The following is a 115,343-nucleotide window of genomic DNA, read 5'->3' as shown; positions in this document are numbered from 1 at the left end:
TTACTAATTGACGACTGAGCGACAAAAAGTTTATGACTTTTTTGTCAGATCAAGCCGTCCAAATATTGCGCTAACGAGCGTTGGCGCATAAAATAACGTATCTGGCGCGTCGTAGGTCAATAATGATCACGGCGAATCATAACTAGGAAGGAACACGATTGTGTCTAAAGAAAAATTTGAACGTGTAAAACCGCACGTAAACGTTGGTACTATCGGCCACGTTGACCACGGTAAAACAACTCTAACTGCTGCTATCTGTACTACTCTTGCAAAAGTGTACGGCGGTGCTGCTCGTGACTTCGCATCTATCGATAACGCTCCAGAAGAGCGTGAGCGTGGTATCACAATCGCAACGTCTCACGTAGAGTACGACACTCCAAGCCGTCACTACGCACACGTAGACTGCCCAGGACACGCTGACTATGTTAAAAACATGATCACTGGTGCTGCACAGATGGACGGTGGTATCCTAGTTGTTGCTGCAACAGATGGCCCAATGCCACAAACTCGTGAGCACATCCTACTAGGCCGTCAGGTTGGTATCCCATACATCATCGTATTCATGAACAAATGTGACATGGTTGACGATGAAGAGCTACTAGAACTAGTAGAAATGGAAGTTCGTGAACTTCTTTCTGAGTACGACTTCCCAGGTGATGACCTACCAGTTATCCAAGGTTCTGCACTAGGCGCACTAAACGGCGAAGAGCAGTGGGAAGCGAAAATCGTTGAACTAGCTGAAGCGCTAGATTCATACATCCCAGAGCCAGAGCGTGCAATCGATCTACCGTTCCTAATGCCTATCGAAGACGTATTCTCGATCCAAGGCCGTGGTACAGTAGTAACTGGTCGTATCGAACGTGGTATCCTAAACGTAGGTGACGAAGTTGCTATCGTAGGTATCAAAGACACTACTACTACTACATGTACTGGTGTTGAAATGTTCCGTAAGCTTCTAGACGAAGGTCGTGCGGGTGAGAACGTTGGTGCACTTCTACGTGGTACTAAGCGTGACGAAGTAGAACGTGGTCAAGTACTAGCTAAGCCAGGTTCAATCACTCCACACACTAAGTTTGAATCAGAAGTATACGTACTGTCTAAAGATGAAGGTGGTCGTCACACTCCATTCTTCAAAGGCTACCGTCCACAGTTCTACTTCCGTACAACTGACGTAACTGGTGACATCACTCTACCAGACGGCGTAGAAATGGTAATGCCTGGTGACAACGTACAGATGACTGTTGAGCTAATCGCACCAATCGCAATGGACGAAGGTCTACGTTTCGCGATCCGTGAAGGTGGCCGTACAGTAGGTGCTGGTGTTGTTGCTAAGATCTTCGACTAATTCATAACGAATTAAGCGAAATCTTGCACTTTTCTTCACTTTGAAGAAAACGCAAGCAAGAAAAAGGGAGGCTTTGGCTTCCCTTTTTTCATTTCTAAATTCTTATTTGGTTATAAGCCGATAAGTAATCCTCGTATTTTTTATTTGTTAAAACAGACTCTTATTTGCTAAAAAATTTCCCAGTTAACCCTCCTTCCCTAAGTGCTTGATCCTTACCTGCCATATAAAAATCTATATAACTAAATGTTCTGAGTTGAATGCACAATACGACTGGTAACAAGAACTATTCTTGTTTATATTATTCTCCTCGGGTTATTTCTATTGGGTTTCAGAGTATGTTTGTGTGTCTTTGTCATAGTGTTTCTGACAAGAAAATTAGAAAGTTAGCGATGGATGAAGGCATAACGGATATAAGAGGGATAAAGCGATGTACGGCACTGGGCAGCCAGTGTGGTAAATGCATCAGACAAGCCAAAGAAATTTTAGCTGAGCATTACACTGAACTAAAACAAGCCTGCTAACCACCGTAATGATACGGTGAAGGTAGTTGCGCCTTTTGACACCTTCTCATTTGCTTCTACATTTAAATGAAGCCTAAAAAGAGGAGGGGCTTTTCCATGAAAGGCGATCCAATCATAATACAACATCTCAACAAAGTACTCGGTAACGAGCTCGTCGCTATTAATCAATATTTTCTTCATGCTCGTATGTACAAGGACTGGGGCTTAAAGCACCTCGCCGATAAGGAGTATCACGAGTCTATTGATGAAATGAACCACGCTGATCATTTAATCGAACGTATTCTGTTTTTAGAAGGTTTACCTAACCTGCAAGATCTAGGCAAACTGATGATCGGCGAAGATACCAAAGAAATGCTCGAATGCGATCTCAAATTGGAAATGGCTGCTATCCCAGATCTCAAAGACGCAATCGCTTATTCGGAAGATATTCGCGATTATGTTTCCCGTGATTTGTTTCAAGATATTCTTCAAGATGAAGAAGAGCATGTCGACTGGCTGGAAACTCAGCTGGGTCTGATCGAAATGTCCGGCATCGCCAACTATCTGCAATCACAGTATGTTGATGAAGATGACGACGAATAATCTCTAGCTCCCAATCAGTTAGAAGTCCTCACCAATCCCTAGAGTAGTGCACCTGACTTAAAAGTTAGGTGCTTTTCCTGTTTATCTGGTCTAATCTCTTTTATTGTCATTCATTTTAAGGATATTGCTCGCATTCTTATCTATGAAGATTGATTTCTATCATTTAGAATTTATTCCCCCTTACCTATAAAATAAAAAAAGAGACCCCCATGTCTGAAGAGAACAGCCAAGCAGTAACTCCGGAAGAAGAAAAGCGTCAACAAGCTCTTGATTACCATGCTTACCCAACCCCGGGTAAAATAGCTGTTGAGTTAACTAAGCCAGCGGAAACCGCAGGTGACCTTGCATTAGCATACAGCCCTGGCGTTGCCGAACCTGTACGTGAAATCGCGCAAAATCCTGATAATGTCTATAAGTACACCGCGAAAGGTAACATGGTTGCCGTGATTTCTAACGGTACTGCTATTCTTGGTCTGGGTAACCTTGGTCCTCTTGCTTCTAAACCAGTTATGGAAGGTAAAGCGTTACTGTTTAAGCGTTTTGCAGGCCTGGATTCAATTGATATTGAAGTAAAGCACCGCACTATTGATGAGTTCGTTAATACCGTAGCGAGCATTGCTGATACATTCGGTGGCATCAACCTTGAAGATATCAAGGCACCGGACTGTTTTGAAATTGAAAAGCGTCTTATTGAGCGCTGTGACGTTCCTGTCTTCCATGATGACCAGCACGGTACAGCTATCGTTACGGCTGCAGGTATGCTCAATGCCATCGAGCTGCAAGGTAAGAAACTCGAAGAGTCGGTTATTGTGTGTCTGGGTGCCGGGGCTGCAGCGGTTGCTTGTATGGAACTGCTGATCAAGTGTGGTGCAATGCGTGAAAAGATTTATATGCTGGATCGTAAAGGCGTAATTCATACGCGTCGTGACGATCTAAACGAGTACAAACAGTTGTTTGCGAACAACACTGATAAGCGTACTTTAGAGGACGTGATTGAAGGTGCGGATCTGTTCCTTGGTGTTTCTGGTCCGAATCTTTTACCAGCCGAAGCTCTGAAGTTAATGGCAGACAAACCAATTGTTTTTGCGTGTTCAAACCCGGACCCTGAAATCAAGCCAGAGCTTGCTCATGAAGTGCGTGATGATCTTATTATGGGTACCGGACGTAGTGATTACCCGAACCAGGTTAACAACGTGCTTTGTTTCCCATTCATTTTCCGTGGTGCGCTTGATGTCCGGGCAAGTGAAATCAATGATGAAATGAAACTGGCGGCGGTTGACGCTATTCGTCAGTTGGCTAAAGAGCCAGTGCCGGAAGCGGTATTGAAAGCGGCAGGTGTAGATAAGCTGGAGTTTGGCTCTGACTACATCATTCCTAAACCAATGGATGCCCGTCTGCTGCCACGTGTTGCAAAAGCGGTCGCTCAAGCTGCTGTTGACTCAGGTGTTGCTCGTATTGAAATGCCGGAAAACTATATGTCTGCGTGATCAATATGGCTGAGTAATTAGCTGTTGTAAAACATGTACAAAAAATGGGACGCGATGGCGTCCCATTTTTTTATGTCATTTTGGTCCCAGAATCTGAATCACCATTCGTTAGATTCGTTTTGACGCTAATTACTCTTCGTCAAATGACTCAAATTCGATACCCATTTCCGTCATCAGCGCTTTCGCTTCTGTCGGGATATCATCTGGGCGATCTTTACGAAGGTCTTCATCCGTTGGAAGCGGCTGGCCTGTATACGCGTGCAGGAATGCTTCGCATAGCAGTTCGCTATTGGTTGCGTGGCGTAAGTTGTTGATCTGACGACGAGTACGCTCATCAGTTAGCACTTTTAAAACTTTCAGCGGGATAGATACAGTGATTTTTTTTACTTGTTCGCTTTTCTTTCCATGCTCAGCATACGGGCTAATGTATTCGCCATTCCAGTCAGCCATTGCGTACCTTCATATTTGTAATGGGTTAAAAATAATTGAGTTGCTGATTTTAGCTGCATTTACTGCCATAAGCAAAGACATATAGACGTCTAGAAGTGTTGACGTCTCAAAAATAGACGAGTAAAGTGACAAGAATAGTGAGGGAAATGTGCAATTCATTGAATCTGATAGTTCAGGTATAGCGCATTCCTATTTAGAAGTCACCACTTGTGAAAGGATACACCCATGAGCACCCGCAAGCCCGCGACCATTGCTGTACGCACTGGCATAGAATCTGATACTCAATATCATGCTGTCGTACCACCTATCTACCTTTCAACAAATTACGGCTTTCCTGCATTTGGGGAAGTTCCAAAGTACGATTACACCCGTTCAGGTAATCCGAACCGAGGGTTGTTGGAAAGTGCTCTGTCTGAGTTAGAGTCAGGTAAAGGGGCTGTGGTCACTAACTGCGGTACGTCAGCACTGAACTTGTGGGTTTCTGCGTTTATTGGTCCTGATGACCTGATTGTAGCGCCACATGATTGCTACGGCGGTACTTACCGTCTGTTCAACACCCGCTCTAACAAAGGCGATTTCAGGGTACTGTTTGTTGATCAATCTGACGAGCAGGCACTTGATGCCGCATTGGCGCAAAAGCCAAAACTGATTTTGTTAGAAACCCCCTCGAACCCTCTGGTTCGTGTGGTGGATATTGCTGCAGTATGTGAAAAAGCAAAACAAATTGGTGCCTTAGTCGCGGTAGACAATACTTTTTTGACACCTGTGTACCAAAAGCCTTTAGACCTTGGGGCCGACTTCGTTATTCACTCCACGACAAAATACATCAATGGTCACTCAGATGTGATTGGTGGGGTGGTGATCACCAAAACACAAGAGCATGCAGAAGAGCTGGCGTGGTGGGGCAACTGCATTGGTGCGACAGGCACACCATTTGATAGCTACATGACGCTAAGAGGTATCCGTACTTTAGGCGCACGTATGCGAGTGCATGAAGAGAGCTCCCAGCAAGTGCTGGCTTACCTGAAGAAACAGTCTTTAGTAGCAAAAATTTATCATCCGAGTCTGCCAGAACACCCGGGACATGAGATTGCTAAGAAGCAGCAATCTGGTTTTGGTTCAATGCTGAGTTTTGAGTTTGGCGGCTCAATTGAGCAGCTCAAAGCGTTTGTTAAAGAGCTGCAGTTATTCTCTCTTGCTGAGTCACTTGGTGGGGTAGAGAGCCTGATATGTCACCCAGCATCAATGACACACCGTGCGATGGGTGAGGAAGCGTTGGCAGAAGCTGGCGTCTCTCAGCAATTGCTGCGCCTTTCTGTCGGACTGGAAGATGCGCAAGATCTGATCGCTGACCTTGAACAAGCCTTTACCAAATCTGCACAGCAATAGGAGAGTACTGATGACTGTACTACGTCAGCTACATAAGTTTGGCGGTAGCAGCCTGGCAAACCCGGAGTGCTACTTACGTGTAGCGGGTATTCTCAAAGAGTACTCTAAAGAAAATGATTTGGTAGTGGTATCGGCAGCAGGTAAAACGACTAACCACTTAATTGAGTTTCTGGAAGGCTTAGACAAAGATGGCCGGATTGCCCATGAAGCTCTGCATAACTTGCGACTGTTTCAAAGCAGTCTGATTGAAGACCTGCTAGAAGGTGAAGTTCAGGAACAACTGCTTGCTTCGTTGAATGACGAGTTCAGTACATTGGCTGAGCTAACTTCCCCTCTGACCGACGCGCAAAAAGCGGCGGTATTAGGCCACGGAGAGGTATGGTCTTCACGTTTACTGGCGGCATTACTGAGCCAGCAGGATATCCCGGCCGTCGCGCAAGACGCTCGTACATTCTTACGTGCGGAAGCCGGCACTCAGCCTGAAGTCGACCGTGCTCGTTCGTACCCGCTTCTTAAAGAAACACTCGCGCAGCATAGCCACAAGCGAGTGATCATCACAGGTTTCATGGCACAGAACGAGCAAGGTGAGACTGTTCTGCTTGGCCGTAATGGTTCAGACTATTCTGCGACGGTAATTGGTGCGCTTGCTGAGGTCAGTACAGTGACTATCTGGAGTGATGTGGCCGGTGTTTACAGTGCCGATCCGCGTTTAGTCTCTGATGCGTGTCTATTACCGCTTTTACGTTTGGATGAAGCCAGTGAACTTGCCCGCCTGGCGGCTCCTGTCTTGCACAGCCGAACGCTTCAGCCAGTGGCTCAAAGTGCAATGGATCTGAGCCTCAAGTGCAGTTACCAGCCAGAGTCAGGTTCGACTCGTATTGAACGTGTACTGGCATCTGGTCGCGGAGCGAAAATCATCACGTCGCTTGATGAGGTCTTGCTGGTAGAGCTTTCGTTTGCACACGGACATGATTTTGAAAAAACTCAGACTGATGTGCTCGAATCTCTTAAACGTGCTCAGTTGGAGCCGCTCGCATTTGAGGTGCAGTCTGAACAACACATACTACGACTGGCGTACACGGCAGAGATCGCCGGTGGTGCACTCAAGTATCTGCAGGCATCTTTGTCAGAGGCGGATATTACTCTGGCAGAGGGGTATTCTTTGTTAGCCGCCGTAGGTGCGGGTGTGACCACTAATGCTAATCACTGCTTTGGTTTCCAGCAAAAACTAAAACATTTGCCGGTAGAGTTTATATCTGAAACCGAGTCGGGCTTGAGTCTGGTGGCGGTATTGCGTCGCACCAATACCGAGGAACTGGTTCAAACCATTCACAGCCAGCTTTTTCAGGCACAAAAACGCGTAGCGGTTGCATTATGTGGTAAAGGCAACATCGGGTCGAGCTGGCTAAATCTGTTTGCTACACAGAAAAGTGAGCTTGAAAAGCGTCATGGCATGAGTTTCGATTTGGTCGCCGTGGTTGATAGTCAGAAGTACTGGTTTGATGAGCAGGGCATTGATGCAAACAGCGTTTCCACGCGATTCAATGATGAAAGTACTGAGAATGACGGTGCCTGGCTGACCCGTCTTGGCGCTCTTCAGGAATACGACGAGGCCGTTGTCCTTGATGTTACCGCAAGTAAAGAGCTGGCAAGCAGTTACGTTGATATTGCTCAGCAGGGCATCCACTTAATCTCTGCGAACAAAGTGGCAGGCTCGGCGGACAGCGAATACTACCATCAGGTTCAGGATGCTTTTGCAAAGATTGGTCGTCACTGGCTTTACAATGCAACAGTAGGCGCGGGATTACCAATTAACCATACCGTCCGCGACCTGCGTGAGAGTGGTGATGAAATCGTCGCACTTTCGGGGGTATTTTCCGGCACGCTTTCGTGGCTGTTCCAGCAGTTTGATGGATCAGTACCATTTAGCGAGTTGGTTGATTTAGCCTGGCAACAAGGCTTAACCGAGCCTGACCCCCGATCTGACCTCGATGGTTCGGATGTGATGCGTAAACTGGTGATTCTGGCTCGTGAGTCTGGTCTCGATATCGAACCGGAAAGTATAAAAGTAGAATCATTGGTGCCTGAAGAGCTGCGTGATCTGAGTTTGGATGAGTTTTTCGATAATGCAGACTTGCTCAGCCAAACCTTGCAAATCGCTTAAACAAAGCTCAGAGAAACGATCAAGTACTTCGCTATGTGGCCCGTTTGGAAAAAGATGGCAAAGCGACCGTCGGTATCGAAGCGTTGTCGCGGGAGGATGCGCTGGCTAACCTGCTACCATGTGACAATATCTTTGCTATTGAAAGCAAGTGGTACAGGGATAATCCGCTAGTGATCCGTGGCCCGGGTGCAGGGCGGGAAGTCACGGCAGGTGCAATTCAATCTGATCTTAACCGCCTAGCGGGGCTGTTTTAAAAGTCTCAGGAACTTCCAAAACCCCGGTATCCATCCGGGGTTTTTTATTCCTCTCTCAGTGCCATACTTAGTTTTGAAGCCTGTATTTCATCAGATGTCTAGCGGGTAAATATGAACCGGATATCAACTTGAGTTATCCTCATTATTAACTTGAAAAAAATTCATAATCACAAGGTTGACATTAAATCGTATTCAATTCATTCTGTAGACATATAGACGTCTAAACGTCGATTCGCGAAATTTGATTTGGTGGCGGTTGCCACAGGGAGAGTAAGATGGGTTACACGCACGCAGGCCACATTGATGCCTTAAACCAGAATATCGCTGAGCTGTCAGATAACATTAATGTTTCGTTTGAGTTTTTTCCGCCAAGCAGCGAAAAAATGGAAGAGACACTGTGGAACTCTGTGCACCGTCTGAAAACACTTCAACCTAAGTTTGTTTCTGTGACATACGGCGCGAACTCGGGTGAGCGTGACAGAACACACTCCATCATCAAAGAAATCAAAGCAGAAACAGGCTTAGTTGCGGCACCGCACTTAACCTGTATTGATGCGACTCGCGACGAGTTAATTGAGATTGCGGATGACTACTGGAACAACGGTATAGAAAATATCGTTGCACTGCGTGGTGACATTCCTCCTGGCGGTGGTGCTCCTGACATGTATGCCTCTGATCTGGTCGAGTTACTTAAATCGCGTCATGATTTTGATATCTCGGTAGCGGCTTTCCCTGAAGTTCACCCTGAAGCGAAAAGCGCACAGGCTGATTTACTTAACCTGAAGCGCAAGGTTGATGCAGGTGCAAGCCGGGCGATCACCCAGTTCTTCTTCGATGTCGAGTCTTACCTGCGTTTCCGTGACCGCTGTGTTGCAGCCGGTATCGATGTGGAAATCGTACCGGGCATTTTACCTGTGTCTAATTTTAAGCAGGCATCCCGCTTTGCCGCGCAGAACAACGTTAAAGTTCCGGGCTGGATGAGCCGACAATTTGAGGGCCTGGATGATGATCCGGTTACTCGTCAGTTAGTAGGCGCGAGTCAGGCGATTGATATGGTTCGTGTACTGAGCCGTGAAGGGGTGAAAGACTTCCACTTCTACACACTAAACCGTGCTGAGATGACTTACGCATTATGCCACACACTAGGCGTGCGACCTCAGATTGCCGTCTAAGTCGAACAGATATTAAAAAGGCTTGCCATCTGGCAAGCCTTTTTTCGATATATTGTATGAATAAACTGAAACTTTTTAGCCGATAACTTCAAGTTCAGTCAGCACTTCTTCTGCCCAGGTAATCCACGTTTCGCGCAATAGTAGGTTGCGGCGTAGCGTCAGGCGTTCCAGACGTGCTTGTTTATCCAGAGTCGACGGCGTAGCGTAGTATGCCGCTTCAATTTCTTTGTAGTGTGAAACCAGTTTGCGTGACTCTTCAACCAGTTCAGACAGTTGCTCACGGAAAGGTGCAGCAGGTTGCACCGCGCAAGCCATTAGTTTTGCGGAGAACTCATCACGAACTGTTGGGTGTGCCGTTGGTTGGTCAAACCATTCACCTAGTGCACTACGCCCGGCATCTGTGATGGAGTATACCTTACGATCCGGTTTACCCTCTTGAGGCTCCAGTACGCAAGTAACCAGTTCTTTCTCAGCCATTTTGTTAAGTTCGCGGTAAACTTGCTGGTGACTTGCTTTCCAGAAGTAACCGATGCTAGCTGAGAATTCTTTTGTGATATCGTAACCGGTTGCATCGCGTGTGCTAAGAACAGTTAAGATTACGTGTGGTAATGACATGTCTTCAATCCAAATGGTCAATAAACTTGTAAACAAGCTACTTATACTTTCAGCTGCGCTCTTTATGGCGTTTGAGTTTTTTATGTATAAGTAGTACCAACAAAGTTGGTCCTGTCACCTTAAAGCCGTTTATCACCTAGAGATGGTTTTACCATCTTAGCCGGAGCAGTTTGATTTGAGTTATGCGCTCTCGGCAGGGCGAGTAGTATATAAATAATAAGCATGAAGTGGAATAGTAGGAATAAATTACACTAAAAAACTAATATAATACTCAGTAGAGGATTTTTGTGGTTAATTATTCTGCATTATTGGTGAATTCGTCGTTTAAACCGGATTAACTGACTAGTCAATTGCTCTTCAATCTGATGAATATAAGAAAGGCTGAGCGGTTGCTCAGCCTTTCAGTTCATAAACGATGAGGATTATCCGGTGTTACGCATACCAGCAGCAATACCTGCAATCGTCACCATCAATGCCTCTTCAAGATCCGCTGATACTTCTTCGCTTTGACGAGTACGGTAAAGTAATTCAGCCTGAAGCATATTCAATGGCTCTACATAGATGTTACGCAGGCGAATTGATTCCATACCCCACGGATCATGTTGCATCAGGTTCTCGTTGTTCTCTACGTTCAGGACTGCTTTGATGTCCTTTTGTAGCTGAGCTCGCAATCTCTCACCCAGAGGACGCAGTGATTCATCTACCAGACGCAAGTCGTAGTAGCGTGAGATGTCGATATTACATTTCGAGTACACCATCTCTAACATACCAAGGCGGGTAGAGAAGAACGGCCATTCACGGCACATCTCTTCTAATAGCGCCTGGTGACCTTTATCTACAGAGAACTGGATCGCTTCACCTGCACCTAACCAAGCCGGCAGTACCAGGCGGTTCTGGCTCCAGGAGAAAATCCATGGAATCGCACGTAAACTTTCTACACCGCCGTTCGGGTTACGTTTTGCAGGGCGGGAACCAAGTGGTAATTTACCCAGCTCAAGTTCCGGAGTTGCCTGGCGGAAGTAAGGCACAAAGTCTGGTTCGCCGCGAACGACACTTCTGTAAGCTTCACAGCTTACTTCAGACAGTACTTCCATCAGATCGCGCCATTCTTGTTTTGGTTCTGGTGGTGGCAGCAGGTTTGCTTCCAGAATCGCACTCGCGTACAGGTTGAAGCTGTTTACCGCAACATCTGGCAGACCGAGTTTAAAGCGAATCATTTCACCTTGCTCGGTTACACGCAGACCGCCTTTAAGGCTTTTAGGTGGCTGAGACAGCAACGCAGCATGTGCCGGTGCACCACCACGACCAACCGTACCACCGCGACCGTGGAACAGGGTCAGTTCAACACCTTCTTTTTCAGCAACTTTGACCAGTGACTCCATTGCATGGTACTGAGCCCAGCCCGCAGACATCACGCCCGCATCTTTCGCTGAGTCAGAGTAGCCAATCATGACCATTTGGTGGTTTTGAATAAAACCACGGTACAAATCGATATCCATCAATTGTTTGATGACCGATTCTGCATTGTTCAGGTCGTCCAGAGTTTCAAATAACGGACAGACATCCATGCGGTAAGGACAACCTGATTCTTGAAGCAGCAGGTGTACCGCCAGAACATCAGAGGCCGTACGGGCCATAGAGATGACATAAGCGCCGAACGCTTCACGAGACTGGGCAGCAATAATCTTACAGGTGTCCAGAACCTCCTGAACCGGCTCTGATGGCTGCCAGTCGCGTGGCAGGAGCGGACGCTTAGAAGCCAGCTCGTTGGTCAGGAAGGCAATTTTATCCTGCTCACTCCACTGCTCGTAGTCACCAATACCTAGGTAACGTGTCAGCTCAGAAAGCGCGTTTGCGTGACGGGTGCTCTCCTGACGGATATCGAGTCGAACCAGGTGCACACCAAACGCTTTAACGCGGCGTAGTGTATCCAGTAGTGAACCGTCAGCAATAACACCCATGCCGCACTCATGCAGAGATTGGTAACAGGCGTAAAGTGGATCCCAGAGCTGCTCTACTTTCTGTAGCGGTGCTTTTACAGCCAGCCTTTGGCCGTAGATTTTCGCATCCAGAATCTCTTTGGTTTCAGTCAGCAGTGTGCGCAGTTGCTTGAGGATTGCGCGGTACGGTTCGTGTTGATCATCGCCAGCGAGTGTACGTACCTGATCGTTGCAGACTGTCATCGACAGTTCGCTGATCAGTTCGTTGATGTCGTTGAGGTAAAGATCCGCCGCTTTCCAGCGGGACAGAAGCAGCACTTCACGTGTAATGCTGTGTGTCACAAACGGGTTACCGTCCCGGTCACCACCCATCCAGGAAGAAAAGTGCACCGGACGGGCATCAATTGGTAAACCTTCGCCCAGGTATGATTGCAGACGATCATCCATTTCACGCAGGAATTCAGGTACCGCTTCCCACAGGGAATTTTCTACAACAGCAAAGCCCCATTTGGCTTCATCAAGTGGCGTCGGACGTTGTTGGCGGATCACATCAGAGTGCCAGCCCTGAACGATCAACTGTTCTAGTCGTCGCTCAGTTTTTTTACGCTCTTTAGATGAAAGATCGCTTAACTCTAGCTTGGACAAACACTCGTTGATCTTCACCAGTTTATTGATCATGGTGCGGCGGGTGATCTCTGTCGGGTGAGCCGTCAAAACCAACTCAATATTCAGATCGCGAACTGCCTGAGCGGTATCAAGCTTGCTGACATTGTTTTGCACCAGTTTAGAAAACAGCGAGTTGATCGCATCTGGTTCGCAGATGTGCTCTTCACAGTGACGTGAAATCGTGTGGTATTGCTCAGCAATATTTGTCAGGTTCAGAAACTGGTTAAACGCGCGGGTAACTGGCGTTAACTGCTCATCAGGAAGGTGTTTGATTTCTTCTATCAAGCTTTCCTTGTCTGCTTGATTTCCTGCTTGGGCAGATTTGGATAATTTACGAATGGTTTCCACTTTTTCGAAAATTTCTTCGCCATGGGCATCGCGAATCGTGTTGCCCAGTAAGTGGCCTAGCATGCGCACATTGCTTTTGAGTGCGGCGTATTTCTCATTCATTGTCGTCCTGCCTCGTAATAAAACTACATCCATTGTCCTTGTTAAGACACCAATCTAGCGAAAAGCACCAGTTCTAGTCAAATAAAGCCGACTATGTTTGTAATTATTCCGCTTCTATCCTGATTTAGAGCAAAGTTACGATGCATATAGAATATTGGGTGAAAATTAATTACAAAATAACCAGTTAAATAATGGTCAAGTGTCAACAAAAGATATTAAGAAAGATTATAAATAAATTAGTCAGTGCAGCTCATCCGAGCTGCACGCTTTTGTTGTGAGCAGAAACTGAAGTATGGTTAACAGCAGTACCTGATCATGGCTTTAGACAGCACGTCTATAGTGGGATCTATAAAATCAAAGGCGAGAAACTCGTCTGGTTGATGCGCCTGATCAATTGAACCGGGACCAAGCACTAACGTCGGACAAAGCTCTTGTAAAAACGGGGCTTCGGTACAGTAGTTTACGGTCTGCGAGCTGGTCTCACATAACTCTTCGACACCACCAATGAATGGGTGATCATGAGGGCACTCATAACCCGGAATAGCTTCGTGGAGCGGAATAACTTCGATTCGGCCCGGCCACTTAGCTTCTACTTCTTTAAGTGCGCCACGCAACATGTTTTCCAAACCGTCCAGGCTGATGCCCGGTAAAGGTCGAACGTCATAATGAAGTTCGCAGCAACCACAGATGCGGTTAGCACTGTCGCCACCATGAATATGACCAAGGTTTAAAGTCGGGCTTGGTATAGCAAATCCGGGGTGGTGGTACTCTTTAATTAACTTGTCGCGTAGTTGCATCATGGCAAACATCACTTCATGCATGATCTCAATTGCATTCACGCCCAGAGCCGGATCTGATGAGTGGCCAGATTTACCGGTGACGCGAATTGCATTGGCGACATGCCCTTTATGGCCGCGAATTGGTACCAGACTGGTTGGTTCTCCGATAATGCAGTAATCCGGTTTAAATGGCGCGTTTGCGGTGAAATGTCTTGCGCCCAGCATCGTGGTTTCTTCATCACAGGTCGCTAACACATAAAGCGGCTTGTTCTGTTTAGTCCAGTCGACTTTCTTAACTGCTTCATAAATGAAGGCAAAGAAGCCTTTCATGTCTGCCGTACCCAAACCATAAAAACGGTTATCTTTTTTGGTCAGCTTATGCGGGTCGAAGTTCCAGCGCCCTTCGTCAAACGGAACCGTGTCACTGTGCCCGGCAAGGAGGAGTCCTCCTTCTCCCTCACCCATACGTGCGATCATATTGTGTTTGCCTGGCTCTACTTCGATCACCTCAACACTGAAACCAAGATCTCTGAACCAGGTCGCGAGTTTTTCGATCACTTTCGCATTGCCCTGATCCCATTTCGGATCCGTTGAGCTGATTGAAGAGGTACTGATGAGTCCTTCATAGACCTCTAGAAAAGTTGGTAATTGCATGGATTCTTCAAATCTCCTGTTGACAGACCGAGCACAAAAATGTAAAACACATATTAAATCATATTTAATGAATAAAAAATCAATATACAGCAAAAGTTAAATATGAATAGTCACTTGAGCCTTTAAGTTTACGGATGTTATAGAATGCTAAAAACCACGATTATCGGAGCCAGCGGTTACACCGGCGCAGAGTTAGCTTTAATGGTTAACAAACACCCGGAACTCACGCTATCAGGTTTATACGTATCCGCCAACAGTGTGGATGCAGGAAAAAGCATCGCACAGCTGCATGGCAAGTTAGACGGCGTAATCGATATGCCGGTTAACCCGTTAACCGATCCGAATAAAGTGGCTGAACAATCTGATGTGGTGTTTCTGGCCACTGCACACGAAGTCAGTCATGACCTTGCCCCGATTTTTCTTGAAGCAGGATGTCAGGTCTTTGATTTATCTGGTGCATTCCGTGTTCAGAATGAAGACTTTTACGACACCTTTTACGGTTTCAAGCATCAATTTAACAACTGGCTGGACAAAGCGGCGTATGGCTTAGCGGAGTGGAATTTCGAAGCAATTAAAAACACTCCTTTAGTTGCGGTAGCGGGCTGCTACCCAACAGCGTCGCAATTGGCAATCAAACCTCTGCTAGAAGGTAAGTTGCTGGATACTAATCAATGGCCGGTAATCAATGCGACTAGCGGTGTATCTGGGGCCGGCAGAAAAGCTTCGATGACCAATAGCTTCTGCGAAGTGAGTCTGCAACCTTACGGAGTCTTCAGTCATCGTCATCAACCTGAGATCGCTCAGCATCTAGGTTGTGATGTGATTTTTACCCCTCATTTGGGCAATTTTAAGCGCGGCATTCTTGCCACAATCACTATGAAGTTAGCATCAGGTGTGACCGCAGAACAGGTTACTAAGGCATTCGAACTAGCCTATCAGGGCAAGCCTGCTGTGCGTCTTAAAGGGGATGGCATTCCACGTATTCAGGATGTTGAAAATACACCTTTCTGTGATATCGGCTGGAAGGTGCAGGGCGAGCATGTGATTGTGATTTCTGCCATCGACAACCTACTCAAAGGTGCATCGAGCCAAGCGATGCAGTGTTTAAATATTCATTACGGTTACCCAGAACTGACAGCGTTGCTGTAGTCGTTGATAGAGGGAAAAGCAATGACGCAAACCAATCAAGCTCCATTAGTCATTAAGCTAGGCGGTGCAGCTTTATCTTGCACAAAAACCTTAAGCCAACTGTTTGGTGCCATCGTGGCTTACCAAGAGTCGGCGCAGCGACAAATCGCCATCGTTCATGGCGGTGGCTACTTGGTGGACGAGTTGATGAGCAAGTTACAACTCCAAACCGTAAAGAAACACGGCTTACGTGTCACTCCTTACGACCAAATCCCTGTCATTGCTGGCGCGCTAGCGGGTACAGCAAACAAACTCCTGCAAGGTCAGGCAATTGCGGATGGTCTTAATGCAGTCGGTCTGAGTTTAGCTGATGGCGGTTTATGTAAAGTTGAAGAACTTGATCCTGAGCTGGGCGCGGTAGGTAAAGCCTCTCCGGGGGATTCAACTCTGCTGCAGGCGATCCTAAACACGGGTGCACTGCCAATCATTAGCTCTATCGGTCTGACCAAAGAAGGCCAGATGATGAATGTTAATGCCGATCAAGCCGCAGTCGCAGTTGCCGGAGCATTGGATGCGGAGTTGGTTCTGCTTTCTGATGTCAGTGGCGTTCTGGATGGTAAAGGTCACTTGATCAAAAGCTTATCTGAAAAAGAAGCAGATGCGTTGATCGAAGGTCACGTGATCACCGACGGCATGATCGTCAAAGTTAAAGCCGCTTTGGAGGCTGCCAATGATCTTGGCCGACCTATCGAAGTTGCAACCTGGCGTTACCCGGAGAAGCTGGAACAGTTATTTGCCGGTCAGAGTATCGGTACACAGTTTCTGCCTCAGTAAAGCCGCACTAAAGAATTTAAAGAATCATACATTAGGAAGTAGTTGGCACTGACCGCCGAGAGCAGCGCCAGTTAAATTTGGAGAAAATCATGAGCAAAGTGAACGTAAATAAAGTAGTAGTCGCATACTCAGGCGGTCTAGATACTTCAGTCATCATCCCGTGGCTAAAAGAGAATTACAACTGTGAAGTTGTCGCTTTTGTAGCCGATGTAGGTCAGGGTGCAGAAGAGCTTGAAGGCATTGAAGCGAAAGCGAAAGCATCAGGTGCATCTGAGTGTTACATCGCTGACCTGAAAGAAGAAATGGTTGCCGAATACATCTACCCAACACTAAAAACCGGTGCATACTACGAAGGTAAATACCTGTTGGGTACTTCAATGGCACGTCCAATCATCGCTAAGGCGCAGGTTGAAGTGGCGCGTAAAGTGGGTGCCGATGCACTGTGTCACGGTTGTACCGGTAAAGGTAACGACCAGGTACGTTTTGAAGGCGCGTTCGCAGCATTAGCACCTGATCTGCATGTTATCGCACCTTGGCGTGAGTGGGATCTTGTCAGCCGCGAGCAATGTTTGGATTATCTGGCTGAGCGTAACATTCCTTGTTCTGCATCGCTTACTAAGATTTACTCACGTGACGCTAACGCATGGCACATCTCTACCGAAGGCGGCGTTTTAGAGGATACTTGGAATGCGCCAAATGAAGATTGCTGGGTATGGACGGTAGATCCGGAGCAAGCGCCAAACGAAGCAGAATATGTAACTCTGAAAGTTGAAAAAGGCGAAGTTGTTGCTGTTGATGGTGAATCAATGACGCCATATAACGCGCTGGTTTACCTGAACGAGAAAGGTGCGAAACACGGTGTTGGCCGTATTGATATCGTTGAGAACCGTCTGGTGGGTATGAAGTCTCGTGGTTGTTACGAAACTCCGGGAGGTACCATCATGATGGAAGCATTGCGTGCAGTAGAGCAATTGGTACTAGACAAAGCATCATTCGAATTCCGTGAAGAGCTGGGTCTTAAAGCTTCTCACCTTGTGTACGATGGTCGTTGGTTTACGCCATTATGTAAATCAATCCTGGCGGCTTCAGATGAGCTGGCTCAGGATGTGAATGGCGAAGTGGTTGTTAAGTTGTATAAAGGTCAGGCAACCGTTACTCAGAAACGTTCTGACAACAGCCTGTATTCAGAAGAGTTTGCAACTTTCGGTGAAGATGAAGTTTACGACCAAAGCCATGCTGGTGGTTTCATCCGTCTTTACTCGCTATCAAGCCGTATCCGTGCTTTGAACAGCCAGAAGAAATAATCCTATATTTCATTTCTGATGAAAAAGACCTGTCACCTAGTGGCAGGTCTTTTTTTTGTTTTAGCGAGTTTTTATGTGTGTCAAACTATTTTATCGTGAATAGATATGTAAAAATATTGAATTTATACTTTATTTTTTATCAAAATTGCCGTAACGTTGGCCTATAAGAAAAAGTGAGCAAATGACCATCAATTGAGTCATCACTAATTAGAGTAAGCAATAGTCATCAGGAGAGACGCAATGGCATTATGGGGCGGAAGATTTACCCAGGCAGCAGATACCAGATTCAAAGAATTCAACGATTCGTTGCGTTTCGACTACCGATTGGCTGAGCAGGATATTGTAGGCTCAATTGCATGGTCTAAAGCGCTGCTTTCTGTTGATGTGTTATCTGCAGAAGAACAGAAAAAGCTGGAACTCGCATTAAACGAGTTGAAACTTGAAGTGATGGAAGACCCGCACCAGATCCTGAGTTCTGACGCAGAAGACATTCACTCCTGGGTTGAGCAGCAACTTATTGGTAAGGTCGGTGATCTGGGTAAGAAGCTTCACACTGGCCGTTCTCGTAACGATCAGGTTGCGACTGATCTTAAGCTTTGGTGTCGTCAGCAAGGACAGCAGCTATTGATTGCTTTAGATCGTCTGCAATCGCAAATGGTGCATGTCGCAAAGCAGCACCAAGGAACAGTATTACCCGGTTATACACACCTTCAGCGTGCCCAGCCTGTGACGTTTGCACACTGGTGCTTGGCATATGTTGAAATGTTTGAACGTGACCACTCTCGTCTGAGCGATGCTCTGCAGCGTTTGGATACCTGCCCACTGGGTTCTGGTGCGCTAGCCGGTACGGCATATCCGATCAACCGTGAGCAACTTGCGCATAACCTTGGTTTCCACCGTGCGACGCGTAACTCTCTGGATTCGGTATCAGATCGTGACCATGTGATGGAACTGATGTCAGTAGCCTCGATCTCAATGCTGCACTTGTCGCGTCTGGCTGAAGATATGATCTTCTACAATTCTGGTGAGTCAAACTTCATAGAGCTGGCTGATACGGTGACGTCTGGTTCGTCTCTGATGCCACAGAAGAAAAACCCGGATGCGCTTGAACTAATCCGTGGTAAAACTGGGCGTGTATACGGCGCTCTGGCTGGCATGATGATGACAGTAAAAGCGTTGCCATTGGCATATAACAAAGATATGCAGGAAGACAAAGAAGGTTTGTTTGACGCGTTAGATACCTGGAACGACTGTATGGAAATGGCAGCATTGTGTTTCGATGGTATCAAAGTTAACGGCGAAAGGACGCTGGAAGCGGCGAAGCAGGGCTATGCCAACGCTACAGAACTGGCTGATTATCTTGTTGCTAAAGGCATTCCGTTCCGTGAAGCGCACCATATCGTGGGTGTTGCTGTAGTCGGGGCTATTGAGAAAGGCTGCGCGCTTGAAGAGCTTTCTCTGCAAGAACTGAAAGTATTCTCCGATGTGATAGAAGATGATGTGTATGAGATTCTTACTATTGAATCTTGTCTTGAAAAACGTTGCGCACTAGGCGGTGTATCACCACAGCAAGTAGCGTATGCGGTTGATCAGGCAGACAAGCGATTAGTTCAGCGTGATAATGCAGCTGTTAAAGTGCGTCCGGCGCGTCTGACGGATATCGAAACTCTTGAGGGGATGGTCGCTTACTGGGCTAACCTGGGTGAAAATCTACCGCGCTCTCGTAACGAGTTGGTGCGTGATATTGGCTCGTTTGCAGTAGCTGAGCACCATGGCGAAGTTACGGGCTGTGCTTCTCTGTACGTTTACGACTCAGGGTTAGCGGAGATCCGTTCTCTGGGTATCGAAGCCGGCTGGCAGGGACAAGGGCAGGGCAGTGCGATTGTGAATTACCTGGTTGAGAAAGCCCGTCAGATGGCGATCAAAAAAGTCTTCGTGCTCACCAGAACACCGGAGTTCTTTATGAAGCAGAGCTTTTTGCCAACCTCGAAATCACTATTGCCGGAGAAAGTACTGAAAGACTGTGATCAATGCCCACGTCAGCATGCGTGTGACGAAGTGGCACTGGAGATCAACCTAGTCGAGCAGTTGATCCAAAAAAGTCATGTGGCATAACTAAGACTGATCTTTTTAGCATTCAATGACATACTTTAGTGATGAGATCGTTACTTAAGTATTTGCTAAAAAAATCGAAAAGATTTGGAACCTTTAAGAGGAAGCAGAGTCTATTAAAGTACCACTGCTTTTTCTTAGAAGAATCTAAGAGAGCCCCGGAATCGAGATTGATTTTGGGGCTTTTTTCTATCTGTCGTTTGAGTGGGGCTTATTTACCCTAAGTAGGCTTTCAGTTCTTCGCTACCACCAATCAGTCTGCCACCAATGAATACCTGAGGCACCGTTGTACGACCAGTTATAGCGCGCAGACTTACCGTCGTTGCGTCTTTACCCAGAATTAGCTCCTCATACTGAAGACCGTTATCAATAAGGTTCTGTTTGGCTTTCACACAGAAAGGGCAACCGGGTTTGGTAAAAATAGTGATTGAATCCTGAGTTTTGTAATCCGGCGCAATGTAGTTGAGCATGGTATCGGCGTCAGAGACTTTAAACGGATCGCCCGGCTCATTTGGTTCGATAAACATTTTCTCAATAACACCATTTTTCACTAGCATGCTGTAGCGCCATGAGCGTTTGCCAAAGCCTAGATCGCTTTTATCAACCAGCATCGCCATGCCATCGGTAAACTCACCATTGCCGTCCGGAATGAAGGAAATATTGTCTGCTTCCTGCTCTTGCTTCCAGGCGTTCATGACAAATGCATCATTCACTGACACACAAAGTATCTCATCGACACCATGCTCTTTAAAGACAGGGAAAAGCTCGTTGTAACGAGGTAAATGGCTTGAAGAACACGTAGGGGTAAATGCGCCGGGTAAGCTGAAGACGATGATGGTTTTGTCTTTAAACATATCGTCGCTAGTCAGATTAATCCATGAACTGCCGACACGAGTTGGAAGAGTGACTTGTGGTACCTTTTGACCTTCTTTAGAGATAAACATCTGTTTCCTTATCATTCTTTTTAAATCAATGAGCACCGTGCTCGTTTTTATTCTGACAGCCGCTCCTATTATTGTAAAAACCTTTTGATAGCTGTAATCGTTTAGTGTTATGGTTTTGATAGGTGTTAACTATCACTATATAAGCGAATCGTGAGTTATGAATATTCGGGACTTTGAGTACTTAGTCGCGCTTGCGGAGCATAAGCACTTCCGTAAAGCGGCAGAAGCATGTTTTGTCAGCCAGCCAACACTCAGCGGGCAAATTCGAAAGTTAGAAGACGAGTTAGGAACTGCACTTCTAGAGCGCAGTAGCCGCCGCGTATTGTTTACCGACTCTGGTTTACAGTTGGTGGAGCAAGCGAAACGGATTCTAAGTGAAGTCAAAATGTTTAAAGACATGGCGAACGGACAAAACGGTGAGATGACCGGGCCGTTACATATTGGTTTTATACCGACAGTTGGCCCTTACCTGTTGCCGAAAATCCTTCCTAAGTTAAAAGTTGAATTTCCGGATTTGGAGTTATTTCTTCATGAAGCTCAGACCCAGCAGCTGGTACATCAGCTGGAAGAGGGAAAACTCGATTGCCTAGTGCTGGCTTCTGTAGCAGAAACCGCACCTTTCAAAGAAATTGCAGTGTATAACGAGCCGTTAAGTGTGGCTGTTCCTTGTGATCATGAGTGGGCATCGCTGGAACATATCGACATGATGGATCTGAAGGGTAAAACAGTATTAGCTCTTGGCGATGGTCACTGCTTACGTGATCAGGCTTTAGGCTTCTGTTTCGCGGCTGGAGCCAAAGACGATGAGCGTTTTAAAGCCACAAGCTTGGAAACTTTACGCAATATGGTTGCTGCGGGCGCCGGAATTACATTGTTACCTCAATTGTCTCTTCCTCAGGAGAAGCAAAAAGATGGCGTGTGTTATGTCCCAGCGGTCAACCCGACACCGTCACGAAATATTGTGCTGGTCTATCGTCCGGGCTCACCACTACGTGCACGCTTTGAAGCTCTGGCAGCGAAAATCAAAGATATTCTGGCCGACTACCCGTCATCCATTGCTGCATGATCGGTATTATTGTTGCTAAAGAAAATAGGGGAGCCAGTGGCTCCCCTATTTTCTTATCGTGCTGTAGATCAGAATAGCTCTTCAGTTGTTCCGCCGTCGGTTGAGTAGATACGGTCTTCCAGAAGATAGCCCGAATACTCAGTTGGCTCGGTACCTTTTTCGAAGTATTCCATCATTGATGAGCCATCCACACTTTCAGTCAGCATACCGCTGGTGCGGTCAATTCGAACCTGAATAATGTTGCCCGGAATACGTTTGCTTTGCTCAGGTGTACCCTCAAGAGCAACGCTCATAAAGTCAACCCAGGCAGGCTCGGCGGTTTTGCCTCCAGATTCTGCACCAGATACCTGGCCCTGACCCAGATTGCTGTTTACCGTTGCACGGCCTAGTGCGCGAGAGTGATTGTCAAAACCTACCCACGAAATAGCGACAACACCGGGTCCGTAGCCAGCATACCAGGCATCTTTGGAGTCATTGGTTGTTCCGGTCTTGCCACCTATGTCTCTGCGTCCCAGCGATTGTGCTCGCCATCCGGTACCATTCCAGCCAGTACCATCACGCCAGCTGCCACCACCCCAGATATTGCTGTACATCATCTCACGCATCAAGAATGCATTCTGCTCCGAAATGACCTGCTGTGCATACTGTGGTTCATTACTGTCTACATTGTCAGTGGTATCTGCATTTTCGAGAGGTAAATCTTGCTCACCAAATTCATTCGCAAATCGGTCCTGATTAATCTCACCTGTCATCTGCGGGCAGTTTTGGTGGCAGACTGTCTTAGGGTTCGATTTAAACAGTACTTCGCCGAATGCATCCTCGATATGATCAATGTAGAACGGCTCGACATAGTAACCACCGTTGGCAAAGACTGAGTAGCCTTGCGCCATTTTCATTGGCGTCAGGCTACCAGCGCCAAGCGCGATAGTTTCTGAGCGAGGGACGTCGTTGATATCAAAACCAAAACGAGCCAGATATTGACGGGTTTCATCCAGACCCACTTCACGTAAGGTACGAACTGCCATCACGTTTTTCGATTGTGCCAGTCCAATACGAAGACGAGTCGGACCGCCGTAAGTCGGAGGTGAGTTCTTTGGTCTCCAAGCTGAGCCTGAACCTGCATCCCATTTGTTGATTGGTGCGTCGTTAATTAGGGTTGCAAGTGTCAGGCCTCTGTCCAGACCGGCGGAATAAATGAAAGGCTTGATACTCGAACCGACCTGACGTACTGACATAGTTGCACGGTTAAATTTGCTGTGAACAAAGTTAAAACCACCCACTAGCGACAACACTGCACCATTTTCCGGATCCATCGCGACAAAGGCAGTATTCGCACTCGGTACCTGGCTCAGGCGCCAGCTATCGGTCGTATTTCCGTCTTCATCGGTTGAGCTCACTTTACGAACCCAAACCTGTTGGCCTGGTGCTAGAACCTCTTGCGCTGATTTTGGTGCAGAACCCTGACGGTCGTCAGTCAAAAACTTACGTGCCCAGTTCATTCCTGACCAAGGAATAGTCTGCTCCTGGTTGTTTTTAACTACAACCTGAGCGGTCTTACCTTCTGCTTTGATAACCACTGCCGGTAAAAGATCGCCATACGTTGGCTGCTTCTGAAGATGATCGGTAATTTGCTCACTGCTCCAGGCGCTTTCGCCGGTTTTCCAAAGCTCTTTTTCTGCTCCTCGGTAGCCATGACGCTCGTCGTATCCCAGCAAGTTATTTACTGCGGCGGTATTCGCGGCATTCTGCATTTTAGAATCTACCGTCATGTAGATGTTCAGACCTGATGTATAGGCTTTTTCTTCACCATATGCTTTCACTGCCCAAGAGCGGGCAAGCTCAGCTACATAAGGTGCTGATAACTCGATTTCTGCACTGTGATAACTGGATACAATAGGTTCGTTGCGTGCTACGTCATACTGTTGCTGGGTAATGTACTTTTCATCAAGCATACGCATTAACACGACATTACGACGGTTGGTCGCACGTTCTAACGAGTAGAGCGGGTTCATAGTTGATGGTGCCTTTGGCATACCAGCAAGTGTGGCGAGTTCACTCAGCGTCAGTTCGTTAAGACTCTTACCAAAGTAGACCTGAGCGGCAGCACCAAAACCATATGAACGATAACCAAGGAAGATCTTGTTGACATAAAGCTCCATGATCTCTTGCTTGCTCAGAAGTTGCTCGATATGGATTGCAATGAAAATCTCTTTGATTTTACGCATTAGCTTCTTCTCGTTAGATAAGAAGAAGTTACGTGCAAGCTGCTGAGTAATGGTACTCGCGCCTTGTTTTGCGGAACCAGACAGAGCAACGACAACTGCAGCACGGGTAATACCGATCGGGTCGATACCTGGGTGCTCGTAAAAGCGGCTGTCTTCTGTTGCGATTAACGCATGAATTAGGTCCTGAGGAATTTCTTCGTAAGTAACAGGAATACGGCGTTTTTCACCGAACTGTGCGATCAGCTTCCCGTCTTTACTAAATACCTGCATAGGTGTCTGTAATTCAACGTCTTTTAGAGTTGCAACATCCGGCAATTCAGGCTTCACGTACTGATAGAAGCCAAAAATTGTGGTGACTCCAAGAATTATGCAAATCAATGTTAATAAAAATAAACGCTTTATGAACTTCACCGGAGAATCCCTGATTGGTTAAGGCTGTGTAACGGCAAACCCTTGTACTCTTATGTCAAAAATTTAGCACATAGAGATATTAACTCTTATTTGGGTGCTAATAACAACCTTTGCGCGAAGAAATTTCGGAGCGAGAGTAAAGATGGATAAGCTAATCGTTACCGGCATAGATATTGGCCACAACAGCCTCAAAGCCGTAGTACTTAAACCCAATGGCGATAAATACGCCTTATTGGGTTACAAAGAAATATTACTTAAGGACGGTATTGTCGCTGAAAATAACACCATAAATCATCAAGAAATTGTAAATACCCTCAAGCAGCTGAAAAAAGAGCTGCCTTTTGGGGCTCGGAAAGTCGCAATTTCTGTTCCTGACAATGCGGTTATCAGCAAAAAGCTCAACATTGAACAAAACGTCGAAGAAAACGAGGTTGAGTTTGCGGTTGTGCAGGCTTTTTCTCACCAATCCCCTTTCCCGGTTGAAGAACTGAGTCTGGACTTTGTCCGTCTTAACACTGAAGAAGGGCAGAGAGGAGTAGCCAGCTATCAGGTGTTTGCTACGCGTAAAGATGTTGTAGAAAGCCGGGTTGAAGCATTAAACAAATCTGGTCTTAAACCTGTTTTGGTTGACGTACATTCACAAAGTCTCGGGCATATCTGGAAACTGGCAGCAGAACGTTTTCCGGATAAGAACAAGTACGGGTTGCTCGATGTTGGCTCACATTCTAGCTCGTTCACGATGTTCACAGAGCAAGGGGAGCTTTTCCATAAAGAGTTTGCCTGCGGAACATCTTCTCTTCCTCGGACTTCTCAAGAGGAGTCTCTGACCGAAGACGCGCACAGCCAGACGGAACAATTTAACCGACAGATGGTTGAACGGGTTAAGCGTCAGATTCAGTTGTATACCTCTATCAATGGTTCACAAAATATCAAAGGTATTTGGTTATCGGGCGGTGGAGCCGCAACCCCAATGCTTGCAGAAGAACTATCGCATCAGCTGGCACTGGAGTGCGAGTTACTAAACCCGCTAGGTCTGTTTGAGATGAATGTGTCTAAACGCAAGCGCAGGGCAGCTGACTGGCAGCACTTTTCTACCGCTGCGGGGCTGGCAGTCAGAGGTATTCAATGGTTAGGAGGTCAACGTGCTGTATCGCATTAACCTATTGCCTTGGCGTGAAAACCAGAGGGAAGAGCATCGTCGCCGGTTTGTAGGACTGATTGTTCTCGGTCTGTTTGTTGCGGTTGGTGTGCAATGGAGCATCGGAAAGTTCTATGAATATCAGCAGGATAAACAGCAAGAAAGGCTCGGTTATCTTACTCATTATATTGCCGAGCTCGATCAACGTATTGAAGCGATGAAAATTGCTGAGCAGGAGCACGGCAAAATACTGGAGCGCTTGAAAGTGGTTGAGGGATTACAACTGGGGCGTAACAAAACCACAGAGTTTATGAACCTCATGCCTGCCGCTATTCCTGAAGGAGTGTATGTCGACAAGATCAGCATGAATGATCTGGAAATTGAAATATCCGGAATTTCTGATAGTACGCCTCGACTGGCAACCATGCTCGATAACATGGAGCGTTCTGCAAAACTGGTGGATGTGGAAATGCATTCCATTGTTCATGGTAAATCACGTTTTGGTAAAGAATTTCAGACCTTTAAGGTGTCCTTTAGGTTCAAACCAGTTGAGAAAGTAGAGGGAGGTCAGCATGGTTAATTGGCAAGATCTGGAAATGGATGAGATTGCTGAATGGCCTTTAATACCTCAGTTGATCACCATTGGGTTGATTGTTCTCCTTTTGCAGGGCGTTGGTTACTGGTTTTATCTCACTCCTAAGGAAGAGCGTCTGAATAGTCTCATCCAGCAGGAAGAGACGCTGAAAGTCACATTGCGAATTAAAGCTAATAAGGTTGCTGCACTGCCGCAACTTCAGTCCCAGTTAGATGAGTTAACAACCCGCTACGAGTTACTGCTGCAGCAATTGCCAGCACAAAAAGAACTCGCGACTATGCTGGCATCAGTGAACGAGTTGGGTATCGACAACAAACTGACCTTTACCCGTATCGACTGGGGTGAAAAGCAGTCTGAAAGCTTTTTGTACCGACTACCACTTAACATCGAGTTAACCGGGGATTTTCATGACATCGGTCGTTTCTCACAGGCGATTGCGACTTTACCACGCATCATCACGTTCAAAGATGTGACCTGGCAGCGCGTCAGTCAGGAGAGTGAAACGCTGCACTTTCGTGTGAGAGCGAACACCTACCAGTTCAAACCAGAGGAAAAGAAAGATGAAAAATAGATCTTTGCTGGTGGTCTGGGTTGCAACTTTGCTGGTGGGGTGTCAGGCGAACGATGAGTCCTTAACTGATTTTATTCGTGGTGTCGAAAATCAGGCCAGGCGTGATGTAGAGAAACTTAAGCCAGCTGATGAGTATGTCGCGGTTGCCTACGATCCCAAAATACTGCGAGCCCCTTTTGAATTGCCCAGAGAGGCGACGATAGCGACACAGCCTATCGCGAGAAAAGACTGCTGGCAGCCACCTTCGCGAGCGCGCTCTGGCAAGCTGGAGAAGTTCCCGTTAAATCAGCTTCGTCTTAAAGGCGTCATGGGAATAGGCAATACCGTTTCTGGTCTGGTACAAGCTCCGAACGGCACGGTATACAAAGTTGCGCCGGGACAGTACTTAGGGCGAAACAACGGCAAAGTCACCCAAGTTACCCATTCCTATCTATTGATTAACGAAACGCTGCCTGATGGGTTGGGTTGTTGGCAAAAACGCAAAGTTAAGCTGGCTTTGAGATAGATATACCTGCATTTATTTTTGATATTGAGTAATGAAAATGAGACAAGGACTAACACGTACACCTAGGATGCTAACCGGGCTCTTATCCTTTTGGTTGTTTTTACTTTTAGCCCCTTTGGTTGCGGCAGAAGATGTGACATCTAATGCTCTCAAGAGTATCGACTTTCGCACCAATAAAGACAAAGACGCAGTGATAGTGGTGGAACTCTCTTCACCCGCAGCGATTGTTGATATTCAGCGTGTACAGGAAGGCTTAAGTATCGACTTACTGAATACATCAGTGAGAGACGATCAATTATACCTTCTTGATGTAAAGGACTTTTCTACCGTGGTGGAGAGTGTTGAAGTTTTTCGTGATACCTCAACGACGCGTTTAGTGGCCCATATCGGTGATGACTATACCCATGATTACCGCCTGACCGGGCGCTATCTGGAAATCAAAGTAAGTAAACTGAAGCCAAACCAGAAGGTACCGGATCAGAGCATACTGGAGAAAGAGGGGAAGCTGATCTCGATTAACTTCCAGGATATCCCTGTGCGTAACGTACTGCAGTTAATCGCTGACTATAACCAGTTTAACCTGGTGGTTTCAGATTCAGTTGAAGGCAACTTAACTCTGCGACTCGATGGCGTTCCCTGGCAGCAAGTGCTGGATATTATCCTGCAGGTAAAAGGCCTCGATAAGCGTGTTGACGGTAATGTTATCCTTGTCGCGCCGACAAATGAGCTGGACTTGCGTGAAAAGCAACAGTTAGAGAAGCAACAGCTTGAAGAAGAGATGGGTGAGCTTTCGTCTGAAATTATCAAAGTTAACTTTGCTAAAGCGTCTGATATTGCTGAAATGATTAATGGTGAAGGTAATATAAGTATGCTCTCCTCACGTGGCAGCATGACGATTGATGAACGTACAAACTCGCTGTTGATCAGAGAACTGCCAGAAAACATTTCGGTGATTCGTGACATTATCGAGTCACTCGATATTCCGGTTAAGCAGGTTCAAATCGAAGCTCGAATTGTCACCATCAGTGAAGGCAATATGGATGAGCTGGGTATTCGCTGGGGATTCTCTTCTATCAACGGTAATAATACGGTTGGTGGTTCAATTGAAAATAACTTAGCAACCATAGGTCTGTATGAAGGGGATGGTGAAGGCGGAAACAGTGTCGGAATTGATGACTTCCTTAACGTGAACCTCGCGTCGACCAGCCCGAGTGCAACCAGTATTGCTTTTCAAGTTGCAAAACTAGGTACAGATACCTTGCTCGACCTTGAGCTGTCTGCACTCCAGCAGGAGTCGAAAGCAGAGATAATTTCTAGTCCTCGTTTGATTACGACGAATAAAAAGCCGGCCTACATTGAGCAGGGTACTGAAATACCATATTTAGAGTCATCATCGAGCGGTGCGACATCGGTCACATTCAAGAAAGCAGTATTAAGTCTGAAGGTGACGCCACAGATTACCCCTGATAACCGTCTGGTGCTGGATTTAAGTGTTACCCAGGACAGACCTGGACAAGTGGTGAAAACGGGTACCGGTGAAGCCGTTGCGATAGATACTCAGAGAATCGGTACCCAGGTATTGGTTAATAATGGTGAGACAGTTGTATTGGGCGGTATTTTCCAGCACAGCATCACTAATTCAGTCGACAAAGTGCCATTACTAGGTGATCTGCCGCTATTAGGTGCACTTTTCCGCAGAAGTTATGAGAATGTGGGTAAAAGTGAACTACTGATTTTCGTCACACCTAAGGTTGTTATTCAATAGCCATAAGTGAGCCAAAAGGCGAATAGATCAAAAATAAAGTTGCATTAGTGGCACCATGCTTGGATAATTTCGGGTCTTATCACGAATTATCTGTGAGGAATTGGTGCCACGAGCCTTGTAGAACAGCGGCTTAGCTGTATTTTCTTGTGGCGATCTTATTGAATCAATGTTGTAAATTACTGCTAAACATGGCTGAGAAACGTAATATTTTCCTTGTTGGCCCGATGGGCGCCGGCAAAAGTACAATTGGTAGACATCTTGCACAGCAGCTGCATATGGAGTTTGTAGACTCTGATACAGTGATCGAAGAACGCACTGGTGCAGACATCTCTTGGGTTTTTGATGTAGAAGGTGAAGAGGGCTTCCGCAAGCGTGAAGAAGCGGTGCTTGAAGACCTGACACAAGAGCAAGGTATCGTGCTTGCAACTGGTGGTGGCTCTGTAAAGAGCAAAGAAAACCGTAACCGCCTTTCTGCTCGCGGTGTTGTTGTCTACTTAGAAACGACAATTGAAAAGCAACTTGCGCGTACAAACCGTGACAAGAAGCGTCCTCTACTTCAGACGGATAGCCCTCGTGAAGTATTGGAACAATTAGCTGAAGAACGTAACCCTCTATACGAAGAAGTGGCGGATTACACTGTTCGCACTGATGATCAGAGCGCAAAAGTGGTAGCCAATCAGATCGTAAAAATGCTAGAAGAGAGATAAGTATTTATCTTTTTTAAACTGGAGCAAACCGATGGAACGGATTACGGTCAATCTAGCTGAGCGTAGCTACCCAATCTCTATAGGCGCCGGGTTATTTGAGGACCCGGCGTACCTTTCTCAAGTTCTCGAAAACAAGAATGCAAACCAAAAAGTTGTTGTGATCAGTAATGTCACGGTAGCTCCTCTGTATGCAAACAAAATTCTTGAGCAACTCGAACAACTTGGATGCAGTGCATCGTTGTTGGAACTGCCTGATGGTGAGCAATACAAAAACCTGGATGTATTTAACCAAGTAATGAACTTTCTGCTTGAAGGCAGTTATGCTCGCGATGTGGTCATTATCGCACTTGGCGGTGGAGTTATCGGTGACCTGGTAGGTTTTGCTTCGGCGTGTTACCAGCGCGGTGTTGATTTTATTCAGATTCCAACGACTTTGTTGTCTCAGGTAGACTCTTCTGTTGGTGGTAAAACAGCAGTGAATCACCCTCTGGGCAAAAACATGATTGGCGCATTTTACCAGCCGAAAGCCGTGATCATCGATACGAACTGTTTGGCGACGTTACCTGAACGTGAATTCGCGGCGGGTATTGCAGAAGTCATTAAGTACGGCATCATTTATGATGCAGAGTTCTTTGTGTGGCTGGAAGAAAACCTGGATCGCCTTTACGCCCTCGAAGAAGAGGCTCTGACTTATGCCATTGCACGTTGCTGTCAGATTAAAGCGGAAGTTGTGGCTCAGGATGAGAAAGAGTCAGGTATTCGGGCGCTGCTAAATTTAGGCCATACCTTTGGTCATGCAATTGAAGCTGAGTTGGGTTATGGTAACTGGCTACATGGTGAAGCGGTGTCATCTGGCACTGTTATGGCGGCGAAAGCTTCTCAGTTGCGTGGATTAATCTCTCAAGAGCAGTTTGATCGTATCGTGGCTCTTTTACGTCGCGCTAAATTGCCAGTGCATACTCCGGATAGCATGAGCTTTGATGATTTTATCAAACATATGATGCGTGATAAAAAAGTTCTTTCCGGACAATTAAGGTTAGTCTTACCGACTGGTATTGGTACGGCTGAGGTAATTGCTGATACAACACAGGAAGTGCTTGAGCAGGCAATCGATTTTGGTCGGAATATTTAACCTTGAAATGGCGCCTTTAGGCGTCATTCTTGTTGTTTGTACTCAAGTAACTTCAAGGCGCTTGTTCAGTGAATAAAGCTCGCCCTTTGGGAGCTGTATATTGAGTTCTCTTGAGTATATTAAGGTTATCAGATGAGTTTTGCACACGTCCTGGAATTAGATTCTCAAATTGAGCTGCTCGAACGGCTTAGGCTGCTCACCAACTTTGGCTCTAACCTTATCGCGATCAATGGCGGTGACGGGTATGGAAAAACTTGGCTCGCGCAGCGATATCTTGAAGTCGGTGCAAGTAACAAAAACCAATGTTTGCTACTTTGTCACAGAAATCAGGATGATCTTCAGCACCGGATTCTCATCCTAAATCAGCTGGTTTCTGATGCGTTGTTTAATCAGCAGGAGCCTTTAGGCGACTCACTTGAACGTATCGTGGGTGATGAACCTTGTGATATTGCAATTGTGGTAGATGATGCCCAGCTTTTGAGTGAAACCTTAGTTTCTGAACTGTGGACGCTTGTGCTACTGGCTCAGGAAAAGCCAAACTGGACAATTAATGTTTTACTGTTCACTCAGTCAGGTCATTTAGAAGGGATTTTATCGCGCATCAGTTACGGACAAGCGATAAAACCTGTCGAACTGGATATCGATGTGCTGTCAGAAGCGGAAGCAAGACGCTTTTTTGAGTCATTAGTTGTTCGTTATGTGGATGACAGTTCGGAAAAGCGTGTTCGGGATGCATTTAAAAAAGTCGATCCGACTCCGGGCGACATCATGGCATTAGGAGATATGAACGTGGAGAAAAGGATCATTATCCGCTCAATTGTAGCAAAGCCACTTAATAGTGCGCTGGTGATCCTGGGGCTGGTTTTACTGGCTGCTGGTGGTTACTGGTGGATGTTCAGTCAGCCTAGTCCAGATGATAAAGCGAACAATATAACGCGCACAGTAGAGCAAACGGCTATCCCGACATTACCGGAGAGAGAGAGTGACACCAGTCTGACTTCAGTGACGGACGACTCAGACATTTCTCACTCCTCAGAAGCAATCGACGATTCAGATTCGCTGCCACCCCCTATTACAGAAGAAGTGGGGACAGTGGGGATTGATGACAAACACCAGCGTGTCGTGATTGAATCCGATGTAGTGGATGCTTTGCTTGAAGATAAAAATGAGAAGGCTGATAGCGTTCTGGTTGCAGAACAAAAAGATACACTGGTTCAAGCTGATAACGACTCTTCGTCGAACAGCGAAACAGAATCAGATATCGCCGTTTCTCCACAGCGCTCAGAATCCCAAGCTGACACGACTCAACCTGTAGTTAAATTCTCATTTTCCCGAGAAGAGTTAAAGGCGTTATCACCACGTGCTTATACGGTTCAACTAGCCGCGATGACCTCGATGGCCGACGTTCAGGCCTTTCTGGATAAGCACCAACTGAATGACAAAGTACGTATCTATCCGACGCTTCGTAGTGACAAGGAATGGTATATCGTAACTTACCGTGATTATCCTACAATTCAGCAAGCCCGTGATGCGGTCGAGACATTGCCGGGGTCGCTTAAGTCACTCGGTCCATGGGCAAAATCTTTGAGTCAAGTACAGCGCGAAATCGAACGTGTGAAATAAACCTGAGCTTCGCCGAAAAATATGTTACATTCCGCACCCTTAATTTTGGGTCGATAGATAGAGCAGTAGATGAAAAAGCAACGAGCCTTTCTAAAGTGGGCAGGAGGAAAATACGGACTGGTTGAAGACATCCAACGTCATTTACCACCGGCCCGAAAGCTAGTTGAACCCTTTGTCGGCGCTGGCTCTGTTTTTCTTAATACCGACTACGACCAGTACTTGTTGGCAGACATCAACCCGGATTTGATCAACCTGTACAACTTGCTTAAAGCTCGTCCGGAAGAGTATATCTCTGAAGCGAAGCGTTGGTTTGTTGCGGAGAACAATCGCAAGGAAGCTTACCTGAGCATTCGCGCTGAGTTTAATAACACAGAAGATGTGATGTATCGTTCTCTTGCTTTTCTCTACATGAACCGCTTTGGTTTTAACGGCCTGTGCCGCTACAACAAAAAAGGCGGCTTCAACGTCCCATTTGGCTCATATAAGAAGCCTTACTTCCCTGAAGCGGAATTAGAGTTCTTTGCCGAAAAAGCCAAGAAAGCGACCTTTGTCTGTGAAGGTTATCCGGAAACGTTTCGTCGTGCGCGTAAAGGCAGTGTTGTTTATTGTGATCCGCCGTACGCACCGTTGTCGAATACGGCAAACTTCACCTCATATGCAGGCAATGGATTTACGCTAGATGATCAGGCTGCTCTCGCTGATATTGCAGAAAGAACGGCAACTGAACGCGCTATTCCTGTACTGATTTCAAACCACGACACTACACTTACCCGCCGTTTGTACCATGGTGCGGATTTGAGTGTGGTAAAAGTGAAGCGCACCATCAGCCGCAACGGTAGTGGTCGTAACAAAGTTGATGAGCTGCTCGCGCTTTTTCATGCGCCAGAAGCGGATAAGTCAGATTCTTAATTGTCACTAAATAGTGGATCTCCCCACTGGCTTCGGTAGAATTGCGCGCAGATTATTTGCTGTTTGCTCATTACTACTGAGGTCAGGTATGAAAGATTTTCTTATTGCTCCATCCATTTTATCTGCAGATTTTGCCCGCCTGGGTGAAGATGTCGAAAAGGTTCTCGCTGCAGGTGCAGACGTGGTGCATTTCGATGTAATGGATAACCACTATGTGCCAAACCTGACTTTTGGTGCCCCAGTATGTAAAGCGCTGCGTGATTACGGTATCACGGCACCGATCGACGTCCACCTGATGGTGAAGCCTGTTGACCGCATCATTCCTGATTTTGCTAAAGCCGGAGCATCCATGATCACCTTCCATGTTGAAGCGTCTGAGCACGTTGATCGTACGTTGCAGCTTATTAAAGAGCATGGCTGTAAAGCGGGCGTGGTATTAAACCCTGCAACCCCATTAACAAGCCTTGAGTTCATTATGGATAAAGTCGACATGATTCTTCTGATGTCGGTAAACCCGGGCTTCGGTGGTCAGTCTTTCATTCCTCATACCATGGATAAACTGCGCGCGGTGCGTAAGATGATTGATGAGTCAGGCCGAGACATTCGTCTGGAAATCGATGGCGGTGTTAAAGTAGATAATATCCGTGAAATTGCCGAAGCAGGTGCAGATATGTTTGTAGCAGGTTCTGCTATTTTTGGTCAGCCGGATTACAAAGCGGTTATTGACCAAATGCGTGAAGAGCTGGCGCAAGTAAAATAAGTCATTTAACTGGTTGATTCATAAGGCTGCCGCTATATTGGCAGCCTTTGTTGTTTCTGGGGTAGGCCGAAAGAAATTATCCCTGCCTTCCAAGCAAATAATCACTTGCCTAATTTGCGGCCTTTCTGTACTATTCGTGCTCCTTAAACTCAGTCAATTATCTTTAGTTCCTTGCTTCCTCTGGACGACTGAGCCAATTGTGGAAGCTGAATAATCCGTAAGGAGCAACCCATGCGTCATTACGAAATCGTATTCATGGTGCACCCTGATCAAAGCGAGCAAGTTGCTGGCATGATCGAGCGTTACACTGGTTCTATCACTGAAGCTGGCGGTAAAATCCACCGTCTAGAAGACTGGGGTCGTCGTCAACTGGCTTACCCAATCAACAAGCTTCACAAAGCTCACTACGTTCTAATGAACGTTGAAGCTGACCAAGCTGTAATTGATGAGCTAGAAACTGCTTTCCGTTTCAACGATGCAGTTCTACGTAACATGATCATGCGTACTAAAGCAGCGATCACTGAGCAATCTATCATGCTTAAGCAAAAAGAAGAGCGTGCTCCACGTCGTGAAGAGCGTTCTGAAGCTAAGCCTGAAGCTAAGTCAGAAGCTGCTGAGTAAGATTTGTTATGACCAACCGAATGGAGCTGAGTGGCACCATTGCCAAGCCGCCCATTCGTAGTCAAAGCCCTGGTGGCATTGAACACTGTCGATTTTGGTTAGAGCATCGCTCGACTGTTATCGAAGCTGATTTACCGAGACAAGTTTATTGTCGTATGCCGGTAGTTGTCAGCGGGCTTGGGTCACAAACACATACTCAGAATTTAGTGCAAGGTAGTAACATTAAGGTAAGTGGTTTTGTCACTTATCAGACCGGCCGGAATGGCGTCGGGAAATTAGTGTTACATGCCGACAATATTACTCAAATTTAAGATCAGGAGATAGCCCATGGCTCGTTTCTTCCGTCGTCGTAAATTCTGCCGTTTCACTGCAGAAGGCGTACAAGAGATTGATTACAAAGACGTAGCAACTCTTAAAAACTACATCACTGAAGCTGGTAAAATCGTACCTAGCCGTATTACTGGTACAAGCGCTAAGTACCAGCGTCAACTAGCACGTGCTATCAAGCGTTCACGCTACCTAGCTCTACTACCGTACACTGACAAGCATCAGTAATCGGTTCCGTTTATTAAGAAAGAGGATTAAGCAATGCAAGTTATTCTACTTGATAAAATCGGTAACCTAGGTGGTCTTGGCGATACAGTTAACGTTAAATCTGGTTACGCTCGTAACTTCCTTATCCCTCAGGGTAAAGCAGTTATGGCTACTAAAGGCAACGTTGAAATGTTCGAAGCACGTCGTGCTGAACTAGAAGCTAAAGTTGCTGAGCAACTAGCTGCTGCAGAAGCTCGCGCTGAGAAAGTTAACGCTCTAGAAGCAGTTGTTATCGCTTCTAAAGCTGGTGACGAAGGCAAACTATTCGGTTCTATCGGTACTCGTGACATCGCTGACGCTATTACAGCTGCAGGCGTTGAAGTTGCTAAGAGCGAAGTTCGCCTTCCTGAAGGTGCTCTACGTACAACTGGTGAATTCGATATCAGCGTTCAACTTCACTCTGAAGTTTTCGCTACTGCGAAAGTACAGGTTGTTGCTGCTGAGTAATTCAGTATCAAGACGAAATACTAAAAAGCACCTCTCCGGAGGTGCTTTTTTTATGTCTTCTTAATAAGGGATGGCGAATACCAATTCTGAAAATGATTAGCAAAGTAATGGTATTGGTATTGGTATTGGTATGATGATCAGAAAACAAAAAGTAGTTTTACAGAAAAAACACTGTCCGCTTTGCTTAAACCATTCGGCACTTTATTGTGATATTGACGTGAATGGGTCAGTCTTAATGCGATGTCTTCAGTGATGGCATTGGTGGCACTAATATCGCTGTCTAAGCTGGTGTTGCTTTTGCCGGATACCAGAGTAAATTCGGCCGAGAGACTTAAATTGTCCAGGGCGTGCCATGTTGTATTGAGATTGCCACGGAAAATACCTTCACGAACGATATCCGGGAACACAATGTCATCGTCATCGATCTCATCTAAGTTAGGCTCTTGGTAACGATAACCAGGCCCCACCTCAACTTCTAAAACGAAGTTTTCTGTATAAGCGAACTGGTAACCCATACCACCCGAAAAGGTAAAATCTTTAAAGTACGCGGTATAGCGTGAATCTACGCCTTTAAAGCTACCATACAAATAGGTCTTAGGGCCGAATTTGTAGTCGCTTTGGAAGGTGTAAGTCGAAGAGCGTTTATCTTCTTCACCGTCCTTATACAGGTTGTAGTATTTCCACTCACCATAAGAGCGATGCCGGCCAGAGGTATACTCAGCACCTAAACGAGCATTCAGGGAACGACGGTCCGTGTTACCTGTATGAGCCTGATAGCCAAATTCAACTTCTGTTTTCAGTGGATCGGGCACATCAATACTTTGCTCTGGCTGTACTGATTCATCAGCATACGATGTTCCCATACACAGTATGCTCATGCTAAGTAACCAGTATCGGGACACGCAAACCTCGGACGTAATAAAAAGAAGGGGCATGATACTGATACAGATGCCTGCTTTGGTCAATAGTTGGTTAAATTTTAGCTGATTTAGTGGGCTCGCCGCTCCGCTATATCGGCTTGTATTGCTCCTTGCGGGGCATGGAAACCGAAAGATAGCGTGTTGTCTCATTCAGTTTATTTACCCTGGGTAAATAACGGCGTGTATTCTGGTTCTTAACAAGTAATTTTCTCTTCAGTGAAGCATCTCAATTGGGTTAAGGTTATAATCCCAAGTCATTCGTAGTTATTGAGCATAGTCATGGCGGAAAACAGAAATCGCAAACCTTCAGACATTCAGGTCGACGCAATCAAAGTACCACCTCACTCACTAGAAGCAGAACAGTCAGTGATTGGTGGTCTCCTACTGGACAATGAACGTTGGGATACCGTTGCTGAGCGCGTAGTCAGCAGTGATTTCTATAGCCGTCCGCACCGTCTGATTTTTGAAGGTGTGAAAACCATTCTGGAAGAGGGTAAGCCACTCGACCTTATCACCTTGTCGGAATACCTCGAACGTCACGAGCAGTTAGAAGATGTCGGTGGTTTTGCTTATCTGGCTGATTTAGCCAAGAACACACCGAGTGCAGCCAACATCAACGCCTATGCCGATATTGTTGCAGAGCGTGCGATCGTTCGTGGCTTGATTGGTGTAGCAAACGAGATCGCTGACGCCGGTTACGATCCACAAGGGAGAAGCTCCGAAGATCTGATCGATATGGCAGAGAGTAAAGTTTTTGCGATTGCGGAATCCCGTACGAGCGAGAACGAAGGCCCGCAAAACGTCGATAACATTCTGGAAAAAACGCTGGAAAGGATCGAGTTGCTATACAAAACACCGCAAGATGGTGTGACAGGGGTTGATACCGGCTTTACTGATCTCAATAAGAAAACTGCAGGTCTGCAAGGCTCTGACCTGGTTATCGTAGCGGCTCGTCCTTCGATGGGTAAAACCACCTTTGCGATGAACTTGTGTGAAAACGCTGCGATGCAACAAGATAAGCCTGTACTGATTTTCTCGTTAGAGATGCCGGCGGAACAGCTAATGATGCGTATGCTGGCGTCTCTGTCCCGTGTTGACCAGACTAAAATTCGTACTGGTCAGTTAGATGATGAAGACTGGGCACGAATTTCTTCTACCATGGGTATCCTGATGCAGAAGAAAAATATGTACATCGATGACAGCTCTGGCTTAACGCCGACAGAGGTGCGTTCCCGTGCTCGTCGTGTTGCCCGTGAACACGGCGGTTTGTCTATGATCATGGTCGACTACCTGCAGCTGATGCGCGTTCCTGCATTAACTGATAACCGTACACTTGAAATTGCGGAGATCTCCCGCTCGCTAAAAGCACTGGCGAAAGAACTGAATGTTCCAGTTGTGGCACTATCGCAGCTAAACCGTTCTTTGGAGCAACGAGCGGATAAACGTCCGGTAAACTCGGATTTGCGTGAATCGGGCTCTATCGAGCAGGATGCTGACTTGATCATGTTTATTTATCGTGATGAGGTTTATCACCCAGACAGCCCTTATAAAGGCACGGCGGAAATTATTCTCGGTAAGCAGCGTAACGGTCCTATCGGTTCGGTGCGTCTGACATTCCAGGGTCAGCACTCGCGCTTTGACAATTATGCAGGTCCAGCATTCGATATCGATGACGAGTAATTCCATGAGCTACATGAAAGCCGCAAAGGCGTGTATTGACTTGTCTGCCTTGCAGCACAATTTACGTCGCGTTAAAGCCCAAGCGCCTAACAGCAAAGTAATGGCGGTGGTGAAAGCCAACGGCTATGGTCACGGTTTACGTCACGTTGCAAAATATGCCGATGAGGCCGATGCTTATGGTGTCGCGCGCATCGAGGAAGCGCTTCAGCTCAGAGCCTGCGGTGTGGTTAAACCTATCTTGCTGTTAGAGGGCTTTTATTCAGCGGGTGACCTGCCAGTCTTGGTGACGAATAACATCCAGACTGTGGTGCATTGTGAAGAGCAGTTAATCGCTCTTGAACAAGCCGATTTAGAGACACCTGTAGTGGTGTGGCTTAAAATTGACAGCGGGATGCATCGTCTGGGTGTACGACCTGAGCAGTTTGATGATTTGGTTTCACGTCTTAAAGATTGTCCGAATGTAGCGAAACCGCTGCGTTATATGAGCCATTTTGCTTGTGCTGATGAGTTAAGCAGTGACATAACGCTAAAGCAGATTGAGTTGTTTAATTCACTGACAGCAGGCTGCCACGGTGAACGTTCTCTTGCTGCATCGGCAGGGCTGTTGGCTTGGCCACAAAGTCAGCTTGACTGGGTGCGCCCGGGTATCATTATGTATGGCGTGTCTCCGTTTAATGATAAAACAGCGCAGGACTTAGGCTACCAGCCAGTTATGACGCTTAAGTCTCACCTTATTGCGGTACGTGAAGTGAAGAAGGGTGAGAGTATCGGTTACGGCGGTATCTGGACGAGTGAGCGAGATACAAAAGTTGGTGTTATAGCGGTAGGCTATGGTGACGGCTACCCAAGAAGTGCGCCAAATGGCACGCCGGTCTGGGTTAACGGACGTAAAGTGCCAATCGCAGGACGGGTCTCGATGGATATGCTGACGGTGGATCTTGGACCTGATGCAACAGACAAAGTCAGTGATGAAGCGATACTCTGGGGGAAAGAGCTACCCGCTGAAGAAGTCGCGAGTCACATCGGCACTATTGCGTATGAGTTAGTAACGAAACTAACGCCACGCGTAGAAATGGAATATTCAAAGTAATCCATGACAAAAAAACTAACCTTAATGCTGGCTCTATCTGCCAGCTTTTTTTTATCTGTACCAGTGCAGAGTAAAGAGAAAGACTCGGCATTTTTGCCGTTTTACTTTAGTACGGAGACTCTGGGTAATACTTTCGGCATTGCCGGGGTCGCAAAAGGCGTAGGGCAACCCCAGGCAGCTTTGTTTGGGATGGGGCTGTATTCAGACAAAGACAGCTATCTTGGTTTCTTGTCCGCTTTCAACTATGCACTCTCTTCCAATCTGGTATTCAGCACGCAGATGTATCAGGCCCGTTTCAACGAGAGCCCTTACTATTTGGGCGTTCAAGGCAGCAATAACTCTTCTGTTGACTCACAGACTATCACCAATGGTGACGAACAAAAGTATAAGTTTGAATTTAAATACCTATTGCCTTGGGGATATGTGAAAGAGCATGGATTGAAGGGCGCGTTTCAGCCTGTTCGCGATGTCAGCTATGCCTCACCGCTTAACAGTGGGGTAAGTTCTGTCATCATTACACCTTTTTATTCATCACGGGCGCTGGATATTTATAACGGAGAAAAAGAGCAGGCGACGGGCTTTAGTTTTGCGTATGACTGGGATAACCGGAACAGTACGCGTAATACCACTCGTGGCTCGCATACCTCTTTGGTTTTAACCTCCGGCGTTGATACTAGTCAGTCACAAGATGCATGGCTGACGTGGGAGTTTCAGAACAGTCACTATTACGCTTTGGGAGCGCTGGGCAACTGGTTCGATCAACAAGTACTGGCTTTTGATTTCTATACCGCTGATACACCAACCTGGAATCGATGCGATGACGATATTTGCAGCCGGCCGCCCGAGCAGGAGCAGGTTCGTCTCGGAGGGTTATATCGCCTGCGTGGTTATACCGCAGGACGTTATCACGGACGTTCTGCGATTCATTACTCGCTAGAGTACCGGGCCCTACCTGATTGGCAACCGCTGGAAGATATTCCAGTTATTAACTATTACGACATGCCGTGGTGGCAGTGGGTTGCGTTTGCTGAGTTGGGACGTGTGGCGGATGAGTACAATATGAAGACGCTGCATAAAGATATGAAGTGGACTATTGGAGGTGCCGTGCGTTTACAGGTTGAAGGGGTAGTCGTTCGTGCTGAACTGGCAAAAGCCGCAGATGAAGGCACATTCCGGGTTATGATTAATCAGCCATTCTGATTTCTGTTAGTGATTTAAACAAAGGCTAACCAGAGTGTCAGCCTTATCTTTTACTCTCCATTAATGGTGGCAATAACACGGCGGCTACCACCATAGTCACGGTGTTCACCCAGGTAAATGCCCTGCCATGTTCCCAGTGCCAAACGACCACCTTGAATCGGAATTGTCACACTGCTGCCAAGTAGTGAGGCTTTAATATGCGCTGGCATATCGTCATCTCCCTCATAGGTATGCTGATAGTACGGCGCGCGTTCGGGGACATACTTATTGAAATGTGCTTCCATATCGATACGAACGGTAGGGTCGGCATTCTCATTTAGGGTAAGGCTGGCTGAGGTATGTTGAATAAAAAGGTGTAACAAACCTACCGAAAGAGAGTTAATTTGTGGTAATTGTTGTTCAATTTCATCAGTAATCAGATGAAAGCCGCGACTTCTGGCTTTTAAATGCAGTGTTTCTTGTACCCACATAGGTGTTCCTTTGGACATTTCCAATTTGACGTCTATCCTAATCCAATTAGAGCCCGTCATTACTTAATGATATTATTCTATACCTATGAATGAATTGTTCAAATTCAGGGCGGCTAACGTGACCTAACTCAATGTGAGTGTAAAAGCTCTCGGTCATAATTGGTGCCTGAAAAAAAATTACAAAGACTTGTTTTGTGGCAAAACGCCCAAACATCTAAATTTTAAAACTTTTTGCTAATCGGGGATTCCACAGTTTTCGCTAGACTGTAAGGAATGGAACCTACTGTAACATCGGGATAAAGACCATGTTGAAAAATATCAATCCAACGCAAACACAAGCTTGGAAAGCGTTAACGGCGCACTTCGAATCTGCACAAGATATGGATCTTAAGGAGTTATTTGCTCAGGACGCGGATCGTTTTGACAAATACTCTGCACGTTTCGGCTCAGACATTCTTGTCGACTACTCAAAGAACCTTGTTAATGAGGAAACTCTTAAGCACCTGTTCACTCTTGCTAAAGAGACTGAGCTGAAATCTGCAATCGAAGCGATGTTCAGTGGTGAAGCGATCAACCAGACAGAAGGTCGCGCTGTTCTTCACACTGCACTGCGTAACCGCGCTAACACGCCAGTAATGGTAGATGGCGAAGACGTAATGCCAGCAGTAAATGCAGTGCTGGAAAAAATGAAGTCATTCACTGATCGCGTTATCGGCGGCGAGTGGAAAGGTTACACAGGTAAGGCTATTACCGACATCGTAAACATCGGTATCGGTGGTTCAGACCTTGGTCCTTACATGGTGACTGAAGCGCTGGCACCATACAAAAACCATCTGAATCTTCACTTTGTTTCTAACGTTGATGGTACCCACATCGTTGAAACACTGAAGAAAGTAGAGCCGGAAACCACACTGTTCCTGATTGCATCGAAAACATTCACGACCCAGGAAACCATGACGAACGCACACTCTGCTCGTGACTGGTTCCTTGAAACTGCTGGCGACCAGGCTCACGTTGCTAAGCACTTTGCGGCGCTTTCTACTAACGCAACCGCAGTTTCTGAATTCGGCATCGACACAGACAACATGTTTGAATTCTGGGATTGGGTTGGCGGCCGTTACTCACTATGGTCTGCAATCGGTCTGTCCATTGCACTAGCTGTTGGTTACGACAATTTCGTTGAGCTGCTTGACGGTGCTCATGAGATGGATAAGCACTTCGTATCAACAGACCTGGAAAGCAACATTCCTGTGATCCTTGCACTGATTGGTATCTGGTACAACAATTTCCACGGTGCCGAGTCTGAAGCTATCCTGCCTTATGACCAGTACATGCACCGTTTTGCTGCGTACTTCCAGCAAGGCAATATGGAATCAAACGGTAAGTACGTTGATCGTGACGGTAACGCTGTTACATACCAGACAGGCCCTATCATCTGGGGTGAACCAGGCACTAATGGTCAGCACGCTTTCTACCAGCTAATCCACCAGGGTACAAAGTTGATCCCTTGTGACTTTATTGCTCCGGCAATCAGCCACAATCCAGCAAGCGATCACCATCAGAAACTGATGTCGAACTTCTTTGCACAAACTGAAGCGCTTGCTTTTGGTAAGAGTGAAGAGACAGTAAAAGAAGAGTTGGTATTAGCGGGTAAGAATGCTGAAGAAGTAGCAGAAATTGCACCGTTCAAAGTGTTTGAAGGTAACCGCCCGACAAACTCTATCCTGGTTAAGCAAATCACGCCTCGCACGCTGGGTAACCTGATCGCAATGTACGAGCATAAGATCTTCGTACAGGGTGTTATCTGGAACATCTTCAGCTTTGACCAGTGGGGTGTTGAACTAGGTAAACAACTAGCGAACCAAATCCTGCCTGAGCTTGCTGATGAGTCTCTAATCAGTACTCACGACAGCTCTACTAATGGTCTGATCAACGCATTCAAAGCTTTCAAAGTGTAATGTTTGCTTAGAACAAACTAAAAAGGCTGGTGATTTTCATCACCAGCCTTTTTATATTTTTAGAACCTAGAACCTAGAACCTAGAACCTAGAACCTAGAACCTAGAACCTAGAACCTAGAACCTAGCTATTCGAAGCAAATCTCAATAAAGGCATTTCCCCATTCAGAGGTGAAAGGCATGATGATGATTGAACCTTCACACTTGTGACGGATGGTATGCCCACGGCCAGAAACCACCACAGGAGTGGCCATTTCAAAATCAAATCCACTTTCAGCCAGAATACGTTTCGCACCACCAGTAACCATGTTGGTGATTTCACCGACCATATCAGTGACTTCTTCATTGAGTCCGTTCGGGCGCTCACCAAGCATATTCTGCATAATTTCCAGCGCCAGCGCTTCATCAAAGGTAATCGACATTGAGCCACGAGTTTGTGGGCCAACCATGCCAATCAGACCTGAAACATCTCCGCGGGCGATTTCATCTTTTTTGATTCGAGGCTTTTGTGGCTTCAGTTCCAGAGAAGCCATGGTTTTTAGTACGTTCATTAAAGAAGCTAAAAACGGGTTTACAAATTCAGCGCGCATATTGTTCTTCTATACTTTTTCTTTTGATTTGGAGGAACAGACCTGGCATTCGCCATGCGTTTCAATGACTTGTTTGGTCAGTTTGAATCCATGCTTTTCGGCGTTCCGGGCCAACAAGGCTTCCAGGTTCTCGTCTTCGAGTTCTACGACATCACCACATTTATCACATATTAGTAATTGAAAAAAGTGTTGCTGGGTATTGAAAGAACAGCATGTTATAAAACTATTGGTTGATTCCACTCTATGGATAAAACCTTGCTCCAGGAGAAAATCTAACGCCCGGTAAACCGTCGGAGGTTTTGCCTGTGGTTCACTCTCTTTTAGTTGCTCCAATAGATCATATGCGCTTGATGCGCTACGACTTGAACAGATAAGCTCAAATACGCGTCGACGTTGAGGAGTCAGTCTTACTCCACGCTCGGCGCAGATACTTTCAACTTGTTCCATGATTGTTGGGTTCAAACCTATCACCATAACTATTGGATGTGCTCTATGACAAAATATTTCTTTTCGCAGTCCGCTTAGAAACGCTTCATTTTACCTGCTATCACTTCGAAAATCATGAATAAAAGCATATTGGTCTTCGAATGTAGACATTACTGCCATCACAGAATAAGAGAACTGTACTCAAATTGTTTTTTATCTGTGACTTTTCTCTGCTAAGCGGACAATACTCGCATCCTCAAGAATGTGGGTATACAATACCCGACTTATTTTTTGAGCGCACCTCTGCGCTCAGCCTTGGTAAAATAAAAACGGGTGTTGAAATCATGACTCATTCTTGCAGGCTCTCTGTAGCACCAATGTTGGATTGGACTGACCGTCATTGTCGCTACTTCCATCGCTTAATGACCAAAGAAACCCTGTTGTACACAGAAATGGTGACGACAGGTGCGATCATTCATGGAAAAGGAGATTTCCTGGCTTACAACGAAGAGGAGCATCCGTTAGCACTTCAGTTAGGTGGCTCAAACCCGGCAGATCTCGCTAAGTGTGCCAAGTTAGCGCAAGAGCGCGGTTATGATGAGATCAATCTGAATGTCGGTTGCCCGTCTGATCGTGTGCAGAATGGCCGCTTTGGGGCTTGTCTGATGGCGGAGCCACTGTTGGTAGCTGAGTGTGTCGCAGCAATGAAAGAGGTGGTTGACGTTCCTGTTACAGTTAAAACACGTATCGGTATTGATCATCAGGACTCTTACGAGTTTTTGACTGACTTTGTTTCTATTGTGTCTGAGAAAGGTGGTTGTGAGCAGTTTACCATTCACGCTCGCAAAGCTTGGTTAAGTGGTTTAAGCCCGAAAGAGAACCGTGAAATTCCACCACTGGATTACCCACGTGCGTATCAATTGAAGCAAGACTTCTCTGACCTGACTATTGCAGTAAATGGCGGCATAAAATCGTTAGAAGAAGCGAAAGAACATCTTCAGCATCTTGATGGTGTAATGATTGGCCGCGAAGCTTACCAGAGTCCATATTTGCTGGCTTCGGTAGACCAAGAGTTATTTGGTGCGGATACGCCAGTGAAAAAGCGCAGTGAAATTGTTGAAGAGATGTATCCATACATTGAAGTACAATTGGCAAAAGGTGCGTATCTGGGTCATATCACACGCCATATGCTGGGTCTGTTCCAGAGTATGCCGGGTGCTCGTCAGTGGCGTCGTCATATCAGCGAGAATGCACACAAGCCAGGATCTGGCTTAGAGGTGCTGCAAGACGCACTTGCGAAAATTCCAAAAGAGCTGAATGTGTAAATTTCACCTGTGGTTGGTTAAAATTACCAATTAAAGAATAAACAAAGCCAGAGTGCAAAACCGCCTCTGGCTTTATTTTTATTTATAGATCATGTAATTGCATCGAGATTAACAAGTTGGTATAGAACCTGCAAAACTGTAGAAATATTTACGGTGAAAACGTTTGGAGAAGTAATTATGTTGGAGCTGATCTTCATTTTAGTCTTTGCGGCGACCCTGTTGGTAACAGGCGTCACAATGATGTCGGTACTTGCGGCAACAGGTATTGCTCTGGTTGTGATGTTTTTACTCGGCTTGGTAGGTACTGTACTTAAACTATTACCCTGGTTAATTGTCATTGCATTAGGGTTCTGGTTTTTTAAAAACTTCGTATCCCAACCTCGGTATAAATAGAAGCTTACGGCGATTTAGTTGATAGAGGGGCATGAGATTATGGTATATTTCCACTCATGTCCTTTTTGTTGAATAGCAGCTATCCCGGAGTACATACTACATGACAAATAAAGCGACTCTCGCTTTAACAGCACTATCGTTGGCAACCTCTTTTTCAGTTTTCGCAGAGTCTTCTGTTTCCGTTAAGGTCGGCGCAGACGTTTGGGCTGCAGATACAAAAGTAAACGAGGTCAAACGAGACAGCAGTACTACCGGCACTTTCTATGCTGCGGTTGAGCACGATGTAAAATACGTGCCGAATGCGCGCTTGCGTTATTCCAGTATTGATGCGGATTACATGGGCTTCGATAAACTGGATATGACGCTTTACTACCAGATTTTAGAACATGATCTACTGCATTTTGATGCGGGTGTGACCGTAAGTAATCTGAGTGACACTAAGTATATTGATGCAGGTACTTCCCCGCGTACCGAAGAGTTTGATGAACTGATTTGGGCTTGGTATGGCTACGCAGAGATTACGGTACCGAATACCAACTTTGATGTGATTGGTGAAATGAACTTCGGTGACAGTAAAGGTATTAAAAATACTGACCTGATGGCGGGTATGCAGTACAGATTGCCGTTGCAAGACGCCCAGTTTACGCTTCGTGGCGGCTACCGAGTCATTGATCTGGAATCGGAACAGTTTCTATCTAGCTTAGGTAAAGAGTTTGTTTTCGCTGACGGATTCTTTGTGAGTGCCGAATACTCGTTTTAAACCATGTACTAAATTGCTTTCATTAAAACGTCGCATTATAAGCGGCGTTTTTTTATATCTGTTCATTATATGTAATCGAATTTTTCTCCCTATTTTCATTAGTTAGACCATGCTTACTTGGAAATAATATGAAAAGTTGGAACAGGGATAGCGATGACAATAAATGAATTAAGACATCTATTTCGTGAAAACCAGCTGGTGGAAGCCATTATCGAACCGTCAATTCAAGAGGGGGGATGGGTCGTTGAATTCAGGCATGCCCGAGGGGGATTCGTGTTTCTGACAGACAATCATGGTGAAGAATGTCTTTATGAAGATTTGGATGCCGCCTCAAAATCAGCCATGGCAGTAGGCTTTCAGCAAGTCAGGATTGAAGACCGATGAGCAAAAAGTAAGCCATGCTTACTTCCAAAAAGTTATAAAACATTCACTTCTATTCTTTCTTGTTATTAAGGAGAGTGGGTACTCTATCGTCACGCAATGAATAGGGATGTCGTGACAATGTCTTTTCAAAAGAACGAGTACTCACACACTAATGTGTCTGAAGATAATAACGGGCAAGGTGGAAACCCGCCAATCGCAAGCCCGCTGAATGACCAGCAATTTAACTCACTCCAACAAACTGTCTCAGGGTTGTCTTCACAGCAACTAGCCTGGGTCAGTGGCTACTTCTGGGGTTTAGCTCAACATCAACCAAGCGCAGCAGCTACGCCAATTGCACAAGCGGCTGCCGCTGTATCCGCTAAGCCAGCTGGTAAGCTGAGCATCATTTATGCTTCTCAAACCGGGAATGCTAAAGGCGTTGCCGAGGCTTTAGAGCAGGAAGCAAAGTCCGAAGGAATCGCTGTTGAATTATTCGATGCCAGCGATTACAAAGGCAAAAACTTAGCCAAAGAAACGCACGTTATCATCGTGGCTTCAACCAACGGTGAAGGCGAAGCGCCAGACAATGCTATTGAACTGCATGAATTTTTACAGTCGAAGAAAGCGCCTAAACTGCCTGACTTACAGTATGGTGTCATCGCGCTTGGTGACTCTAGCTATGAGTTCTTCTGCCAGACTGGTAAAGATTTTGATACCTATCTGTCAAAACTGGGTGCTAAGTCATTTATCGACCGTATCGACTGTGATGTAGACTACGAAGCACCTGCTACCGAGTGGCGTAAGAGTGCTCTGGAGAAAGTGAAAGAGACGCTTTCGTCTGGCAGCGCAGCAGAAGTCGTCCAGCTTCCCGTTGGTCAGGCTGCCGCAACGCATTCTCAGTACAACAAGCAGAATCCTTATACAGCAACACTGCTGACCAGTCAGAAGATCACTGGCCGTGACTCAGGTAAAGACGTACGTCACATCGAAATCGATCTGGATGGCTCGGGTCTGACTTACCAACCTGGTGATGCTCTGGGTGTATGGTATGAAAACAGCTCTGAGTTGGCTAATGCGGTTCTGGGTAAGGTCGGTTTGTCAGGCGTTGAAACTGTTGAGGTTGATGGGGAAAGTCTGTCTATCCATAGTGCTCTGGTCAGTAAATACGAAATCACCACATCTAACCCGCAGTTCGTGACTAAATTCGCTGAGCTTTCTGGAAGCAAGAAACTGCAGAAGCTGGTTGAAGATAAAGACAAGCTTCGTGAATACGCTGCGAATACTCAAATTGTTGATGTACTGGCAGAGAAGAAGACAAAGCTAACTGCTGATGAACTGGTTGGTTTATTGCGCCGCCTGACTCCTCGTCTTTACTCAATCGCTTCGAGCCAGTCTGAAGTCGATGAAGAAGTGCACTTGACTGTAGGTTTGGTTGAGTACGATCACAACGACGAAAAACGTTTCGGTGGCGCTTCTGGTTTCTTGGCACAACGCTTGGAAGAAGGCGGTGAAGTGAAAGTGTTTGTCGAACACAATAATAACTTCAAACTGCCGGAAGACGATAATACACCAGTCATCATGGTTGGTCCGGGTACAGGTATTGCGCCATTCCGCAGCTTTATTCAAGAGCGCGAGAACCGCGATGCTGAAGGCAAAAACTGGTTGTTCTTTGGTGACCGCACCTTCACACAAGATTTCTTGTATCAGGTTGAGTGGCAAAAATACCTTAAATCAGGCGTGCTAAGTCGTCTCGATGTTGCCTTTAGCCGCGACCAGATTGAAAAGGTTTACGTGCAACATCGCATTCTGGAAAACGCAGCTCAAGTATGGCAGTGGATTCAGGACGGTGCCTACATCTACGTATGTGGTGATGCAACTCGCATGGCGAAAGATGTCCACGACGCACTTATTATCGTTGCTGAGCAAGAAGGTAAACTGTCTCGCAGCGATGCAGAACAATTTATTAATGACTTACGTAAAGCGAAACGTTATCAGAGGGATGTGTACTAATGACTTTTTCTACGGAAAATAATAAGCAGGTTGTATTAGGCGAAGAGCTTGGGCCGCTTTCTGATAACGAGCGCCTGAAAAGGGAAAGTAACTTGTTACGTGGCACGATTGAGCAGGATCTGCAGGATCGTATTACTGGCGGGTTTACCGCGGACAACTTCCAGTTGATTCGTTTCCACGGCATGTACCAGCAAGATGATCGTGATATCCGTAATGAGCGTGCTAAGCAAAAACTTGAACCTCTTCATAACGTGATGCTTCGTGCTCGTATGCCTGGCGGTGTTATCACGCCGACACAGTGGCTGGCGATTGACAAGTTTGCAACAGAGCACTCTCTATACGGAAGTATTCGTCTGACTACACGTCAAACGTTCCAGTTCCACGGTGTCCTTAAGCCAAACATAAAGTTAATGCACCAAACGTTGAACAGCATTGGTATCGATTCAATCGCGACTGCGGGTGACGTTAACCGTAACGTACTCTGTACCACGAACCCGGTAGAGTCTGAATTGCATCAGGAAGCGTACGAGTGGGCAAAGAAGATCAGTGAACATCTTCTGCCAAAAACCCGCGCTTATGCTGAAATCTGGTTAGACGGTGAGAAAGTCGAAACAACTGAAGAAGACGAGCCAATCTTGGGTAAAACTTATTTACCTCGTAAGTTCAAAACTACTGTTGTTATTCCCCCGCAAAATGATGTGGATGTGCATGCGAACGATCTGAACTTCGTTGCGATTGCAGACAACGGCAAACTGGTTGGCTTCAACGTGCTTGTTGGTGGCGGTCTGGCGATGACACACAGTGATACATCAACATACCCTCGTCGTGCGGATGACTTTGGTTTTGTACCTCTGGATAAAACCTTAGATGTTGCCGCTGCAGTAGTAACGACTCAGCGTGACTGGGGTAACCGTTCAAATCGTAAGAATGCGAAAACCAAGTACACGCTTGATCGCGTAGGTACTGATGTGTTTAAAGCGGAAGTAGAAAAACGTGCTGGGATTAAGTTTGAAGCAAGCCGTCCATACGAGTTTACTGAACGTGGTGACCGCATTGGCTGGGTAGAAGGCATTGATGGTAAGTTCCATTTAGCTCTATTTATCGAGAATGGTAGATTATTGGATTACCCAGGTAAGCCATTAAAAACGGGTGTTGCTGAAATTGCGAAAATCCATAAAGGTGATTTCCGCATGACGGCTAACCAAAACTTGATTGTTGCCGGCGTACCGAAAAACGAAAAAGCGAAGATTGAAAAGATCGCGCGTGAACACGGCTTAATGGATGACAACGTTAGTGAGCAGCGTAAGAACTCCATGGCGTGTGTAGCTTTCCCGACTTGTCCGCTAGCAATGGCAGAAGCAGAACGATTCCTTCCTCAGTTTGTTACTGATGTAGAAGGTATCCTTGAAAAACATGGTCTGCCAGAAGATGACAACATCATCTTGCGTGTTACAGGCTGTCCGAATGGTTGTGGCCGTGCGATGCTGGCCGAAATTGGTCTGGTTGGCAAAGCTCCGGGTCGTTACAACCTGCACCTAGGTGGTAACCGTGCTGGCACACGTGTACCAAAAATGTATAAAGAGAACATCACGGATAAGCAAATCCTAGAAGAGATTGATCAGCTGGTGGCTCGATGGGCTGCAGAGCGTGAAGACGGAGAAGCATTTGGTGACTTCACTATTCGCGCCGGCATTATCCAGGAAGTGCTCGTGTCAAAGAGGGACTTCTATGCTTGATTCTGTAGCTTCCAAACCGGAGCTGGCAGAGTTATTGACATTAACTAAGACGGAGCAAGTCCTCCGTCTTGCTCAAATCAATGTCGAACTTGAACAGCTTTCGGCACAAGAGCGAGTTAGATGGGCTTTGGAAAACCTAGACGGAGAGTTCGCGGTTTCGTCTAGCTTTGGTATCCAGGCTGCGGTCATGCTTCATCTTGTGACTCAAGAAAAACCGGATATACCAGTTATCCTGACGGATACCGGATATTTGTTTTCAGAAACGTACCGCTTCATTGATGAGTTGACTGAGCAACTTAACCTGAACCTAAAAGTATACCGCGCGGTAAAAAGTGCTAATTGGCAAGAAGCCCGCTACGGAAATCTGTGGGAGCAGGGTGTTGAAGGTATAGAAAAGTACAACAAGATAAATAAAGTCGAACCAATGCGTCGTGCCTTGAAAGAGCTGAATGTTGCTACATGGTTTTCAGGCTTGCGCAGAGAGCAAAGTCATACTCGTTCAGGTTTACCTATACTCTCGATTCAAAATGGGGTGTTTAAGTTTTTACCGGTAATAGATTGGACTAATAAAGACGTTCACTATTATCTGGAAGAACACGGTCTCAAATACCACCCTCTATGGGATGAAGGTTACCTTTCTGTTGGTGATACCCATACTACCCGTAAGTGGGAGCCGGGAATGGCAGAGGAAGAAACCAGATTTTTCGGACTGAAGCGAGAATGTGGACTACACGAAGACGATGGTTCCGAACAAGATGGTTCGGGTATATAGATAAATGTAGGGATTGTTTTCCTATACACAATAAAGAAAGCCGCTTTTAAGCGGCTTTCTTTATTGTGTAGAAGCAAAAGACCGTGGTGAAAATGGATTTCTAAGGATAACTCTGTGGATAACCTGTTTGATAGTTAGGGGTAAAGTTGGATAAATAAGGGTTTGAGCGAAAACTCACCGTTTAACTATTATTTTTGCAATTTTTGAAAAATAACGCTTGCCAATGTGAGCGCGATCTCTATAATGCCACCTCGTCGACAGGGCAAGGGCTCGCAAGGGTTTGAGTAAGGTTGACAAGGTCAAAAAGAAAAACGAAATAATTTGCAAAAAGTGTTTGACACTAAAAATTATCTCGCTAGAATGGCCGCCTCTTCCGAAGTGATGTGAGTCACAAAGAAGAATAGCTCTTTAACAATATAGACCTATCAATCTGTGTGGGCACTCGTTGATGATAATCCAATTCGATACTTCGGTATCAAATTAGGTTTCAATGATACGAAGTGACCATTGAATCTTCGGATTCAGCACAGTCAATTCAAACATTACTTTATGTAATGTTCAGTATTCATTGAGCCGAACAAAATCTTAAATTGAAGAGTTTGATCATGGCTCAGATTGAACGCTGGCGGCAGGCCTAACACATGCAAGTCGAGCGGAAACGAGTTATCTGAACCTTCGGGGAACGATAACGGCGTCGAGCGGCGGACGGGTGAGTAATGCCTAGGAAATTGCCCTGATGTGGGGGATAACCATTGGAAACGATGGCTAATACCGCATGATGCCTTCGGGCCAAAGAGGGGGACCTTCGGGCCTCTCGCGTCAGGATATGCCTAGGTGGGATTAGCTAGTTGGTGAGGTAAGGGCTCACCAAGGCGACGATCCCTAGCTGGTCTGAGAGGATGATCAGCCACACTGGAACTGAGACACGGTCCAGACTCCTACGGGAGGCAGCAGTGGGGAATATTGCACAATGGGCGCAAGCCTGATGCAGCCATGCCGCGTGTGTGAAGAAGGCCTTCGGGTTGTAAAGCACTTTCAGTCGTGAGGAAGGTAGTGTAGTTAATAGCTGCATTATTTGACGTTAGCGACAGAAGAAGCACCGGCTAACTCCGTGCCAGCAGCCGCGGTAATACGGAGGGTGCGAGCGTTAATCGGAATTACTGGGCGTAAAGCGCATGCAGGTGGTTTGTTAAGTCAGATGTGAAAGCCCGGGGCTCAACCTCGGAATTGCATTTGAAACTGGCAGACTAGAGTACTGTAGAGGGGGGTAGAATTTCAGGTGTAGCGGTGAAATGCGTAGAGATCTGAAGGAATACCGGTGGCGAAGGCGGCCCCCTGGACAGATACTGACACTCAGATGCGAAAGCGTGGGGAGCAAACAGGATTAGATACCCTGGTAGTCCACGCCGTAAACGATGTCTACTTGGAGGTTGTGGCCTTGAGCCGTGGCTTTCGGAGCTAACGCGTTAAGTAGACCGCCTGGGGAGTACGGTCGCAAGATTAAAACTCAAATGAATTGACGGGGGCCCGCACAAGCGGTGGAGCATGTGGTTTAATTCGATGCAACGCGAAGAACCTTACCTACTCTTGACATCCAGAGAACTTTCCAGAGATGGATTGGTGCCTTCGGGAACTCTGAGACAGGTGCTGCATGGCTGTCGTCAGCTCGTGTTGTGAAATGTTGGGTTAAGTCCCGCAACGAGCGCAACCCTTATCCTTGTTTGCCAGCGAGTAATGTCGGGAACTCCAGGGAGACTGCCGGTGATAAACCGGAGGAAGGTGGGGACGACGTCAAGTCATCATGGCCCTTACGAGTAGGGCTACACACGTGCTACAATGGCGCATACAGAGGGCGGCCAACTTGCGAAAGTGAGCGAATCCCAAAAAGTGCGTCGTAGTCCGGATTGGAGTCTGCAACTCGACTCCATGAAGTCGGAATCGCTAGTAATCGTGGATCAGAATGCCACGGTGAATACGTTCCCGGGCCTTGTACACACCGCCCGTCACACCATGGGAGTGGGCTGCAAAAGAAGTAGGTAGTTTAACCTTCGGGGGGACGCTTACCACTTTGTGGTTCATGACTGGGGTGAAGTCGTAACAAGGTAGCGCTAGGGGAACCTGGCGCTGGATCACCTCCTTATACGATGATTATTCACGATGAGTGTCCACACAGATTGATACGGTTTATGAAGTTTAAGAGATAGAACATCCCCCAAGATGTTCAACTTAGTGTCCCGTTCGTCTAGAGGCCTAGGACACCGCCCTTTCACGGCGGTAACAGGGGTTCGACTCCCCTACGGGATACCATCTTTAAGCGCACTTTATTCGAAATAGAAAGCAGAGTGCTTTTAAAAATGATTACTTCATTGAAGTGATTAGCTCTTTAACAATTTGGAAAGCTGACAAAATAATCTTTAAGATTATTTGTAAAGTTCTCAAAGTATTCCTAAGGGAATACAACTAACAACACATTCAAGTGTTCTTGGAATTTGAGTCCGGCAAAATCGAAAGCTGTCTCGCTCATTCAAATAATGAGACAGCAACTTTGGTTGTTTAACTTCAATTCGAAACTCCTTCGGGTTGTATGGTTAAGTGACTAAGCGTACACGGTGGATGCCTTGGCAGTCAGAGGCGATGAAGGACGTATTAACTTGCGATAAGCCCAGATTAGGCAGTAAAAGCCACTTGAGTCTGGGATTTCCGAATGGGGAAACCCACTAGCATAAGCTAGTATCGCTGCGTGAATACATAGCGCAGCGAGGCGAACCGGGGGAACTGAAACATCTAAGTACCCCGAGGAAAAGAAATCAACCGAGATTCCGAAAGTAGCGGCGAGCGAAATTGGACTAGCCCTTAAGCTTTATATGCGTTAGACGAACGGTCTGGAAAGTCCGGCGATACAGGGTGATAGCCCCGTAGTTGACAACGCACATTCAGTGAAATCGAGTAGGGCGGGACACGTGATATCCTGTCTGAATATGGGGGGACCATCCTCCAAGGCTAAATACTACTGACTGACCGATAGTGAACCAGTACCGTGAGGGAAAGGCGAAAAGAACCCCTGTGAGGGGAGTGAAATAGAACCTGAAACCGTGTACGTACAAGCAGTAGGAGCAGGCTTTGTCCTGTGACTGCGTACCTTTTGTATAATGGGTCAGCGACTTATATTCAGTGGCAAGGTTAACCATCTAGGGGAGCCGTAGGGAAACCGAGTCTTAACTGGGCGTTTTAGTCTCTGGATATAGACCCGAAACCAGGTGATCTAGCCATGGGCAGGTTGAAGGTTGAGTAACATCAACTGGAGGACCGAACCGACTAATGTTGAAAAATTAGCGGATGACTTGTGGCTAGGGGTGAAAGGCCAATCAAACCTGGAGATAGCTGGTTCTCCCCGAAAGCTATTTAGGTAGCGCCTCGGACGAATACTACTGGGGGTAGAGCACTGTTAAGGCTAGGGGGTCATCCCGACTTACCAACCCTTTGCAAACTCCGAATACCAGTAAGTACTATCCGGGAGACACACGGCGGGTGCTAACGTCCGTCGTGGAGAGGGAAACAACCCAGACCGCCAGCTAAGGTCCCAAATTACTACTAAGTGGGAAACGATGTGGGAAGGCTCAGACAGCCAGGATGTTGGCTTAGAAGCAGCCATCATTTAAAGAAAGCGTAATAGCTCACTGGTCGAGTCGGCCTGCGCGGAAGATGTAACGGGGCTAAGTAGTAAACCGAAGCTGCGGCAATATACTTTTGTATATTGGGTAGGGGAGCGTTCTGTAAGCGGTTGAAGGTGTGTGGTAACGCATGCTGGACGTATCAGAAGTGCGAATGCTGACATGAGTAACGATAAAGGGGGTGAAAAACCTCCTCGCCGGAAGACCAAGGGTTCCTGTCCAACGTTAATCGGGGCAGGGTAAGTCGACCCCTAAGGCGAGGCCGAAAGGCGTAGTCGATGGGAAACGGGTTAATATTCCCGTACTTCTTACAATTGCGATGGGGGGACGGAGAAGGCTAGGTGGGCCTGGCGACGGTTGTCCAGGTTCAAGTGCGTAGGCTTAAGAGTTAGGTAAATCCGGCTCTTTTTAAGGCTGAGACACGACGTCGAGCTACTACGGTAGTGAAGTCATTGATGCCATGCTTCCAGGAAAAGCCTCTAAGCTTCAGATTGTAAGGAATCGTACCCCAAACCGACACAGGTGGTCGGGTAGAGAATACCAAGGCGCTTGAGAGAACTCGGGTGAAGGAACTAGGCAAAATGGTACCGTAACTTCGGGAGAAGGTACGCTCTCGACGGTGAAGTCCCTCGCGGATGGAGCTATTGAGAGTCGCAGATACCAGGTGGCTGCAACTGTTTATTAAAAACACAGCACTGTGCAAAATCGTAAGATGACGTATACGGTGTGACGCCTGCCCGGTGCCGGAAGGTTAATTGATGGGGTTAGACTTCGGTCGAAGCTCTTGATCGAAGCCCCGGTAAACGGCGGCCGTAACTATAACGGTCCTAAGGTAGCGAAATTCCTTGTCGGGTAAGTTCCGACCTGCACGAATGGCGTAATGATGGCCACGCTGTCTCCACCCGAGACTCAGTGAAATTGAAATCGCTGTGAAGATGCAGTGTACCCGCGGCTAGACGGAAAGACCCCGTGAACCTTTACTACAGCTTGGCACTGAACATTGACCCTACATGTGTAGGATAGGTGGGAGGCTTTGAAGACGGTACGCCAGTATCGTTGGAGCCGTCCTTGAAATACCACCCTTGTAGTGTTGATGTTCTAACGTTGACCCCTTATCGGGGTTACGGACAGTGCCTGGTGGGTAGTTTGACTGGGGCGGTCTCCTCCCAAAGAGTAACGGAGGAGCACGAAGGTGGGCTAATCACGGTTGGACATCGTGAGGTTAGTGCAATGGCATAAGCCCGCTTGACTGCGAGAATGACAATTCGAGCAGGTGCGAAAGCAGGTCATAGTGATCCGGTGGTTCTGAATGGAAGGGCCATCGCTCAACGGATAAAAGGTACTCCGGGGATAACAGGCTGATACCGCCCAAGAGTTCATATCGACGGCGGTGTTTGGCACCTCGATGTCGGCTCATCACATCCTGGGGCTGAAGTCGGTCCCAAGGGTATGGCTGTTCGCCATTTAAAGTGGTACGCGAGCTGGGTTTAGAACGTCGTGAGACAGTTCGGTCCCTATCTGCCGTGGGCGTTGGAGAATTGAAAGGGGCTGCTCCTAGTACGAGAGGACCGGAGTGGACGAACCTCTGGTGTTCGGGTTGTGTCGCCAGACGCATTGCCCGGTAGCTAAGTTCGGAATTGATAACCGCTGAAAGCATCTAAGCGGGAAGCAAGCCTTGAGATGAGTTCTCCCTGATACTTTAAGTATCCTAAAGGGTTGTCGTAGACTACGACGTTGATAGGCAGGGTGTGTAAGCGTTGTGAGGCGTTGAGCTAACCTGTACTAATTGCCCGTGAGGCTTAACCATACAACACCCAAGGGGTTTTGATGGACTCAATAAAAGAACATTGAATGTGTAAGAACGAGAATTAAAAAAACAGCTTTCCAGATTAAAGAATTTGCTTGGCGGCCATAGCGTTTTGGACCCACCTGATTCCATTCCGAACTCAGAAGTGAAACAAAACAGCGCCGATGGTAGTGTGGGGCTTCCCCATGTGAGAGTAGGACATCGCCAGGCTTTAATTTCGACTTTGCTTATGATTTAAGCAAGTCACCATAGGGTTCTGAAGTTTTTCAGAATTTTATGTTGACTTTCAAAGTGGAAAGCGTATTATACGCACCTCGCTTACGTGCTAAGGCACTGAAAGCCAAGCTCTTTAACAATATAGACCTATCAATCTGTGTGGGCACTCGTTGATGATAATCCAATTCGATACTTCGGTATCAAATTAGGTTTCAATGATACGAAGTGACCATTGAATCTTCGGATTCAGCACAGTCAATTCAAACATTACTTTATGTAATGTTCAGTATTCATTGAGCCGAACAAAATCTTAAATTGAAGAGTTTGATCATGGCTCAGATTGAACGCTGGCGGCAGGCCTAACACATGCAAGTCGAGCGGAAACGAGTTATCTGAACCTTCGGGGAACGATAACGGCGTCGAGCGGCGGACGGGTGAGTAATGCCTAGGAAATTGCCCTGATGTGGGGGATAACCATTGGAAACGATGGCTAATACCGCATGATGCCTTCGGGCCAAAGAGGGGGACCTTCGGGCCTCTCGCGTCAGGATATGCCTAGGTGGGATTAGCTAGTTGGTGAGGTAAGGGCTCACCAAGGCGACGATCCCTAGCTGGTCTGAGAGGATGATCAGCCACACTGGAACTGAGACACGGTCCAGACTCCTACGGGAGGCAGCAGTGGGGAATATTGCACAATGGGCGCAAGCCTGATGCAGCCATGCCGCGTGTGTGAAGAAGGCCTTCGGGTTGTAAAGCACTTTCAGTCGTGAGGAAGGTAGTGTAGTTAATAGCTGCATTATTTGACGTTAGCGACAGAAGAAGCACCGGCTAACTCCGTGCCAGCAGCCGCGGTAATACGGAGGGTGCGAGCGTTAATCGGAATTACTGGGCGTAAAGCGCATGCAGGTGGTTTGTTAAGTCAGATGTGAAAGCCCGGGGCTCAACCTCGGAATTGCATTTGAAACTGGCAGACTAGAGTACTGTAGAGGGGGGTAGAATTTCAGGTGTAGCGGTGAAATGCGTAGAGATCTGAAGGAATACCGGTGGCGAAGGCGGCCCCCTGGACAGATACTGACACTCAGATGCGAAAGCGTGGGGAGCAAACAGGATTAGATACCCTGGTAGTCCACGCCGTAAACGATGTCTACTTGGAGGTTGTGGCCTTGAGCCGTGGCTTTCGGAGCTAACGCGTTAAGTAGACCGCCTGGGGAGTACGGTCGCAAGATTAAAACTCAAATGAATTGACGGGGGCCCGCACAAGCGGTGGAGCATGTGGTTTAATTCGATGCAACGCGAAGAACCTTACCTACTCTTGACATCCAGAGAACTTTCCAGAGATGGATTGGTGCCTTCGGGAACTCTGAGACAGGTGCTGCATGGCTGTCGTCAGCTCGTGTTGTGAAATGTTGGGTTAAGTCCCGCAACGAGCGCAACCCTTATCCTTGTTTGCCAGCGAGTAATGTCGGGAACTCCAGGGAGACTGCCGGTGATAAACCGGAGGAAGGTGGGGACGACGTCAAGTCATCATGGCCCTTACGAGTAGGGCTACACACGTGCTACAATGGCGCATACAGAGGGCGGCCAACTTGCGAAAGTGAGCGAATCCCAAAAAGTGCGTCGTAGTCCGGATTGGAGTCTGCAACTCGACTCCATGAAGTCGGAATCGCTAGTAATCGTGGATCAGAATGCCACGGTGAATACGTTCCCGGGCCTTGTACACACCGCCCGTCACACCATGGGAGTGGGCTGCAAAAGAAGTAGGTAGTTTAACCTTCGGGGGGACGCTTACCACTTTGTGGTTCATGACTGGGGTGAAGTCGTAACAAGGTAGCGCTAGGGGAACCTGGCGCTGGATCACCTCCTTATACGATGATTACTCACGATGAGTGTCCACACAGATTGATACGGTTTATGTAAAAGAGACGATACTGGGTCTGTAGCTCAGGTGGTTAGAGCGTTCGCCTGATAAGCGAGAGGTCGGTGGTTCGAGTCCACTCAGACCCACCAATTCCTTTTAGGGAGTTGGCATACAGTATCGACACCTTGATGGGGCTATAGCTCAGCTGGGAGAGCGCCTGCCTTGCACGCAGGAGGTCTGCGGTTCGATCCCGCATAGCTCCACCATCTTTAAGCGCATTAGCGATAGTGCTTTTAAAAATGGTTACTTCATTGAAGTGATTAGCTCTTTAACAATTTGGAAAGCTGACAAAATAATCTTTAAGATTATTTGTAAAGTTCTCAAAGTATTCCTAAGGGAATACAACTAACAACACATTCAAGTGTTCTTGGAATTTGAGTCCGGCAAAATCGAAAGCTGTCTCGCTCATTCAAATAATGAGACAGCAACTTTGGTTGTTTAACTTCAATTCGAAACTCCTTCGGGTTGTATGGTTAAGTGACTAAGCGTACACGGTGGATGCCTTGGCAGTCAGAGGCGATGAAGGACGTATTAACTTGCGATAAGCCCAGATTAGGCAGTAAAAGCCACTTGAGTCTGGGATTTCCGAATGGGGAAACCCACTAGCATAAGCTAGTATCGCTGCGTGAATACATAGCGCAGCGAGGCGAACCGGGGGAACTGAAACATCTAAGTACCCCGAGGAAAAGAAATCAACCGAGATTCCGAAAGTAGCGGCGAGCGAAATTGGACTAGCCCTTAAGCTTTATATGCGTTAGACGAACGGTCTGGAAAGTCCGGCGATACAGGGTGATAGCCCCGTAGTTGACAACGCACATTCAGTGAAATCGAGTAGGGCGGGACACGTGATATCCTGTCTGAATATGGGGGGACCATCCTCCAAGGCTAAATACTACTGACTGACCGATAGTGAACCAGTACCGTGAGGGAAAGGCGAAAAGAACCCCTGTGAGGGGAGTGAAATAGAACCTGAAACCGTGTACGTACAAGCAGTAGGAGCAGGCTTTGTCCTGTGACTGCGTACCTTTTGTATAATGGGTCAGCGACTTATATTCAGTGGCAAGGTTAACCATCTAGGGGAGCCGTAGGGAAACCGAGTCTTAACTGGGCGTTTTAGTCTCTGGATATAGACCCGAAACCAGGTGATCTAGCCATGGGCAGGTTGAAGGTTGAGTAACATCAACTGGAGGACCGAACCGACTAATGTTGAAAAATTAGCGGATGACTTGTGGCTAGGGGTGAAAGGCCAATCAAACCTGGAGATAGCTGGTTCTCCCCGAAAGCTATTTAGGTAGCGCCTCGGACGAATACTACTGGGGGTAGAGCACTGTTAAGGCTAGGGGGTCATCCCGACTTACCAACCCTTTGCAAACTCCGAATACCAGTAAGTACTATCCGGGAGACACACGGCGGGTGCTAACGTCCGTCGTGGAGAGGGAAACAACCCAGACCGCCAGCTAAGGTCCCAAATTACTACTAAGTGGGAAACGATGTGGGAAGGCTCAGACAGCCAGGATGTTGGCTTAGAAGCAGCCATCATTTAAAGAAAGCGTAATAGCTCACTGGTCGAGTCGGCCTGCGCGGAAGATGTAACGGGGCTAAGTAGTAAACCGAAGCTGCGGCAATATACTTTTGTATATTGGGTAGGGGAGCGTTCTGTAAGCGGTTGAAGGTGTGTGGTAACGCATGCTGGACGTATCAGAAGTGCGAATGCTGACATGAGTAACGATAAAGGGGGTGAAAAACCTCCTCGCCGGAAGACCAAGGGTTCCTGTCCAACGTTAATCGGGGCAGGGTAAGTCGACCCCTAAGGCGAGGCCGAAAGGCGTAGTCGATGGGAAACGGGTTAATATTCCCGTACTTCTTACAATTGCGATGGGGGGACGGAGAAGGCTAGGTGGGCCTGGCGACGGTTGTCCAGGTTCAAGTGCGTAGGCTTAAGAGTTAGGTAAATCCGGCTCTTTTTAAGGCTGAGACACGACGTCGAGCTACTACGGTAGTGAAGTCATTGATGCCATGCTTCCAGGAAAAGCCTCTAAGCTTCAGATTGTAAGGAATCGTACCCCAAACCGACACAGGTGGTCGGGTAGAGAATACCAAGGCGCTTGAGAGAACTCGGGTGAAGGAACTAGGCAAAATGGTACCGTAACTTCGGGAGAAGGTACGCTCTCGACGGTGAAGTCCCTCGCGGATGGAGCTATTGAGAGTCGCAGATACCAGGTGGCTGCAACTGTTTATTAAAAACACAGCACTGTGCAAAATCGTAAGATGACGTATACGGTGTGACGCCTGCCCGGTGCCGGAAGGTTAATTGATGGGGTTAGACTTCGGTCGAAGCTCTTGATCGAAGCCCCGGTAAACGGCGGCCGTAACTATAACGGTCCTAAGGTAGCGAAATTCCTTGTCGGGTAAGTTCCGACCTGCACGAATGGCGTAATGATGGCCACGCTGTCTCCACCCGAGACTCAGTGAAATTGAAATCGCTGTGAAGATGCAGTGTACCCGCGGCTAGACGGAAAGACCCCGTGAACCTTTACTACAGCTTGGCACTGAACATTGACCCTACATGTGTAGGATAGGTGGGAGGCTTTGAAGACGGTACGCCAGTATCGTTGGAGCCGTCCTTGAAATACCACCCTTGTAGTGTTGATGTTCTAACGTTGACCCCTTATCGGGGTTACGGACAGTGCCTGGTGGGTAGTTTGACTGGGGCGGTCTCCTCCCAAAGAGTAACGGAGGAGCACGAAGGTGGGCTAATCACGGTTGGACATCGTGAGGTTAGTGCAATGGCATAAGCCCGCTTGACTGCGAGAATGACAATTCGAGCAGGTGCGAAAGCAGGTCATAGTGATCCGGTGGTTCTGAATGGAAGGGCCATCGCTCAACGGATAAAAGGTACTCCGGGGATAACAGGCTGATACCGCCCAAGAGTTCATATCGACGGCGGTGTTTGGCACCTCGATGTCGGCTCATCACATCCTGGGGCTGAAGTCGGTCCCAAGGGTATGGCTGTTCGCCATTTAAAGTGGTACGCGAGCTGGGTTTAGAACGTCGTGAGACAGTTCGGTCCCTATCTGCCGTGGGCGTTGGAGAATTGAAAGGGGCTGCTCCTAGTACGAGAGGACCGGAGTGGACGAACCTCTGGTGTTCGGGTTGTGTCGCCAGACGCATTGCCCGGTAGCTAAGTTCGGAATTGATAACCGCTGAAAGCATCTAAGCGGGAAGCAAGCCTTGAGATGAGTTCTCCCTGATACTTTAAGTATCCTAAAGGGTTGTCGTAGACTACGACGTTGATAGGCAGGGTGTGTAAGCGTTGTGAGGCGTTGAGCTAACCTGTACTAATTGCCCGTGAGGCTTAACCATACAACACCCAAGGGGTTTTGATGGACTCAATGAAAGAACATTGAATGTGTAAGAACGAGAATTAAAAAAACAGCTTTCCAGATTAAAGAATTTGCTTGGCGGCCATAGCGTTTTGGACCCACCTGATTCCATTCCGAACTCAGAAGTGAAACAAAACAGCGCCGATGGTAGTGTGGGGCTTCCCCATGTGAGAGTAGGACATCGCCAGGCTTTAATTAGGTCTTCATCTTTTGAACAGATGAAAACCAAACTAAAAATTAGCATTATTAAGTAAGACTAAGTTTTAGTAACAATTTGTGGAGAGATGGCTGAGTGGTTGAAAGCACCGGTCTTGAAAACCGGCATACGTTAATAGCGTATCTAGGGTTCAAATCCCTATCTCTCCGCCACATTTAGAAAGCCCGTTGAGAAATCAACGGGCTTTCTTCATTTATGCGCACTGAACAATCACGGGATTTGTTAAATCCCTAGTCGGTCTCGGCCCCGGCTCTCAGTCACAATATAGAAAGCCTGCAAAGAATTTGTAGGCTTTCGTTGTTTTTGGGGGCTTGTAAGTCCGTAGGGATATGTATCAGAACCTAGGTCGGTCGCGATCCCTCACTCTCAGCTAGTATTAAGAAGCCTCGTTATAAATAGCGAGGTTTTTGTCATATCTGGTGTCCGTCCTGAAATGTGTTTACACATTGAGGACGAATTATGTCTATTTCACATAGCCCCTCTACGTTAAGCGTACTCAGTGCGATTACTCACTATGCTTTAACTTGAAGGCAGTCCTCAGCAGTTAAAACCGGCGAGCTAACTAACAAACAAGGATATGATAACTATCGTATCCAATGTCGAACTGTGGCTTTGACCCGCAGCGAAAGAATAGAGATGAAAACGGTTTCGTTATCTGCCTCTATTGATGGGTCTAACTTGAAGCAGAGGAACTCGTTTTCGTCTGGCTAAAAGACATAGCTGGATAGAAGTGATGAAATCACTAGCTGCGTGTCCCAAAGTTAGGTGTTCTAATCCTGCCGTTATCGATTCCTACCTGGCGAGCATCTCAAGCACGTCTGACTTTCACTAATTCTAGCGACAATTCAGTTCAAATCTGATTAGCTAGATAGTTTATCTTTATCAATTCCTACACATTCTAATGGGTGCGGGAAACAAGATTATTAGCCTGATTACGCTGATGTTCGCTTACCCATTATATTTAAGTATAAAAAAAGCAGCGGGATGGCTGCTTTTTTGTATAGCTGTCTGGTTAAGACTCAAGTTGTTCTTGCTGCTTGAGTTGCTCACTGTTCTCATCTTTTTCGGAGGCCGCTTGGGTGCTATGCGCTTCCTCCATCTTCTTTTCTTCTTCTTTGGCTTTTTCGATCATTGGGGTAATGGTCGAGCCTTGAATCAAGATAGAAAACACAACTACAGCGTAAGTCATTACCAGAATGATCTCTTTCACGTCGATCAACTTGTCCTGAATAACCCAGATTCCAGATGGAATGGATAGTGCCATCGCAAGTGCTAAGCCACCACGAAGACCTCCCCAAGTCAGGATTTTTACTGACCAGCGGTTGTATTTTCTGAAACGTTTAAATCCGATGTACGAAAGGAATACACTGAGATACCGCGACGTTAGTACTAGAGGAACTGCAATGGCCATCATGATCCAGTCTTCTTCATGAAATTTAAATAGCAGCATCGACATACCTATCAATAGGAACAGAACACCGTTTAGGAATTCATCGACCAGCTCCCAAAAGTGATCCAGGTGATCTTCACTTTCTTTAGAGAAGCCAATAAAGCGTGTCCAGTTACCAATCATGATCCCTGAAACTACCATTGCCAAAGGACCCGATACGTGGATGTATTCTGCGAATGCATAACCAGCAGTAGGGACGCCTATCGTTAAAAGTAGTTCCATTGAGTGATCGTCTGTCGCACTAATTAAGTAGTGGAAGAGCAGTCCGAGCAAGAAACCGTAGAATATGCCGCCAATTGCTTCCTGGATAAATAGCATTGTCACACTTCCGACTGTAGGAGCTTCAGTGCCAAAAGCGATGGTAAATAAAGTGACAAAAATGACCAGACCGAAGCCATCGTTAAACAATGACTCACCTTCAATTTGAGTTGAGATACGTTTCGGTGCGTCCAACTTTTTAACAATAGCAAGAACTGCTATCGGGTCAGTTGGAGAAATCAATGAGCCAAACAGTAAGCAGTATATCAAGTCAAACTGAATACCAATTAGCAAGCAGATGCCATAAAGAGCAAAACCGATAAAGAACGTCGAGAACAGAGTGGCTGCAAGCGCTAATACTGTAATTTCCCATTTTTGATCTTTTAAGTTAGGTAGCTTGATACCCAGGCCACCGGCAAAAAGCAAAAAACCTAAAATGCCTTTAAGTAAGAAATTTTCGAAGTTGATACTGGTTACTGTCTGCGTAGCAATTTCCGTGAGATGAAACCAGTTGTTTTGACCTGCAATAAGGATAAGAAGGGAAAGCACCATTGAGCCAGCTGTGATAGCGATGGTAGTTTGCATCTTTCCTATTTTGCTGTTTACGAAAGCGATTAACATCGCAGCAGCGGATAGAAAACATAAAGTATGATAGACCGACATTAGAACACTCTGTTTGTAACATTTTATGAATGGAATTCTCGGCGGATGCTGCTTAAATAGCAAACATTTTTTCGTGATTCTTTTATAAGTTAAGAGCTCGATAAAATAATCATGAAATCTACGTTTGGACGTCTAGACTCCTGAAGTTTGTGTGATAGGATGGGATCATAACTAAAGGAATGAGGCTGTACTGTGGGAAGTAATGTAAGACAACAGATTGAAGCTCAGTTGAAGCAACGTATTCTTCTGATTGATGGTGGTATGGGCACCATGATTCAGGGATATAAACTTGAAGAGCAAGATTATCGAGGAGAGCGTTTTGCTGATTGGCATTGCGATCTAAAGGGTAACAACGACTTGTTGGTACTCAGTCAGCCTCAACTGATCAAGGACATCCATAGCGCTTATCTTGAAGCCGGCGCTGATATTCTTGAAACTAACACCTTTAATGCGACTACGATTGCGATGGCTGACTATGATATGGAAAGCCTTAGCGAAGAGATCAACTTTGCTGCGGCTAGGTTAGCTCGTGAAGCAGCGGATGAGTGGACCTCAAGAACACCTGATAAACCACGCTATGTAGCTGGTGTGCTTGGTCCGACAAACCGCACCTGTTCTATCTCTCCGGATGTAAATGACCCGGGTTACCGCAATGTCAGTTTTGACCAGTTAGTTGAAGCCTACTCTGAGTCGACTCGCGCTCTGATTAGAGGTGGCTCAGATCTGATCCTCATCGAAACTATTTTTGATACCTTAAACGCTAAAGCATGTGCTTTCGCAGTTGACGCTGTATTTGAAGAGTTGGGTATCTCACTACCAGTAATGATATCAGGCACAATTACCGATGCCTCAGGCCGTACTCTGTCAGGTCAAACGACGGAAGCGTTTTACAACTCTTTACGTCACGTTAAGCCACTTTCTTTTGGTTTGAACTGTGCCCTTGGCCCAGATGAACTGCGCCCATATGTTGAAGAACTCTCGCGTATCTCTGAGTCTTTTGTATCTGCACACCCGAACGCGGGCTTGCCAAATGCATTCGGTGAATATGACCTGTCTCCTGATGACATGGCTGAGCATGTTAAAGAGTGGGCTGACAGCGGGTTCTTGAACCTGATTGGTGGTTGTTGCGGTACTACTCCCGATCACATACGTCAAATGGCAGCAGTTGTTGAAAACGTTACTCCTCGCCAGTTACCTGAACTACCTGTGGCATGCCGTTTGTCAGGTCTGGAACCACTGACAATAGAAAAAGATTCCTTGTTTATTAATGTCGGTGAGCGCACTAACGTAACTGGTTCGGCTCGTTTTAAGCGCTTGATTAAGGAAGAGCTATATGACGAAGCGTTAGATGTAGCTCGGCAGCAAGTCGAAAACGGCGCACAAATCATCGATATCAATATGGATGAAGGGATGCTGGATGCAGAGGCTTGTATGGTTCGCTTCCTGAACCTTTGCGCTTCAGAGCCGGAAATTTCCAAAGTGCCTATAATGGTCGACTCTTCCAAGTGGGAAGTTATTGAAGCCGGACTGAAGTGTATTCAGGGTAAAGGTATCGTAAATTCGATTTCTCTGAAGGAAGGGAAAGAGAAATTCGTTGAGCAGGCTAAATTGATTCGCCGTTATGGTGCAGCCGTTATCGTCATGGCATTTGATGAAGTTGGCCAGGCTGATACTCGAGAGCGAAAAATAGAAATTTGTACTAATGCTTACCGTATCTTGGTTGATGAAGTCGGCTTCCCGCCAGAAGACATTATTTTTGACCCGAATATTTTTGCTGTCGCGACAGGTATTGATGAGCACAACAACTACGCTGTTGACTTTATTGAAGCGGTTGGTGACATCAAGCGTGACTTACCACATGCGATGATATCTGGTGGTGTGTCTAACGTATCTTTCTCTTTCCGCGGTAATAACTATGTGCGCGAGGCGATTCACGCTGTATTCCTTTACCACTGTTTTAAAAACGGTATGGATATGGGGATCGTTAATGCCGGTCAGCTGGAGATTTACGATAACGTACCGGAAAAGCTGCGTGAAGCGGTCGAAGACGTGGTATTGAACCGTCGTAATGATGCGACTGAAAGGCTGTTGGATATTGCTGCTGAATATGCAGATAAAGGCGTTGGTAAAGAAGAGGATGCCTCTGCACTGGAATGGCGTACCTGGCCGGTAGAAAAACGCTTGGAACACGCTCTGGTTAAAGGTATTACTGAGTTCATTGTGCAGGATACAGAAGAAGCCCGCGTTAACGCCTCGAAACCATTGGAGGTAATTGAAGGCCCGTTAATGGATGGCATGAACGTGGTCGGTGACCTGTTTGGTGAAGGAAAGATGTTCCTGCCTCAGGTCGTGAAATCAGCACGTGTAATGAAGCAGGCGGTTGCTCACCTAGAACCTTATATCAATGCAGAAAAGCAATCAGGGTCGAGTAACGGTAAGATCTTGCTAGCAACGGTGAAAGGCGATGTACATGATATCGGAAAAAATATCGTGGGTGTTGTTCTGCAATGTAATAACTACGAGATCATTGACCTCGGCGTTATGGTGCCTTGCGAGAAGATCCTAAAAGTCGCCAAAGAAGAGAACGTCGATATTATCGGCTTGTCAGGACTGATTACCCCGTCTTTAGATGAAATGGTACACGTAGCGAAAGAGATGGAACGTCTGGATTTTGACCTTCCATTGCTGATTGGCGGCGCAACAACCTCGAAAGCGCACACTGCGGTCAAGATAGAGCAGAACTACAAGCATCCGGTTGTTTATGTGAACAACGCATCACGGGCAGTTGGGGTATGTACGTCGCTGCTATCTGATGAGTTGCGACCTGGATTTGTCGAAAAACTCGATGAAGATTATGTTCGTGTACGTGATCAGCATAGCCGTAAGAAGCCAAGAACCAAGCCGGTAACACTAGAAGAAGCTCGTGCCAACAAAGTAGCGATTGACTGGAGTGCTTATACTCCTCCTGCTCCTAAGAAGCCGGGTATTCATATCTTTGATGATTTTGATGTTGCTACTTTGCGTCAGTACATCGACTGGACACCATTCTTTATGACCTGGTCACTTGTCGGTAAATACCCGACTATCTTCAAACATGAAGAAGTCGGTGAAGAAGCGCAGCGCTTGTTCCATGATGCGAATGAACTGCTTGATCGTGTTGAACGTGAAGGTTTACTCAATGCACGTGGTATTTGTGGTCTGTTCCCGGCAGCTAGCGTGGGTGATGACATTGAAGTTTATTCTGATGAGTCTCGCAGCGAAGTCGCGAAAGTTTTATGTAACCTTCGACAGCAAACTGAAAAGCCAAAAGGCTTTAACTATTGTCTGTCAGATTACGTTGCACCTAAAGTTTCCGGTAAGCACGACTGGGTTGGGGCGTTTGCAGTGACTGGTGGTATTGGTGAACGTGAACTGGCTGATGAATACAAGGCTAAAGGTGATGATTACAACGCGATCATGATCCAGGCTGTTGCGGATCGCTTAGCTGAAGCCTTTGCAGAGTATCTGCACGAACGGGTAAGAAAAGAGATCTGGGGTTATGCTGAGGATGAGAATTTAACCAACGATGATCTGATTCGTGAAAAGTATCAGGGAATTCGACCTGCACCGGGTTATCCGGCATGTCCTGAGCATACTGAAAAAGCGCCATTATGGGATCTTTTAGATGTCGAAGAGAATATCGGTATGTCACTGACTTCGAGTTATGCGATGTACCCGGGGGCTTCTGTTTCTGGTTGGTATTTCTCGCACCCTGATTCTCGTTACTTTGCGATCGCACAGATCCAGGAAGATCAGCTGGAAAGTTACGCTGAACGTAAAGGCTGGGACCGGTTAGAGGCAGAGAAGTGGTTAGGTCCAAATATTAACGGTTAATCAGTTGAAAAGTAGAAGGGCTGCCAGTGGCAGCCCTTTGTTATTTTGTCTTGTTGAAAGTTTGGTACTTATCGTTCAAACAACTCGGTGTGTAGTTTCTGAATTGCCAGCTGTGATTCTGATTTGTGCAGCAGGAAACACAAGTTATGTGGGCTTGCACCGTAGCAAATCATACGCAGGTTAAAGTCTTCTAGCGTACCGAAGACTTGCTTCGCGTAGCCTTTAGTGCCACTCATATTATTACCTATCAGCGCGACTAAACATAAATCGTGCTCGACTTCTACTTTACACAGCTCTTCCAGCTCTTCTCTTACTTCCTGAGGTAACTGCGGTGCGCCGCCAGACGTATCGGTTTGGTCCAGTGTCAGTGAGACACTGATTTCAGAAGTGGTAATCAGGTCTACCGAAATTTTGTGTTTAGCCAGTATTTCGAATACTTTCGCCAGGAAACCGTATGCGTGGAACATGTTTGCACTACGCAGTGTCACCATTGTCTGGTTGCAACGTAATGCCAGAGCCCGGTACAACGGTGAGCTTTCTACTTGATGGCGAATCCAGGTGCCGCCGGCTTCCGGATCTTTAGAAGAACCGACAAAAACCGGTATGTCGTGGCGTAGCGCTGGTACCAGCGTGGAAGGGTGAAGGATCTTCGCGCCAAAATTTGCCATCTCTGACGCTTCACTGAAGCTGATTTCCGGAATCGGTGATGCTTTTGGCGCAATACGCGGATCGGTTGTATAGATGCCAGGGACATCGGTCCAAATTTCCAGGCCGGAAGCCTTTACACCCTCAGCGATAAGCGCAGCGCTGTAGTCACTGCCACCGCGACCTAACGTCGTAGTGTTGCCTTCCTCGTCAGAACCGATAAAGCCCTGAGTAATCACGATCGATTCCTGACACAGTGGTACGAGTTTCTCTTGCGCCAGCTGAAAAATGGCTTCGACGTTCGGTTCAGCACGGCCGAAGTTGTTGTCGGTTCTTAGCACTTCGCGTATATCGAAACGCACTGCATTAATGCCACGCTCTCTCATCAGTTGAGCCAGAATGTGTGTTGACATCAGTTCACCACATGCAACCAAATGATCTGTTAGCTTAGTGCTGGCTTGAATGGATGCGGCTTCGGCTAAGCTGGTGACCGTGTCCAGAATCGCGTAAACCTCCGTGGTTGCTTCCGTAGCATCTCTTAGCTCACCAAGAATAGCGTCATGAATTTCCGCGAGTTTACGCAGCAACTCGGCACGTTGCTCCTGATCCTGGACACCATTGGCCAGTTCCACCAATAGGTTTGTTACACCTGAACAAGCGCTGCTAACGACAAGGCGAGTATTTGGATTGTTTTCGATAATGGTGGCACAACGACTCATTGCCTCAAAGTTGGCAACACTGGTTCCACCGAATTTTGCTACGTTAAATGCGCTCACTGCGTTCTCCCACGACTTCCTAGAAAATAATGTATATCCGATATTTAGTGAGGAGAGGAGCAGAGCAAAAAGAGAGGTATCTAAAATGTCATTTGAAATATGTACCCTCAGAAGCTCTTCATCAGACGGTGCTGATGACAGTTGATGGGACTCAACCCAGGTCAACCGACAAGTCAAACCCTGCAATTTTGACTTACCTCGGCACTACTCCCCCTCAATGGTTTGTATTGGAATTGCGGTTCCACAAATCATCTACCTGGGTAGTGCTCCTCTTCCACATAAAGCTCAAACATTGAACGGTTTTACCGCTGTAATGTCAATCAATATTTCCACTATTCTTATGATTTCTACTAACGAATTTGTGATGGTTATTTGTACTCAATACTTATAGCTAATTGCCGAGCTACACAAAATCCATTAGTGTGATGCCTCTGGTGCCCGAGACCTTATACCCAAATAACCTCAAGATGCTAGGTTCAGCGAGAATGACTTGGCTTACAGGCGCGGCAACGATTTGAAGATCTAGTGGTTCTAAATCAAAAATCGTTAACAAAGGCTGTGAGCCAAGGCAACTCGCCCTTTAGGAGCGTGTCACTGACACAGTTTCAGCGTCATATAACTTGGAAATAGCTTGCTATTCCACTACGTTATTTTCCTCAAACTTGTGCCAGTGACAACGCTCTGAATCCTGCATCTTGAAGTCATTTGGGTATACTAAACTCTAAAAATAATCGTTCTCCTCGGGCTAAATAACGTTAAACAAGGAGCTGACATGCCGATCCAAAGTTTTATTCCCCCGCATCGTATACTTATGGGACCTGGACCTTCAGATATTTACCCTCAGGTACTGCAAGCGCTGAGTCGCCCGACAGTCGGTCACCTGGACCCGCTATTCATCGCTATGATGGATGAACTAAAACAGTTGCTGAAATACGCGTTTCAGACTGAAAATGAGTTCACTATCGCGGTTTCTGCTCCCGGCAGTGCTGGTATGGAAACGTGTTTCGTTAACCTGATTGAAAAAGGTGACAAAGTCATCGTATGCCGCAATGGTGTTTTTGGTGAGCGCATGCGTGAAAACGTAGTTCGAGCTGGCGGCGAAGTGGTCGTTGTCGACGATGAATGGGGAATGCCAGTTTCCGTCGATAAAGTAGAACAGGCTCTGCAGCAGCATCCGGATACTAAAATTTTAGCTTTTGTCCATGCGGAAACTTCTACCGGGGCAGTGAGTGATGCTCAGGCTCTGGGCAAATTAGCCAAGCAATACAATGCACTTTCTATTGTTGATGCAGTTACGTCTCTGGGTGGGGTGCCGCTAAAAGTTGATGAGTGGCAACTGGATGCTGTGTATTCGGGCAGTCAGAAATGCCTATCATGTGTGCCGGGATTGTCACCAGTAACGTTTTCACAGGGTGCAATTGACAGAATTCAGTCGCGAACAACGCCGGTGCAAAGCTGGTTCCTGGACCAGAGTTTAGTCCTCGGTTACTGGAGTGGTGAAGGCAAGCGAAGCTACCATCATACTGCGCCGGTTAACAGCCTGTATGCTTTGCATGAAGCATTACTGATGCTGAAAAATGAAGGCCTTGAAAATGCGTGGGCTCGTCATCAGCGAATGCATGAAAAACTAAAAGAAGGTTTGCAGAAGCTTGGTTTTGAGTTTGTTGTTGAAGAAGCTTATCGCTTGCCTCAGCTGAACGCGATTTATGTACCGGAAGGCACTGATGAAGCGAAAGTCCGTGCTCACCTGTTAGAAACGTATAATCTGGAAATTGGTGCCGGGCTTGGCGCACTGGCTGGAAAAGCGTGGCGTATTGGTCTGATGGGATATGGTGCCCGTCCGGAAAATGTTGCTCTCTGCCTGAAAGCGCTGGAAGAATCACTTACTGAGTAATACCAATCCCGGTAATTATCTCGTGATAAATTTGCCGGCACTGGTTAATTAGCTGAATCAAAAAGCGAAGGTTACCCTTCGCTTTTTTGTTGAGTTATTCAGCTTCTGCCAGAACAGGTGACGCTGATTGAGCTTTTGAAGGCGGCTGATAATTCACTCGACTAAAATCCACCTTAGGAAATAAAAATTGCGCTTCTGCACGGATTTGTTCAGCTTTACTGGTGTCATCGAGCCCCTGATAAGCGAGGATCAAATTATTATAGAAAGCAGGGCGTGGCTTATCTTTAATAATATTCAGTGACCAGTCGATGTACGGCTGGATTAAGCTGGGATCCTGTGTGTGTAAGCCTATATTCAGGAAAGTGCTGTACACATCCCAGTCAAACCTGTCTTTCCAGACCACAGGATTACTGACTTGATTGAGGATGTCCGGATTTGTTGGACGTGTGGTCTCAAACTTTGTCAGTATGTAATTGGTATGTAAGGCACTTACCATATAAAACGTAAACACAGCGGGGATAAGCAAGCTGAAAACGCGCAGCAAGCTTTTCGTGATTTTAGTGAAACCGGCCTGACGATAACGTGCGACCCGCTGATCGACCCAGTAAAGTAAAATGACGAAAATTATCCAATGCACCAAAGAGTGATAAAACGGGTACTCTAGCTGCGTATGTAAAACGATAGGGATGAACAAAGCTAGCAAAGCTAATCGGGTTCCGCGCTTTGCCTGAGAAATTCTGTGCAGCACCAGCGCCATGGCTAAAAAGATACCTAAAACAGGTAGTAAGCCGCCTTCTACCCCCCAATATAATAACTCATTGTGCGGGTGATCCATGGAAGGTAATCCGGCTGGATACTTCTCATTTAAGGCGTGCTGGCGAGCGGTATAAAGTATGTATTCGGACTCAAACTTACCATACCCATACCCCGTAAATGGCTTTTCAATCACCATATCTAAGGTTTGCGGGAAAGTGTAAGCACGAGGGGATTCCATATGGACTTTCTCTGTGGCTAATCCATCACCATCCGGAAAAGCGATATTCATAACGACTGCCGACAGCAGTAGTCCTGATGCCAGAGATATGACCCAATGAGTGAAACGCCTCTTGGTATTATAACGGTACATGTAGGGGATGATCAGTAGCACAGCAACCAGAGAGACAAGCCAACCTGTTCTTGACGCAAGTGCAACGATCAACGGCAGGGTTAAAACTGGTACAGCATACAGAAGATAAACATCACTGAGTTTGCGGTCGTACTTATATGGCTGGCGAGCTAACAAGTAACTCGCAATCACAAGTCCAGTTGCAAGAAAACTTGCCATTACATTGGGTTGCTGGAATATGCCATACGGTCGGTTGGAGACCGTGTTGTAGCCGAAGGGGTTGCCGGGCTTAAAGTAAAGGTACTGTGTCAGACCGAAAATCGCTTCGATGACGACAGCCATTACAATAAACCATAAGATACGTTGCCGGTGCTTATTACTAAAATGGAACTGTTGCAAGACGACAAAAAACAGCCAGCCACACCATAATCCTATTAGCTTGTTTGCCGCCAAGTCAGTGTTCGCATTCGGGTAAAATACCGGCACGGTCATTATGATGACACAGATAAGCAGGCCGAAAGTCAGTTTGGAATATCTTAATGCCTGACTACGGGCGATCTGATAGCAACCAATCCCGAGTACAAAGCTGAAGGCTATCCAGGTAGTTGCATTAAATGAAAGGGCTAACCCTGCGCCGCCGGGATTAGGCATAAAAAAGTGCATTGCCAGTACAAAGAGTACTGCCAGAGCGATAAGGAGCTTGCGGTTGAGAGGAACCTGAACTTTTTCTGGTGACAGTTTAGTTCCGCTTACATGTATAGTAGCCATAGACATTACATTGCTTTGAATTTAAAAGACCAGCAATGCTGGCCTTTCAGATTAATGACGCTACTTTACCTGTTTTTTCTACTTCAACATAGGCTTAAGAAAGCGTGCGGTATGTGATCCTTCGATCAGGGACACATCTTCAGGTGTACCCTCAGCGATAATTTCGCCTCCGCCTTGTCCGCCTTCCGGCCCCAGGTCGACTATCCAGTCTGCGGTTTTGATGACATCCAAGTTGTGCTCGATGACCACAACAGTATTACCGTGGTCTCGCAGACGATGTAAGACAGCCAGTAATTGTTGAATATCATGGAAATGGAGTCCAGTGGTTGGCTCATCCAAAATGTAGAGCGTTTTACCGGTATCGCGTTTGGACAGTTCTTTTGCTAGCTTCACGCGCTGTGCTTCACCACCAGATAGAGTGGTTGCCGCTTGTCCAAGACGAATGTATGACAAGCCTACATCCATTAATGTTTGTAATTTACGTGCAATGACAGGTACGGGTTCAAAGAACTCGCGCGCATCTTCTACCGTCATTTCCAGTACTTCATCAATGGTTTTGCCTTTGTAGCGTACTTCTAGAGTTTCGCGGTTGTATCGCTTACCTTTACAAACATCACAAGGCACGTAAACATCCGGCAGGAAGTGCATTTCAACTTTAATCACACCATCGCCCTGACAAGCTTCACAACGGCCACCACGAACGTTAAAACTGAAACGCCCTGGTTTGTAGCCACGTGAACGTGATTCTTGCGTACCTGCAAAGAGTTCACGTATCGGGGTAAAAATGCCCGTGTAGGTAGCAGGGTTAGAGCGAGGCGTTCTGCCAATCGGACTCTGATCGATGTCGATCACTTTATCAAAGTGCTCCAACCCTTTGATTGACTTGTAAGGTGAAGGGTGAGCCGTTGTTGCGCCATTTAACTGGGTATGTGCGATCTTGAAGAAGGTATCGTTAATCAGGGTTGATTTTCCTGAACCTGACACGCCAGTAATACAACTGAATAAGCCGACAGGCACTGACAAATTAACATTTTTCAGGTTATTACCCGTTGCGCCGATAAGTTCGACAGTTTTCTTCGGATCGCGGGGAGTACGCTCTTTAGGTATGGCTATTTCTTTGGCACCACTTAAGTACTGACCTGTGAGAGAGTCAGGATTAGCAATGATCTCCGCCATTGTGCCTTCAGCTACGACATTACCGCCGTGTACCCCTGCGCCCGGACCAATATCAATCACGTGGTCAGCACAACGGATCGCGTCTTCATCATGTTCTACAACTAATACCGTATTACCCAAGTCTCGCAGATGAGTGAGAGTTTTCAATAGGCGTTCATTGTCACGCTGGTGGAGACCAATCGAAGGTTCATCCAGTACGTACATCACCCCGACTAGACCCGCGCCAATTTGGCTCGCCAGGCGAATACGTTGCGCCTCACCACCTGATAATGTCTCAGCACTACGTGATAAATTAAGGTAGTTCAGCCCCACGTTGACTAAAAATTGTAGACGGTCATTGATCTCTTTCATTACCTTTTCGGCAATTTGTGCACGCTGACCTTCTAGTTGGAGAGTTTCAAAGAAAGATAGAGCATCGGCAATACTCAGCTCTACGATTTCCGGCAAGGCGGTGTCAGCAATGAACACGTTCCGTGCTTCTAAGCGCAGTCGGGTACCATTGCAGCTTGAACAAGACTTAGTTGAAATGTATTTCGCTAGCTCTTCACGCACAGAGTTTGACTCAGTATCCCGGTAGCGACGCTCCAGAGTGTTTAGTATCCCTTCAAATGGGTGACGCTTAACTCGGATATCACCTCGATCATTGATGTACTTAAACTCAATCTCAGTGCGGCCGGAGCCCTTCAATATGACGTCTTGGGTCTTCTTTGGCAGCGAATTAAACGGAGCGTGGAGATCAAAACCATAGTGATCAGCCAGAGAGGAGAGCATCTGGAAGTAGTAGTAATTCTTTTGGTCCCAGCCGCGGATTGCGCCTTGTGCCAGGCTTAATGAATCATCCACAATAACTCGGCTTGGATCGAAATATTGTTGCACTCCAAGCCCGTCACAAGTGCCGCAAGCACCTGCCGGGTTATTGAATGAAAATAGCCTCGGTTCTAGCTCTTGCATGCTGTAACCACACTGGGGACAGGCGAAGTTTGCAGAGAAGATAATTTCTTCGCCGTCACCATCCATCGGAGCCACAACAGCAATACCACCAGAAAGTTCAAGCGTCGTCTCGAATGATTCCGCCAGACGTTGCTGCAGGTCAGGACGAACTTTAAAACGATCGACGACCACTTCGATGGTGTGCTTTTTATGTAACTCAAGCGTTGGTGGATCAGAAAGATCACAAGTTTCACCATCAATACGAGCCCGGATAAAGCCTTGTGCAGCCAGATTTTCTAAGGTTTTTACGTGTTCGCCTTTACGTTCCTTAACGATTGGAGCCAGCAGCATCATTTTGCTGCCTTCGGGTAACTCCAGCACCTTGTCCACCATCTGGCTGATGGTTTGAGCTGCAAGAGGAGCATGGTGTGTCGGGCAGCGAGGTTCGCCAACACGAGCGTACAGCAGTCGCAGGTAGTCGTAGACTTCCGTGATTGTACCTACGGTTGAGCGTGGGTTATGAGACGTTGATTTCTGTTCGATAGAAATTGCTGGTGATAAGCCTTCGATATGATCGACATCCGGCTTTTCCATAAGAGACAAGAACTGGCGTGCATAAGCAGAGAGAGACTCTACATAGCGTCTTTGACCTTCAGCATACAAGGTATCGAAAGCGAGAGAAGACTTACCAGAACCACTTAGTCCGGTAATAACCGTCAGCTTATCGCGAGGGATAGTGAGGTTAATGTTCTTGAGGTTATGGGTTCGGGCACCGCGAACTTCTATTTTATCCATCGTTTTTGCTCTAAATAACCAAATGCGGCAAGTATTACATAGTGTGAGAAATGTGCAAAGAAATACTGGACAAAAAAACAGTAAACAAAAGCCCGACTTTTAGCCGGGCTTTATGGTTAATACTGAACAATATGCTTGAAAAAGTTATGCTTCGCGTTTAGTTGCGTGCTTACCTAGCTCAGACTTTACTTCATCTTTAAGGTACATGTTTTCGAAGCAGTAATTTGTTGCTTCGATGTAGCCTTCAACGCTACCACAGTCAAAACGCTTACCTTTAAATTTGTAAGCAATTACGCAGCCTGCTTGTGCTTGTTTTAGTAGTGCATCAGTGATCTGAATCTCGCCACCTTTACCCGGTTCGGTATTTTCGATCAGTTCAAAGATATCAGGAGTCAGAATGTAGCGACCAATGATTGCCAGATTACTTGGTGCTGTACCTGGTTCCGGTTTTTCAACCATGTCATCGACACGGTAGATGCCTTCTTTGATCATTTCGCCAGAGATAACACCGTACTTATGAGTTTCATCAACAGGTACTTCTTGTACCGCAACGATAGAACAACGGAATTGTTTGAACAATGCGACCATTTGCGCGAGTACGCCTTCATCCTCATTTACACAAAGGTCATCAGCTAAAACCACTGCAAATGGTTCATCACCAACCAGTTCACGGCCGGTTAGGATCGCGTGTCCAAGGCCTTTCATTTCTCTCTGGCGGATGTAGGTAAAGTTTGCAGAGTCAATGATTTCACGGATGTCTACCAGCAGCTCTTCTTTATTCGTACCACTGATTTGGTGTTCCAGTTCGTAGTTCTTATCAAAGTGATCCATGATTGAGTGTTTACCACGGCCAGTAACAATACACATGCCGTTCATACCAGCCTGGATCGCTTCTTCTACGCCGTACTCAATTAATGGTTTATTCACTACTGGCATCATCTCTTTTGGCATTGACTTGGTCGCTGGGAGGAAGCGCGTACCATAGCCTGCTGCAGGGAATAGACACTTTTTAATCATTGGGGGATTATCCTTTCTCGTCATTATCTTCAAGATCTGAGGATAACTTTAGCACGAGAGTTGCATAGTAATCATGATTAAAGTAGGAAAAAGTGTGATTTTGGGAGCGGAAAAAGAATGAGCAGCCCAAATAAGGTCATTTGAGCTGCGTGTGTTTTCATAGAAATCAGGACATCAGGTTCTGATCTGCCCACGCAATGGCTTGGACACGGTTTTTCACCGAAAGCTTTTTAAATATTTGATACAGGTGTGACTTGATTGTAAATTCGCTGACAAATAACTCTTCCGCCATTTGGCTGTTCGAGGCTCCGTCCTGAAGACAACGTAGGACCTGCAATTCCCGGATGGTCAGATCTACGGTCGCGGGCGCTGTATGAGTGTTGATGACATTGCGGTAATAGTGCAATAGCTGGCTGGAGACATTGCGTGGCAACCAGTTTTGTCCATTAATAATACCTCTTAGCCCTTCTCCTACTTGTTCGAGCGAATCTTCGGCATAAAACACCCCTTTTAGTTGGCCGAAACAGAGCAGTTCATCTGTAGTAAGGCGCTTCGGAACGTTAAATATAATCGTCTCAAAATTCTTCCAGACTAAAGGCAAGTTTTTAATCGATTGAACAAGAGCTTTATGTTCACTGAAATCAATGAGCAGGATTTTATTGCGATGTTCCGGCTGTGCCTCCATTAGTGCATCCGTTGAGATCACGGGAATACTAATCTCGATGTATTTTTCCAGTGCTGTTACTTTTTGGGCGGCGTTATCTTCCATGCTGATCAGAAATAGCTTTCTGGCGTAGGCTGACTTTCTCACAAGCTCAAATCTCCCAGTGTTCAGTTAAGGCAATAAATTGGCATCAAAGAGGCATTAGAGCTACATGTTTGATGAATAAATGCGTCGAGATTCAAAGGTTGACACTGGTGAGGCTGCAACACGAATCAAAAATGTTACATAGATGATCGAATAGTTATTTTGGTTCTGGAAAACGGCTAGATAGAACACAATGGTATTAGACTTTAATCAAATCATTAAAGCGTGCTATTCTAATGCGCTAAAATTTTATATATCCAGAGTGAAACGGAGCACATCATGGCCAGCCGTGGAGTTAACAAAGTTATTTTGGTGGGGAATCTAGGTAATGACCCTGAAATTCGTTATATGCCTAACGGCGGTGCAGTAGCAAACATTACTATTGCCACTTCTGAATCATGGCGTGATAAAGCGACTGGCGAACAGCGCGAAAAAACAGAATGGCACCGTGTTGTGCTGTTTGGCAAGCTAGCTGAAGTAGCTGGTGAATACCTTCGTAAAGGTTCTCAGGTTTACATTGAAGGGCAACTTCAGACACGTAAATGGCAAAACCAGCAAGGTCAGGATCAGTACACGACAGAGGTTGTCGTCCAAGGCTTTAATGGTGTAATGCAAATGCTGGGCGGACGCTCTCAGGGTGGTGCTCCAGCTTCAGGTGGTCAACCGCAGCAGCAAGGTGGTTGGGGTCAGCCTCAGCAACCTGCACAGCAGCCATACAATGCGCCTAAGCAACAACAGCCACAACAACAGGCTCCGCAGCAGCAACCGCAGCAACAGTATAATGAACCACCAATGGATTTCGACGACGACATTCCGTTCTGAGTGCGCCGTTTTGCTTTGTAAATCAAGTGCTTACGGTTATTTATAATCACAAGTATAGGCTGTTGGAAAGCCTATTGCAAGCCTGACTTATCCTTGCTTAGTAATAAGCTTGAACCTTGAAAAAGGAAGGGGAGTGCAGCATGTTAGGTAAAAGGCTGGTGGCGGGGAAACTATCTACTTTGCGCCAGTCATTGCAAGTCCTATAAGGTTAAACCTGATTGGTTGAATCACAGTTCATAGTGGGTTTCGGGATATCTTTGACTCACGATAGTTCAGGAGTCTTACCAAAGTTTATGACAATTATGTTTAGAAGGTTGTCATATCCAACAACTTTGGCACCTGCTCGGTGAGAGTGGTAATTGGACGTAAGTGGAACCTAAGTAGGACGTATCTTGACTACAGAGAAATACGGGATCATCTAAGTTGGTTTGAACTAAACAACCAATATGATGACAGAGTCTCCATAGTACCCAACGTAGCTTTGTAATGAAGTGGCAATTGGTTTAAATCCAATCTGAAACCTAAGTATAAGTGATAAAGCAATTTATCGTGAAAGCATAGATGTAAGGGGGAAGGGAGGCAGTTAGACACAATACTAATAGAAGCGAGGTTCGATAGTCAGTGCTATCAGCAAGAACACTCAAAGCTCTAAGTGGTATTAACAAAGCAAGTATACAGGGTCATAAGGTCAAGAAACTGCACAAATTAATGTGTAATAACCTCGACTTATGGGCAACGGCTTATGCCAACATTTACTCTAATCGTGGTGCCATGACGAAAGGAGTTAATGATAATACGCTCGATGGAATGGGTAATGATAGGGTTCTAAATCTAGTCAGCCTAATCAAATCGTCGGACTACCGCCCTAAACCTTGTAGACGCACTTACATACCCAAGGATGCAAGGAAGCCAAACGGTAAGAAACGACCTCTTGGAATACCCAGCGGTGACGACAAGTTAATTCAAGAAGTCATGAGAATGATCCTTGAAGAGATCTATGAACCTATCTTCAGTGACTGGAGCTATGGTTTTCGTAGAAATCGTTCCTGTCACACAGTACTAACTGAAATTCGTAACAGTTGGAAGGGAACTAAGTGGGTATGTGATGTAGACATAAAAGGTTACTTCGACAACATCGACCATAATCTATTGCTCAAATTCTTAAGTAAAAGAATAGACGATAAAGCTTTTCTAGCACTGGTTAAAAAGTTCTTGAAAGCTGGCTATATGGAAGATTGGCGTTACTTTGGCACCCACAGTGGAACTCCACAGGGTGGAATTATTTCACCGATACTCGCCAACGTGTTCCTCCACGAACTTGACGAATTCATGAAAATGAAGATTAAAGAGTTTAGCAAAGGGGATAGAAGAAAACCAAACCCAGAGTACAAGAAAGCTCTACAGAATCGAGCAAATCGTATAAAGTGGATAAGGCAAGGATATGGTGCAACTGGTCTTCATGCTGACGAGCAAAAGCTTGAAAAGTGGAAACTAGAAGCAATTGATCTAGAAAAGAAGCTGGCAAACACGTCCAGTGTATTGATGGATGATCCTGCTTTTAAACGGATGCGTTACGTTCGTTATGCTGACGATTTTCTGATAGGGATTATTGGTTCAAAAAATGAAGCGAAAGAAGTGATGAAAGAAGTCACTGAATTTGTGGAATCAGAGCTGAAACTTGAAGTCTCTAAAGAAAAGTCAAGCATAGTAGATCCGAAACAAGGTTTTGTATTTCTCGGATATGAAGTTAAATGTCGTAGGGAAAACAAACGAGTTAAATGTGTTGTGGGACACAACTCGGATGGCAGTAAAACTCACGCTGTAAAGCGTACAATTACTGAACACATTCACCTTGGTGTACCGAGAGAGAAAATTCAAAAATTTTGTGCTCTACGTGGCTATGGGGAATACGATTCGCACAATGATAAGAGTAGAAGCAAGCCCGTTATGACATTTTTGTCTGATTACGAGATAATCAGTCAATACAATGCCGAAATGCGCGGTTATGCAAACTACTACAATTTGTCGCCAGTTCTGTATCTCAATAAATTACATTGGATCTGGATGAATAGTCTATTCAAAACGCTGGCAAACAAGCATCAGACATCAAGGACTAAGATTGCTAAGCGATTGAGGCAACCTGATGGAAGATACGTTCATCGTGAGCATCGAAATAATAAAATCTACGAGCTGGAAATTTTCCAGCTAAAAAACAGAAGTGTGTCGATGGCAGATTTCATTGATCCGTTACCTAATACATTTAAGTATACGTCTCGAACTGAACTGCTTGATAGAATGGCAGCAAGAAAATGTGAATATTGTGGTACTCAATCTGGATATTTGGAAGTTCACCATGTGCGTAAACTAAAAGATATCAAGGGTGATGCAGAACCTTGGAAACGACTAATGATCTCCCGAAGGAGAAAGACTTTAGTACTATGCAAGGACTGCCATATAGATTTACATCGCGGGAAGCTACCTGACTATCGCAACTTTGCTAAAGTCTAATGGAGAGCCGTATGCATAGAAATGTGCATGTACGGTTCGGTGGGGGGACAACGGCTAACCCTATTAGGGCGCACGTGTTCTACCCAATCGAAAGACAAATTTAAAAATGTTGAAAAATACACTAAAGGCCGCTAATAGCGGCCTTTTTTATTGTTTTCTTTTGTCAGAAAGATATCTAGCTTTTTCATTGTTGGCCGATATCACTACTAAATTGATGAATGTATTAATGATATATTCACCCCTATCACAATCTGATTAATCAGATTGAGGCATAATCACCGTTCAAGTATAAATACTTCAATAAGGTATATAGTGAATAGAAAAGGAATTTGGCATTCATGAGGTATACCCCAACTCTTAAACTCAGCACCCGGCTGGTGGCATTTGTCACCATGATCGTCATATGCGCAATGTTTATCTTGTTTGTCGGTGCTACTCTCTCTTTTAAACGGCTTGGCCAAGAGTACCTTACTCATTATCTGGACGGGATCGTTGAGGTGGTCGATAAGGAGATGGAAGATCCTGATGCGGCTTACTCTATGCAGCGCTGGATGCCGAAGATGCTCCAGGCCAGTAACATTGTTGAAATGACATTAACGACCAATAATGCGGTCGTATACCGTTTTAAAGATACTTCCCATAAAATGGAAGAGTCTGTCCTGTTCGAAAAAGAGTATCCGCTTACTCACAATCAGGGCTACGTTATCCATTTTAAGGCGATTCCCCCCTACATGGGCTTTGGCTACTCAATCCAGGCACTGTGGTCTATTACACTGGCCGTCATTCTGATCATATTTTGTCTGATGCGAGGTCTGGCATGGCTCAGGGAGCAGCTGGCTGGTTCGGAAATGCTTGAAGAGCGGGGCAGAATGATACTGGCTGGCCGCGTTGAGCAATATGCCAAGGGCGATGAATCTGAATGGCCCTACACTGCAAGTGAAGCTCTTGATGTCCTGATAGAAGAGCTACAGGACGCACGCAAGGAGCGAAGCCGATTTGATACCTTTATCCGGACTCAGACATTTCTGGATAAATTAACCGGAACTGCAAATCGGGTACTGTTTGACAGCAAGCTGGAATCAGCGTTACTGGAAAGCGGATCACGTGGTGCTGTGTTGCTGGTACGAATCCATGACTGGAAGCTGGTGGAGGAAGAGCAAGATAAGCAGCTCTCCGACGACTTTATTGTTGAAGTGGGCAGCCTGCTCTCCAATCTGGTTCAGCGCTATCCTGACGTTGTTTTTTCCCGTTATTATGATGCTGACTTTGCGCTCTTCTTACCCAACCAGGATACAAAAGGTGTGGCTAATTTAGCTTCGCAGTGTATCCGTCAGATGGAAAAACTCACTCCCCCTGAGCCTTTAGAACCTGATAACTGGTGCCATATTGGCATTACGATGTATAAGCAGGGTGAACGGCATAGTCAGATCATTGATGAAGCGGAAACCGCGTTGCGTAGTGCCCAGTTGCAAGGCAGTAACAACTGGAGCCGCTTTAAAAAATGGAGCCATGATGAAGAGGTCAGAGGTAGCGTAAGATGGCGTACGCTATTCGATTCAGCCTTAACCACTGATAACGTGCTTCTGTATACACAGACTGTGCGAGAAGTGGCTGATAACTCGGACCAAAAAGTACTCTATCAGGCCCTGACATGCCGGATTCTGGATCCTGAAAACGGGATAGTTAAGGCGTCCAGGTTTATATCAGCTGTTAGACAGGTTGGATATGAGGCGCAAATGGATCGGGCAGTTATCAATAAATTCTTAAGGCATTATAGGGAAAATTCTGATAGCAGCTTGTGTTACGCTCTAAACCTTCATGTGACGCCGTTTTCTAATCGAGAGCATTTCAAATGGTTTCGGGATGAACTGTTGCAGTTAACCCAGGAGCAAAGAATGTGTCTCATTTTTGAGTTTGTGGAAGCTCAATTTGTAAGACACTTAGACTTTATGCGACCAGTCGCTAAAATGCTTGCCGGTTTGGGTTGCCGACTGATGATAGGTCAGGCCGGGCGAACGATAGTCAGTAGTCACTATTTAAAAGAGACAGATATTCAATATCTTAAGCTTCATCGCAGCTTGGTGACAAAAATCGATCAGCGGCACGAGAACCAACTTTTTATTCGTAGTATGTTGGGTGCAGCTGTAAACAGTAAAACCCAGACTATCGCTGTCGGCATTGAGAACCGCAATGAGTTAAGCACGTTAATAGAATTGGGTATTTATGGTGGTCAGGGGCGTTACTTCTCTGCAGAGCGTCAATATCTTCCTCGTCCACAAACCATGCAAGGTAGTCGAACAGAGCCCCAAGTTAAGCCGGGGAAACGAAATCGCTGGCGTAAAAATAAAGATAATAATCATGGATTTTAAAGCAGTATTAGACAAGTTTAAGCGAACATCAGGTGGTGGGCGCACTTGCTTTTTGGTAATTCAGCCAGACGCAGTATATTTATCAACTTCAGCGAAGAAGGGCCGACCGTCCCGTTTTGAGGTCTCTGAATCAAACTGGGAGAAAGCAGCTGAGCAGGCACTCAGTGTTGCTGCCGGTTCTTATGACTCACTAAAGGTAGTGTTATCTCACAATTACTACCAGATGTATCAAATAGACAAACCTGCTATGCCACGTCACGAGTGGCCGGCTGCGCTACCATTTTTGTTGAAAGAGCTGATCTCAGAGCGTGCAGTTGACATTGTTGCCGATGCAGTGGAGCTGTCTAACTCAAACAAAGTGCAGTCTTATGTCTTGCCTAGAAAAGTGTTAGACAATATTGTGCAGCTTGCCAATCGAGTTCATTTGCCACTGGACGCGGTGATTCCTGAAGACTGTGTCTGGGGACATACTGCGGGTGAGCTTGGTAATTTTATCTTGCTGCAGAGAAGCGTTAAAGGTCACTTCCGTATCAGCGCTTTTGTGGAGCGTACTATTGCCTTCCATCGCTCAATTCGCAGTGTGACGCCTCCGCTCACCGGGGTGCCGACCAGTGAAATGCAGATGGACAGTTTGTCATTAGAATTGCAGCGCTCAATTGATTATCTGTCATCACAACTGCGCAATGTGCAGCTGCATCAGTTGAAAGTGTGCTGTGATGAAGAAGATGAGAATGAATTAGTTCAATCTCTTAATTTCCGACTCAGCACTAAAGTTTCACCACTGTTGCCTGAAGAGCATGAGCTCTCCGGGAACGTACTTGCAGATATCGCCATCGCATCGAACGCTCTGCGTATCAACTTATACCCAGACCATTTAAAGCCAAAAAAAGAGCTGCTGACGTTAAAAAATGTGGTGATTTCCTGGGGAGTTTTAGCCGCGATGATCTTATCTTCATACGGTTATGTGACCTGGCAAAATAGCGGAATAAAAGATGAAATTGCGATTGAGAAGAGCAAGGGCAGTATCTTAAAGTCTGAGCTGCAGCACTATCAGGTGCAATTAAGCAAGCATCAACCCGACGCTAATAAACTGGCAGCAAAGGCTCGCCTGGAGCGTGAAATCATTGCAAAACGTGACTCGTTAAAAGCGGTCGGAAAATTCGATCAGTCGCAGCGCGTTGGTTATTCCGGCGTGATGCAGTCTCTCGCTAAGTTGAGCAGCAACGAAATCTCGTTATCTGAAATTAATATAAGCAACAACACCTTGAATCTAAAAGGGCTGGCTAAGTCGCCAAGTTCGGTACCAGGTTGGGTTAACAAGTTTAAAAATGAGATCAGTCTCGTTGGCCGTACCTTTGATGACGTCACCATTGGCCGTGACGATAAAGGCATAGTGACGTTTGAATTGAAAGCGCTTGAGGGTGAAAAGAAATGAACGAGTACTGGCTTTCAATGGAAAATCGCTTTGGCGAAATGAGTACAAGAGAAAAAGCACTGGTCGCACTGTGTGGCCTAGTGGCGGTTGGGATGCTGTTATTCGTCCTTGTCCTTGAACCTACTCTTAAGCAGGTCAACAGCTCCAAAAATCAGTTGAATCAGTTGAAGTTAGCTAATCAAAAAACGGAAAGTGATGCTTTGCGTATACAAGCGCAGCTGAAAAAGGATCCTAATGCTGAAGTTACGCGTGAGTTGGAGATTCTTTTAGCAGAAAGCCAACGTCTGTCTGAGCATCTGTCTGAGATCGTTGAGCATCTTATCACTCCTTCTCAAATGGCAGAGCTGCTGGAAAAAGTGTTAGCGCACGAGACTGGAATTCATTTGGTTTCCTTGCAAACTCTGCCTTCAGAGCCGATTGCCAACGATGATAACGCGTCACAATATTCAGGCTACTACGTTCATCCTGTGCGTATGGAGCTGAGCGGTGATTACTTTTCAATATCTCATTATCTGAACAAGCTGGAAAATTTGCCCGCTACTTATTACTGGCGCAGCTTCAGCTATAAAGTGGATGAATATCCCAAAGCAACCTTAGTAGTGGAAGTATATACATTAGGTTCTAGAGAGGCGTTTATCGGTGGTTAAGTCATTCATTATCTCAATAGCCTTAGCGGTAATCGCTTCTCCAGCATGGGCGAATCAGGATCCGACGGCTCCGTTAGACTGGAAGAAACCCGTAGTGGCATCCAATGCTAAGCCAGCTGCAAAACAGTACCGACTACCGACGCTAAACAGCATTATGTGTCAGACAAACAGCCAGTGTACTGCCATCATGAACAATCAGATAGTGGAGCAGGGGCAGCTGTTCAGGGGATACAGAGTAGTCAGTATCACGAGTGAATTTGTAACTTTAAAGCGTGGCAACCGTCAGTGGAAACTCGAGCTTTTTGGTTTAAACGTAAAAAAATAATAGTCAGAGCCTGATCAAATATGCGCAAACTAGTAGTAGGAATAATTACCGCTTCTTTAATGGGATGTTCAATGGGACATCGAGATCCTGTTGAAGTGAAGCAAGCTCTCAATGAATCAATCAATCAAGCCAATAGCCGTGCTCTGGAAGAGATACCCTCTTCTGTTGAGGCAGACTTGATGCCTAACCTGGACACGAGTTTGTCCTCGGTACAGGCGACATCCAAACGCTTCCGCATCCAGGCTAATGAGGTAGCAGCAAGAAGCTTTTTTGCTTCACTGGTTAAAGGAACCGAATACAGCGCAGCGATCCATCCAGCGGTTACTGGCAATATTACTGTGAACTTAACCGACGTAACCTTAGATGAAGTCCTTAACGTTGTGCAAAACATGTACGGCTATGATGTGGTTAAGTCAGGAAAGGTTATTCAGGTTTATCCTGCGGGCTTGCGCACGGTTACTATCCCTGTTGATTACCTCCAGTTTAAACGTACGGGACGCTCACTGACGAGTATCAGCACTGGTTCGGTTACTTCTGCAGGAACATCCAACTCTGGAGGGAGCTCTGACAGCTCTGACTCTTCTAGCTCTGACAGCAGTAACTCCTCAACCGCACCAACAGGTGGTACCAGGATTGAAACGGTGACGGAAAGCGACTTCTGGCCAATGTTACAACAGGCGGTGGCTCACCTGATCGGCTCTGGTAAGGGGCAAAGTGTGGTGGTTACTCCTCAGGCCGGTGTTATTACAGTACGCGCCTTCCCTGACGATATTCGTCAGGTGCGTGAGTTTCTTGGAACCTCACAGGAGCGTATGCAGCGTCAGGTGATTCTGGAAGCGAAAATCCTCGAAGTGACCCTGAGTGATGGCTATCAGCAGGGCATAAACTGGTCGAACTTAACCGCATCTATTGGTTCAGGTGGTATTACCGTAGACCGTCCGGGGTCTTCATTGCCAGCACTGGATGCCATCAGTACTTTACTTGGCGGTCAGACTAATGTCACCATTTCTGATGGTAACTTCGATGCTGTGCTTAGCTTTATGTCGACTCAGGGCGATCTCAATGTGCTATCGAGCCCACGAATTACCGCTGCAAACAATCAGAAATCTGTGATTAAAGTCGGTACAGATCAGTACTTTGTGACTGAGCTGTCAAGCAGTGTAGGTAGCAGTGATAACTCCAATGCGGTACCTGAGGTAGAGTTAACGCCATTCTTCTCTGGTATTTCACTGGATGTGACACCGCAGATTGATGATAAAGGCAACGTTTTCCTGCACGTTCACCCTGCGGTTATCGAAGTAGAAGAAGAGACCAAACTGCTTAACCTTGGTGGCGACTTCGAAGATGTTCAGCTGCCATTAGCCAAAAGTTCGATTCGTGAGTCGGATTCTGTTATCCGTGCCCGGGATGGTGATGTTGTTGTGATCGGTGGCCTGATGAAGCAGCAGAAATCTGAACAGGTCTCTAAGGTGCCACTGTTAGGTGATATTCCGGCCCTTGGCCATCTGTTCCGTAACGTGAATAATATCACCGCGAAACAGAGTTGGTGATTCTGCTTAAACCAACGGTTGTTGGTGTGAACTCGTGGCAAAAAGAGCTTGAACGCTCTCGTGACTTGCTGCAAGAGTGGTTCCCGGATGCAAAATAAACGTTGTGAAGGGCTAAGCTTCTCAAAGAATTCGTAGCTCAATTATACAGTTAGTAACTTTATTATGTACCTGTCGCACTTCGGATTCCGGGTTCAACCATTTTCCCTGACCCCAAATACAGAGATGTTTTTGGGGTTAGCGCCTCACTACGAAGCCATTCAGACTATTGTCGCTGCCATAAAAATGGGAGAGGGAGTGGTTAAGGTGACGGGTGAAGTCGGTACCGGAAAAACCATGGTTTGCCGCAAGCTGATTGAGCATATTGAGTCGTATGTTGAACTGGTGTATCTGCCGAATCCGGTGTTGAACGCTAAACAGCTGCAACTTGCCGTTGCCAGAGAAATGGGCATAAAAAGTGAAGATACATCGAATGTCGTCTCGCTTATTCATGAGCACTTAATACAGATTTATTCTTCCAGGCGACGATGCGTATTAATTGTTGATGAGGCGCAGTCACTTTCTCCCGAAGCACTGGAAGCATTACGCTTATTCGGTAATTTGGAAACTGAAAAACATAAGCTGATTCAGCTGGTGTTGTTTGGTCAGCCTGAGCTAGATGAAAGACTGGCAACCCATGAGCTGAGACAGTTTCGTCAGCGGATTACATTCTGTTGTGCGTTACGCCCGCTCTCTCTGGATGAGGGGGTAGCGTATATCAACAAGCGTCTGGATGTGGCAGGTAATGATCCTCATCCTTTCTCATTAGAGCAGAAAAAAGCAATCTGGCGTTCAGCGGCAGGAATACCGCGTCTGATCAATCAAATCAGTCATAAAGCGCTACTGGCTGCGTTTAATGACGGTTGTGCCTCGACGAAAAATCATCATGTTTATGAGGCTATGCACGATACGTTCGATGCACGTAAACCAAAATTTAAAACCCCTGTATTCTGGGGATGGAGTCAACCTTGAGTGCCATAAATAAAGCACTGTCTGAGATTTCAGAAAAAACATCGCCTTCAGAGTTAACCAGAGCCGATATTCCGCAAGTATCCCGCAGCAAGCCCTGGGTTTGGCTGGTGGCTGGCTTTTCGTTGAGTCTGGCGGTTGGCGGCTGGGCGGTATCGGTATCCCGCGGACCTGTGCCTGCCGGTGAAATAGCTCAGTATCAGCCTAGTGTCATCCGACAAGCTGAAGATACGGCTAATGACACTGCTGCTTACTTGCCAACCAGTGATTCACCAACAAGCTCTTCACCAACAAGTAAGGTAACACCTGAGATCAATCATCCGGTATACAGTAAACCGTTTGGGCGACAATCCGTTGCTGAAGTCACTGAAGCGCATTCTTTAGAAACAGTAGGCTTGAAAACAGTAGCTTCGGAAACCGTCTCTTTGAAAACAGTTTCTTCGAAAGCTTCAGCGCCACTGGTGGATGATTTTCAGCCGAGAAAACAGCCCCAAGTCGTTACAGAGACTCCTGTCCTGGTCGCTCAGGTTGCCACTGCATCGAGTACAAAGTTGCGCCCAGTTTCTGAAAGCTCTATGAGTATTGAGCACGTTGAGCTAACACACCGCCAATTGGCGGCTAAAGCTCTTGGGCGGGCTGAAAAAGCGATGGATGCTAATGATATGCAAACGGCGCTTTCTGCTTACAGTGAAGCTTTGCGTTATGAGCCGATGAATGCAGACACGAGACAAAAGCTGGCTGCGCTGTATTTTGGCAAAGGCGATACACGCAAAGCGTATGAAATCGTTCAGGAAGGCATCAACTTAGATACCGACAGCCAGGTGCTTCGTCTGGCTTTATCAAAGTTACTGGTAAAAGCCAATCAGCCTGAGGCGGCGCTCAGTCCGTTGGTGCATCTGCCTCCGTTGCCGGGTAAAGATTACCTGGCGATGCGTGCTGCTTTAGCGCAAAAACAAAAACAGAATGAAATAGCACTTGAGAGTTATCAGCTGCTGACCCAGCGTGATCCTGAAAATGCACGCTGGTGGTTAGGTCTGGGGATTCAGCAAGAGAGGGCTCTGCAGTTTATGGCAGCCATCAGCTCTTACCAAAAAGCACTGGGCAAAGTAGGCATTTCGAATCAGTCTCAGGCCTTTATACGTGATCGGTTGACGATTCTTAAGCAGTTGGAGAATGCGCAATGAAAATTCAATTGAGAAAACGCTTGGGTGATCTGTTGGTTGAAGAAGGCATTGTTTCTGAAGACCAAATTCAGCAAGCTCTGACGTCGCAACGCAGTACCGGACAAAAACTGGGGGATGCCTTAATTGATCTCGGTATCATCACCGAGAAACAGCTGCTTAACTTCTTATCACAGCAGCTGGGGCTACCACTGATCGATCTTGGTCGTGCTCCTGTAGATGCCGACGCAGTGCAACTTCTGCCGGAAGTTCACGCCCGTCGTCTGCGTGCGATGGTAGTCGCGCGCAATGGCAATACATTACGTGTGGCAATGAGTGACCCTGCGGATCTCTTTGCCCAGGAATCGCTGATGAACTTGCTGGGCGAATACAGCCTGGAGTTTATCATTGCGGCTGAGCGTCAGCTGATCGACAGCTTTGACCGTTACTACCGCCGTACAAAAGAAATCGCCTCATTTGCCGAGCAGCTACAAGCTGAGCATCAGGATGTCCAGACGTTTGACTTCGGTGTTGATGAAACGGACAGTGAGGAGGTAACGGTTGTAAAACTGATTAACTCTATGTTTGAAGATGCGGTGCAGGTTGGTGCTTCAGATATACATATTGAGCCGGACGCTAAAGTACTGCGTCTTCGCCAGCGAATTGATGGTGTATTACACGAAACGATCCTGAATGAAGTCAATGTCGCATCGGCATTGGTCTTACGCCTTAAACTGATGGCGCAGTTAGATATTTCTGAAAAGCGTTTACCACAAGATGGCCGCTTTAATATCAAGGTACGTGGTCAGTCGGTTGATATTCGTATGTCGACTTTACCGACTCAGTACGGAGAGTCAGTGGTAATGCGTCTGCTTAACCAGACATCAGGTATCCGTCCACTGGAAGAATCTGGATTGCCACCAGGCTTGCTGAGTCGCCTCCGTCGTCAGCTTTCCCGTCCTCACGGGTTGATTCTGGTTACCGGACCAACGGGGTCAGGTAAAACGACGACACTTTACGGGGCTCTGAGTGAACTTAATGAATCCAGTAAGAAAATTATCACGGCAGAAGACCCGGTCGAATATCGTTTACCACGTATTACCCAGGTTCAGATTAACAGTCAGATCGGTCTGAGTTTCGCGCGCGCTCTGAGAACGTTTTTACGTCAGGACCCGGATATTATTCTGATTGGTGAGATGCGTGATCAGGAAACCGCAGAGATAGGCCTGCGAGCGGCTATGACTGGTCACTTAGTACTAAGTACTCTGCATACTAACGATGCGATTGAAAGTGCCTTGCGTATGATTGATATGGGCGCGCCGGGCTATCTGGTCGCCAGTGCGGTACGTGCAGTGGTTGCGCAGCGTCTGGTTCGCCGAGTGTGTCCGGAGTGTAAGACAGAAGATACACTGGATGAAGCGCGCCAGCAGTGGTTAGCTGTGCGTTTTCCGAATCAAATTGGCGCCACTTTCCATAAGGGCACTGGCTGTCAAAGCTGCAACCTGACGGGGTATCGCGGCCGAATCGGTGTTTTTGAAATGCTGGAGCTGGAGCAGGATATGATGGATAAGCTGCGTGCTAACGATGCGGTCGGTTTCTCGCAAGTTGCTCGCCGCTCTGAAAACTACAAACCCCTGGTGGCTTCGGCAATGGAGCTAGCGATGCAGGGAACGGTCAGCCTGGATGAAGTTATGGCTCTTGGTGAAGGTGATGCTGCGGCAACTCCGGACCCAATTTTCATATAGTTATGTTGTTATAGTTACTTTCTTATAGTTATTTGGTTACAGGTAAATGAATGGCCACTTTTCGTTATCAGGGCAGAACTCTCGATGGTTCTACAACCAGTGGAAAAATCGAGGCGGTTAACTCAGAATCTGCTGCCGAAGTATTGATGAATAAAGGTGTGATCCCTTTAAAACTGACGCTGGAAAAAGACTCGCTGGGCAGCCAGTTCAGCTTGTCTAAGCTTTTTGTGCCAGCGGTGCCGCTTGAGGTTATCATTCTTTTCTCCCGCCAGTTGTACAGTCTGACTAAAGCAGGTGTGCCTCTGTTACGCTCGATGCGCGGATTACAGCAGAACTGTGAAAACAAACAGATGGGTGAAGCGTTGGAAAGTGTGGTATCAGAGCTGAGTAATGGTCGCAGCCTGTCGTCGGCAATGCAGCAACACAGCAAAGTTTTCAGTCCTCTTTTTGTCTCAATGATCAACGTTGGTGAGAATACGGGTCGCTTGGATCAGGCGTTGCTTCAGCTTTCGGTATACTACGAGCAGGAGCTGGAAACCCGTAAGCGAATTAAAACGGCAATGCGTTATCCAAGTTTCGTGATCGCTTTTGTTGCTATCGCTATGTTCATTCTGAACATTTTTGTGATCCCTCAGTTTGCACAGATGTTTACGCGTTTTGGTGTTGATTTACCGTTGCCTACACGGATACTGATTGGCACATCGAACTTTTTTGTCAACTACTGGCCCCTTCTTCTGGTGGTTATGGTGGGCGGTTATTTCGGTTTTAAATCCTGGCTCTCAACAGCCGCAGGCCGGGAAAAGTTCGACAAATTCCGTTTGCGTATGCCTATCGTTGGCAACATTGTTAACCGTGCTCAGCTTGCCCGTTTTGCACGTACATTTTCTCTGATGCTGAAATCCGGTGTGCCACTTAACCAGTCTTTAGCGCTAGCGGCAGAATCACTGGGGAACCGTTTTCTAGAGAACCGGTTAATGGAAATGAAATCTGCCATTGAGGCGGGCAGTACTATCTCGGCAACGGCCATTAATAGTGGGATCTTCACGCCGCTCGTGATCCAGATGATCGCAGTGGGCGAAGAAACGGGGCGTATTGATGAGTTACTGCTGGAAGTGGCCGACTTCTATGACCGGGAAGTGGATTATGATCTTAAAACGCTGACAGCGAGAATAGAGCCGTTATTGCTTTCTCTTGTTGCCGCCATAGTCGGAATACTGGCTCTCGGCATCTTCTTACCAATGTGGGGAATGTTGGATCTTATTAAAGGCGGTTAAGATGCGACATAAAATCCTATCCGGGCACTAATTATTTTATCTGCTTTGGTCGCAATTAAATTTCAGGGGTTAGTAATTAAGTGCTAACTGAATTGTTGAAGCAGTAGTCAGGATACGAAGAATTTGTTTGTTTGAATGGCACAATACAAATCCGTGATATGTAAGATTTCAGCTACATCAATGTGTAAGAGTTATCGCGATATTAAATAGGAATTGGTGTCGAAAACTTGTCAGAGTGATTTTTTTGACACTTTAGTGCTACAACCTGAATATAAAAGTCGGTATAATAGAACCCAACTCATAAGTAGTTAAATAGTTGTAATAAAAACAAATCCGTTTGTGTTTGTCTTGTTACGCATATGGCTGAGGAACGGTCATTTATAGATTCAGAACAGGTCGTAACATTACTTCCTTTCAATACGGTTTTGCTGCCATCACTAATTGAGCCTTTCTCAACTGGTGGTGGGAGATATTTTAAATTTGCAGATTGACTGCGCACTTATATAGAGAGTAAACAATGAAAAGACAAGGTGGCTTCACCCTTATCGAACTCGTAGTAGTTATTGTTATCCTGGGCATTCTGGCGGTAACTGCAGCTCCACGTTTCCTAAACCTGCAAAATGATGCTCGTGCTTCTGCACTAGCTGGCCTTTCAGGTGCGATTAACGGCGCAACAGGTATTGTCTACGGAAAATCTGCAATTGCAGGTAGTGAAACACTTGGGACTAGCTCTTCTCCTGAAAATGTGGAAGGGGTGGCTATTAACTTTGGTTACCCAACAGTTGCTGGTCTTCCTAATGCGGTAAATGGTTTAAGTGAAGACTGGGAAACAATGACAGGTGTTACTGTTACTAATGTTGGCGGAGTCGCTACCCAGACTTATGGTTTTACTGCTACAGCAGGCACTGGCTGGGCATTCAATGGGAATAACACCGACAATGCAACAGGTTGTTATGTGATTTATGTAGAGGCTCGAGATAAGGATAATCCTGCTTACTCTAGAGCGGTTACAACCGACTGTTAATATACTTGTCAAAGGCCAGCTAGTCTGGCCTTTTTCTCTTACTTTTGGTTGATCTTGGAATACCTTATCTCCGCAAAGCATCTCAGGTGCTTTCAGTTATGCAGTATTACCAAGATTTATCAGCGCAGACCTCAAGCATGTCTTTTTAAAAAATGATAAACCTATCATTTTTATCATCATTTCATCGTATAATTGTCTCGCTCATTCTAAGCCCAGGGTTGGATCATGAAAATTCGCCGCTCCGCATCAGGGTTCACCTTAATCGAACTGATCCTGGTGATCGTTCTCCTTTCTATTGTTTCACTCTTTGCCGCGAGCCGTTTTATCGGTAAGAGCAGTTTTTCTGCTTATGCGCTTCAGGATCAAGTCATTTCGGTCATTCGTCAGGTACAGCTCAACCGAATGCAGTCGAACCTCACTGACCCTGATGACATCATTGATATGGATGGTAATTTTCGTCTACGAGTTGAGGAGTCATGCATTGGGTCTGTTGCAGCGTGCGCGTTAAGCGAAGATGATCGGGCCTCGCGCAGTGATGTTGTTGCCGATGATTATGTTGCCTTTTCTGTTACTAATAGTCCTGCCCCTGGTTACATTGATTTCGATTTACTCGGAAATCCGGTGGGCTTAAATAGTGGAAACATTTCGATTTGGATTGAAGATAAAAGTGGCAACAGCCGCTGTGAAGTCCTCATCAATAGCCAGGGCTATGTATCAAGAGGGGACTGCTCATGAAAAAGGTTCGCGGTATGACCTTAGTCGAGATGATCATCGCGATTGTGTTAATGGGCATTGCGATGGCGGCGTTCACTTCGTTTCTTATCCCTCAGGTTCGTGATTCGGCTATTCCTCACTACCAAAGCCGAGCTGCTGCTTTAGCTCAGGGTTTTATGTCACAGATACTTGCGCGAGGCTTTGATGAAAACAGTGATTTTGATGGCGGCCAGATTCGTTGTGGCGAGAGTATTCTGGGCGCTCCCGCTTGCTCAAGTGTTCTAGAGGCTGATGATGGCGAATTAACCCCGGCTGATTTTAATGATGTCGATGATTATATCGGCTGCTGGTATACGCAAACTACTCAGGGAAGCTGTGAATCATCACCGCAACATCAGCTAAGTAATGCTCTCGGAGAGCTCTTGGAAGAGGATTACAAAAACTTCCGTGTCGAAATTGATGTAAGTTATGTGACTGAAGGTGGCGAAGATTTTGGTGCTATCACGGACTATAAACGCGTGACGATGACCATTTATGCCGGCCGGGCGCAGCCAATGACCCTTTCTGCGATTCGGGGTAACTACTGATGAAAATACGTGGTTTCACTCTAATTGAAATGGTCATGACGATTGTCATAGGCAGTATTATTACCCTGGGCATTACCAGTTTTGTACGTCTTGGGATGACCGGATATGCGGATTCCGTTAAACGGCAACGATTGCAGTCACAAGCACAGTTTGTGATTGAGAAAATGTCGCGTGAGATTCGCCATGCGGTACCGAATAGTTTTTCTATAGCTGATGGGTGTCTCGAGTTCATGCCTATCTTTTACTCAGGATTTTATTCCTTTAGCGGCGATGAAATTAAGTTCGTGGTCGGCGCATGGGAAACGCAGTCAGATATCAATGATGGCTTGAGGTTGGTGATTAATCCGACACGACTGAGTGATTTAAGCTCTTCTGCGAATAGTATTAGCCTTGAAGGTTCAACTGTTGAGGGAGACGTTTATACCATTGCCAAAGGCGAACTCAGTAGTAGTTCCGTTTCAAACCGCCACTATATCTACGATCCATCGAAATTAATCAAATATTGTTTTTTCGGTTCAGAGCTTCAGCGCAATGACGTTACCGTCGCTGGCGATCTGGTTTACTCTGCTGATCAAACACAAAGTTATTTTAAATATAGTGACGCATCGCTTCACCGAGGCGGATTGGTGCATTTAAAGCTGGAGTTCAGCCAGTCGGATGAGCGTAGTGTCTATCAACATGACGTGCAGGTGCTTAATGTTCCGTAATCATCAAAAAGGTAATGTGTTGGTGGTGGTCTTATTCGTCATAATTGTCATGGGGTATTTGGCGGCATCATTAGCACGCGTGGGTTGGTCTGATCATTCTGCTCTCACAAAAGAGTTCCTTGGTACGAAGGCATGGTTCGCTGCTCAGTCAAGTAATGATTGGGTGCTGACCAAGTTTTTTCCTGTCGGTAGTTCAGCCGCAGTTTCAAGTCTTTGTGATGATATTCAGGCTGGTACCTTAGCGCCAGAAAATGGCTTGGTTGATACGGGCTGTAGAATTGAAAAGTTAGAGTGTAAAAGTGCAGGTCAATTACCGGGCGAGAGTGATGACGGAGATGCTGAGCTTTATGTTTTCAAAAGTGTGGCAACGTGTGGTTCTGGCCCATCGAAAGTACAGCGCCAGCAGGAAGTTTGGGTTCGGGAATAGAATAATTATGAAAAAGTTGATCGCTGTTTTACTTGCAGTATTTTTGTTTTTTCCTCGCGTCGTTTTTGCTCAGTTTGATACATGCTCTGGTAACAATCAGCCTCATGGCGATCGAGACTTTTCCATCGTCCTTAACGCGTTGGTTACAGCGAACTCAGGTTATTCTGTAACTCTTGAGCGGGGGAACAGCGGGTATGTCCTGTGGTATACAGATGCAGATAAAATTCCTGATGATTACAAGGCCTTTCCAAGGACGTTTTACGAGTCAGGTCTTGCGGTCGGGAGTCACTACAATGTCCTGATCACTTATGAAAGCGCCACAAACACTCTGACCTATTACCGTAAGCTCGATGGTGAACCTGAAGCGTCGTATGTAAAGATTAACGAAGCGACGGAAAACCTGGGTACCGGTAATGGTTCGTTCAAGGTTGAAGGGGATAATGTTTCGAATGTTGAATGCTCGGATGAGGCTGAACATCCGCAATTACCAGAATTTGGTGATGTCTGTGATGCATTTAACTCGGTGGTACAGACTTGGTATGGTGATGGCCGTGGTAACGGCAGATTGTATATTTCAGGTAATGCCCAAATCAGAGGTGCTACAAAGAATCTAACCACAGGGAAACGAATCGTTGGCTTCGATGAAGATAACGTTTTTGGTGACCTGACCGGTCCTGCTCCTGACTGGGAACAGCAGATAAATGCCGGCTGTGACAATGAAAGGTGTTGGGGGGATTCTAGTCTCAGAGTGCAGCGTCAGACTCTGCAAGCCTTTCCTGCCTCCGGCGAAAGTGGGTCCCTCTGGGTCGGCTCCCCGGAAACATGGGAAGCAGGGCGTCAGGTAGAAGGTACTCTAAGTGTCGGGAACGGTGGTGTTCTCACATTAATGAGTGGGACCTATTGGGTGGACCGGATTGAGGTAAACTCTTCGGGAAGTATTGTCGTCCCGGAAGGACAAGAAGTTATTCTCAATGTAAAGGAGCTTAACGTTGGTGGTTTCCTTGGTATGGATATCGCAGATATTGATAACAACAGCCAATACGATGGTTACCTCAGGGTCAATGTTTATGACTCAGTTCCAAGTCAATTGCCCAAAGTAAGCTTTAATAACTCGGCTACCTTTATCGGTCTCCTTTATAGTGAAGCTACTGCTGAAAATACTGAATCAGTACAGTTTACAAATGCTTCCAAGGTTTATGGTGCAGTAACTGCAGTTAGTGTCCAGCTCAATAGCGGCGCGCAAATATTTGCTTCATCATCATGTCTGGATTCCACTCCTGTTGATGGCAACTATACACTGGTACTCTCGCCTGAAACCGATATCGCGCTGGTCTGTGAGGACATCATGCCAACCGTTTCTGTAATAGAGAACGGTCAGTTAGCATCAGGCTTCAATGGCACGGTTGTGGTTACTTTTGATGGTTCAGAGCAACGATATTCTGGCGTCAGCAATCAATTTACTATTCAAAGTGGCGGTGCAAGCCGGTCCGTATCGGTTACTGCATATATCGAGGGCGAGCAGAACAGCTCGGTCTCGGGTAGCTACGAGTTTGTTCCTTACAAATTTTCAGTCGATGATCAGTATGTCATTGCAAATAAAGCCGAGAACGTTGAAGTAAAGGCACTGGCTTGTGATGACAATGGCGGAGTCGTTGACGCAGCGTATAGCGGTTTGCCTCTAGTCAAGTATTCCTGGTCTACACCTTCAAGTGGCGCGAGCGGCAGTCTTACTTATGCTCCTGAATTTACATCAGGTACTGCGAATAGTGGGCTTGCATTAGACAACGCAGGAAAAATTGAAGTTAGCCTGGAAGATACGGATTTTGATTGTAGTGGGTTAGCGGATTGTCCGATTGAAGGTCGCGGTGCGCTTAAAGGAAATTTCATGGTGTATTCTCGTCCATGGACATTTGCTTTGTGTTCGACGAACAACACTGATCTTGATTCTGCAACGGGTACCTCTTCAGGAGGGGCTGGTTTTATAGCTGCGGGTAAAGAGTTTGATCTCCGGGTGGTGCCAGTAAAGTATCAGTCAGCGATAGCTGGGGAAGTTGAGTCCAACAGTGCCTGGTGCAGTGCCTCAAATATCACCTCTAATTTTTTCTTAGACAGCTCTTTTAGTAATCATGTCAAACTGTCCAGTGAAGTGGCTACACCAGACTTACACGAATCAAACGTTTTGCTGGCTTCCAGTGACGAAATGGCTAAACCAAGAGTAAACAGTGACAAAGAGTACAAGTTTACTAACCTGTACTGGAATGATGTTGGTAGTTTAAAAGTGATGGCATCCACCGAGAACTATTCTCAGACGTGCGGTTCGCCAATTGGTTTAGAAGATTGGTATGAATGTACACAACTGGGTTACCGGAATATTGGCCGTTTTTATCCTAAATATTTCCATGTTTATAAAGATGATATAAACACAAATGAATGGGCATATCCAAATAGCCAGAGTTTCACCTATATGGGACAGCCTTTTGGAGCAAAAGTGTTTTATATAGAAGCTTTGAGTGAGAAATACACAACACTGAATAATTATAAGTTCTTCAGTGAATCACTACAGGCTCAGTTTAGTTTGATCGAGTCCGGTGAATACGCTGCTCGATTCTCAACTCCCAAAACATACAGTGGTTCCTGGGAAGATAACGGACTTACAGGTGTAAATTCACGCAGTATTGGCCGTTTTGAAGGCTCGGTGAATGATGGCATCGTCATGGCTAAAGACACAACAAGCTATAAACCTGATGGCCCTTTGAATTTTTCTGAGATTAGTACTTACACAGACAATCATTATACTGAAGTTTCTATTAGTGGACTTGGAGTCAGTGCAAACGTCGATCCAGTCGCTGTGGAAGAGGGTATTCTTGCTGTGCAACCTGATATCCGTTTTGGTCGTGTCGATCTTGATGATGTGGGTGGAAGCCAAGGCTCAACTTTACATATTCCGCTAAGGGTCGAATACTGGAATGGAAGTCGTTTTATTGTCAATCTGGATGATAGCCAAACCCGTGTATTTGGTGTGACTGAAAAAGATACGCAGCGGCCTATCTGGCCTGAAGTTGGCTCAAAGATAGTAACTTTGGGGGCTGGCGGCGAAGTGGCTCAAGGTTCTTCTCGCTCCGTAACTGCAACGGAGGCTGAGCCCTATCGTCAGCAAACGCGTGTATGGTTAGAACTTAATGAAGGCTCTAATGCACTTCCTTGGCTAAAGTATAACTGGGAGGAAGAGGGCGAAAGTGAACTTGTAGTGGAAGAAAACCCCTCTTCAGTAGTTACGTTTGGTATCCATCGTGGCAATGACCGTGTCATTTATCGAGGCGAGCCGGGTCTGACTGGGCAGTAATACACTTCGGTTTTTCGCCTTAAGTAAGGAAATTGCAATAAATTGGGTTTTCTACCCATGTTTACGTACCAATGCCTTGCTGTAACGGCGAGGCATTGGTACATTTAGGGCAATTTTTGTCTTTTATATTTTTGCAGGATGAACGAAGAGTATGTTTAAGAAACTTCGTGGCATGTTTTCTAACGATTTATCTATCGATTTAGGTACTGCCAACACTCTAATTTACGTAAAAGGGCAGGGTATTGTCCTTGATGAGCCTTCTGTAGTTGCTATTCGTCAAGACCGAGCAGGTTCTGCAAAAAGCGTTGCTGCTGTAGGTCACGCCGCAAAGCAAATGCTTGGTCGTACACCGGGTAACATTTCTGCTATTCGTCCGATGAAAGACGGTGTAATTGCTGATTTCTACGTAACTGAAAAAATGCTGCAACACTTCATTAAGCAAGTGCATGACAACAGCGTCCTAAAACCAAGCCCACGCGTACTAGTATGTGTTCCTTGTGGTTCTACTCAAGTTGAGCGCCGTGCGATCCGTGAATCAGCACTAGGTGCTGGCGCACGAGAGGTTTACCTGATTGACGAGCCAATGGCGGCGGCAATTGGTGCAGGTTTGCGTGTATCTGAGCCAACAGGTTCTATGGTTGTTGATATCGGTGGTGGTACCACTGAAGTTGCAGTTATCTCTTTGAATGGTGTGGTTTATTCATCTTCTGTACGTATCGGTGGTGACCGTTTTGATGAGGCGGTTATCAACTACGTGCGTCGTAACTACGGCAGCCTGATTGGTGAAGCAACGGCAGAAAAAATCAAACACGAAATCGGTTCTGCTTACCCTGGCGATGAAGTACTAGAAATTGAAGTTCGCGGCCGTAACCTTGCAGAGGGTGTGCCTCGCAGCTTTACTCTGAACTCTAACGAGATTCTTGAAGCATTGCAGGAGCCGCTATCTGGTATCGTATCTGCAGTTATGGTTGCACTAGAGCAGTGTCCGCCAGAACTGGCTTCTGATATCTCGGAAAATGGTATGGTTCTGACTGGTGGTGGTGCACTACTGAAAGATCTTGACCGTCTGTTAATGGAAGAAACGGGTATCCCGGTTGTTATCGCTGAAGATCCACTGACTTGTGTGGCCCGTGGTGGCGGTAAAGCTTTAGAAATGATCGATATGCATGGCGGCGATCTGTTTTCTGAAGAATAAAATTTAGGAGAAGCTCCGGACGAGCTTCTCCTTCATTTCTGCTCTCTCTGTAATTCAAACATGCTCCCTATCTGAGGCTTTCTAGGTATGCTTCAGGCTGCCAGTTAAGGCTCATGAAAGTGGAAGCAATCAGGTCTAAAACAAGATGAACCCGATCTTTGGCAGAGGCCCGTCTCTGCAATTACGTCTGTTTTTAGCTGTCTTGGTGTCGGCGAGCTTAATGCTGGCTGATAGCCGTCTGGATACGTTCTCTAATGTCCGTTATTTATTAAACAGTGCGGTGTCGCCGATTCAATATGCTGCGAATCTACCTCGTAGTTTATTTGACGGAGCATTCGAGCGCTTTAACACGCATCAGACATTGGTTGAAGGCAACCGTAAGTTGAAGCGAGAACTGCTGCGTCTGAAAAGCGAGCTTATCTTGCTTGATCAATACAAAGAAGAAAACCAACGTCTACGTAAACTACTGGACTCCTCCTTTGTCCGTGATGAAAAGAAAGTCGTTACTGAAGTGATGGCCGTTGACACATCACCTTACCGTCATCAGGTGGTTATTGATAAAGGGCATGTTGATGGGGTATACGTCGGCCAGCCAGTGATCAATGAGAAAGGCATTGTTGGTCAGGTTACGTTTGTGGCTGCGCATAACGCTCGCGTATTGCTGCTCACTGATGCGAAGAACGCGATTCCTGTCCAGGTGATTCGTAATGATATCCGTGTGATTGCATCGGGTAACGGTGAGATGGACGAAATCCAGCTGGAACATATTCCGACCAGTACCGATATTCAGGTCGGTGACTTGCTGGTGACATCTGGGTTAGGTGGGATTTATCCTGAAGGTTATCCGGTAGCCAATGTGACCAAAGTAGATCTGGATACGCATCAGGAATTTGCGTCGATTAAAGCCGATCCGGTTGTTGAGTTTGATCGTCTGCGCTATCTGCTGCTCATCTGGCCGAACGAAGACCGCCAGCACAAAGTATTACAATCGAATGTGGAAGAAGAACTGGAACAAGTACAACAAGAGGTAACTGATGGCCAGTAATGTATTTCGTAGCCGGATGGTTATTGGTGTTAGTTTCTTCGTTGCTCTGGTATTACAGACGATTCCCTGGCCCGGCGGATTAGAGTTGTTTCGTCCGTCGTGGCTGTTCTTAGTCACCTGTTACTGGGTACTGGCTTTACCCAACCGCGTAAATGTGGGAACTGCATTAATTCTGGGCTTGGTGTGGGACATTCTGGTCGGGTCTACACTGGGAATCAGAGGCATGATGATGTCAATCATCATTTACTTAGTCGCATTGAATTTCTTGCTGATCCGCAACATGGCGTTATGGCAACAAGCGATTCTTATTGCCTTCTTTACTGTGTTGCTGGAGCTGATGATATTCTGTGGAGAATATTTGAACCAGGACGTAGTATTCAATCCATTATCCCTGTGGACGGCGGCAATAAACTGTATACTTTGGCCATGGATGTTTTTGCTAATGCGACGAGTGCGTCGGGCATGGCACGTTAGGTAGTATTGTGGAAAAAGGCTTATCACTTGTTCTCGCTTCAGGCTCTCCGAGAAGAAAAGAACTGCTGGCTCAGTTAGGTTACGACTTTGACATTGTAATACCTGACATTGAGGAAGCTAAACGGGCTGATGAGCAGGCGTGCGATTATGTATTACGTCTCTCTCTAGAAAAAGCGCAGGCAGGCTTAGCATTGGCTAAGCCTGATTCCGTTGTACTGGGCTCTGATACCGTGGTGGTAAGTGACGATCAGGTATTAGAGAAACCAGACAGTTTTGAAGATGCGAAGCGTATGCTTACTCGCTTATCGGGACGAGGTCATCAGGTGATGACTGCGGTAAGTGTTGTTTCTGCGCAACAACAACATTCAGTGGTGGTCATCACTGACGTATGGTTCAAGCCATTGACTCATGAAGAAATCGAACAATACTGGAAGTCAGGTGAACCATGCGATAAAGCTGGAAGTTATGGTATTCAGGGACTCGGAGGGCGTTTTGTCACCCGAATCGAAGGCAGTTATCACGCTGTAGTAGGCTTACCTTTGTTCGAAACCGATCAGCTAATTCAAGAATTTTTATAATTATATTGAGGTGTGCACATGAGTGCTGAATTGCTGCTAAACGTGACCCCGAGTGAAACTCGTGTGGCCATGATTGAAGGTGGAGTACTGCAAGAAATTCATATCGAACGCGAATCCCGTCGCGGTATTGTAGGCAATATATACAAAGGCAAAGTAAGCCGTGTATTGCCTGGTATGCAGGCTGCTTTTGTTGATATTGGCTTAGATAAAGCCGCATTTTTACATGCGTCTGATATTGTCCCGCATACTGAATGTGTGGCAGAAAACGAAAAACAGCAATTTCAGGTTCGTGATATTTCTGAACTGGTTCGTCAGGGACAGGATATCGTTGTGCAAGTGGTTAAAGATCCGTTGGGTACCAAAGGTGCTCGCTTAACTACCGACATAACTCTTCCTTCACGTTATCTTGTTTTCATGCCGGGGGCGAGTCATGTGGGGGTTTCTCAACGAATCGAAAGTGAAAGTGAGCGTGAACGCCTGAAGAAAGTCGTGAGTCACTACTGTGATGAGCACGGTGGGTTCATTATCCGTACTGCGGCAGAAGGCGCTGATGAAAAAGAGCTTTCTCAGGATGCAGCATTTTTAAAGCGTTTATGGCTAAAAGTCGTAGAGCGTCGCTCTAAGTACAAAACCCGTTCCACGCTTTACGGAGAGCCGGGACTGGCTCAGCGTATTCTGCGTGATTTTGTCGGCACAGAGCTGGATAAAATCCAAATCGACTCCCGCCTAGAGTATGAGAATCTCCTAGAGTTCACTTCTGAATACGTCCCTGAACTGACAGAGAAGCTAGAGCTGTATGAAGGCGATAAGCCGATCTTTGATATGTACGATACGGAGAATGAGATCCAACGCTCTTTAGAGCGTAAGGTGGAACTTAAATCCGGCGGTTATCTGATCATTGATCAAACCGAAGCGATGACCACTATCGACATTAATACGGGGGCATTTGTCGGTCGTCGTAATCTGGAAGAAACCATTTTCAATACCAACATTGAAGCGACTCAGGCGATTGCTCGTCAACTACGGCTGCGTAATCTTGGTGGCATCATAATTATCGATTTTATCGATATGGCCTCTGACGATCACCGTCAACGTGTACTCTCCTCTCTGGAAGCGGCATTGTCGAAAGATCGGGTAAAAACCAATATTAATGGTTTTACTCAGCTGGGGCTGGTTGAGATGACGCGAAAACGTACACGCGAAAGTATTGAACATATACTTTGTTCCGGTTGTCCTACTTGTGAAGGTCGCGGCACAGTGAAAACGGTCGAGACTGTATGTTTCGAGATTCTGCGCGAAATTACCCGGGTGAATCGAGCTTACGATGCGGATAATTTTGTTGTGTATGCGTCACCGTTTGTCGCGGAAGCGTTACTTGGTGATGAGTCACACGCGCTGGCAGAGCTTGAAGTGTTTATTGGTAAGCAGGTTCGAATTCAGGCTGAGCCCCTGTATATTCAGGAACAGTTTGACGTCGTGATGATGTAATTGGGACATTTGTGAATTCTGGTTTTCAACGTTTGGCGCGCTTTTGTGCATGGAGTTTAGCCGCGATATTGGTTTTACTAGCCATTGTCGTAACGACATTGCGTGTCACACTACCACAACTCGATCATTTCCAAGGTGAAATCAAAACCTGGGTCAGACAAGGCACAGGTTTTGATTTTTCTATCTCCAGCGTTGCGGGTTCCTGGCGTAACAACCATCCGTCGATTACATTAACAGACCTACAGGCTAACCTGCCTAATAATAAAGAAGTCCGCTTTGCTGTTGACGAGATTCAGGTTGAATTTGACTTGATTCAGTCACTACTGCAGTTCAAGCCTATCGTCGCAGATCTTACCATCGACAAATTGTGGCTGAATATCCGCAGCGTGGATATGTTGCCTAATAGTGAGCCTTCGGGGCCGGTTCTAACCGCAGAAGAGCGCGACGTAAATTTAATAGATCAGCTCGACTCTCTTTTATTGCGCCAATTCGAAGACTTTACGATTACAGATTCACGTATCTGGTATAAGTCTGTATCAGGGGAAACAAGGCGTCTTGATATCGAGCGACTTCGTTGGAGCAATAAGGGCAAGCGCCATCTTGCTGAAGGTACCGTGAGTATTGCGGAAGCCAAAATGAACTCTTTGTTAGTACGTGCTGACTTTAAAGATCACGGATCCCTTCGTGATGTCTCCGGAGAGTTTTTTGTCAGTGCCCAAGATGTTTCTGTTTCCCCCTGGCTGACGACCTACATGCAAGCCGAGTCGGGTATTGAGTCTGGCAAAGTCAGTTTGAACACCTGGCTGACCCTGAAGCACAGTCAGCCCAATTACGCCTATGTCGAACTGCAGCCTTCTGAATTAGTCTGGAATGAAAATGGCAGACATGAGCTGTTTGTTGAGTCTGGTTTCTTTAAACTGGTACCGGAGAAAGATGGATGGAAAGTAAATGGTCACTCACTTTATATCCGCACGGATGAAAGCACTTGGCCTGAACTGGATGTGGCGTTTGACTGGCAGCCTGAAGGGTGGACACTTAACCTGTCTCAGATCGATATTGAATCCGTAACACCTTTGCTCAAACTCGCTCCTGACTCGGAATCAGTCAGTGACATCGTCAATAAGTTGCAGCCTAAGGGGCGAGTAGAAGACATTCGCCTGTCGATGCATGGTGGTTTGGACACTTTGCGATACTCGGCAAAACTGGATGAACTGGGTATAACTCAGTGGGAATTACTGCCTGGTTTTCAGCATGTGCAAGGCTCGGTATCTGGTGATATCAGTCAGGCGCAAGCGAATGTGACTGTAATTGATGATGTCTTTCCTTATGGGGATGTGTTTCAGGCTCCGCTGAATATAAAGCAAGGTGAAGTTGATATTGTCTGGCAACAGGATGAACTAGGCTGGCGTTTGTGGGCGGATAAAGTCACCGCAGCTACCCCGGACCTTCAGGTTCTGGGCGCTTTTCGTTTAGATTTTCCGAAAGAGCAGAGTCCGTTTTTGTCTTTTTATGCTGAGGCAGATGCGTTCAATGCGGGGGAAACCTGGCGCTATTTACCTACATTAGCCTTAGGGCAGGACCTCACCGATTACCTTTCCACAGCGATTCAGGGCGGTAAAGTTAATACCGCAAAGTTGCTGTGGTACGGCGAGCTGGGTGATTTCCCGTACAAAGACAATAACGGCATGTTCCAGGCGTGGGTAGGGCTTAAAGAGGGCAAGTTCAGTTTTGATACCGCATGGCCAATTATTACTGATTTGCAGCTGGATTTGCTGTTTGAAAATGATGCCATGTATCTGGATTCCAAATCTGCAACACTAAACGGTGTGCAAGCTAAGCGCATTACGGGGCGTATTCCTGAGCTAGCTCCAGACGGTCACATTGAAATTGAAGCCAAAGCCAGTGCGCCGGGTAACGAAGTCCGTGATTATATGATGGCTACGCCTTTGGTTGATTCAGTTGGCGCCGCGCTGACAGCTTTGCAGGTCAGTGGTCCGGTGTATTCTGAATTCCATCTTAATATTCCGTTTGATAAAGAAAAAGAACCGAGAGCGTGGGGTTTCGCCGATCTTAAAGACAATCGAGTCGATATAGATGCACCACCAATGACGCTGGAAAAAGCGACCGGACGGGTTACGTTTGATAATGATGTTGTTACCACGTCAGGCCTGGCTGCAGAGCTGTTGTCCCAGTCTATTTCACTTGATTTTCGTGGTGAAAGTTCAGAGCAAGGTTATGACGTTAGTATCGATACTCTGGGGGACTGGGATGTCGAGCCGCTTAAGCCTTACCTAGGAGATAAGTGGCTGAATTTGGTTTCAGGTCATGCTCCGTGGCAGATGGATGTCGATTTGCAGCTCAATGATGTCGGTTTTACTTATCAGGTCGATGTGGCAGCTCAGCTGAATCGTGTGGCGAGCAAGTATCCATACCCACTTTCGAAGAAAGCGGGAGCGTCCGGTAAGGCGAAACTGCAGGCATCCGGCAATCAGGAAAGCATTTCTGCGCGTTTACAACTGCCGCAGGCGAAATATCAGGCTGAAATTGATATTTCTGCAGAAGTACCAGTCTTAAAGGCAACCAATCTTATACTTGGTCAGGATGGATTCAGGAAGGGCGCAATCAGCGGGCATAATGTGTCGGTTAAGCTTGAACAACTGGATTTGGATAAATGGATCGAATTAGTCAGTGTTCCGAGCAGTGATACGTCGTCTGTTCTCTCTGATATGAAAACGCCAGCGATTCCGCTGCCGTCTCGGGTTCTGCTTGATGTTCAGAATGTAACGTTTGGCAATATTGATTTTCATGATGTTAATTTCAACGCCCAGAAGAAAGGGTTAAGTTGGCAGTTGCAGATAAACAGTCAGGAAGTGAAAGGTAAAGCAAGCTACCTTAAGCCTTATGATCTTTCGGTGTCTCTCGATCATCTGCATTTGTACATGCCCGAGTTAGATAACCTTAAAAAAGAACGGACATCAATATTTGCTAGTGAAGATCAAAGTGCGCCGCTAATCTCTAACTTTGATCGCCAGCTTCACGCTGAGATGCCAAACTTAACATTACACATTGATGATTTTTGGCTGCAGGGTTACAAAGTCGGTAAAGTTAATGTCGATCTGCAACGCAGCAATGATCGCCTGGAGTGGAAAAACATCGGGTTCAGTAGTGGAAAAAACCGTATTGATCTGAGCGGTTGGTGGGAGCTGAAGGATAAACGAAGTCACTCCAGTATGACCATGAAAATGAAAGGCGACAATAATACGGATCTTATGGAGCGTTTCGGGATCACTTCAGGTATTCAGCAAGCGCCATTTGAGATCAATGCTGACATGGAATGGGATGGCGCACCGTGGTCGATGAAGACACAATCTCTACAAGGCGATGTATCTACAGAGTTTGGTAAAGGGGTGATCAGCGAAGTGAGTGGCGCAGCACGTCTGCTCGGCTTATTCAGCCTTGATTCTATCATTCGTAAGATGCAGCTCGACTTTACCGACGTGTTTGATAAAGGCATGGCCTTCAATTCTATATCCGGCAGCGGAAAAATTCAGGACGGCGTATTTATCACTAACGATATTGTGATGGATGCGTTGGCCGGGGAAATGCAGATCCGCGGTATTGCGAACGTGAGCAGCAGAGTCGTGGACGCAGAGGTTAAGTTTACTCCGGATATTACCTCCGGGCTACCCATGCTGACAGCCTTTGCGGTAGCACCTCAGACCGCTTTGTATGTTCTGGCGATCTCAACGGTTATTTCTCCTGTTGTCGAAGTATTTACGCAGGTGAATTATGAGGTGAAAGGTCCGCTTGACTCCCCGACCGTAAAAGAGATCTCACGTAGCAGAGGCGAATACGAGTTACCGGAAAAACTACGTGAGCAGGCAAAATAGCGATTGGTTGCAGAGAAATAAAAGGAAAACACATGGAACGTGTTGGTATTATTCAAATGACCTCCGGGCCAGATATCGAAGCGAATCTGGCTTTTATCGATGAACAGTGTGCACTGGCAGCAAATCAGGGTGTGAAACTGGTTCTCACGCCTGAGAATTCAGTGTTGTTTGCCAGCCGTGAAGATTACCATCAGCATGCTGAACTACTTGGAAGTGGAGTAATACAGCAGCGCCTGGCGGATATTGCTAAACATTATCAGCTAACGCTGATTGTTGGCAGTATGCCCATCCGAACAGCCAGAGGTGTAACGACGACCACTTTGGTTTTTCCACCGCACGGAAAGTGTGTTGCCCATTATGACAAACTGCATATGTTTGATGTTGAAGTCGCGGACGGGCATGGTAGCTACCGTGAATCGGATACGTTTACCGCAGGTAATCAGATTGTGGTTGCAGAAACGGATATTGGCAGTATCGGTCTGAGTATTTGCTATGATCTACGTTTTCCCGAACTATACAAAGAGCTGCGTTTGGCCGGGGCTGAGATTATCGTCGTTCCGGCGGCTTTTACCGCGGTCACAGGAGAAGCGCACTGGGAAATACTGTTACGTGCCAGGGCGATAGAAACCCAATGCTGGATTATTGCCAGCAACCAGACCGGAACGCATCCTTGTGGCCGGACAACCTGGGGACACTCTATGGTCATCGACCCTTGGGGACGAATACATAAACAACTTCAAGGTCAGACAGGATTGCTGGTCTCAGATATAGATTTGTCACAGAGCCAGCAAGTAAGGCAAAATATGCCGCTGACTCAACACAGTCGCTTTCAAAATGAATTGAGACGGAAATAAAGAGCTAACTATGAGCACAAACCAAATAGAACAGGCACTCATCGCCCCAAACGGTCTGACAGAGCAAGACATTGCTGACACATTAGCGAGCATTGCGACACGCCAGATCGATTATGCGGACATTTACTTTCAGTCCAGCTGGCATGAGTCTCTGGTTCTGGAAGACAGCATCATCAAAGATGGCTCTTTTAATATTGATTGTGGTGTCGGGGTTCGTGCTGTAACTGGTGAGAAAACCGGTTTCGCATACTCAGACCAGATCAACCTTGACGGTCTTAAACAAAGTGCTCTGGCAGCGCGAGGCATTGCTCAGCAAGGGCAAAATGGCAAGGTTCAGGCGTTTAAACGTACTGATAACCAGGCTTATTATGAAGCCGTGAATCCACTGGCTGGCTGGGAAAAGCAGCAAAAAACAGAATTGCTTAAATCACTTGATGCTTATATCCGCACTAAAGAGCCTTTGATCAAAGAAGTGTCGATCAGCATTAGTGGTGTACACGAACAAATGTTAGTGGCGGCAACCGACGGGACTTACGCTGGTGATATCCGCCCGTTAGTGCGTTTGTCGATTAGTGTATTAGCCCAGAAAGGTGAACGCCGTGAGCGCGGAAGTGCCGGTGGCGGCGGTCGTTTTGGTTACGATTTTTTCCTTTCTGAAACTGATGGTGTGAAACAAGCTTTCCATTATGCGGACGAGGCGATCCGCATGGCGTTGGTTAACTTAGAAGCCGAAGCTGCTCCTGCAGGTATGATGCCTGTCGTATTGGGATCTGGCTGGCCGGGCGTGCTGCTACATGAGGCGGTAGGTCACGGCTTAGAAGGCGACTTTAACCGTAAAGAGTCGTCTGTGTTCTCAGGTAAAATGGGGCAGAAAGTCACTTCATCACTTTGTACGATTGTCGATGATGGTACGCTGAAAGACTTGCGCGGGTCACTGAACGTTGATGATGAAGGCGTGAATGGCCAGTACAATACGTTGATTGAAAATGGCGTACTGAAAGGTTACATGCAAGACAAGCTCAACGCGCGTCTGATGGGGGTAAACCCAACCGGTAACGGACGCCGTGAATCATACGCACACCTGCCGATGCCGCGCATGACCAACACTTACATGCTTGCGGGTGAGCATACTCCGGAAGAGATCATCTCGACGGTGGAGAAAGGTCTCTACGCACCAAACTTTGGTGGCGGTCAGGTTGATATTACTTCCGGTAAGTTTGTCTTCTCAGCTTCTGAGGCGTACTTAATTGAAAACGGCAAAATCACTCGTCCGGTGAAAGGGGCGACACTGATTGGTTCTGGTATTGAGGCCATGCAGCAAGTCTCAATGGTCGGTAATGACCTGAGTATCGACAAAGGTGTTGGTGTATGTGGTAAAGCAGGGCAGAGCGTCCCTGTTGGCGTTGGTCAGCCAACGTTGAAATTAGATTCACTGACGGTTGGCGGTACTGAGTAACGCTAACGTGCCAAATAATAGAAAGAGCGCTCACCTGAGCGCTCTTTTGCTTTTACAGTCAATTGATTTGGTTAGAGGTTCTCTTCCGCAAACTCCGCCAGGCGGCTGCGAACTACGCCGTTAAGGTGAATGTTCGAACTGCCTTCAAAGTTCTTGAATCGTTCTACCATGTAGGTTAATCCGGACGTTACTGGAGTGAGGTAAGGCGAGTCAATTTGCGCCAGGTTACCGGAACAGACAATCTTCGTACCTTCACCACAGCGGGTGATGATGGTCTTGATTTGTGAGGCGGTTAGGTTCTGACACTCATCAAGTAGTACGAACGCATTTTGAATTGAGCGGCCGCGCATAAAGTTTATCGACTTAAACTGGATGTTGGCTTTATCGCAAATGTACTTTAGCGAGCCTTCTGTACAGTGGTCGTTTTTATGCAGTGCTTCCAGCGTATCGGTCACCGCTGCCAGCCATGGCATCATTTTCTCCTCTTCGGTACCCGGCAGGAAGCCTATCGACTCACCGATATCTGGTGTATTTCGCGTCACGATGATCTTATCAAACATCTTTTTCTCGATAGTCTGCTCAAGTGCAGCTGCCATCGCTAACAGCGTTTTACCACTACCAGCGGCACCAGTGAGAATCACTAAATCAATATCAGGGTCAAGCAGTGAATCTAACGCCATCGCCTGGTAGATGTTCTTTGGTGTAATGTCCCAGGCGCGGCGGTGCATCATGCGCTCACGGCTGAGGTCGAGCAGGGTGAGTTTATCTTCATTGATGGATTCAACTCGTCCGGCAAAATCGCTGTCTTCGTCTATGACATATTGGTTAATGAATGTTGGGTCAAAAGGTTCACGGCTGAGTTTGTGGTAAGTCTTTCCGCCGAGAGCATAGCTTTCAACCTCACTGACTGCGCTCCAGAAATCCCCTTCGCGCTGCTGAAAGCCTTTAGTGAGATACTGAATATCATCAATCAGTTGATCGGTTCGGTAATCTTCAACATAACGTACGCCAGCTCCTTTGGCGCGAAGACGCATGTTGATATCTTTGGTTACCAGTACCACTTCTCGTGGTGCGCGTTTGTTCTGCAGATAAAGTACGGCATTGAGGATGCGGTTGTCGCCGGCTTTATCGGCGAAAGCTTTAACGGTTTCCTGAAGTTCGAAATCCGCTAAGATGGAAATAGAACCATGGTCCGGGTTCTCTTTTGATACCGGAATACCTTCTGAAATTTCATCCGGCGTGGCATCTTTAAACATATCTTCCAAAGCGCGAATTGCGATACGGGCATCTCGTGCAACATCGCGTTTGCTGTCTTTGATTCTGTCTAGTTCTTCCAAAACGGTCATTGGGATGACGACGTCGTGTTCTTTGAAAGAGAAGATTGCGAAGGGTTCGTGAAGAAGAATATTGGTGTCAAGTACAAACAGTTTCCGATCGGTATCGCCCATAGCGTCTCCTTGCCTAAAAGCGGCTTTGCTTGCGAATGGTTTAGCCAAATATAAGTGTGAACTGGCCTAACTCTGATTGCTTGCAATAGAGGTTGTCGGACTGTCGTCGGTTAGTGTGCAACCGAGCAGCAGACAACGTATGCAAACCCGTGTTGATCCTAATCGTGTACCAAAGCGCTTAAAATTATATGCGATTGTATATGCAATGAATTTAAGCGCACCCAAACAAAGTATACGTAATATTTACCTGTAGCAACTCAATAATTGACATCAGTTTTTTACAATTTGATTGCATTTATGGTTTCGGAAAAAAAGTTTCCGCTTGGTGCGGTTTCGGCGTGACCTAAATCACAGCTTAAAGTAATATTAGCGGCCTTTTTCTGCGCACAAGCTACGCGCGATTTATCATGTTGAGCTGATTGAAAAATGTTCACTCCAGAGTGGCATGACAAGTTCAACAGGCGTAGCGGAAGCGAGAATCAGATCTACACTAATATCCATGTCTTCGGACATGAGTAGGCCAACACGAATCAAAAATTAATAACGAGGTAGTCAATTCATGACATTTGCTTTGGGGCAGCGCTGGATTAGCGATACGGAAAGTGATTTAGGTTTAGGTACGGTAGTCGCGATGGATGCACGTACTGTGACATTGATGTTTGCAGCATCAGAGGAAAACCGAGTTTACGCACGTAATGATGCGCCTGTTACCCGAGTTACGTTTAACGTTGGTGATGTTATCGATTGCCAGGAAGGTTGGTCTCTGAAAGTTGAAGAAGTGCTGGAAGATGAAGGGCTTTATACCTATTTCGGTACTCGTGAAGATACGCAAGAAACGGCGGTGGTATTGCGAGAGATCTTCCTTAGCAACCAGATTCGTTTTAACAAACCTCAGGATAAGTTGTACGCAGGTCAGATCGACCGGATGGATAATTTTGTTCTGCGTTACCGCGCTTTAAGCAATCAGTTTGAACAACATAAGAGCCCGATGCGAGGTCTGTGTGGCATGCGTGCAGGTTTGATCCCTCACCAGCTGTTCATTGCTCATGAAGTCGGCCGACGTCATGCTCCTCGTGTTTTGCTAGCCGACGAAGTTGGTCTGGGTAAAACCATCGAAGCAGGCATGATCATTCACCAGCAGGTGCTGTCAGGCCGTGCAGAGCGTATTCTGATTGTGGTGCCAGAAACACTGCAGCATCAGTGGCTGGTGGAGATGATGCGTCGTTTCAACCTGCATTTCTCTATCTTTGATGAAGAGCGCTGTATTGAAGCGTTCGCCGATGCTGAAAACCCATTTGATACCCAACAATACGTATTGTGTTCACTGGATTTCTTGCGCAAGAGCCGTAAGCGTTTTGAACAAGCTTTGGAAGGTGAGTGGGATCTGTTGGTTGTTGATGAAGCGCACCACCTTGAGTGGAGTCAGGATAAACCAAGCCGAGAATACCAGGTGGTTGAAGGCTTGGCTGAACGCACACCCGGCGTACTACTACTGACTGCTACACCAGAACAGTTAGGTCGCGAAAGTCACTTTGCGCGTTTGCGTCTGCTTGATCCAGACCGTTTCTACGATTACGAAGCGTTTGTTGAGGAAGAAGAGCAATACGCTCCGGTTGCTGATGCGATTACAGCGTTGTTCTCTGGCGAAAAACTGCCAAATGAAGCGAAAAATCAGATCACGGAACTGTTGTCTGAGCAGGATGTTGAGCCACTGTTCCGTATTATCGAAAGCAACAGCGACGAAGACGCTAAGGCTTCAGCTCGTCAGGAGCTTATTGACAACCTGATGGACCGCCACGGTACTGGGCGCGTCCTGTTCCGTAACACGCGTGCTGCGATTAAAGGCTTCCCTGTGCGTAATGTACACCTGATGCCAATGGATATTCCACCGCAGTACACTACCTCAATGCGTGTCGGTGGCATGCTTGGCGGTAAGATGAGCGCTGAAGCGCGTGCGATGAAAAACCTTTACCCGGAAGAGATCTTCCAGGAGTTTGAAGGAGATGATGCAAGCTGGTGGCAGTTTGATTCGCGCGTAAACTGGTTACTTGAAAAAGTAAAAGAGAAACGCAGTGACAAGATTCTGGTGATTGCTTCTCGCGCTAGCACCGCATTGCAGCTAGAACAGGCATTGCGTGAGCGTGAAGGCATCCGTGCAACCGTATTCCATGAAGGGATGTCGATTCTTGAACGTGATAAAGCGGCCGCTTATTTTGCGCAAGAAGAGGGCGGCGCGCAGGTATTGATCTGTAGTGAAATCGGATCAGAAGGTCGTAACTTCCAGTTTGCAAACCAGTTAGTGATGTTCGATCTGCCGTTCAACCCAGATTTGCTTGAACAGCGTATTGGTCGT

81 protein-coding genes, 4 tRNA genes, 6 rRNA genes, 2 pseudogenes and 1 riboswitch (2 of these 94 running past the window's edge) are annotated in these 115,343 nt (G+C 46.5%); of the genes and pseudogenes, 76 read left to right on the top strand and 17 right to left on the bottom strand.

Going from position 1 to position 115,343, the window contains the following annotated elements; all coding sequences use genetic code 11:
- The 5 genes from fusA to KHN79_RS12595 form a co-directional block, all read left to right on the top strand.
- Positions 1–7, top strand: the end of a protein-coding gene (fusA, locus tag KHN79_RS12615) for an elongation factor G (RefSeq protein WP_182011650.1). 2,093 nt of this gene lie to the left of the window's left edge; 7 of the gene's 2,100 nt are visible here — the last part of the coding sequence; its start codon lies off the left edge, out of view; it ends in the stop codon at positions 5–7.
- Positions 8–160: 153 nt separating this feature from the next.
- A complete protein-coding gene (tuf, locus tag KHN79_RS12610) occupies positions 161–1,345 on the top strand; it encodes an elongation factor Tu (RefSeq protein WP_211907249.1) in 1,185 nt (394 codons plus the stop codon).
- Positions 1,346–1,680: 335 nt separating this feature from the next.
- Positions 1,681–1,866 (top strand): (2Fe-2S)-binding protein, encoded by a 186-nt coding sequence (locus KHN79_RS12605; RefSeq protein WP_182011525.1) that lies wholly within the window; start codon positions 1,681–1,683, stop codon positions 1,864–1,866.
- Between the two features lie 96 nt (positions 1,867–1,962).
- Positions 1,963–2,448: a bacterioferritin gene (bfr, locus tag KHN79_RS12600; RefSeq protein ID WP_182011524.1), complete on the top strand. Its 486-nt coding sequence runs from the start codon at positions 1,963–1,965 to the stop codon at positions 2,446–2,448.
- Positions 2,449–2,657: 209 nt separating this feature from the next.
- The gene (locus KHN79_RS12595) at positions 2,658–3,935 is read left to right on the top strand and encodes a malic enzyme-like NAD(P)-binding protein (protein WP_182011523.1); all 1,278 of its coding nucleotides are present in this window, start codon (positions 2,658–2,660) and stop codon (positions 3,933–3,935) included.
- Positions 3,936–4,064: 129 nt separating this feature from the next.
- Here KHN79_RS12595 and metJ read toward each other — a convergent pair whose 3' ends face one another.
- Positions 4,065–4,385 (bottom strand): met regulon transcriptional regulator MetJ, encoded by a 321-nt coding sequence (gene metJ, locus KHN79_RS12590; RefSeq protein WP_014233166.1) that lies wholly within the window; start codon positions 4,383–4,385, stop codon positions 4,065–4,067.
- A gap of 225 nt (positions 4,386–4,610) precedes the next feature.
- Between metJ and KHN79_RS12585 the strand changes: the two genes are divergently transcribed.
- The 3 genes and pseudogenes from KHN79_RS12585 (at position 4,611) to metF (ending at position 9,364) form a co-directional block, all read left to right on the top strand.
- Positions 4,611–5,774 (top strand): O-succinylhomoserine (thiol)-lyase, encoded by a 1,164-nt coding sequence (locus KHN79_RS12585; RefSeq protein ID WP_182011522.1) that lies wholly within the window; start codon positions 4,611–4,613, stop codon positions 5,772–5,774.
- A gap of 10 nt (positions 5,775–5,784) precedes the next feature.
- Positions 5,785–8,192 (top strand): annotated as a pseudogene (locus KHN79_RS12580) (bifunctional aspartate kinase/homoserine dehydrogenase II).
- Positions 8,193–8,467: 275 nt separating this feature from the next.
- Complete coding sequence (gene metF / locus KHN79_RS12575; protein WP_182011521.1) at positions 8,468–9,364, top strand: methylenetetrahydrofolate reductase; 897 nt, start codon at positions 8,468–8,470, stop codon at positions 9,362–9,364.
- Positions 9,365–9,439: 75 nt separating this feature from the next.
- On the opposite strand, the gene KHN79_RS12570 is transcribed toward metF, so the two are convergent.
- The 3 genes from KHN79_RS12570 to argE form a co-directional block, all read right to left on the bottom strand.
- Positions 9,440–9,979 carry a PadR family transcriptional regulator gene (locus tag KHN79_RS12570; protein WP_182011520.1) on the bottom strand — a complete coding sequence of 180 codons (540 nt, stop codon included), beginning with the start codon at positions 9,977–9,979 and terminating at the stop codon, positions 9,440–9,442.
- Between the two features lie 422 nt (positions 9,980–10,401).
- Positions 10,402–13,035: a phosphoenolpyruvate carboxylase gene (gene ppc / locus KHN79_RS12565; RefSeq protein ID WP_182011519.1), complete on the bottom strand. Its 2,634-nt coding sequence runs from the start codon at positions 13,033–13,035 to the stop codon at positions 10,402–10,404.
- 296 nt (positions 13,036–13,331) lie between these two features.
- Positions 13,332–14,468: an acetylornithine deacetylase gene (argE, locus tag KHN79_RS12560; protein WP_182011518.1), complete on the bottom strand. Its 1,137-nt coding sequence runs from the start codon at positions 14,466–14,468 to the stop codon at positions 13,332–13,334.
- A gap of 144 nt (positions 14,469–14,612) precedes the next feature.
- Between argE and argC the strand changes: the two genes are divergently transcribed.
- From argC to argH, 4 genes are all read left to right on the top strand, one after another.
- Positions 14,613–15,617: an N-acetyl-gamma-glutamyl-phosphate reductase gene (argC, locus tag KHN79_RS12555; protein ID WP_182011517.1), complete on the top strand. Its 1,005-nt coding sequence runs from the start codon at positions 14,613–14,615 to the stop codon at positions 15,615–15,617.
- A 21-nt stretch (positions 15,618–15,638) separates the two neighbouring features.
- Positions 15,639–16,430, top strand: a complete 792-nt coding sequence (argB, locus tag KHN79_RS12550; protein WP_182011516.1) for an acetylglutamate kinase — start codon at positions 15,639–15,641, stop codon at positions 16,428–16,430.
- Between the two features lie 89 nt (positions 16,431–16,519).
- Positions 16,520–17,734, top strand: a complete 1,215-nt coding sequence (locus tag KHN79_RS12545; protein WP_182011515.1) for an argininosuccinate synthase — start codon at positions 16,520–16,522, stop codon at positions 17,732–17,734.
- A 240-nt stretch (positions 17,735–17,974) separates the two neighbouring features.
- The gene (gene argH, locus KHN79_RS12540) at positions 17,975–19,849 is read left to right on the top strand and encodes an argininosuccinate lyase (protein WP_182011514.1); all 1,875 of its coding nucleotides are present in this window, start codon (positions 17,975–17,977) and stop codon (positions 19,847–19,849) included.
- Positions 19,850–20,061: 212 nt separating this feature from the next.
- Here the strand turns inward: argH and KHN79_RS12535 are convergent, their stop codons facing one another.
- Positions 20,062–20,790, bottom strand: coding sequence for a glutathione peroxidase (locus KHN79_RS12535; RefSeq protein WP_182011513.1), 729 nt, complete (start codon positions 20,788–20,790; stop codon positions 20,062–20,064).
- A gap of 157 nt (positions 20,791–20,947) precedes the next feature.
- Between KHN79_RS12535 and oxyR the strand changes: the two genes are divergently transcribed.
- A complete protein-coding gene (gene oxyR, locus KHN79_RS12530; protein WP_182011512.1) occupies positions 20,948–21,856 on the top strand; it encodes a DNA-binding transcriptional regulator OxyR in 909 nt (302 codons plus the stop codon).
- A gap of 68 nt (positions 21,857–21,924) precedes the next feature.
- Here oxyR and KHN79_RS12525 read toward each other — a convergent pair whose 3' ends face one another.
- The gene (locus tag KHN79_RS12525) at positions 21,925–24,492 is read right to left on the bottom strand and encodes a PBP1A family penicillin-binding protein (protein WP_182011511.1); all 2,568 of its coding nucleotides are present in this window, start codon (positions 24,490–24,492) and stop codon (positions 21,925–21,927) included.
- 142 nt (positions 24,493–24,634) lie between these two features.
- On the opposite strand from KHN79_RS12525, the gene pilM reads away from it, so the two are divergent.
- The 14 genes from pilM (at position 24,635) to rplI (ending at position 35,859) form a co-directional block, all read left to right on the top strand.
- Positions 24,635–25,651 carry a type IV pilus assembly protein PilM gene (pilM, locus tag KHN79_RS12520; RefSeq protein ID WP_182011510.1) on the top strand — a complete coding sequence of 339 codons (1,017 nt, stop codon included), beginning with the start codon at positions 24,635–24,637 and terminating at the stop codon, positions 25,649–25,651.
- Positions 25,635–26,210: a PilN domain-containing protein gene (locus KHN79_RS12515; protein ID WP_182011509.1), complete on the top strand. Its 576-nt coding sequence runs from the start codon at positions 25,635–25,637 to the stop codon at positions 26,208–26,210. The genes pilM and KHN79_RS12515 overlap by 17 nt, the downstream gene beginning before the upstream one ends.
- A complete protein-coding gene (pilO, locus tag KHN79_RS12510) occupies positions 26,203–26,796 on the top strand; it encodes a type 4a pilus biogenesis protein PilO (RefSeq protein ID WP_182011508.1) in 594 nt (197 codons plus the stop codon). Before KHN79_RS12515 ends, pilO begins: the two co-directional genes overlap by 8 nt.
- Positions 26,786–27,301, top strand: coding sequence for a pilus assembly protein PilP (locus KHN79_RS12505; protein WP_182011507.1), 516 nt, complete (start codon positions 26,786–26,788; stop codon positions 27,299–27,301). Before pilO ends, KHN79_RS12505 begins: the two co-directional genes overlap by 11 nt.
- A 31-nt stretch (positions 27,302–27,332) precedes the next feature.
- Positions 27,333–29,066 (top strand): type IV pilus secretin PilQ family protein, encoded by a 1,734-nt coding sequence (locus KHN79_RS12500; protein ID WP_182011506.1) that lies wholly within the window; start codon positions 27,333–27,335, stop codon positions 29,064–29,066.
- 188 nt (positions 29,067–29,254) lie between these two features.
- On the top strand, positions 29,255–29,773 hold the full coding sequence (aroK, locus tag KHN79_RS12495) for a shikimate kinase AroK (RefSeq protein ID WP_182011505.1): 519 nt from the start codon (positions 29,255–29,257) through the stop codon (positions 29,771–29,773).
- Positions 29,774–29,804: 31 nt separating this feature from the next.
- Positions 29,805–30,905, top strand: a complete 1,101-nt coding sequence (aroB, locus tag KHN79_RS12490; protein ID WP_182011504.1) for a 3-dehydroquinate synthase — start codon at positions 29,805–29,807, stop codon at positions 30,903–30,905.
- Between the two features lie 132 nt (positions 30,906–31,037).
- A complete protein-coding gene (locus KHN79_RS12485) occupies positions 31,038–32,528 on the top strand; it encodes an SPOR domain-containing protein (protein WP_182011503.1) in 1,491 nt (496 codons plus the stop codon).
- 69 nt (positions 32,529–32,597) lie between these two features.
- Positions 32,598–33,437: a Dam family site-specific DNA-(adenine-N6)-methyltransferase gene (locus KHN79_RS12480; RefSeq protein ID WP_182011502.1), complete on the top strand. Its 840-nt coding sequence runs from the start codon at positions 32,598–32,600 to the stop codon at positions 33,435–33,437.
- An 88-nt stretch (positions 33,438–33,525) separates the two neighbouring features.
- Entirely contained in the window at positions 33,526–34,197 is a 672-nt protein-coding gene (rpe, locus tag KHN79_RS12475; RefSeq protein ID WP_182011501.1) for a ribulose-phosphate 3-epimerase, read from the top strand.
- A gap of 231 nt (positions 34,198–34,428) precedes the next feature.
- Positions 34,429–34,818 carry a 30S ribosomal protein S6 gene (gene rpsF, locus KHN79_RS12470; RefSeq protein ID WP_005381299.1) on the top strand — a complete coding sequence of 130 codons (390 nt, stop codon included), beginning with the start codon at positions 34,429–34,431 and terminating at the stop codon, positions 34,816–34,818.
- An 8-nt stretch (positions 34,819–34,826) separates the two neighbouring features.
- The gene (gene priB, locus KHN79_RS12465; protein ID WP_140278148.1) at positions 34,827–35,129 is read left to right on the top strand and encodes a primosomal replication protein N; all 303 of its coding nucleotides are present in this window, start codon (positions 34,827–34,829) and stop codon (positions 35,127–35,129) included.
- 16 nt (positions 35,130–35,145) lie between these two features.
- Positions 35,146–35,373, top strand: a complete 228-nt coding sequence (rpsR, locus tag KHN79_RS12460) for a 30S ribosomal protein S18 (protein WP_000090472.1) — start codon at positions 35,146–35,148, stop codon at positions 35,371–35,373.
- A 33-nt stretch (positions 35,374–35,406) separates the two neighbouring features.
- Positions 35,407–35,859, top strand: a complete 453-nt coding sequence (rplI, locus tag KHN79_RS12455; RefSeq protein WP_182011500.1) for a 50S ribosomal protein L9 — start codon at positions 35,407–35,409, stop codon at positions 35,857–35,859.
- 137 nt (positions 35,860–35,996) lie between these two features.
- Here rplI and KHN79_RS12450 read toward each other — a convergent pair whose 3' ends face one another.
- Positions 35,997–36,761, bottom strand: coding sequence for a DUF481 domain-containing protein (locus tag KHN79_RS12450; RefSeq protein WP_182011499.1), 765 nt, complete (start codon positions 36,759–36,761; stop codon positions 35,997–35,999).
- Positions 36,762–37,058: 297 nt separating this feature from the next.
- On the opposite strand from KHN79_RS12450, the gene KHN79_RS12445 reads away from it, so the two are divergent.
- The 3 genes from KHN79_RS12445 to KHN79_RS12435 are packed head-to-tail and all read left to right on the top strand — an operon-like array spanning position 37,059 to position 40,749.
- Positions 37,059–38,459, top strand: coding sequence for a replicative DNA helicase (locus KHN79_RS12445; RefSeq protein WP_182011498.1), 1,401 nt, complete (start codon positions 37,059–37,061; stop codon positions 38,457–38,459).
- 13 nt (positions 38,460–38,472) lie between these two features.
- The gene (alr, locus tag KHN79_RS12440; protein WP_211907276.1) at positions 38,473–39,549 is read left to right on the top strand and encodes an alanine racemase; all 1,077 of its coding nucleotides are present in this window, start codon (positions 38,473–38,475) and stop codon (positions 39,547–39,549) included.
- Between the two features lie 24 nt (positions 39,550–39,573).
- Positions 39,574–40,749, top strand: coding sequence for a hypothetical protein (locus tag KHN79_RS12435; RefSeq protein ID WP_244812646.1), 1,176 nt, complete (start codon positions 39,574–39,576; stop codon positions 40,747–40,749).
- A gap of 50 nt (positions 40,750–40,799) precedes the next feature.
- Here the strand turns inward: KHN79_RS12435 and KHN79_RS12430 are convergent, their stop codons facing one another.
- Positions 40,800–41,219, bottom strand: a complete 420-nt coding sequence (locus KHN79_RS12430) for a secondary thiamine-phosphate synthase enzyme YjbQ (protein ID WP_182011495.1) — start codon at positions 41,217–41,219, stop codon at positions 40,800–40,802.
- Positions 41,220–41,524: 305 nt separating this feature from the next.
- On the opposite strand from KHN79_RS12430, the gene pgi reads away from it, so the two are divergent.
- Positions 41,525–43,177, top strand: coding sequence for a glucose-6-phosphate isomerase (gene pgi / locus KHN79_RS12425; RefSeq protein WP_182011494.1), 1,653 nt, complete (start codon positions 41,525–41,527; stop codon positions 43,175–43,177).
- A gap of 126 nt (positions 43,178–43,303) precedes the next feature.
- Here the strand turns inward: pgi and KHN79_RS12420 are convergent, their stop codons facing one another.
- Together KHN79_RS12420 and zur are read right to left on the bottom strand one after the other, a co-directional pair.
- A complete protein-coding gene (locus KHN79_RS12420) occupies positions 43,304–43,765 on the bottom strand; it encodes a chemotaxis protein CheX (protein WP_182011493.1) in 462 nt (153 codons plus the stop codon).
- Between the two features lie 9 nt (positions 43,766–43,774).
- Positions 43,775–44,239, bottom strand: a complete 465-nt coding sequence (zur, locus tag KHN79_RS12415; protein WP_182011492.1) for a zinc uptake transcriptional repressor Zur — start codon at positions 44,237–44,239, stop codon at positions 43,775–43,777.
- Between the two features lie 296 nt (positions 44,240–44,535).
- Here zur and dusA point away from each other — a divergent pair, with 296 nt between their 5' ends.
- From dusA to KHN79_RS12330, 17 genes are all read left to right on the top strand, one after another.
- The gene (gene dusA, locus KHN79_RS12410) at positions 44,536–45,516 is read left to right on the top strand and encodes a tRNA dihydrouridine(20/20a) synthase DusA (protein WP_182011491.1); all 981 of its coding nucleotides are present in this window, start codon (positions 44,536–44,538) and stop codon (positions 45,514–45,516) included.
- 177 nt (positions 45,517–45,693) lie between these two features.
- Entirely contained in the window at positions 45,694–45,909 is a 216-nt protein-coding gene (gene pspG / locus KHN79_RS12405; protein WP_182011490.1) for an envelope stress response protein PspG, read from the top strand.
- A gap of 100 nt (positions 45,910–46,009) precedes the next feature.
- Complete coding sequence (locus KHN79_RS12400; RefSeq protein WP_182011489.1) at positions 46,010–46,669, top strand: TIGR04219 family outer membrane beta-barrel protein; 660 nt, start codon at positions 46,010–46,012, stop codon at positions 46,667–46,669.
- 153 nt (positions 46,670–46,822) lie between these two features.
- Positions 46,823–47,053, top strand: a complete 231-nt coding sequence (locus KHN79_RS12395) for a hypothetical protein (protein ID WP_014233130.1) — start codon at positions 46,823–46,825, stop codon at positions 47,051–47,053.
- Positions 47,054–47,170: 117 nt separating this feature from the next.
- Positions 47,171–49,042 carry an assimilatory sulfite reductase (NADPH) flavoprotein subunit gene (locus KHN79_RS12390; RefSeq protein ID WP_182011488.1) on the top strand — a complete coding sequence of 624 codons (1,872 nt, stop codon included), beginning with the start codon at positions 47,171–47,173 and terminating at the stop codon, positions 49,040–49,042.
- Positions 49,042–50,778, top strand: coding sequence for an assimilatory sulfite reductase (NADPH) hemoprotein subunit (gene cysI / locus KHN79_RS12385; protein ID WP_182011487.1), 1,737 nt, complete (start codon positions 49,042–49,044; stop codon positions 50,776–50,778). Before KHN79_RS12390 ends, cysI begins: the two co-directional genes overlap by 1 nt.
- Positions 50,771–51,550, top strand: a complete 780-nt coding sequence (locus KHN79_RS12380) for a phosphoadenylyl-sulfate reductase (protein ID WP_182011486.1) — start codon at positions 50,771–50,773, stop codon at positions 51,548–51,550. The genes cysI and KHN79_RS12380 overlap by 8 nt, the downstream gene beginning before the upstream one ends.
- Positions 51,551–52,137: 587 nt before the next feature.
- Positions 52,138–53,690: ribosomal RNA gene (locus KHN79_RS12375) — 16S ribosomal RNA — on the top strand.
- 91 nt (positions 53,691–53,781) lie between these two features.
- Positions 53,782–53,857, top strand: a tRNA-Glu gene (locus tag KHN79_RS12370).
- 279 nt (positions 53,858–54,136) lie between these two features.
- Positions 54,137–57,028, top strand: a 23S ribosomal RNA gene (locus KHN79_RS12365).
- A gap of 94 nt (positions 57,029–57,122) precedes the next feature.
- A 5S ribosomal RNA gene (gene rrf / locus KHN79_RS12360) occupies positions 57,123–57,238 on the top strand.
- A 318-nt stretch (positions 57,239–57,556) separates the two neighbouring features.
- A 16S ribosomal RNA gene (locus KHN79_RS12355) occupies positions 57,557–59,109 on the top strand.
- A gap of 65 nt (positions 59,110–59,174) precedes the next feature.
- A tRNA-Ile gene (locus KHN79_RS12350) sits at positions 59,175–59,251 on the top strand.
- 41 nt (positions 59,252–59,292) lie between these two features.
- Positions 59,293–59,368: transfer RNA gene (locus KHN79_RS12345), tRNA-Ala, on the top strand.
- A 265-nt stretch (positions 59,369–59,633) separates the two neighbouring features.
- Positions 59,634–62,525: ribosomal RNA gene (locus KHN79_RS12340) — 23S ribosomal RNA — on the top strand.
- A 94-nt stretch (positions 62,526–62,619) separates the two neighbouring features.
- A 5S ribosomal RNA gene (rrf, locus tag KHN79_RS12335) occupies positions 62,620–62,735 on the top strand.
- The 16S, 23S and 5S rRNA genes sit together here with 4 tRNA genes alongside, the layout of an rRNA operon.
- An 88-nt stretch (positions 62,736–62,823) precedes the next feature.
- A tRNA-Ser gene (locus KHN79_RS12330) sits at positions 62,824–62,914 on the top strand.
- A gap of 860 nt (positions 62,915–63,774) precedes the next feature.
- On the opposite strand, the gene KHN79_RS12325 is transcribed toward KHN79_RS12330, so the two are convergent.
- A complete protein-coding gene (locus KHN79_RS12325) occupies positions 63,775–65,133 on the bottom strand; it encodes a sodium:proton antiporter (RefSeq protein ID WP_244812572.1) in 1,359 nt (452 codons plus the stop codon).
- A gap of 192 nt (positions 65,134–65,325) precedes the next feature.
- Between KHN79_RS12325 and metH the strand changes: the two genes are divergently transcribed.
- A complete protein-coding gene (gene metH / locus KHN79_RS12320; RefSeq protein ID WP_182010909.1) occupies positions 65,326–69,006 on the top strand; it encodes a methionine synthase in 3,681 nt (1,226 codons plus the stop codon).
- Between the two features lie 68 nt (positions 69,007–69,074).
- On the opposite strand, the gene lysC is transcribed toward metH, so the two are convergent.
- Positions 69,075–70,427, bottom strand: coding sequence for a lysine-sensitive aspartokinase 3 (gene lysC / locus KHN79_RS12315; RefSeq protein WP_182010911.1), 1,353 nt, complete (start codon positions 70,425–70,427; stop codon positions 69,075–69,077).
- Positions 70,428–70,530: 103 nt separating this feature from the next.
- Positions 70,531–70,709: riboswitch (Lysine riboswitch) on the bottom strand.
- Between the two features lie 490 nt (positions 70,710–71,199).
- Here lysC and KHN79_RS12310 point away from each other — a divergent pair.
- The gene (locus KHN79_RS12310) at positions 71,200–72,321 is read left to right on the top strand and encodes an alanine--glyoxylate aminotransferase family protein (protein WP_182010913.1); all 1,122 of its coding nucleotides are present in this window, start codon (positions 71,200–71,202) and stop codon (positions 72,319–72,321) included.
- Positions 72,322–72,415: 94 nt separating this feature from the next.
- Here the strand turns inward: KHN79_RS12310 and KHN79_RS12305 are convergent, their stop codons facing one another.
- The 4 genes from KHN79_RS12305 to KHN79_RS12290 form a co-directional block, all read right to left on the bottom strand.
- A complete protein-coding gene (locus KHN79_RS12305) occupies positions 72,416–74,194 on the bottom strand; it encodes a PglL family O-oligosaccharyltransferase (protein ID WP_182010915.1) in 1,779 nt (592 codons plus the stop codon).
- 78 nt (positions 74,195–74,272) lie between these two features.
- Positions 74,273–77,095, bottom strand: a complete 2,823-nt coding sequence (gene uvrA / locus KHN79_RS12300; protein WP_182010917.1) for an excinuclease ABC subunit UvrA — start codon at positions 77,093–77,095, stop codon at positions 74,273–74,275.
- 144 nt (positions 77,096–77,239) lie between these two features.
- Positions 77,240–78,112: a UTP--glucose-1-phosphate uridylyltransferase GalU gene (gene galU / locus KHN79_RS12295; RefSeq protein WP_182010919.1), complete on the bottom strand. Its 873-nt coding sequence runs from the start codon at positions 78,110–78,112 to the stop codon at positions 77,240–77,242.
- Positions 78,113–78,278: 166 nt separating this feature from the next.
- Positions 78,279–78,923 (bottom strand): LuxR C-terminal-related transcriptional regulator, encoded by a 645-nt coding sequence (locus KHN79_RS12290; protein ID WP_182010921.1) that lies wholly within the window; start codon positions 78,921–78,923, stop codon positions 78,279–78,281.
- 276 nt (positions 78,924–79,199) lie between these two features.
- Between KHN79_RS12290 and KHN79_RS12285 the strand changes: the two genes are divergently transcribed.
- The 25 genes and pseudogenes from KHN79_RS12285 to tldD all read left to right on the top strand — a co-directional run bounded on the left by KHN79_RS12285 (position 79,200) and on the right by tldD (position 111,542).
- Positions 79,200–79,742: a single-stranded DNA-binding protein gene (locus KHN79_RS12285; protein ID WP_182010923.1), complete on the top strand. Its 543-nt coding sequence runs from the start codon at positions 79,200–79,202 to the stop codon at positions 79,740–79,742.
- Positions 79,743–80,363: 621 nt separating this feature from the next.
- Positions 80,364–82,250: a reverse transcriptase domain-containing protein gene (locus tag KHN79_RS12280; RefSeq protein WP_182010925.1), complete on the top strand. Its 1,887-nt coding sequence runs from the start codon at positions 80,364–80,366 to the stop codon at positions 82,248–82,250.
- A gap of 338 nt (positions 82,251–82,588) precedes the next feature.
- A complete protein-coding gene (csrD, locus tag KHN79_RS12275) occupies positions 82,589–84,619 on the top strand; it encodes an RNase E specificity factor CsrD (protein WP_182010927.1) in 2,031 nt (676 codons plus the stop codon).
- Positions 84,609–86,054, top strand: a complete 1,446-nt coding sequence (locus tag KHN79_RS12270) for an MSHA biogenesis protein MshI (protein ID WP_182010929.1) — start codon at positions 84,609–84,611, stop codon at positions 86,052–86,054. The genes csrD and KHN79_RS12270 overlap by 11 nt, the downstream gene beginning before the upstream one ends.
- The gene (gspM, locus tag KHN79_RS12265; RefSeq protein WP_182010931.1) at positions 86,051–86,701 is read left to right on the top strand and encodes a type II secretion system protein GspM; all 651 of its coding nucleotides are present in this window, start codon (positions 86,051–86,053) and stop codon (positions 86,699–86,701) included. The genes KHN79_RS12270 and gspM overlap by 4 nt, the downstream gene beginning before the upstream one ends.
- Positions 86,694–87,026 carry an MSHA biogenesis protein MshK gene (locus KHN79_RS12260; protein WP_182010933.1) on the top strand — a complete coding sequence of 111 codons (333 nt, stop codon included), beginning with the start codon at positions 86,694–86,696 and terminating at the stop codon, positions 87,024–87,026. Before gspM ends, KHN79_RS12260 begins: the two co-directional genes overlap by 8 nt.
- 20 nt (positions 87,027–87,046) lie before the next feature.
- A pseudogene (gene mshL, locus KHN79_RS12255) lies at positions 87,047–88,674 on the top strand (pilus (MSHA type) biogenesis protein MshL).
- Positions 88,675–88,738: 64 nt separating this feature from the next.
- Positions 88,739–89,584: an AAA family ATPase gene (locus KHN79_RS12250; protein ID WP_211907248.1), complete on the top strand. Its 846-nt coding sequence runs from the start codon at positions 88,739–88,741 to the stop codon at positions 89,582–89,584.
- A complete protein-coding gene (locus KHN79_RS12245) occupies positions 89,581–90,765 on the top strand; it encodes a tetratricopeptide repeat protein (RefSeq protein WP_244812570.1) in 1,185 nt (394 codons plus the stop codon). The genes KHN79_RS12250 and KHN79_RS12245 overlap by 4 nt, the downstream gene beginning before the upstream one ends.
- Positions 90,762–92,486, top strand: coding sequence for a GspE/PulE family protein (locus KHN79_RS12240; RefSeq protein WP_182010940.1), 1,725 nt, complete (start codon positions 90,762–90,764; stop codon positions 92,484–92,486). The genes KHN79_RS12245 and KHN79_RS12240 overlap by 4 nt, the downstream gene beginning before the upstream one ends.
- Before the next feature lie 50 nt (positions 92,487–92,536).
- Positions 92,537–93,760 (top strand): type II secretion system F family protein, encoded by a 1,224-nt coding sequence (locus KHN79_RS12235; RefSeq protein WP_182010942.1) that lies wholly within the window; start codon positions 92,537–92,539, stop codon positions 93,758–93,760.
- A 517-nt stretch (positions 93,761–94,277) separates the two neighbouring features.
- A complete protein-coding gene (locus tag KHN79_RS12230) occupies positions 94,278–94,784 on the top strand; it encodes a prepilin-type N-terminal cleavage/methylation domain-containing protein (RefSeq protein ID WP_182010944.1) in 507 nt (168 codons plus the stop codon).
- 225 nt (positions 94,785–95,009) lie between these two features.
- Entirely contained in the window at positions 95,010–95,519 is a 510-nt protein-coding gene (locus KHN79_RS12225; protein WP_182010946.1) for a type II secretion system protein, read from the top strand.
- On the top strand, positions 95,516–96,085 hold the full coding sequence (locus KHN79_RS12220; protein WP_182010949.1) for a prepilin-type N-terminal cleavage/methylation domain-containing protein: 570 nt from the start codon (positions 95,516–95,518) through the stop codon (positions 96,083–96,085). The genes KHN79_RS12225 and KHN79_RS12220 overlap by 4 nt, the downstream gene beginning before the upstream one ends.
- On the top strand, positions 96,085–96,792 hold the full coding sequence (locus tag KHN79_RS12215) for a prepilin-type N-terminal cleavage/methylation domain-containing protein (protein ID WP_182010951.1): 708 nt from the start codon (positions 96,085–96,087) through the stop codon (positions 96,790–96,792). The genes KHN79_RS12220 and KHN79_RS12215 overlap by 1 nt, the downstream gene beginning before the upstream one ends.
- Positions 96,782–97,219, top strand: coding sequence for an MSHA biogenesis protein MshP (locus tag KHN79_RS12210; RefSeq protein ID WP_182010953.1), 438 nt, complete (start codon positions 96,782–96,784; stop codon positions 97,217–97,219). Before KHN79_RS12215 ends, KHN79_RS12210 begins: the two co-directional genes overlap by 11 nt.
- A 7-nt stretch (positions 97,220–97,226) precedes the next feature.
- Positions 97,227–100,562: a DUF6701 domain-containing protein gene (locus tag KHN79_RS12205; RefSeq protein WP_182010955.1), complete on the top strand. Its 3,336-nt coding sequence runs from the start codon at positions 97,227–97,229 to the stop codon at positions 100,560–100,562.
- A gap of 151 nt (positions 100,563–100,713) precedes the next feature.
- Positions 100,714–101,757: a rod shape-determining protein gene (locus tag KHN79_RS12200; protein WP_182010957.1), complete on the top strand. Its 1,044-nt coding sequence runs from the start codon at positions 100,714–100,716 to the stop codon at positions 101,755–101,757.
- Between the two features lie 145 nt (positions 101,758–101,902).
- The gene (mreC, locus tag KHN79_RS12195; RefSeq protein WP_182010959.1) at positions 101,903–102,802 is read left to right on the top strand and encodes a rod shape-determining protein MreC; all 900 of its coding nucleotides are present in this window, start codon (positions 101,903–101,905) and stop codon (positions 102,800–102,802) included.
- Positions 102,792–103,280 (top strand): rod shape-determining protein MreD, encoded by a 489-nt coding sequence (mreD, locus tag KHN79_RS12190; protein ID WP_182010961.1) that lies wholly within the window; start codon positions 102,792–102,794, stop codon positions 103,278–103,280. The genes mreC and mreD overlap by 11 nt, the downstream gene beginning before the upstream one ends.
- A 4-nt stretch (positions 103,281–103,284) precedes the next feature.
- Positions 103,285–103,854 carry a Maf family protein gene (locus KHN79_RS12185; protein WP_182010964.1) on the top strand — a complete coding sequence of 190 codons (570 nt, stop codon included), beginning with the start codon at positions 103,285–103,287 and terminating at the stop codon, positions 103,852–103,854.
- A gap of 18 nt (positions 103,855–103,872) precedes the next feature.
- Positions 103,873–105,342, top strand: coding sequence for a ribonuclease G (gene rng / locus KHN79_RS12180; protein ID WP_182010966.1), 1,470 nt, complete (start codon positions 103,873–103,875; stop codon positions 105,340–105,342).
- Positions 105,343–105,353: 11 nt separating this feature from the next.
- Entirely contained in the window at positions 105,354–109,232 is a 3,879-nt protein-coding gene (locus KHN79_RS12175) for a YhdP family protein (protein WP_182010968.1), read from the top strand.
- Positions 109,233–109,264: 32 nt separating this feature from the next.
- Positions 109,265–110,086, top strand: a complete 822-nt coding sequence (locus KHN79_RS12170; protein WP_182010970.1) for a carbon-nitrogen hydrolase family protein — start codon at positions 109,265–109,267, stop codon at positions 110,084–110,086.
- Positions 110,087–110,096: 10 nt separating this feature from the next.
- Positions 110,097–111,542 (top strand): metalloprotease TldD, encoded by a 1,446-nt coding sequence (gene tldD / locus KHN79_RS12165; RefSeq protein WP_182010972.1) that lies wholly within the window; start codon positions 110,097–110,099, stop codon positions 111,540–111,542.
- A gap of 71 nt (positions 111,543–111,613) precedes the next feature.
- On the opposite strand, the gene KHN79_RS12160 is transcribed toward tldD, so the two are convergent.
- A complete protein-coding gene (locus KHN79_RS12160; RefSeq protein WP_182010974.1) occupies positions 111,614–112,990 on the bottom strand; it encodes a PhoH family protein in 1,377 nt (458 codons plus the stop codon).
- A gap of 559 nt (positions 112,991–113,549) precedes the next feature.
- On the opposite strand from KHN79_RS12160, the gene rapA reads away from it, so the two are divergent.
- Positions 113,550–115,343, top strand: the 5' portion of a protein-coding gene (gene rapA / locus KHN79_RS12155; RefSeq protein ID WP_182010976.1) for an RNA polymerase-associated protein RapA. The gene runs 1,116 nt beyond the window's last position; 1,794 of the gene's 2,910 nt are visible here — the first part of the coding sequence; its start codon is at positions 113,550–113,552; its stop codon lies beyond the right edge, outside the window.

It is taken from the genome of Vibrio sp. B1FLJ16, from assembly GCF_905175385.1.
GTDB lineage: Bacteria > Pseudomonadota > Gammaproteobacteria > Enterobacterales > Vibrionaceae > Vibrio.
Note: the sequence above shows the minus strand (reverse complement) of the source record. Positions and strands in the feature narration are given on the sequence as shown.

Coding starts and splice junctions, on each gene's coding strand:
- KHN79_RS12605 (WP_182011525.1), top strand. CDS start 1,681: ATGTTTGTGTGTCTTTGTCATAGTGTTTCTGACAAGAAAATTAGAAAG.
- bfr (WP_182011524.1), top strand. CDS start 1,963: ATGAAAGGCGATCCAATCATAATACAACATCTCAACAAAGTACTCGGT.
- KHN79_RS12595 (WP_182011523.1), top strand. CDS start 2,658: ATGTCTGAAGAGAACAGCCAAGCAGTAACTCCGGAAGAAGAAAAGCGT.
- metJ (WP_014233166.1), bottom strand. CDS start 4,385: ATGGCTGACTGGAATGGCGAATACATTAGCCCGTATGCTGAGCATGGA.
- KHN79_RS12585 (WP_182011522.1), top strand. CDS start 4,611: ATGAGCACCCGCAAGCCCGCGACCATTGCTGTACGCACTGGCATAGAA.
- metF (WP_182011521.1), top strand. CDS start 8,468: ATGGGTTACACGCACGCAGGCCACATTGATGCCTTAAACCAGAATATC.
- KHN79_RS12570 (WP_182011520.1), bottom strand. CDS start 9,979: ATGTCATTACCACACGTAATCTTAACTGTTCTTAGCACACGCGATGCA.
- ppc (WP_182011519.1), bottom strand. CDS start 13,035: ATGAATGAGAAATACGCCGCACTCAAAAGCAATGTGCGCATGCTAGGC.
- argE (WP_182011518.1), bottom strand. CDS start 14,468: ATGCAATTACCAACTTTTCTAGAGGTCTATGAAGGACTCATCAGTACC.
- argC (WP_182011517.1), top strand. CDS start 14,613: ATGCTAAAAACCACGATTATCGGAGCCAGCGGTTACACCGGCGCAGAG.
- argB (WP_182011516.1), top strand. CDS start 15,639: ATGACGCAAACCAATCAAGCTCCATTAGTCATTAAGCTAGGCGGTGCA.
- KHN79_RS12545 (WP_182011515.1), top strand. CDS start 16,520: ATGAGCAAAGTGAACGTAAATAAAGTAGTAGTCGCATACTCAGGCGGT.
- argH (WP_182011514.1), top strand. CDS start 17,975: ATGGCATTATGGGGCGGAAGATTTACCCAGGCAGCAGATACCAGATTC.
- KHN79_RS12535 (WP_182011513.1), bottom strand. CDS start 20,790: ATGTTTATCTCTAAAGAAGGTCAAAAGGTACCACAAGTCACTCTTCCA.
- oxyR (WP_182011512.1), top strand. CDS start 20,948: ATGAATATTCGGGACTTTGAGTACTTAGTCGCGCTTGCGGAGCATAAG.
- pilM (WP_182011510.1), top strand. CDS start 24,635: ATGGATAAGCTAATCGTTACCGGCATAGATATTGGCCACAACAGCCTC.
- pilO (WP_182011508.1), top strand. CDS start 26,203: ATGGTTAATTGGCAAGATCTGGAAATGGATGAGATTGCTGAATGGCCT.
- KHN79_RS12505 (WP_182011507.1), top strand. CDS start 26,786: ATGAAAAATAGATCTTTGCTGGTGGTCTGGGTTGCAACTTTGCTGGTG.
- KHN79_RS12500 (WP_182011506.1), top strand. CDS start 27,333: ATGAAAATGAGACAAGGACTAACACGTACACCTAGGATGCTAACCGGG.
- aroK (WP_182011505.1), top strand. CDS start 29,255: ATGGCTGAGAAACGTAATATTTTCCTTGTTGGCCCGATGGGCGCCGGC.
- aroB (WP_182011504.1), top strand. CDS start 29,805: ATGGAACGGATTACGGTCAATCTAGCTGAGCGTAGCTACCCAATCTCT.
- KHN79_RS12485 (WP_182011503.1), top strand. CDS start 31,038: ATGAGTTTTGCACACGTCCTGGAATTAGATTCTCAAATTGAGCTGCTC.
- KHN79_RS12480 (WP_182011502.1), top strand. CDS start 32,598: ATGAAAAAGCAACGAGCCTTTCTAAAGTGGGCAGGAGGAAAATACGGA.
- rpe (WP_182011501.1), top strand. CDS start 33,526: ATGAAAGATTTTCTTATTGCTCCATCCATTTTATCTGCAGATTTTGCC.
- rpsF (WP_005381299.1), top strand. CDS start 34,429: ATGCGTCATTACGAAATCGTATTCATGGTGCACCCTGATCAAAGCGAG.
- priB (WP_140278148.1), top strand. CDS start 34,827: ATGACCAACCGAATGGAGCTGAGTGGCACCATTGCCAAGCCGCCCATT.
- rpsR (WP_000090472.1), top strand. CDS start 35,146: ATGGCTCGTTTCTTCCGTCGTCGTAAATTCTGCCGTTTCACTGCAGAA.
- rplI (WP_182011500.1), top strand. CDS start 35,407: ATGCAAGTTATTCTACTTGATAAAATCGGTAACCTAGGTGGTCTTGGC.
- KHN79_RS12445 (WP_182011498.1), top strand. CDS start 37,059: ATGGCGGAAAACAGAAATCGCAAACCTTCAGACATTCAGGTCGACGCA.
- alr (WP_211907276.1), top strand. CDS start 38,473: ATGAAAGCCGCAAAGGCGTGTATTGACTTGTCTGCCTTGCAGCACAAT.
- KHN79_RS12435 (WP_244812646.1), top strand. CDS start 39,574: ATGCTGGCTCTATCTGCCAGCTTTTTTTTATCTGTACCAGTGCAGAGT.
- KHN79_RS12430 (WP_182011495.1), bottom strand. CDS start 41,219: ATGTGGGTACAAGAAACACTGCATTTAAAAGCCAGAAGTCGCGGCTTT.
- pgi (WP_182011494.1), top strand. CDS start 41,525: ATGTTGAAAAATATCAATCCAACGCAAACACAAGCTTGGAAAGCGTTA.
- KHN79_RS12420 (WP_182011493.1), bottom strand. CDS start 43,765: ATGCGCGCTGAATTTGTAAACCCGTTTTTAGCTTCTTTAATGAACGTA.
- zur (WP_182011492.1), bottom strand. CDS start 44,239: ATGGTGATAGGTTTGAACCCAACAATCATGGAACAAGTTGAAAGTATC.
- dusA (WP_182011491.1), top strand. CDS start 44,536: ATGACTCATTCTTGCAGGCTCTCTGTAGCACCAATGTTGGATTGGACT.
- pspG (WP_182011490.1), top strand. CDS start 45,694: ATGTTGGAGCTGATCTTCATTTTAGTCTTTGCGGCGACCCTGTTGGTA.
- KHN79_RS12400 (WP_182011489.1), top strand. CDS start 46,010: ATGACAAATAAAGCGACTCTCGCTTTAACAGCACTATCGTTGGCAACC.
- KHN79_RS12395 (WP_014233130.1), top strand. CDS start 46,823: ATGACAATAAATGAATTAAGACATCTATTTCGTGAAAACCAGCTGGTG.
- KHN79_RS12390 (WP_182011488.1), top strand. CDS start 47,171: ATGTCTTTTCAAAAGAACGAGTACTCACACACTAATGTGTCTGAAGAT.
- cysI (WP_182011487.1), top strand. CDS start 49,042: ATGACTTTTTCTACGGAAAATAATAAGCAGGTTGTATTAGGCGAAGAG.
- KHN79_RS12380 (WP_182011486.1), top strand. CDS start 50,771: ATGCTTGATTCTGTAGCTTCCAAACCGGAGCTGGCAGAGTTATTGACA.
- KHN79_RS12325 (WP_244812572.1), bottom strand. CDS start 65,133: ATGTCGGTCTATCATACTTTATGTTTTCTATCCGCTGCTGCGATGTTA.
- KHN79_RS12310 (WP_182010913.1), top strand. CDS start 71,200: ATGCCGATCCAAAGTTTTATTCCCCCGCATCGTATACTTATGGGACCT.
- KHN79_RS12305 (WP_182010915.1), bottom strand. CDS start 74,194: ATGGCTACTATACATGTAAGCGGAACTAAACTGTCACCAGAAAAAGTT.
- uvrA (WP_182010917.1), bottom strand. CDS start 77,095: ATGGATAAAATAGAAGTTCGCGGTGCCCGAACCCATAACCTCAAGAAC.
- galU (WP_182010919.1), bottom strand. CDS start 78,112: ATGATTAAAAAGTGTCTATTCCCTGCAGCAGGCTATGGTACGCGCTTC.
- KHN79_RS12285 (WP_182010923.1), top strand. CDS start 79,200: ATGGCCAGCCGTGGAGTTAACAAAGTTATTTTGGTGGGGAATCTAGGT.
- csrD (WP_182010927.1), top strand. CDS start 82,589: ATGAGGTATACCCCAACTCTTAAACTCAGCACCCGGCTGGTGGCATTT.
- KHN79_RS12270 (WP_182010929.1), top strand. CDS start 84,609: ATGGATTTTAAAGCAGTATTAGACAAGTTTAAGCGAACATCAGGTGGT.
- gspM (WP_182010931.1), top strand. CDS start 86,051: ATGAACGAGTACTGGCTTTCAATGGAAAATCGCTTTGGCGAAATGAGT.
- KHN79_RS12250 (WP_211907248.1), top strand. CDS start 88,739: ATGTACCTGTCGCACTTCGGATTCCGGGTTCAACCATTTTCCCTGACC.
- KHN79_RS12240 (WP_182010940.1), top strand. CDS start 90,762: ATGAAAATTCAATTGAGAAAACGCTTGGGTGATCTGTTGGTTGAAGAA.
- KHN79_RS12235 (WP_182010942.1), top strand. CDS start 92,537: ATGGCCACTTTTCGTTATCAGGGCAGAACTCTCGATGGTTCTACAACC.
- KHN79_RS12230 (WP_182010944.1), top strand. CDS start 94,278: ATGAAAAGACAAGGTGGCTTCACCCTTATCGAACTCGTAGTAGTTATT.
- KHN79_RS12225 (WP_182010946.1), top strand. CDS start 95,010: ATGAAAATTCGCCGCTCCGCATCAGGGTTCACCTTAATCGAACTGATC.
- KHN79_RS12220 (WP_182010949.1), top strand. CDS start 95,516: ATGAAAAAGGTTCGCGGTATGACCTTAGTCGAGATGATCATCGCGATT.
- KHN79_RS12215 (WP_182010951.1), top strand. CDS start 96,085: ATGAAAATACGTGGTTTCACTCTAATTGAAATGGTCATGACGATTGTC.
- KHN79_RS12210 (WP_182010953.1), top strand. CDS start 96,782: ATGTTCCGTAATCATCAAAAAGGTAATGTGTTGGTGGTGGTCTTATTC.
- KHN79_RS12205 (WP_182010955.1), top strand. CDS start 97,227: ATGAAAAAGTTGATCGCTGTTTTACTTGCAGTATTTTTGTTTTTTCCT.
- KHN79_RS12200 (WP_182010957.1), top strand. CDS start 100,714: ATGTTTAAGAAACTTCGTGGCATGTTTTCTAACGATTTATCTATCGAT.
- mreC (WP_182010959.1), top strand. CDS start 101,903: ATGAACCCGATCTTTGGCAGAGGCCCGTCTCTGCAATTACGTCTGTTT.
- mreD (WP_182010961.1), top strand. CDS start 102,792: ATGGCCAGTAATGTATTTCGTAGCCGGATGGTTATTGGTGTTAGTTTC.
- rng (WP_182010966.1), top strand. CDS start 103,873: ATGAGTGCTGAATTGCTGCTAAACGTGACCCCGAGTGAAACTCGTGTG.
- KHN79_RS12170 (WP_182010970.1), top strand. CDS start 109,265: ATGGAACGTGTTGGTATTATTCAAATGACCTCCGGGCCAGATATCGAA.
- tldD (WP_182010972.1), top strand. CDS start 110,097: ATGAGCACAAACCAAATAGAACAGGCACTCATCGCCCCAAACGGTCTG.
- KHN79_RS12160 (WP_182010974.1), bottom strand. CDS start 112,990: ATGGGCGATACCGATCGGAAACTGTTTGTACTTGACACCAATATTCTT.